The sequence below is a fragment of the Paraburkholderia fynbosensis genome, from assembly GCF_902859935.1.
Classification (GTDB): Bacteria; Pseudomonadota; Gammaproteobacteria; order Burkholderiales; family Burkholderiaceae; genus Paraburkholderia; species Paraburkholderia fynbosensis.
Genome location: NZ_CADIKI010000016.1, coordinates 1 through 115343, shown reverse-complemented (window position 1 = coordinate 115343; position 115343 = coordinate 1). Strand labels below are relative to the sequence as shown.

Annotated in this window: 92 protein-coding genes and 5 pseudogenes; 70 read left to right on the top strand and 27 right to left on the bottom strand. The window is 63.6% G+C overall.

The features are described from left to right. Positions 1 to 389 precede the first annotated feature (389 nt). The 16 genes and pseudogenes from HV770_RS24825 to HV770_RS24750 form a co-directional block, all read left to right on the top strand. Positions 390 to 857, top strand: a pseudogene (locus HV770_RS24825) (GNAT family N-acetyltransferase); the annotation flags it as partial. A 113-nt stretch (positions 858 to 970) separates the two neighbouring features. Further along, on the top strand, positions 971 to 1438 hold the full coding sequence (locus HV770_RS24820) for an NUDIX domain-containing protein (protein WP_246291142.1): 468 nt from the start codon (positions 971 to 973) through the stop codon (positions 1436 to 1438). Between the two features lie 140 nt (positions 1439 to 1578). After that, positions 1579 to 2607, top strand: a complete 1029-nt coding sequence (locus tag HV770_RS24815) for a Type 1 glutamine amidotransferase-like domain-containing protein (protein WP_175163929.1) — start codon at positions 1579 to 1581, stop codon at positions 2605 to 2607. Between the two features lie 113 nt (positions 2608 to 2720). Next, a complete protein-coding gene (locus HV770_RS24810; RefSeq protein WP_175163927.1) occupies positions 2721 to 3113 on the top strand; it encodes a hypothetical protein in 393 nt (130 codons plus the stop codon). Between the two features lie 856 nt (positions 3114 to 3969). After that, positions 3970 to 4935: a PDDEXK family nuclease gene (locus HV770_RS24805; RefSeq protein ID WP_175163925.1), complete on the top strand. Its 966-nt coding sequence runs from the start codon at positions 3970 to 3972 to the stop codon at positions 4933 to 4935. Between the two features lie 110 nt (positions 4936 to 5045). Continuing rightward, complete coding sequence (locus HV770_RS24800; RefSeq protein WP_175163923.1) at positions 5046 to 7412, top strand: DDE-type integrase/transposase/recombinase; 2367 nt, start codon at positions 5046 to 5048, stop codon at positions 7410 to 7412. Between the two features lie 12 nt (positions 7413 to 7424). Beyond that, complete coding sequence (locus HV770_RS24795) at positions 7425 to 9158, top strand: ATP-binding protein (protein WP_175163920.1); 1734 nt, start codon at positions 7425 to 7427, stop codon at positions 9156 to 9158. 1 nt (position 9159) lies between these two features. Beyond that, the gene (locus HV770_RS24790; RefSeq protein WP_175163918.1) at positions 9160 to 10509 is read left to right on the top strand and encodes a TnsD family Tn7-like transposition protein; all 1350 of its coding nucleotides are present in this window, start codon (positions 9160 to 9162) and stop codon (positions 10507 to 10509) included. Positions 10510 to 10670: 161 nt separating this feature from the next. After that, positions 10671 to 11969: a TniQ family protein gene (locus tag HV770_RS24785; RefSeq protein ID WP_175163916.1), complete on the top strand. Its 1299-nt coding sequence runs from the start codon at positions 10671 to 10673 to the stop codon at positions 11967 to 11969. Between the two features lie 549 nt (positions 11970 to 12518). Further along, positions 12519 to 12808: pseudogene (locus tag HV770_RS24780) on the top strand (TolC family protein); the annotation flags it as partial. 384 nt (positions 12809 to 13192) lie between these two features. Beyond that, positions 13193 to 15583: an ATP-binding protein gene (locus tag HV770_RS24775; RefSeq protein WP_175163914.1), complete on the top strand. Its 2391-nt coding sequence runs from the start codon at positions 13193 to 13195 to the stop codon at positions 15581 to 15583. A 26-nt stretch (positions 15584 to 15609) separates the two neighbouring features. Next, positions 15610 to 16359, top strand: a complete 750-nt coding sequence (locus HV770_RS39445; RefSeq protein WP_425497474.1) for a methyl-accepting chemotaxis protein — start codon at positions 15610 to 15612, stop codon at positions 16357 to 16359. After that, positions 16356 to 16895: a hypothetical protein gene (locus tag HV770_RS24765; RefSeq protein WP_175163912.1), complete on the top strand. Its 540-nt coding sequence runs from the start codon at positions 16356 to 16358 to the stop codon at positions 16893 to 16895. The genes HV770_RS39445 and HV770_RS24765 overlap by 4 nt, the downstream gene beginning before the upstream one ends. A 36-nt stretch (positions 16896 to 16931) precedes the next feature. Then, on the top strand, positions 16932 to 17903 hold the full coding sequence (locus HV770_RS24760; protein ID WP_175163909.1) for a chemotaxis protein CheX: 972 nt from the start codon (positions 16932 to 16934) through the stop codon (positions 17901 to 17903). Between the two features lie 20 nt (positions 17904 to 17923). Next, positions 17924 to 18289, top strand: a complete 366-nt coding sequence (locus HV770_RS24755) for a response regulator (protein WP_175163907.1) — start codon at positions 17924 to 17926, stop codon at positions 18287 to 18289. Between the two features lie 150 nt (positions 18290 to 18439). Further along, positions 18440 to 18646, top strand: a pseudogene (locus HV770_RS24750) (class II glutamine amidotransferase); the annotation flags it as partial. A 772-nt stretch (positions 18647 to 19418) separates the two neighbouring features. Here the strand turns inward: HV770_RS24750 and HV770_RS24745 are convergent. The 3 genes from HV770_RS24745 to HV770_RS24735 all read right to left on the bottom strand — a co-directional run bounded on the left by HV770_RS24745 (position 19419) and on the right by HV770_RS24735 (position 22444). After that, positions 19419 to 20177 (bottom strand): SDR family oxidoreductase, encoded by a 759-nt coding sequence (locus HV770_RS24745; protein ID WP_175163903.1) that lies wholly within the window; start codon positions 20175 to 20177, stop codon positions 19419 to 19421. A 242-nt stretch (positions 20178 to 20419) separates the two neighbouring features. Then, positions 20420 to 21124, bottom strand: coding sequence for a phosphatase PAP2 family protein (locus HV770_RS24740; RefSeq protein WP_175163901.1), 705 nt, complete (start codon positions 21122 to 21124; stop codon positions 20420 to 20422). A gap of 357 nt (positions 21125 to 21481) precedes the next feature. Next, entirely contained in the window at positions 21482 to 22444 is a 963-nt protein-coding gene (locus HV770_RS24735) for a GlxA family transcriptional regulator (RefSeq protein ID WP_175163899.1), read from the bottom strand. 241 nt (positions 22445 to 22685) lie between these two features. On the opposite strand from HV770_RS24735, the gene HV770_RS24730 reads away from it, so the two are divergent. The 6 genes from HV770_RS24730 to HV770_RS24710 all read left to right on the top strand — a co-directional run bounded on the left by HV770_RS24730 (position 22686) and on the right by HV770_RS24710 (position 28362). Then, positions 22686 to 23324 (top strand): HD domain-containing protein, encoded by a 639-nt coding sequence (locus tag HV770_RS24730; protein WP_175163897.1) that lies wholly within the window; start codon positions 22686 to 22688, stop codon positions 23322 to 23324. A 159-nt stretch (positions 23325 to 23483) separates the two neighbouring features. After that, positions 23484 to 23657: a hypothetical protein gene (locus tag HV770_RS39440; protein ID WP_281366231.1), complete on the top strand. Its 174-nt coding sequence runs from the start codon at positions 23484 to 23486 to the stop codon at positions 23655 to 23657. Positions 23658 to 23688: 31 nt separating this feature from the next. After that, the gene (locus tag HV770_RS24725) at positions 23689 to 24666 is read left to right on the top strand and encodes a LysR family transcriptional regulator (RefSeq protein ID WP_175163895.1); all 978 of its coding nucleotides are present in this window, start codon (positions 23689 to 23691) and stop codon (positions 24664 to 24666) included. A 143-nt stretch (positions 24667 to 24809) separates the two neighbouring features. Then, positions 24810 to 26003 carry a CaiB/BaiF CoA transferase family protein gene (locus tag HV770_RS24720; RefSeq protein ID WP_175163893.1) on the top strand — a complete coding sequence of 398 codons (1194 nt, stop codon included), beginning with the start codon at positions 24810 to 24812 and terminating at the stop codon, positions 26001 to 26003. Further along, entirely contained in the window at positions 26000 to 26953 is a 954-nt protein-coding gene (locus HV770_RS24715) for a hydroxymethylglutaryl-CoA lyase (protein ID WP_175163891.1), read from the top strand. Before HV770_RS24720 ends, HV770_RS24715 begins: the two co-directional genes overlap by 4 nt. Before the next feature lie 77 nt (positions 26954 to 27030). Then, positions 27031 to 28362, top strand: coding sequence for an MFS transporter (locus HV770_RS24710; protein WP_175163889.1), 1332 nt, complete (start codon positions 27031 to 27033; stop codon positions 28360 to 28362). 615 nt (positions 28363 to 28977) lie between these two features. Here the strand turns inward: HV770_RS24710 and HV770_RS24705 are convergent. Further along, positions 28978 to 29703: a GntR family transcriptional regulator gene (locus HV770_RS24705; RefSeq protein WP_175163887.1), complete on the bottom strand. Its 726-nt coding sequence runs from the start codon at positions 29701 to 29703 to the stop codon at positions 28978 to 28980. 160 nt (positions 29704 to 29863) lie between these two features. Between HV770_RS24705 and HV770_RS24700 the strand changes: the two genes are divergently transcribed. From HV770_RS24700 to HV770_RS24685, 4 genes are all read left to right on the top strand, one after another. After that, a complete protein-coding gene (locus HV770_RS24700) occupies positions 29864 to 31084 on the top strand; it encodes a pyridoxal-phosphate-dependent aminotransferase family protein (protein ID WP_175163885.1) in 1221 nt (406 codons plus the stop codon). Between the two features lie 241 nt (positions 31085 to 31325). Next, the gene (locus HV770_RS24695) at positions 31326 to 32612 is read left to right on the top strand and encodes an MFS transporter (protein ID WP_175163883.1); all 1287 of its coding nucleotides are present in this window, start codon (positions 31326 to 31328) and stop codon (positions 32610 to 32612) included. 39 nt (positions 32613 to 32651) lie between these two features. After that, complete coding sequence (locus HV770_RS24690) at positions 32652 to 33401, top strand: 2-keto-4-pentenoate hydratase (protein ID WP_175163881.1); 750 nt, start codon at positions 32652 to 32654, stop codon at positions 33399 to 33401. Positions 33402 to 33449: 48 nt separating this feature from the next. Further along, on the top strand, positions 33450 to 36470 hold the full coding sequence (locus HV770_RS24685; protein ID WP_175163879.1) for an FAD-binding and (Fe-S)-binding domain-containing protein: 3021 nt from the start codon (positions 33450 to 33452) through the stop codon (positions 36468 to 36470). Between the two features lie 14 nt (positions 36471 to 36484). Here the strand turns inward: HV770_RS24685 and HV770_RS24680 are convergent, their stop codons facing one another. Continuing rightward, entirely contained in the window at positions 36485 to 37402 is a 918-nt protein-coding gene (locus HV770_RS24680) for a helix-turn-helix domain-containing protein (protein ID WP_175163877.1), read from the bottom strand. A 164-nt stretch (positions 37403 to 37566) separates the two neighbouring features. Between HV770_RS24680 and HV770_RS24675 the strand changes: the two genes are divergently transcribed. The 7 genes and pseudogenes from HV770_RS24675 to HV770_RS24645 all read left to right on the top strand — a co-directional run bounded on the left by HV770_RS24675 (position 37567) and on the right by HV770_RS24645 (position 44067). Then, on the top strand, positions 37567 to 38469 hold the full coding sequence (locus tag HV770_RS24675) for a DMT family transporter (RefSeq protein WP_175163875.1): 903 nt from the start codon (positions 37567 to 37569) through the stop codon (positions 38467 to 38469). Positions 38470 to 39080: 611 nt separating this feature from the next. Further along, positions 39081 to 39797 (top strand): ABC transporter permease, encoded by a 717-nt coding sequence (locus HV770_RS24670; protein WP_175163873.1) that lies wholly within the window; start codon positions 39081 to 39083, stop codon positions 39795 to 39797. Further along, positions 39794 to 40705 carry a glycine betaine ABC transporter substrate-binding protein gene (locus tag HV770_RS24665; RefSeq protein WP_175163871.1) on the top strand — a complete coding sequence of 304 codons (912 nt, stop codon included), beginning with the start codon at positions 39794 to 39796 and terminating at the stop codon, positions 40703 to 40705. Before HV770_RS24670 ends, HV770_RS24665 begins: the two co-directional genes overlap by 4 nt. Positions 40706 to 40718: 13 nt before the next feature. After that, positions 40719 to 41372, top strand: coding sequence for an ABC transporter permease (locus HV770_RS24660; protein ID WP_121320045.1), 654 nt, complete (start codon positions 40719 to 40721; stop codon positions 41370 to 41372). Beyond that, positions 41369 to 42556: an osmoprotectant ABC transporter ATP-binding protein OsmV gene (locus HV770_RS24655; protein ID WP_175163857.1), complete on the top strand. Its 1188-nt coding sequence runs from the start codon at positions 41369 to 41371 to the stop codon at positions 42554 to 42556. The genes HV770_RS24660 and HV770_RS24655 overlap by 4 nt, the downstream gene beginning before the upstream one ends. Positions 42557 to 42591: 35 nt before the next feature. Continuing rightward, positions 42592 to 43685 (top strand): annotated as a pseudogene (locus tag HV770_RS24650) (YncE family protein); the annotation flags it as partial. A gap of 124 nt (positions 43686 to 43809) precedes the next feature. After that, positions 43810 to 44067 carry a hypothetical protein gene (locus HV770_RS24645; protein ID WP_121320049.1) on the top strand — a complete coding sequence of 86 codons (258 nt, stop codon included), beginning with the start codon at positions 43810 to 43812 and terminating at the stop codon, positions 44065 to 44067. A gap of 208 nt (positions 44068 to 44275) precedes the next feature. On the opposite strand, the gene HV770_RS24640 is transcribed toward HV770_RS24645, so the two are convergent. From HV770_RS24640 to HV770_RS24600, 9 genes are all read right to left on the bottom strand, one after another. After that, positions 44276 to 45499 carry a winged helix-turn-helix domain-containing protein gene (locus HV770_RS24640; protein WP_175163855.1) on the bottom strand — a complete coding sequence of 408 codons (1224 nt, stop codon included), beginning with the start codon at positions 45497 to 45499 and terminating at the stop codon, positions 44276 to 44278. A gap of 128 nt (positions 45500 to 45627) precedes the next feature. Then, on the bottom strand, positions 45628 to 45909 hold the full coding sequence (locus tag HV770_RS24635) for a hypothetical protein (RefSeq protein WP_175163853.1): 282 nt from the start codon (positions 45907 to 45909) through the stop codon (positions 45628 to 45630). A gap of 168 nt (positions 45910 to 46077) precedes the next feature. After that, positions 46078 to 47808 carry an FAD-dependent oxidoreductase gene (locus HV770_RS24630; RefSeq protein ID WP_175163851.1) on the bottom strand — a complete coding sequence of 577 codons (1731 nt, stop codon included), beginning with the start codon at positions 47806 to 47808 and terminating at the stop codon, positions 46078 to 46080. Positions 47809 to 47894: 86 nt separating this feature from the next. Beyond that, complete coding sequence (locus HV770_RS24625) at positions 47895 to 48887, bottom strand: DedA family protein/thiosulfate sulfurtransferase GlpE (RefSeq protein ID WP_175163849.1); 993 nt, start codon at positions 48885 to 48887, stop codon at positions 47895 to 47897. A 348-nt stretch (positions 48888 to 49235) separates the two neighbouring features. Beyond that, positions 49236 to 49487: a hypothetical protein gene (locus HV770_RS24620; RefSeq protein ID WP_121320058.1), complete on the bottom strand. Its 252-nt coding sequence runs from the start codon at positions 49485 to 49487 to the stop codon at positions 49236 to 49238. A 296-nt stretch (positions 49488 to 49783) separates the two neighbouring features. Beyond that, positions 49784 to 50311, bottom strand: a complete 528-nt coding sequence (locus HV770_RS24615; protein WP_175164070.1) for a DinB family protein — start codon at positions 50309 to 50311, stop codon at positions 49784 to 49786. A 375-nt stretch (positions 50312 to 50686) separates the two neighbouring features. Then, a complete protein-coding gene (locus HV770_RS24610; RefSeq protein ID WP_246291141.1) occupies positions 50687 to 52369 on the bottom strand; it encodes a methyl-accepting chemotaxis protein in 1683 nt (560 codons plus the stop codon). A gap of 378 nt (positions 52370 to 52747) precedes the next feature. Then, complete coding sequence (locus HV770_RS24605; RefSeq protein WP_175163847.1) at positions 52748 to 53149, bottom strand: RidA family protein; 402 nt, start codon at positions 53147 to 53149, stop codon at positions 52748 to 52750. A gap of 126 nt (positions 53150 to 53275) precedes the next feature. After that, a complete protein-coding gene (locus HV770_RS24600; protein WP_175163845.1) occupies positions 53276 to 54676 on the bottom strand; it encodes a GntP family permease in 1401 nt (466 codons plus the stop codon). A 314-nt stretch (positions 54677 to 54990) separates the two neighbouring features. Here HV770_RS24600 and HV770_RS24595 point away from each other — a divergent pair, with 314 nt between their 5' ends. From HV770_RS24595 to HV770_RS24565, 7 genes are all read left to right on the top strand, one after another. Beyond that, the gene (locus HV770_RS24595) at positions 54991 to 56481 is read left to right on the top strand and encodes a sigma-54 interaction domain-containing protein (protein ID WP_175163843.1); all 1491 of its coding nucleotides are present in this window, start codon (positions 54991 to 54993) and stop codon (positions 56479 to 56481) included. A gap of 86 nt (positions 56482 to 56567) precedes the next feature. Next, positions 56568 to 56828: a hypothetical protein gene (locus HV770_RS24590; protein ID WP_175163842.1), complete on the top strand. Its 261-nt coding sequence runs from the start codon at positions 56568 to 56570 to the stop codon at positions 56826 to 56828. 531 nt (positions 56829 to 57359) lie between these two features. Continuing rightward, positions 57360 to 57563, top strand: coding sequence for a hypothetical protein (locus HV770_RS24585; RefSeq protein WP_121320067.1), 204 nt, complete (start codon positions 57360 to 57362; stop codon positions 57561 to 57563). A gap of 109 nt (positions 57564 to 57672) precedes the next feature. Next, on the top strand, positions 57673 to 58872 hold the full coding sequence (locus HV770_RS24580; protein ID WP_175163840.1) for a serine hydrolase domain-containing protein: 1200 nt from the start codon (positions 57673 to 57675) through the stop codon (positions 58870 to 58872). A 156-nt stretch (positions 58873 to 59028) separates the two neighbouring features. Beyond that, a complete protein-coding gene (locus HV770_RS24575; protein WP_175163838.1) occupies positions 59029 to 59325 on the top strand; it encodes an H-NS histone family protein in 297 nt (98 codons plus the stop codon). A gap of 836 nt (positions 59326 to 60161) precedes the next feature. Then, on the top strand, positions 60162 to 61763 hold the full coding sequence (locus HV770_RS24570) for a peptide chain release factor 3 (protein WP_121320073.1): 1602 nt from the start codon (positions 60162 to 60164) through the stop codon (positions 61761 to 61763). A gap of 185 nt (positions 61764 to 61948) precedes the next feature. Next, entirely contained in the window at positions 61949 to 64423 is a 2475-nt protein-coding gene (locus HV770_RS24565; protein ID WP_175163836.1) for a bifunctional acetate--CoA ligase family protein/GNAT family N-acetyltransferase, read from the top strand. A gap of 254 nt (positions 64424 to 64677) precedes the next feature. Here HV770_RS24565 and HV770_RS24560 read toward each other — a convergent pair whose 3' ends face one another. Then, entirely contained in the window at positions 64678 to 65223 is a 546-nt protein-coding gene (locus HV770_RS24560; protein ID WP_121320077.1) for a hypothetical protein, read from the bottom strand. A gap of 159 nt (positions 65224 to 65382) precedes the next feature. Further along, complete coding sequence (locus HV770_RS24555; protein ID WP_175163834.1) at positions 65383 to 66171, bottom strand: IclR family transcriptional regulator; 789 nt, start codon at positions 66169 to 66171, stop codon at positions 65383 to 65385. A gap of 276 nt (positions 66172 to 66447) precedes the next feature. Between HV770_RS24555 and HV770_RS24550 the strand changes: the two genes are divergently transcribed. The 9 genes from HV770_RS24550 (at position 66448) to HV770_RS24510 (ending at position 75473) form a co-directional block, all read left to right on the top strand. Then, entirely contained in the window at positions 66448 to 67500 is a 1053-nt protein-coding gene (locus HV770_RS24550; protein ID WP_246291140.1) for a sugar ABC transporter substrate-binding protein, read from the top strand. A 20-nt stretch (positions 67501 to 67520) separates the two neighbouring features. Further along, positions 67521 to 69041, top strand: a complete 1521-nt coding sequence (locus HV770_RS24545) for a sugar ABC transporter ATP-binding protein (protein ID WP_246291139.1) — start codon at positions 67521 to 67523, stop codon at positions 69039 to 69041. Continuing rightward, positions 69031 to 70080, top strand: a complete 1050-nt coding sequence (locus HV770_RS24540) for an ABC transporter permease (protein WP_175163829.1) — start codon at positions 69031 to 69033, stop codon at positions 70078 to 70080. Before HV770_RS24545 ends, HV770_RS24540 begins: the two co-directional genes overlap by 11 nt. 37 nt (positions 70081 to 70117) lie before the next feature. Beyond that, complete coding sequence (locus HV770_RS24535; protein ID WP_175163827.1) at positions 70118 to 70444, top strand: UxaA family hydrolase; 327 nt, start codon at positions 70118 to 70120, stop codon at positions 70442 to 70444. A gap of 42 nt (positions 70445 to 70486) precedes the next feature. Then, positions 70487 to 71797, top strand: coding sequence for a UxaA family hydrolase (locus HV770_RS24530; protein ID WP_175163825.1), 1311 nt, complete (start codon positions 70487 to 70489; stop codon positions 71795 to 71797). 100 nt (positions 71798 to 71897) lie between these two features. Next, positions 71898 to 72938, top strand: coding sequence for an aldo/keto reductase (locus HV770_RS24525; protein WP_175163823.1), 1041 nt, complete (start codon positions 71898 to 71900; stop codon positions 72936 to 72938). Positions 72939 to 72945: 7 nt separating this feature from the next. After that, the gene (locus HV770_RS24520; RefSeq protein ID WP_175163821.1) at positions 72946 to 73776 is read left to right on the top strand and encodes an amidohydrolase family protein; all 831 of its coding nucleotides are present in this window, start codon (positions 72946 to 72948) and stop codon (positions 73774 to 73776) included. Positions 73777 to 73827: 51 nt separating this feature from the next. After that, entirely contained in the window at positions 73828 to 74571 is a 744-nt protein-coding gene (locus tag HV770_RS24515) for an SDR family oxidoreductase (RefSeq protein ID WP_175163820.1), read from the top strand. A gap of 53 nt (positions 74572 to 74624) precedes the next feature. Further along, entirely contained in the window at positions 74625 to 75473 is an 849-nt protein-coding gene (locus HV770_RS24510) for an ureidoglycolate lyase (RefSeq protein ID WP_121320095.1), read from the top strand. A gap of 96 nt (positions 75474 to 75569) precedes the next feature. Here HV770_RS24510 and HV770_RS24505 read toward each other — a convergent pair whose 3' ends face one another. Both HV770_RS24505 and HV770_RS24500 read right to left on the bottom strand, forming a co-directional pair. Next, complete coding sequence (locus tag HV770_RS24505; RefSeq protein WP_175163817.1) at positions 75570 to 76922, bottom strand: pyridoxal phosphate-dependent decarboxylase family protein; 1353 nt, start codon at positions 76920 to 76922, stop codon at positions 75570 to 75572. Between the two features lie 213 nt (positions 76923 to 77135). Then, positions 77136 to 77570 carry a PaaI family thioesterase gene (locus HV770_RS24500; protein WP_121320099.1) on the bottom strand — a complete coding sequence of 145 codons (435 nt, stop codon included), beginning with the start codon at positions 77568 to 77570 and terminating at the stop codon, positions 77136 to 77138. A gap of 269 nt (positions 77571 to 77839) precedes the next feature. Between HV770_RS24500 and HV770_RS24495 the strand changes: the two genes are divergently transcribed. Beyond that, entirely contained in the window at positions 77840 to 79480 is a 1641-nt protein-coding gene (locus HV770_RS24495) for a methyl-accepting chemotaxis protein (protein ID WP_175163815.1), read from the top strand. Between the two features lie 93 nt (positions 79481 to 79573). On the opposite strand, the gene HV770_RS24490 is transcribed toward HV770_RS24495, so the two are convergent. After that, positions 79574 to 79777, bottom strand: a complete 204-nt coding sequence (locus tag HV770_RS24490) for a cold-shock protein (protein WP_102632542.1) — start codon at positions 79775 to 79777, stop codon at positions 79574 to 79576. Between the two features lie 218 nt (positions 79778 to 79995). Between HV770_RS24490 and HV770_RS24485 the strand changes: the two genes are divergently transcribed. Next, positions 79996 to 80271, top strand: a complete 276-nt coding sequence (locus HV770_RS24485; RefSeq protein WP_175163813.1) for a hypothetical protein — start codon at positions 79996 to 79998, stop codon at positions 80269 to 80271. Positions 80272 to 80400: 129 nt separating this feature from the next. Here the strand turns inward: HV770_RS24485 and HV770_RS24480 are convergent, their stop codons facing one another. Both HV770_RS24480 and HV770_RS24475 read right to left on the bottom strand, forming a co-directional pair. Next, positions 80401 to 80724, bottom strand: a complete 324-nt coding sequence (locus tag HV770_RS24480) for an HNH endonuclease (RefSeq protein WP_175163811.1) — start codon at positions 80722 to 80724, stop codon at positions 80401 to 80403. A gap of 53 nt (positions 80725 to 80777) precedes the next feature. Further along, the gene (locus HV770_RS24475) at positions 80778 to 81878 is read right to left on the bottom strand and encodes an AGE family epimerase/isomerase (RefSeq protein ID WP_425497473.1); all 1101 of its coding nucleotides are present in this window, start codon (positions 81876 to 81878) and stop codon (positions 80778 to 80780) included. A 290-nt stretch (positions 81879 to 82168) separates the two neighbouring features. Here HV770_RS24475 and HV770_RS24470 point away from each other — a divergent pair, with 290 nt between their 5' ends. From HV770_RS24470 to HV770_RS24435, 8 genes are all read left to right on the top strand, one after another. Beyond that, positions 82169 to 82855, top strand: a complete 687-nt coding sequence (locus HV770_RS24470) for an MgtC/SapB family protein (protein ID WP_175163809.1) — start codon at positions 82169 to 82171, stop codon at positions 82853 to 82855. Positions 82856 to 82988: 133 nt separating this feature from the next. Beyond that, positions 82989 to 84332, top strand: coding sequence for a hypothetical protein (locus HV770_RS24465; RefSeq protein ID WP_175163807.1), 1344 nt, complete (start codon positions 82989 to 82991; stop codon positions 84330 to 84332). 217 nt (positions 84333 to 84549) lie between these two features. Further along, positions 84550 to 84858: a hypothetical protein gene (locus HV770_RS24460; protein ID WP_121320111.1), complete on the top strand. Its 309-nt coding sequence runs from the start codon at positions 84550 to 84552 to the stop codon at positions 84856 to 84858. A 193-nt stretch (positions 84859 to 85051) separates the two neighbouring features. Beyond that, the gene (locus HV770_RS24455; RefSeq protein ID WP_175163805.1) at positions 85052 to 85210 is read left to right on the top strand and encodes a hypothetical protein; all 159 of its coding nucleotides are present in this window, start codon (positions 85052 to 85054) and stop codon (positions 85208 to 85210) included. A gap of 413 nt (positions 85211 to 85623) precedes the next feature. Further along, positions 85624 to 85923: a hypothetical protein gene (locus tag HV770_RS24450; protein ID WP_175163802.1), complete on the top strand. Its 300-nt coding sequence runs from the start codon at positions 85624 to 85626 to the stop codon at positions 85921 to 85923. 109 nt (positions 85924 to 86032) lie between these two features. Further along, the gene (locus HV770_RS24445; RefSeq protein ID WP_175163800.1) at positions 86033 to 86983 is read left to right on the top strand and encodes a 3-hydroxyacyl-CoA dehydrogenase family protein; all 951 of its coding nucleotides are present in this window, start codon (positions 86033 to 86035) and stop codon (positions 86981 to 86983) included. Positions 86984 to 87242: 259 nt separating this feature from the next. Next, entirely contained in the window at positions 87243 to 87854 is a 612-nt protein-coding gene (locus tag HV770_RS24440) for a flavin reductase family protein (RefSeq protein WP_121320117.1), read from the top strand. A 200-nt stretch (positions 87855 to 88054) separates the two neighbouring features. Further along, positions 88055 to 88489 (top strand): cupin domain-containing protein, encoded by a 435-nt coding sequence (locus HV770_RS24435; protein WP_175163798.1) that lies wholly within the window; start codon positions 88055 to 88057, stop codon positions 88487 to 88489. A 112-nt stretch (positions 88490 to 88601) separates the two neighbouring features. Here the strand turns inward: HV770_RS24435 and HV770_RS24430 are convergent, their stop codons facing one another. After that, positions 88602 to 90089, bottom strand: a complete 1488-nt coding sequence (locus HV770_RS24430) for a polyhydroxyalkanoate depolymerase (protein ID WP_175163796.1) — start codon at positions 90087 to 90089, stop codon at positions 88602 to 88604. A 216-nt stretch (positions 90090 to 90305) separates the two neighbouring features. Here HV770_RS24430 and HV770_RS24425 point away from each other — a divergent pair, with 216 nt between their 5' ends. Then, positions 90306 to 90959, top strand: coding sequence for a glutathione S-transferase family protein (locus tag HV770_RS24425; RefSeq protein WP_175163794.1), 654 nt, complete (start codon positions 90306 to 90308; stop codon positions 90957 to 90959). A gap of 112 nt (positions 90960 to 91071) precedes the next feature. Here the strand turns inward: HV770_RS24425 and HV770_RS24420 are convergent, their stop codons facing one another. The 3 genes from HV770_RS24420 to HV770_RS24410 form a co-directional block, all read right to left on the bottom strand. After that, entirely contained in the window at positions 91072 to 93045 is a 1974-nt protein-coding gene (locus HV770_RS24420; protein WP_175163792.1) for a methyl-accepting chemotaxis protein, read from the bottom strand. 232 nt (positions 93046 to 93277) lie between these two features. After that, the gene (locus HV770_RS24415) at positions 93278 to 95929 is read right to left on the bottom strand and encodes a heavy metal translocating P-type ATPase (RefSeq protein WP_175164066.1); all 2652 of its coding nucleotides are present in this window, start codon (positions 95927 to 95929) and stop codon (positions 93278 to 93280) included. 115 nt (positions 95930 to 96044) lie between these two features. Next, on the bottom strand, positions 96045 to 96710 hold the full coding sequence (locus HV770_RS24410; protein WP_175163791.1) for an FMN-binding negative transcriptional regulator: 666 nt from the start codon (positions 96708 to 96710) through the stop codon (positions 96045 to 96047). A 325-nt stretch (positions 96711 to 97035) separates the two neighbouring features. Here HV770_RS24410 and HV770_RS24405 point away from each other — a divergent pair, with 325 nt between their 5' ends. Together HV770_RS24405 and HV770_RS24400 are read left to right on the top strand one after the other, a co-directional pair. Beyond that, positions 97036 to 98454 (top strand): DUF1254 domain-containing protein, encoded by a 1419-nt coding sequence (locus HV770_RS24405; RefSeq protein WP_175163790.1) that lies wholly within the window; start codon positions 97036 to 97038, stop codon positions 98452 to 98454. Positions 98455 to 98743: 289 nt separating this feature from the next. Next, positions 98744 to 102544 carry a DUF748 domain-containing protein gene (locus HV770_RS24400; protein WP_175163788.1) on the top strand — a complete coding sequence of 1267 codons (3801 nt, stop codon included), beginning with the start codon at positions 98744 to 98746 and terminating at the stop codon, positions 102542 to 102544. 57 nt (positions 102545 to 102601) lie between these two features. Here HV770_RS24400 and pdxR read toward each other — a convergent pair whose 3' ends face one another. Continuing rightward, entirely contained in the window at positions 102602 to 104149 is a 1548-nt protein-coding gene (pdxR, locus tag HV770_RS24395; RefSeq protein ID WP_175163786.1) for a MocR-like pyridoxine biosynthesis transcription factor PdxR, read from the bottom strand. 173 nt (positions 104150 to 104322) lie between these two features. Between pdxR and HV770_RS24390 the strand changes: the two genes are divergently transcribed. The 7 genes from HV770_RS24390 to HV770_RS24360 all read left to right on the top strand — a co-directional run bounded on the left by HV770_RS24390 (position 104323) and on the right by HV770_RS24360 (position 110511). After that, on the top strand, positions 104323 to 105420 hold the full coding sequence (locus tag HV770_RS24390; RefSeq protein WP_175163784.1) for an ABC transporter ATP-binding protein: 1098 nt from the start codon (positions 104323 to 104325) through the stop codon (positions 105418 to 105420). Positions 105421 to 105516: 96 nt separating this feature from the next. Next, positions 105517 to 106566 carry an ABC transporter substrate-binding protein gene (locus tag HV770_RS24385; protein ID WP_175163782.1) on the top strand — a complete coding sequence of 350 codons (1050 nt, stop codon included), beginning with the start codon at positions 105517 to 105519 and terminating at the stop codon, positions 106564 to 106566. A 132-nt stretch (positions 106567 to 106698) separates the two neighbouring features. Then, a complete protein-coding gene (locus HV770_RS24380; protein WP_175164064.1) occupies positions 106699 to 107967 on the top strand; it encodes an ABC transporter permease in 1269 nt (422 codons plus the stop codon). Between the two features lie 15 nt (positions 107968 to 107982). Then, the gene (locus tag HV770_RS24375) at positions 107983 to 108822 is read left to right on the top strand and encodes an ABC transporter permease (protein ID WP_175163780.1); all 840 of its coding nucleotides are present in this window, start codon (positions 107983 to 107985) and stop codon (positions 108820 to 108822) included. A 155-nt stretch (positions 108823 to 108977) separates the two neighbouring features. Continuing rightward, positions 108978 to 109358, top strand: a complete 381-nt coding sequence (locus tag HV770_RS24370; RefSeq protein WP_175163778.1) for a hypothetical protein — start codon at positions 108978 to 108980, stop codon at positions 109356 to 109358. Positions 109359 to 109477: 119 nt separating this feature from the next. Next, entirely contained in the window at positions 109478 to 110119 is a 642-nt protein-coding gene (locus HV770_RS24365) for a response regulator transcription factor (protein WP_121320146.1), read from the top strand. Beyond that, positions 110116 to 110511: an Hpt domain-containing protein gene (locus tag HV770_RS24360; RefSeq protein WP_246291138.1), complete on the top strand. Its 396-nt coding sequence runs from the start codon at positions 110116 to 110118 to the stop codon at positions 110509 to 110511. Before HV770_RS24365 ends, HV770_RS24360 begins: the two co-directional genes overlap by 4 nt. Positions 110512 to 110668: 157 nt before the next feature. Here HV770_RS24360 and HV770_RS24355 read toward each other — a convergent pair. Further along, positions 110669 to 110779 (bottom strand): annotated as a pseudogene (locus HV770_RS24355) (pilus assembly protein); the annotation flags it as partial. Positions 110780 to 111507: 728 nt separating this feature from the next. Between HV770_RS24355 and HV770_RS24350 the strand changes: the two are divergent. After that, the coding region (locus tag HV770_RS24350; protein WP_343048331.1) for an ESPR-type extended signal peptide-containing protein at positions 111508 to 115343 on the top strand (3836 nt) is incomplete at its 3' end.

Genomic DNA, 115343 nt, shown 5'->3' with positions numbered 1-115343 from the left:
CTAAATCACTTTAATCATAACGCGCAGATGCAACCGAGTCCGGTCACTTCGAGACATTCGGAATGCCCCCAGATTGTCGACGATCGGCAGGCCGTCCTTGACTGCATCGTTTTCGTTGGGCAATATATTCTCATGAACCGCACTGCTCTCAACTTCATGATGTGCACCATGACCGCCGATGGCGAGCCGTGGGAGTCGTGACGTTCTAAGATCACATGTAGACTTTCTCAACGGCCCCGCCAGTCATGACGGGGCCGTCTCTTTTCATTCGCCCCGAATTGCATTGACGTAAAATCGGAGCGAATACACATGCATTACAAAAAGCGCAATCCCGTTTCTCGGAACCTTTCGCACGTGGCGACTTGGCCGCTCAAGTCGAGGAGCGCGGCATGCTGACCATACGAAAAGCGACCTGCGATGACGTGTTCGACGCGTGGCATATTCGTAAAACATCGGTGCATGCTGCATGCACTGGTCACTATCCCGCAGCGGCTCTCTCGGCGTGGGTCAACGGTACGCCTACCGAGAAATGGGCCAGCGTCGTTGCGCGCGACTTCTACGTTGCTACGGATGAGGATGTAGTCATTGGTACAGGAATGCTCACGGTGGCAAATGGCCAAGTCGACGCTATCTTTGTGCGGCCCTCTCACATGGGGCTCGGCATTGGGCGTGAGATGTTGCAATTTCTCGAATCGCTGGCCGTCGATCACGGCGTTACCACGATGCACCTCGATGCAACGCTGAACGCGGCACCTTTCTATCGCCACTGCGGTTGGTCGGGAGATTCGGTTTCGACGTACCGCACCCCGCGCGGACTGGAATTGGCTTGCGTGCCGATGACGAAGCGTCTGGCCGTCTCGGCCGTCGGGCCGACGACTGCCGCTCGCGTCGGGCAGAGGTCGGCCATTTTGGCACATTCGACAGAATGGCTTGGATCGCCAACAATCGGAAAGGCACGAACTCATCGGGGGTGAAGGTGTCGCTGCACGTTGATAACGAAAGCTACATTTGTCGGCTGAGGAAAAAGGTTGGCAGGGATTTGATTTTAAGTCCTTCCGTTGCAGCCGTGATTCACGATCATGAAGGCAAGCTGCTACTTCAGGAGAAATCGTCCGGAGAGGCGTGGAGTTTGCCCGCTGGTGGAATTGAACTGGGAGAAAGCCCGCAAGAGGCAATCTTCCGCGAGGTAATGGAGGAAACCGGATATGCGATCCGCATTCACGGCATTCTCGGCGTGTTTGGCGGACGGCGGTTCCGATACACGTATCCAGGCGGCGACCACGTCGAATACGTGGTGACTCTATTCCAATGCAAAATCATTGGCGGCTCCGGGATACCCAGCGATTCCGAAACCAAGTCAACTCAATATTTCGGAAGGCACGAGATGCCGGAACTGGCACTCCCGTATCCGAAAGACGATTTGTTTCGCCCTTTCTAAGATCACAGCCGGACGCCGTTGCTGTTTGACATGCTTCGAAATTCGGCCAACAGCGGGCGATCGACCTCAGCGGACAGGTCGCTGGCAATGTCAAACTGTTATGTCTTGCATGCGACGACGTTATTCGGGAGAGTGTTTATATGCGACGGATTCTTGCGATTGGGGGATTTTCCAACGGCGAGTCGGAGTTCCTCGCCGCTACATATATTCGCGAACTGATCGGGAAACCAAATCCCAGAATTTGTCTTCTCTCTACCCCGGCCGCTGACCCGTCAATGTTGATCAATGACTTTGATGCCATTTACGGGAAGCTCGGCTGCCAAACCTCCAACGTTACCTTCTACGGCGTGGCAGGCACCCACTGCGTTCGGGCGGATAATGCCGCGGCGCATCTGCTTCAGCAGGACGCGATCTTCGTCAGCGGCGGCAATCCACGATGCGCATTGGCGCTGTGGAAAGAGTGGGGTCTGGATAAGGTGCTCAGACAAGCGTGGGAAAGTGGCGTCCTGTTGTCCGGGATGAGCGCTGGGGCGATTTGCTGGTTTGACCATCACGTACCGTCGCCAGCCAATCGCAATCTTCCGCTTCCCCCCGGCCTCGGAATTCTACCGGGCAACTGCGACGTCCATTTTCATGCGGGTGACGGAACTCGCCGAAAAGAAATACTGCAAACGATGCAGATCCTCGCGATGCCTTCGGCTATCGCAATCGACGACGATGCGGCGGTATTGTATGAGGGCGACGCTATCGCAGCGGTGCTATCCTGGCGCGAGGGTGCTACTGCATATCAACTGGAAGGCCATCCTGACGGGGTAACCGAACGCCCGTTGCACGCAAAGGCGATCGGCTCGCTGCGCTCCGAACCCGAGCGTCGACCCATTTCCCTATCACTTGCGGCAAAGGAAGCGTGCGTTGGACGATATCAACTTATGAGCCCGATGGAGGTGCTGATCACGCTTGAGGGTGAGCAGTTGTTTGCCCAGTATGGCAGTCAACCGAAACACGAGATTTTCCCGGAAAGCGAAGATCGGTTCTTCTGGAAAATCGTCGATGCTCAAGTGACCTTTGAAAAAGACCGAAGTGGGAGAGTCGCTTCGCTTGTCCATCATCAGAACGGTCGTGACACGCGTGGCGTGAGACTTCAAGATAAAGATAGCAATGGGCTGTGATCGGCCAACAACGGCATTCGACGCGGCGCCTTGAACCGGCGACAATTATTTAGCGTCGATTCTAACGATCCGACCTCTTGAACGCTTTATCGAAGCCACCGTGGAGTCGCGAAATGAAAACTGATTGGCGATTGATTCGTGAGGTTTTAAATGCGGCTATCGATAGCTGCGAGCGTTTGGAACAGGCAGGCTATGCCGAAGAGCACCGCAGTCGTTCTGTCCAAGTAAACGGGCAGCAAGTGAGCGTGCAGGAGTTCCTGATTAGCGCGTGGACGTTACCCGAGAGTGCCCGCTACGAAGTAATCCGGGCGCGTCATGATAAGGATCGCGACCTACCTTATGTTCCGGAAGCGGCGCGGATTCTTACTGCGGTAGCCGCCGCATGTGCAGAACTGATAGGCGCGGGGGATCTGCCACCGGCCGAACCGTATATGCGGGGAATGATTGACTGGTATCGGAACCACTTCGATCCCAACGTGCAACGCGCAATTTCGGCGGCCCCCTAGCCGCGTGGATGGTCACAAGGATCAGGAGGTCGAACGTCCGTTTTGTGGAACGTCGAAAGTCCGAAGTGGGTCGGGAGTGTGAGTTCGCTGATGCAGGAAGCTGCCGCCCGGCCGCTCGATGCCGCCACCGTCGGCAATCTGTCCCACTGCCGACCTAGAACCCAGTACTCTCCAGCGTCGGCATTGGCCGAATTTTTGTCACTGGGCGGCTCCATCTGGCGACTGCTGGCGCCCTGAGACCGGCCGTCTAACCGCTCGCGCCGCGACCGCCGGCGGTAGGGGCGACAACCGACAGATGAGTCCGACCCGGAAGCGAATACCTGCCACGCTCTCGCGTACGGCACGTGGAAAACAGGGCGGCCCGCGCGCGGCGGGCGCGAATCCGTCGGAGCACATGAGCAGGCGGGTTCAGTCTGAACCCTGGCCCGATCCCGTGCACGTCCGGCGTGGGCAACCCGCGCCACCGACCCGGGCGGCCGCGCCGTGGCCGGGCAGGGTGGCGCGCCGCGCCTGCTGAAGCGCCAGGCGTTGCGGGGGCACCGGTTACGCCGCGCCGGGGACGCGGCGCGGCGGTGCGCCCCGGCCGGCGGCAGCGGGGGCCGACCGGCCGCGATAAGCGGCGTTATCACCGCCAGCGTAAGGTCGCCGCTGTGGCGGCATTCCACAGAAGGGCAAAAGCAGGCACATGAAATCGCAGTCGCTGCCCTTTGAAGCCGCCGGTTCCACGAATGCGCCGCGTGCACAACTCGATGCCACACCTCCTTGAAGACGAACCGGCGGCCTGTACTGTTTCGAACCCGAAGATTGTGCCGCTGAAAAGTTGAAACCCTCGGCCGGGTCGCCTTTAATGACCCGTATGACCGACACCTCCTATGCGGTAATCACTGGCGCCTCGCCGCTCAGTGTCCCGCCTTTGGAGCGTAGGAGGTTTAGGAGTGCTGCCCTGACGCAACGCGATGCAACGTCGGCGCATGCTCAGATCGTCACGTTTGCGGCGGAAGGCTTCGGGATGGCTTCCACAACAATCCTAGAGCGTCAGATTGCCAGGATCCGCCGCGGCCACCTCGGCTGTGGCGAGAGGGCTGATTACAAGCCGGGAGCGAGCGTCTGGGAGGACCGGCAGGCCAAGAGGGTGCATCGCGTGCCGTTCATGGGACGCGAAGCCCAGCTTCCTCGCGATTGCCGCCTTGCAGCTTTTTTATGGGAGTGCTACCAGGACAACACAGCCGATATTCGGGAATTCATGCCGTGCGATCACGCCGAGACTGTCGAGGTCGCACGGTCTTTGAAGGTTCGCCATCCCCGAAACGGCGACGGCACTTACAAGGTTCTCAAAACGGACCTGCTGGTGACCAAACACGAAGGTCGAAGACAGTGGGTCGAGGCGGTTTCTGTGCGGTTGCAAGGGGCGGGCCCCCTTGCCGGTCAGTCCGAACTCAGGATCATCGAGCAGTTCTGGAAGCGGCACGGCGCGGCGTGGCGTCTGCATCTGAATGACGGACTGAACAGTAACTGGGCTAGGAACCTCGATTTCCTATATGCGATCGCGCTGCGTCCGGTCCGTGCCGGCGAAGGCGCCGACAGTCCCTTGGTTCAGCGAGCCGTATTATGTGCACTGCACAGCGCAAGGCATATGTCGGTGCGAACGGCCTGCGAGTTCGCAATGAAAGAAAAAGGGCTGCCACTCCGATACGGACTTAACGCCTTTCATCTGATGCTGGCCGCGAAGCACATACGTTTTGACGTCCATTGCCGCGACGTTGATGAGGAACCGGTCTCAGCGCTGACGATTGTTGACACGCGGCCCATTTCCTTGGCCTGAAGGTGGTGTAGCTGTCGTTCCGTTCGGCGTGCGTCCCGGACCACGTGAGTCAGGGGGGCGCGGCACCTGTCCGGTCCGCAGAGGTCCGTATCCAACCATAGGGCGGAATCATGCCATCCAAAGTCCGCATTCCTGGTCCGGTCTACATCAATCAGATCTATCGGGATCTCGCTAACGACGTGCTCTATCGCGTGGTCCACACCGGGTACGGCCAGCCCAATACCTATCTCGTCCGGCTGGACGGTTCGCGTCTGATCGTCCGCTCGATCCCGACTGACGAATTCAGACCACTGGCCGGCCTGAACGCGACCGCTACGGGCGGCTTTGTGCTTGAGGACGATCCGTATGCGGACCTGGGGCGCGGTGTCAGAGCCACACCGGCACACGGGCGGCAAAGCCAGACGAATTGCGGATACATCAGGGATCTTGTCAACCGGGATAGCCAAAAAGGGCGGCACCAATTCGTGCAGCTTCTGAAAGCCGGGGCAGCCCGGGCACGGATCTTCGATGAGCATGCGGAAAAGCTCAAGGTGCAACCTAAAACACTCCGCAAATACTTTCTGCTGTGGCTTCAGCGAGGCATGACTCCCCGCGCAGTAATGAGCAGCTATCCGAACTCAGGCCGGTCGAACCGTCCGGGAACCACACGTCGTCAATACGAGCATCACCCCGGACGCCGCGCGGAAATTCGTCGACCGCAAACGATGTTGCCTTCCGTATATCGTGACCGAGTGCTCCGCTGGATGGCGGACCGCTACTTTACGCACGGCCAGGCCGTATGGGATGCTGGGCTGCCCGAAGATCCGAAGACGCAAAGTGCAGGGAGGGCCAACAATGCGAAGGCTCGCGGCAGAGGAGCGGCGCGACGCTCAACCCCGGGAGGCCGGGAACGGGGCAAGCGGGGCTGGAATCGCGGCTCGCGGGATCGACCTACGGCACTGGACGTCGTGGACAGGGCCAATTATCTGTTGCGATGTGAACGGCTGGTCAAGAATGCAAAAGGTGAAGCCACAGCTGTCGAACTGCTGGACCACTCGGCGATTTCCGAGGAGATATTCCGTCACGCCTTGAGGGACTGTGATGTCGGGCGCCGCAAACGGCATAGCATGGGTGAGGCGGAGTCCCGCACGCGCGGTCGCACCCCACGGGGACACGCCCTGCAGCATTGTCGCGGCCCGGGTCACGTCTTCATGGTCGACGCGACCATCGCTGACATTTATCTGGTCTCATGTTTTGACCGGACGCTGGTGGTCGGGCGGCCGACAGTGTATTTCGTCGTCGACTTATGGAGCCGCATGATCGTTGGACTCCATGTGAGTTTCCGGCCTCCGTCTTTCGAAGGCGCCGCACTCGCACTACAGAATATGGCGAGTCCGAAGGAAGAATTCTGTGCACAGTACGGATTCACTATCACCGTCGACGAGTGGCCCTGCGCGCATCTACCGGTCCGATTTCACTGCGACCGGGGATGCGAATACAAGCAGTCACTCCCCTGGAAGCGTATCGGTAAGGTGTTTGCGGTAGGAATTGACAACAGTGCGGCGTTCGAGCCATTCTGGCGCGGAGTGATCGAGCGCCGCTTCGGGATTATTCCGTTGATAGCGCAGCGCCATGGATATGGAATTGTCGAAGGGCATCGCGATGCGCCACGCAACTTCAACAGCGCGCTGGACGCGTTGTGGACACGCTCCGAATTTATCCGGGAGCTTCTGAGGGCGATCCACCTGTACCATCGCACACCGATTTCAGGCGAGATCTACACGCCGGAGGAGATGGTGACGAGTGGCAAGCCTAATACGCCACTGGAACGCTGGAACTGGGGCGTAAATCATTCGCTGGCGATGCTTCAGTCCTGCGCGGTGGACGACATCAGACATGCGGTATTCCCAGAGGCTGAGGCAACGATCACGGCTGCCGGGTTCCGGGTAAACAACGCGCACTACACTCCGGAAATGCCGATGGATCGCATTGCGGCAACGTACGGACGGGTCTCCAGGCAGAAAGTACGCATTCTCTACAATCCCGACGAGATGGGGCAGATCGATTTCTCCCCCCGGGATGAGTTTCCGCGGTTTGCTAACCTCGCAGGCACAAATCGTCATGATCTTTGCGGTGTTACGACCACTGAATGGGAACAGTTCCGCACGCTGGAGAGCAGGAATGCGCGTCAGGCTCGTCAGGATAATGAGGGCATGAGAATGGTACAGGCGCTGAACTCGAACGCAGACAGGCACCGGGCCATGCAGCAACAGGACACGGCCTTGCAGGTAGCCGGCAGAAAGCGCCCTGACGCCACACGTGTGAGCCATGCCAAAAAGGTTGAGGCGAGTCTGGAGCAAAAGTCACCGGCAACGCCAAAACCCCCGAATGATGGAAAAGCAATAAGCCTAAGCCCTGCAGCGCGCCTGCAGCAGCTAACTGACATCAGCGGGTCACGACTGCTGGATGATCCGGGCGGACGTCGGTCCCGACGGTGACGGAGTGTAGCCATGGTCAGAATGACAGCCGCCGAGAGAAAGAAAGCAGAAGAGGAACTGGCGAAGCTGGTCCCCCTCAATGTCATTGGCGATCCTATCCTTGCGCATTGCGATGTAAGAGTCAAGGCCATCTATCGAAAATCGGCAAGCGAACTTCCAGAGTTTGCAAATAACTGGCTGGTGCTTGCACCACCGGCTTTCAATCGAACCGCGATTCTCGATGCGATGCTGCTCGGCTTCAGGGTAAATCATCCCAAATCAACACGACGCCTGTCGCGGGCGCAGCGCATGATAGCTTTGGGCAGAATCTCTCGTGTCTGGGTCCTGCTTCCGGTTCACATCCAGCTTCTGGACTGGCTTTATGTGGCACTACGGTCCCGCTACGTAGCGTTCCGCTCCTCAGTGGACATCAAACGGGAATTGCAAGCGTCCTATGCCCAGATTCAACGTGGAAAATACCGGCTTCTGGGTTCCCCACGGGAGAGTCATTCCGAGTGCTTGCCGATATTCGCGCTGTCAGGCGTTGGCAAGACCACCGCTGTCAAGATGGTTCTGAGTACCTTGCCTATGATCATCGAGCACGAACGGGTGCCGGGCACAGCAATAGGAATCGCCCAGGTGGTCTGGGTGTTCGTCAGTTGTCCGCATAACGGAAGTGTAACTGTTCTATTGCAGGGAATCTTGCACTGGTTTGATTTCTATCTGGATACAAAATATTTCGACGAGGTGGCCTCAGGAGCGAATTCAGGAGTATGGATGCAGAAAGTCATCATGGTGCTGACTCATCATTACACCGGCGTTCTGATTATTGATGAGATCCATAACGCCTTGAAAGCGGCAAATCGCACAGAGCTGATTGAATTCCTGACTACGCTGTTTAATGCGCATTGCTGCGCCTTCATCTGCCTCGGCACTCCTGAGGCGGAAAACCAGCTGAAGAACATATGGACGCAACGCAGGGTCAGTAGCGGGGGCATGTTGCCAATGACCCCTTTCCAGCCTGGAGAGCTCTGGGATCGCTTTGCAAATGCTCTCATCGCAATCGATCTCCAGCTGGAGCCATTCGAAGAACCGGAGGAAATACGGGCTACGCTTTACGACCTTAGTGCAGGCCTGCCGGCTATTGCCAAGCTGGTCTGGCGGCTGTCACAGTACCAAGGAATATTTCTTGAAGACGTGAAACTGCCTGAAGATGCGGGTCTTGTTGTGGGTCTGATCACACCTGACCTGATGAAGATGGCTGCTGCACGAGGTCTGGGCCTCGTGGAAGGTATGCTGACGGCGATCAGAAACCGCGATTACAAGAAAATAGCCGAACTGACCGACATGGCGGAAAAAAAGGTAGGTGCCTATCTTGCACATTGGGAAACAGACGCAGAAGCCGAACGTGCCCTTGATGCGGCCGAGGCCCGGGTCTTGCGATCTGCAGCAGTGGCGGATGCCCTGACAGATCTGCACGTACCAAGAATCGAAGCGGAACAGTATGCGCGGGACGTCACTGCTGGCGATGAAAGTAGCTCCGTAGCTCAACTGATCCGTCACGCCATCGCCATGTATGAGAAATCCAGGGAACAGAAAGACTCAGAAAAGACAATCTTCGCGAAGAGCACAACGCCAGTGCGTAAATCACCCAAGCGTAAATCACCGACACGGACCACCAGATCGCCCAAGGCTGCCCCCGCAAAGGCGGCGCGCGGTGGAGGGACGCCGAGCTCCAAGCGTACAAATGCGGCCTCAAAAAAGTGAAATGAGCGTTTATCTGTGCGAGGGCGCGCCCGATGAACCTTTGTTCAGTATGGTGGCCGGCTACGGAAAGCTGATGCTGGTCAGCGACTGGAAAACGTTTGTTTCCGGCCTTTTCGGTTACGGTGCGCGGTTCAATACTGGATTAGCCTATAACCTCAGTGAAGTTGCGCAGCAGACGCGCGCGTCGCTGGGAATGTCAGCCCTGGAGATCGCCGAGAGACTGACGCTGTTCCCGTATTACGCTAAGTTCTGCTCCAGATCGTTAAGAAGGCAATTGTTGGGTCGAATGATGCATTGGTCTTTAAGGCATCAGCGAGGAGATGTACAGAAGCTGATACAACGGCCTCACGTCATCAGATACTGCTGTTCATGTGCTGACGAAGACCGGAGCAGTGGCAGGGCAGCGACTTGGAAAAGATGCCATCAGCTCCCGGGAGTTCTCGTGTGCCCGCGTCACGGTGTGTGGCTCTTCGAGCATCCTGTGAATGTTCCAGCATATTCCGCGTGGCCGACATTAGCCGATGTAAAGCAGGCCGTCCCCGTTGAGTTCGATGTCTCTGAATCGGAGCAAAGCGCAATCAGGCGTATCGGCGATCTGTCTGCCAGCTTGCTCTGCGATACTGGAAGCAATGCATCGCCGCCGGGTGAGGGAGGATGGTTGGAGCTTGCCCGCAACTGCGGATACGCGCGAGGAAAAAATACGCTGGAATCTGCGCTGCTCTGTGAAGATCTGATTCATACGTTCGGTGAGAACTATCTCTCGCGATGCAATCTGTTGCCTTCGGGTCGACAGAATTGGGTCGTGGGCCGCGTTCTTGGTACGCAGAGCGCTGCTGCAGCGTTGCCTGAGGTCCTGCTCTGGGTATTTTTCGAAATCCGGGGATCGGCAAGCGGCGAGCACTGGCCGGTCTGTCCGAACCGCTATGCTGCGCACGGCCCTGCTCATCCGGTCGAAGTCCGACGCAGAAGCCATGTGAAGCTTTTCTGCTATTGCCGTTGCGGCATGTCGTTTGTCAAAAAAGTGGGCGACGATGACGCCGATTCGGCCATTTCAGTGTACGGTGAGGCCTATGCGGCTGAGGCCGTACGGCTGGCAAGTGATGGACTTTCAGGTGCGGAAATAGCGCGTAGCCTCGGGGTATCGGAAACCACCGCGCGCAATTTGACTCGCGGCTCGCAGCGTTATGCAAGGTCGTCGGTCGAAGCGACTGCTGCGCGCGCCTCGAGCGAGTGGAAAGCAGCGGTTAAATCCGCTGGTATCGTGAGCGTTGTCCAGAAAGAACGCGATGGTTTGTATCGCCGCGTGCGCCGATTTGACCCAGAAGCGCTCGAAAGTACGCGGAAAGGCTAGGCCGATTGAAGCGAAGCTGATTGGCGAACCAGCCGCTTAAAGTGCAGCGACGGGGTATGTCATCTCCACTGCCTGTCAACTGACGTCCCGTTTCGTGTCAATGGGTGGATTCCGCGCCAGAGAGGCTGGTTGGAAAAGTCCACTGATGACCGGAATTTGTGATGACAATATTCCTTGCCGAACCACTGCTTGACGAGCCGCTATTTTGTTGTGTGGCCCGATACATGTCGGATATGAATGCTCGGCCAGCAGCCGTGATGCAACACCTGTTCGGTTATCGTGCTCATCCGGGTAGCCTTGCCTTTGGTCTTTCGCAGGTAGAAGAGGTGACCCGAAACTGCTGGGGCCTGTCAGCGAGAGAGATCGCCGAACAGAGAACAAGTTACCCGTATTTCGCTGCGCTGCTTGCGCCGTCGGAAGCCAATGATCTGTTTCAGAAGATGCTGTCCCCGCTCAACCGAGGGCACGCCCCGGGCGTGCATCGTGAGCGCGGCGGGGCTCGTCGACTTCGTTACTGTAAGGCCTGCTTTGATGAGGATTTACGGAATGGCGTTCCTAGACATTGGAGGCGGGCGCATCAGCTGCCAGGCGTTTGTGTTTGCCCATGGCATGGCGGCATATTGTGGCAGGTCTTCAACGATAAGGTTCTTCGAGAAGGCTATGTCCTACCGTCAGACCTCAATGAGCGAGGTTGCTCGCAACTCGGCATTGAAATGTCGGATGCGCAACTGCATGCCTGTCATCAAATCGCGCGTCTTTCCTATGGGCTGCTGGCAAACAAGGTCTCAGTGGACGCGAGCTCCTTCTGGGAGCAGGTCGTGGATTTCGCCTCGGGAAGGACCTTGGCTGCGATCGAGTTGTCTACTTTGCGTGATTTGCGAGCGGCAATGTCCAGCTATTTTGGTCCTGGTTTCCTGCGGTGGGTTGGAGGGTCAAACGGGCAGGACACTAATATAGTACGAGGGCTGTGTGGAAGTAGAGATACACATGCGCCAAAGCCGGTTGCCATCGTCCTGTTGGCTGGATCTTGCGAGGCGATGACCGGGGGGGACGTCGGCAGCCTCGCATTTCGCCGGCCGAAGCCGCGGCCGGTCATCTATTGCATAAACGTCGGCGCTGCCCATGGCACTCGCCATCCTGTCGACGGTATGAGGCGGCGAGGCGATCATTATGTGGCTTGGTGCAACTGTGGCGCGCATTTCAAATTCACTCAATGGTCCGGGCATAATGCCACCGACGCGCAACCTTGCAGACCCGGAAGCGGTAAACATCGTTCAATTTTAGGGCAAACCGTACTCGCGCTGCGCGCACAAGGAAAGACTCGTCGGGAAATCGGAGCGTCTCTTAAACTCGACTATAAAACCGTCGCAAATCTCGATCGTACGCGCGGCAAGCCACAGTTACACCGATCAAAATCAATAAAAACCGCGGCGAGCAAAATAGCAACCGAAGAACGCTAAGCGACGGCCTTCAGGCCCGAAAGTCGCTCGAAACGTCAAGCTGACCCTTTTATCGGCGTGGCGCAAAGCGCTATGGGGCGGCCAAAGTCGCAACTTTCGCCAAATTTGGCGGCGCGGTTGTTGCAATCGACATCATAGGTCGCGGCTTTGTCCGCCAGTTGATGCAAGGGTTAGCCGACCCAATCGCCTATACGGCACAGGGGCCAAGTCGCAACTTTTTTGACAGCTGAGACGAACGGCCGCTCACGCACACCAAGGTGAGCTGTTCCAGGATGGTGAGGATTTCCAGGGGATGGCGACCGTGAGGCGAATGGTGAGGAGTTCCAGGAGACGGCTCTCCATTCGCCCGGAAGTGAGCCGTTTGCGGAGCCGAACAGCACCTTGGAAACCTCGAAATATGCTCAAAGGTGAGGAATTCCAGGAGATCACCATCAAAAGGTGAGCGATTCCAGGAGGTGATCCGTGGCCGCTCAGAATTCGCACCGATGCAAAGGTGAGGATTTCCAGGGAGTTGTCGGCATAGCCGCTCACGGTGACGTGTCGCAAGTCTACGAAAGCGCGATTCAAACGGCGCTCAAGAAAGTGTCGAACGCACTGACGGCGCGGGCCACTTACGTCGATCAGGTGCAGGCAGATCGCGACTACGTGGCATCCGCGCAGCGCTACTGCACGCTTGCCGAAGCGCGCTACAAGGCGGGCACGGACAGCTTCCTCCCCCTTTCGACGCGCAACGCACGCTGTTTGCCGCGCAACAGCAGCTTGCGACGGATAGCCTGTCGCGGCAGGCGAATCTTGTGACGCTATACAAGGTGCTGGGCGGTGGTTGGGAGCATGGCTGACACCGAACAGGTGAGAAGATTCGGGAGCCGGCGAGGTGAGAATATGCGCACCTGTCAGCGCACTTTAGCTTCAAAGGTGAGGAAATTCGGGAGCGCAGGGCGAGTGCGTGCGGCGCGATCGGATCCGCGCGAAGCCGTACACATCGAGCGTTTTTCTCAGCGACGCAATTGCATCGCAATAGAACGGCCGTCAAATAACGGCCGTTTCCACGAAAACTTTAGAACTAAATTTAGCCCCTCGGATGTGCGAAAAAAGCTATGTAGTCATCGCTGAGTAATATGCGTCGGCAATACTCGGCAGCGCTGCAAGTCAGACCATATTTCGCACAAAAACGCGCTGCTCCGATCGAGGGCTGGCGCGCAGGCCAGACCCCGGGGGTTCAAATGACGATCCGTCATCGCATCACGCTATTGGTTGTTCTGATGTTCGTCGCCTTGTCGGCGATCGGCGGCTACGCCGTCTACCAGACACGCGGCAGCGCCGCCGAAGTACGCAAGGTGACCGAGGGCGTGGTGCCCAGCGCACTCGCGTCCGCCGACCTCGTGTCGCAAGTCAAGGACGTGCAGCTCGCAACGATGACGCTCGTCTATGCGCCCGATGCCAACATGGTCGCCCAGGCCGAGGACGAACTGAAGAAGAAAAAAGCCTCGCTGCAACAGGCGCTAGCGCTGCAGGCCAGGCAGGCCGCGAGCCACGCGCAGCAAGGTCTCGTCGTGCAGGCGAAGGACAGCCTCGAGAACTACTTCTCCGCGATTGCCGACACGGCGAAAATGAAAGCCGACGGCAAGAACGAACTCGCGCAGGCGTATCTGTTCGCTAACGTCGCGCAGTATCGCGACGAACTCGAAGGCATCGTCGAGACCTTGCGCGTCGAGAAGAATCGCGAGAAAGACGACGCGATTACGGCGCTCAACGCCACGCTCGCCACGACGACCACGGCTATCGCATCCGTCACTGGCCTCGCGATCATTCTGCTGACTTCGATCGGCGCGCTGCTCTATCGCCAGATCACCCGCCCGCTCAGCCACATGCAGGCCATGATGAGCGAGATCGCGTCGAGCCAGGACTTCACGCGCCGCGTGCCGGTGGGACGGCTCGACGAGATAGGCCGCTCGATCGTCGCGTTCAACGGCATGATCGAGAAGATCCAGGAAAGCTCCGCGCAACTCAAACAGAAAACTGCCGACATCCAGGCGATGTTGCAGAACATGCAGCAGGGCATTCTGACGGTGGTCGACGGGGCGAAGATTCACGCGGAGTACTCGGCGTATCTGGAAGACATCTTCGAGACGAAGGACATCGCCGGGCGCGCGCTGATGGACCTCGTTTTCGCGGATACCGAACTCGGCGCCGACGCGCTGTCGCAAATCGACGCGGCCACGCATGCGTGCCTCGGCGAAGACTGCATCAACTTCGCGTTCAATCAGCACCTGCTGGTGGGCGAGATTTCGAAGCGCATGCCCGATGACCGCGTGAAGATACTCGACCTCAGCTGGTCGGCGATCACCGACGAAAACGACACCGTCGTGCGCCTGATGCTGTGCGTGCGCGACGTCACCGAACTGCGCAAGCTCGCGGCCGAAGCGAGCGAACAGCGCCGCCGCCTCGACATGATCGGCGAGATTCTCGCGGTCAGCGAGGAAAAGTTCCATCACTTCATCGAGAGTTCTGCGGGCTTTGTCAGCGAGAACGAGCGCATCATTCGCAAGCATTCGGAAGCGGATCATGCGGCGATCGCCGAGCTGTTCCGCAACATGCACACCATCAAGGGCAATGCGCGGACTTACAACCTGCAGCATCTGACCAACGTCGTCCACGAAACCGAGCGCAGCTATCACGAGCTGCGCCAGCCGGACGCGGATCGCTCGTGGGATCAGGAGCATCTGATGCGCGAACTGACGCGGGTGCGCGAGGCGATCGAAAGCTACGCGAAGATCAACGAGCAGAGCCTCGGGCGCAAGGGCAAAGGTCAGGCGAACGACGCGGGCAACACCGGCCGCTACGTGATGGTCGACAAGGACGACATCCAGCAGACGCTCAATATGCTGGAGCGCACCGACGCCGCCGAGCTTCACGCCTTGCAGTCGATGCGCGATGCGCTGCGCCGGACGCTGCGCGCACTGGGCAGCCAGAGCGTGCGCGACGCACTGTCCGGCGTGCTGGACTCGCTGCCGTCGCTCGCGAGCGAGCTGGGCAAGCCCGCGCCGGCCGTGCGGATCGACGACAACGGTTACCGTTTGCGCGGTCAGGCGGGCGGCACGCTGAGCAACGTGTTCATGCATCTGCTGCGCAATTCGATCGACCACGGCATCGAAACCGCCGAGGTTCGCGGTGCGCAAGGCAAAACCCCGGCCGGCACGATCGACATCGAAGTGGGCGTGGACAGCGGCGCGTTGCAGATCACCCTCAGCGACGATGGTCGTGGTCTCGCGCTCGAACGGATTCGCGGCATCGCGCTGGAGCGCGGCTGGATCGGCAGTCACGACGCGCTGAGCGACGAGGCGGTCGCGGACTTCATTTTCCGGCCGGGCTTCTCGACGGCGGAGACGGTCACCGAAGTGTCGGGCCGTGGCGTCGGCATGGACGCCGTGCGCGACTTCCTGCGGCGCGAGAACGGCAGCATCGAACTGCGCTTCACCGACGACCATACGGGCGCGCCGTTCCGTCAGTTCCAGACAATCGTCTGTCTGCCGGACAGCGTCGCGGTCGACACGCTCGGCGTTCAGGCGCGCGGCCAGGCCCGCGAACTGCACCTCGACACAGTGGCGGGCTGAGCGCCGACCGACGGACTTCGCAAGGATTGGTTGTGATTCAACAGTATCAAGAGTATCTGCTCGCTGCGCTCGCGGGCGGCGCGTTGATCGCGCTGCCGGCATGGGCCGCTCACAAGCTGCACAGCGCGAAGCTGGCGGCGCGGTTGCGCAGCGAAGCACAAGCGCGGATCGGCGCGCTCGAAGCCGTGCACGCGGCGCATCGCGAAGTGCTGCTCGAACGCGAGCAGGCCGAGCAGGCATTGCATGCGTTGACCGAACAGTTGCGTGATGAGTTGATGCAGCAGTCAGCCCGCGCCGATGAAATGCGCGCGTCACTCGACGCCGCGCGCGGCCGCACGGAGCAGTGGACCAACCAGGCGCGCCAGATCGCCGGTGAGGCCGCGCGACTGAAAGGACTCGGCGCGACGTTCGAGCGCTGGCACGAGCAGATGATCTCGCTGATGACGCAGAATCACGACATGCACGCGAAGAATCAGGAGTTGTCGTCGATCGTGCGGCACGTGGTGATCGTGTCGCTGAACGCGTCGATCGAAGCGGCGCGCGCGGGTCCGGCCGGCCGCGGCTTCGCGGTAGTGGCGAGCGAAGTGCGCTCGCTCGCCGCGCGTTCCGAGGAGTTGTCGAAGAGCTATCGCGACAGCTTGCATCGCAACGACCTGACCACTACGTCCACCTTCCAGGACATCCAGGCGGGCGGCAAGATGATCGCGGCGTCGCTTGCCAGCGTCGAGTCGCTCGCCAACCGCTTTCATGCACAACTCGATGAGGTGCCGATGTGATTTCGGCCCATGCCCGTGACAGCTTCGAACGCATCTTCCGCAAGGCGGCGCAAACGCGCCTGCCCGTCAAGGCGGACGACCTCTGCGAGATCGTACCGCTTGCCGAAGCCGGCGCCGGCGCAACGAAGAATACGCAGGTGGTCGTGCTGACCATTTCGTCGATCGTATTCAGGCTGCTGCTGATCCTGCATTTCGACGAAGACGACAGCACGCGCGGCTATTACCTGAACGACAGCGACGGACGGCCGTTTCAGGAAGCGTTTCTGGAAATCTGCAACCTGTGCTGCGGCGCGATGAACCAGGAATTGCTGCGCTACTTTCCAGACCTCGGCATGTCGACGCCGTATGTGTTGAATGCGCGTTGCCTGCCGCATCTGCATGAATTGAAGCCGGCTCTGCTGTCGTCGTATTCGGTCGTGCTCAACGGCGACGTGCGGCTCGCCGCGACCGTGTGCGTATGCGCGCATGCGCCGCTCGATTTCGTCGCGGACACGAGCGCCGTTGAAGAAACCAGCGGCGAACTGGAGTTGTTTTGACCATGACAGCTTGCCTCGCGCTATCAGGAAAGCGAAATGAATTCTAACGAGCCGGTCAGCAAGGTGCTGGTGCTGGACGATTGCCCCACGCACAAAGAGGCGCTCAAGCGCTTTTGCGACGAGAACAACCTGGTCGGCGTGAAAGTGGGCAAGAACCGCTTGCAGTCGGTGCTGCGCTCGAACATCGATCTCGGCGCGGTACTGTTCGCCGAAAACTACGGCGGCTCGCCCGAGGCCAGCGCCGAACTCGCGATCCGGATCAACGCGGTGCGTCCCGAGTTGCCGATCATCATGCGGCGTGAGCGCGACCCGAGCACCGAGGGCTTGCCCGAGAGCTTGCGGCGCGTGGTCTGCGCCGCCTACGTCGCGCACGATATGGCGCCGCTGCGCCGCGTGATCGACGAGTACATTTTCAGCCTCGACTATCCGAACGCGCTGGTGCGCGGCATCGCCGAGATGACCCAGGCGATTCTCGGCGACGTGTTCAAGGACCTGACCATTACGTGCGATACGCCGTACATCGTGCGCGACCGCATCATCTTCGGCGAAGTGTTCAGCCTGATTCCGCTGGAAAGCGCGTGGTGCCGCGGGTACATGATGATGCAGGCCGAAGAGACGCCGATCCTCGACTTGCTCGACCGTTACCGGATGATCGACAACGCGCCCGACGGCGAGGCGGATTTTCGCGATCTGAACGGCGTGCTCGGTGAAGTGACGAACCTCGTGTGGGGCTCGTTCAAGAACCGCTATGTAGGCGACGCGGATGCATCGCGGCGCAGCGACGTGCAAGTGCCGCTGCTGGTGAATCACAAGCACAAGTACATCTCGTTCGGCAGCGGCAATCCGCAATTGTGCTTCATGTACTGGCTGCGTGAGCCGCAATCGGGCCGCGCGGTCAAGTTGCACCAACGTTTCGTGTTCAGCCTGAGCTGGTCGCCGGAAGACTTCAGGGAAGTCTCCGACGATGTCGGCGCAATGGTCGAAGCAGGCGAACTGGATTTATTCTGAGTAGTGTCAAAGGAAACAACATGTCGAAAATTCTGGTGGTGGATGACTCGAGCACGGTGCGCGACGAAGTGGCCGGCTTTCTGAAGAAGAACGGTTTGGACGTCGACACGGCGGTGGACGGCAAGGACGGCCTCGCCAGGTTGAAGGCCAGCCCCGGCATCAAGCTCGTGATCAGCGACGTCAACATGCCGAACATGGACGGCCTGACGATGGTCGAGAAGATTCGCAGCGAACTCGGGAACACGACCGTGAACGTCATCATGCTGACCACTGAAAGCAGCCCGGCGATGAAGGAGCGCGGCAAGGCGGCCGGCGTCAAAGGCTGGATCGTCAAGCCCTTCAAGGGCGATGCGGTGCTGGAAACGTTCCGCAAGCTGGCGGGCTGAGCGGCGCGGCACCGGCGCGGCACGCCAAAGGTGAGGGTTTTCGGGAGCCGCGAAACCGGTGATTTGCAACCTGCAGCCGCTCGGCTAGCAGGAGCCGGGGCCGTTCGCGCCAATCGGCTCGACGGATAGCGAAGCGGCGTTTGCTTCATCATGAACCGCCTGCACGCCCATTTCGCCACGCATGCGGATGCAGACCCGGATGACATCGACGCGTTGTTCGACGTCATCGAGCACGCGACGCGCACGCTCAACGTCTTCGGCATTTTTAACTTCGTTCTTTCGAACGGCAACGCGCAGTTTGCGTATTGCTCGACGCGTCTGTCGTACCTGATACGCCATCGGCCGTTTTCGAGCGCGCGTCGTTCCCGCTGAAGTCCTCGCGACTCGAAGTACGCACCCTCCGAGGTATCCGCTGCTATCGCGGCGTGATTTCGCACCGCGCGTGTCCCGCGAAGGAATGACGCTGAGCGCGGGCGGTTTTTAAGGCGTTACCCCGCCGGGTACCGCTGACTGCTGGAAGCCATCGCACGCGCTGATTGCGTGCGTGAAATGATCGGGTGTCTTCGAACGGCCTCGCTTCAATATGCTCCTGGCGGCGCTAAGGTGAGAACATTCGGGAGCCGAAGGCTTGGGACGATACGTGAGTTAGTACGCCTCGGTTTGCCTCACTCTTCGCCAGTTGCGATAACCAGGTCCGCCAGCATTTGCCGAACGATTCGGTGATGGTGTTGGCCTCGCGACGCACTCCACTACTGCGCATTGCCGCGCTCAACGTGACGGATAGTGCGTGCGGTATCAACGGATTAGTCGTCAGCGCGATCCGCGGTGGGATATTCATACTCCGTTGCTGCTAGAGCCGTGGCGTGTTTCGCACAATGCCCGCGCGCAACGCATTGTCCCTCACAGGTCCGGAATCGGCGCGCAGTTTGCTCCGGTATTGCGTGAAAGGTGAGGGTTTGCGGGAGTAGCCTGTTTCGAACCCACCGCAGCACGCCCAGCATGCCTTTGCGCCCTGCCCCCAAGCTCGAAAGGTGAGCGTTTTCGGGAGCGGATCGAGCGACGCCTCAAGCCGAACCCGCACCGCTGCGTGTCAAAGGTGAGGTTTTTCGGGAGGCGTCGGCGCCGCGCGTTACGCCGGGTTGGCGATCTCGCGGATATCGGCCACCGGCGTTTGCCCGAATGCATCGCCGAGCGCATAGTCGATCAATTGCGCGGCACATTGGTCTGGCGTCGACAGTCGGCCGTTGCGTTTGAGCTCTTCGAACTTCGGGCGCATCGGGAACTGTTCTTCGCCGCTGCCGCGAATCTGCGCCTGCATGTCCGTATCGATGACGCCCGGCGCGAGGCTGCAAATGCGCAGCGCGCGGTTTGCATCGAGCGCGACGGCGCGCGCGTGATGATCGAGCGCGGCCTTGGTCGCGCAGTAGATGCTCCAGCCGGAATACGCATTGCGGGCCGCGCCGCTGGAAATGTGCACGATGCGCCGGTCGCTCGCATCGACGGCGGCTGCGGCGAGCGCGCTGGCCAGCATGAGGGGCGTGGCCACGTTGAGGCTCACCGCGCTGGCGATAGCCGCCGCGTCCTGCCCTTCGATCGGGCCGATGGGTTGCACCATGCCCGCGTTGTTGATCAACAGAACCGTTGGCGCGCCGCTGACGAACGCGCGCAATGCATCGGTCGCGATCCATTGCGCGACGCGCGTGGGATCGGCGAGTTCGAGTTCGATTTCTTCGAGCTGTGTTGGGAAACGTGTCTTGAGAGTTGCATGACGCGAGCGGGACAGGCCCAGCACGGTGACGTTGCGTGCGAGCAGCTGTTCGGCGAGCGCCGCGCCCAGGCCGCGAGTGTGGCCGGTGACGATTGCGCGGATTGGAGACGTGGAGGGCATGGGGTTCCTTGTGGGCGGTAGCTGGCAAGGGGCCATTTTCTCATAGGGGTTTTTTGTGGGCTTTGCGGGTGGGGGATGGGATTTGTTAACCGCCGTTCGCGCTAGTGCAACGCGAACGACGGCTTCCGGAGGTCCTGTGGTCAGTGCATTCCTGCACGCGTGACGTGCCTGGCCTCGCTTGGCGAACGCGGTAATCGGGGTGAGGCAAGTCCGTTAAGCGAAGTAAAAATGGACGTCGAACATTAACCCCGTAGAACATGTCGAAAGACACCTTCCGCAAGCTGCCGTGGCTCATCGAACATGGTCGCAAGTTCAAACAGCAAGACAAACAGGAAGGCATACGAAACGTTCGGATATCTGTCGACGAATCGCACGATGGCTGGAGCAAATCGCTGCATGATCGGTTTTCGCGTGACAACGCAGGTAACGCCAACGCCGAGGATCATGCCTGCCAGAACGTCGGTCGGATAGTGCAAGCCTAGATAAACGCGCGGAATACAGATAAGGAAGACGCACTGCAGCAGCGCGAGCACGCCCATCCATCTTGAGACGAGAAAAATGCCCATTGCGACGGCCGCCCAAATCATGGCGTGGTCGCTAGGAAACGAACTCCAGGTTCGAAGAACAGCTTCTGGAGTGGCCGCGATCGAAAACGTCAGGTGCAGGCTCGGGTCGTAGAGCGGTCGCTGGCGGAAGGGCAAGCAGGAGGCGAGAACTCTGCCGATGAAGAGTGCCAGAAAACCGCTGACGATGGCGGCCACAACCATTTCGCGTCGCCACTGCCGACGCTCCCTTGTGTCGAACCAGAGGGCACACAGCATGGCCAGTGGCAGAACGCCCTTGAACAGATAGAAGTCCGCAACGAGCCTAACTGCGTGGTTGAAAGTCTCCGAGTGCATCGTATCGCGTGTCACGATAGCCAGCATTGAAGAGTCGAAGCTGTTCATGTTTTTAGCCTTGGCGGGGCACGTTGATTGCAAATGCCTACATATGAGTGGTGGCGCCCCTGGCTACGGAGCGCGAGCTAGACGGTATGCTTGCACTTCGCAAATCGTTAATATGTTTGGGAGCGTACATCCGGTCATAAAATTGTCATCCGCGAAGTTTGCTTCAGGTGCGTAATGCTTTGCTCCGGAACTTGGGAACGACCCGTAGATCGGCACACAGGCAACCCCGCAGCGCAATAGCCGCGAATCGCGATCGATGCGTATCGCATTGCCTCGCCACACCCGAAAGCCACATGACCCGAACTCCTGGAAGCAGCAACGAGCTGCTCACTCCGTGGAACCCGAAACGCTCCACTCTCACCCCGCCCGAAACCTCTCCCGATACCCCATCGGCGTCACCCCAATGCGCTTCGTGAACACAATCCGCATCCGATCCGCAGTCCCAAACCCACAGTCGTAAGCAATCGCCTTGAGCGCCGCGCCACTACTCTCCAGCAGCTTGCGCGCCGCATCCACGCGAGCCCGCTCGACGAACTCATGCGGCGTCACCCCGGTCTCCTGCACGAACACACGCGCGAAGTTGCGCGCGCTCATACCCGCGACATCCGCCAGTTGCTTCACCGTAAAGCGCTCGCGAATCCGCTCCATCACGTGCGCCTGCACCCTGGCGACTGGCGACGTGTCGTCGGCGGGCGCAGTCAGATAAGGGCTGAATTGCGACTGCCCGCCTTGCCGCTGCGCGAACACCACTAGCCGCTTGGCGACGGCGAGCGCGGTATGCGGACCATGATCCTCGGCCACCAAAGCCAACGACAGATCGATACCGGCCGTCACGCCCGCCGATGTCACGAGCGGCCCGTCGCGCAGATAGATGCGGTCGAAATCGACCCGCGCCTGCGGAAACTGCGCGGCCAGTTGCGCCGCATGCTGCCAGTGCGTCGTGACGTTGCGCGCGTCGAGCAAGCCCGCGTGCCCGAGCACGAACGCGCCGGTGCAGATCGAGCCGTAGCGGCCGCAACCTGCGGCGACGTTCGTCAACCAGTCGAGCAGGCGCGTGTCGGGGCTTTCGTTATTCGGCAGCGCGGGGCCGCCCGCGACCAGCGCGAGATCGAACGGCTCACGCGCGTCGTCGAAGGTGGCATCGGCGACCAGCGTCATGCCGTTCGAAGCGCGCAGGGGCACGGACTCCGCGCTGATCAGTTTGACCTCGTAGCGATCGGCAGGCGCGAGGAACCCATTGGCTTCTGAAAATACATCGACGGGTCCCGCGACATCGAGCGCCTGTACGCCGGGGAAGATCGCGATCGCGACAGTTGGCATCGAAAGACTTCCTTTGACGATGGACGACAATCCGCAGCCCCGCGGCAGTCAACGCGGTGCGTTTGGCAGTGTTCAACGGTCCACGGCGATTGTCCGCGGCAGCGCGTTGACCAATACTGGGCTTCATCGGATGCGCGGTTCGAAGCGCACGAAAAAGCGCCGCGGACCAGCATACCAAACGCGCTTTGACGTCGCGAGGACAGCGTGTCCGTCCATTCGAATCCGTCACGGAGTACATCACATGACCACGATCGCAGGCATCCAGATTCCCGACAGCATGATGGCGCGCGAAGCCACGCAACTCGTGCGCGATACCGAACCCGAACTCCTCTATCACCATTCGCGGCGCGTCTTCCTGTTCGGCTCGCTGGCCGGCACGCGCAAGCAGTTGAAGTACGATCCCGAGTTGCTGTACATCGGCGCGATGTTTCACGACATGGGACTCGTCGCGCCGTATAGCAGCGAACATGACCGCTTCGAAGTGGACGGCGCCAACGCGGCGCGTGATTTTCTGCGGCGTCACGGCATCGGCGAGGACGACATCGAGCAGGTATGGAATTCGATTGCGTTGCACACGACGCCTGGCATTCCGCAGCATATGAAGCCGGTGGTCGCACTGGTCACGGCAGGCGTCGAAATGGACGTGCTGGGTCTCGCTTACGACGAGTTCACCGAGCATCAGCGTCACGAGGTGATTCACGCGCATCCGCGCGGTGCGCACTTCAAGGAAGGCATCATCGACGCGTTCGCGCACGGCACGATCCACAAGCCGGAGACGACCTTCGGCAACGTGAAGGCGGACGTGCTGGCGCTGAAAGACCCGCATTATCATCGCGAGAATTTCTGCACGATGATTCTCGGGTCGGCGTGGAAGGATTGAGCCGCAGGCGTGACGGCGGCGGTCGCACCGGGCTTGCGTGCACCGCAAACCGGATGGCGCTCCGTGCATCGCAAATGCGCCGCACGGAGCGAGCGATGAAAAGCGCTACTGTCCCTCAGTGCGTGTCGAGCCACCGAATTGCGGGCCGCGGCCGAGGACGTGTTGCAGGATGGCGAAAGCCTCTCCAATTTCGTGAAGCAGGCTATTCGCAATGACATCACTCGGCGCTCGAGTCTTCGTGAGTTTGTCGCGCGAGGGCTCGCATCGCGTGAAGAGGCGAAGCAAAGCGGCGACAGTGACCGTGCTGGCGGTACGCCATCAGCTAGAGGATGATTACCACTGACCGAACTTCCGGCGCACCGCCATGGCAATCAAAAACCTTCTCCGAAGGCTCGACCTCACGACGCTTCAACTCTTTCTCGCCGTCTATGAAGAAGGCACGCTTACGCGTGCGGCCGAGCGCGAGGCAATCGCCATCTCCGCCGCGAGCAAGCGTCTGCTCGAACTCGAACAGGCGGTCGGCGCGACGCTGTTTCAGCGCACCGCGCGCGGCATGACGCTGACGCCGGCGGGCGAAACGCTGCTGCATCACGCGCGCCGCGTCATGCGCGACATCGAAAACATCGGCATCGAACTGGCCGGCCACGCGAGCGGCGTGCGCGGCTACGTGCGGATGATGGCCAATCTGTCGGCGATCGTCGAGTTTCTGCCCGAAGATTTGCGCGCGTTCCAGTTGCAGCACGAGCGCGTCAAGCTCGATCTCGAAGAGCGGCCGAGCGGCGGCGTGGTCGAAGCCGTCGACGACAGCCTCGCCGATCTCGGGATCTGTTCCGGCGACGCCGATACGCACGACCTGCACGTCGAGCACTACCGGCGCGATTCGCTCGTGCTCGTGATGCGCGACGATCATCCGCTGGCGGCGCGCGCGAGCGTGGCGTTTGCCGAAACGCTCGACGGCGATCACGTCGGCCTGCACGCCGCGAGTTCGATCAACGCCCGCACGCATCTGGCCGCGCGCCAGGCGGGCAAGCCGCTGCGCCTGCGCATTCACGTGCCGGGCTTCGACGCGGTGTGCCGGATGGTGCAAGCGGGCATGGGCGTCGGGGTGCTGCCGCGCAAGGTCTATCAACTGATGGGCGCCCCGCTCGGCCTCGTCGGCACGCCGCTCGAAGACGACTGGTCCGAACGCAGCCTCGTGCTGGTGGTGCGCGACGTCGACGCGCTTTCGCCGGTGAGCCGTTTGTTGTTCGAGCACCTGCGCTCGATCGAAGCAATCGAAGCAGCGCAAGCAACCCAGGCCGCAGAAGCAGCCGAGGCCGGCGAAGCCAACCCACGCCACTGACGTCCCGCCAACCGCCGCCAGCCGCCCTCAAACAGCGAGCGTTCGCCGTTCGCGAACGGTCGTTGGCGAATTGCGGTTGGACGCCGCCGCCACGCCGCTCCTAAGCTGTCTTCCAATACGAAACCAGCTTCGGAGACAGCACTATGGGTGGACCCCTTCAGGGTATCCGCGTCGTCGAGATCGGAACCCTCATCGCCGCGCCGTTCGCCGCGCGCCTCATGGCCGAGTTCGGTGCCGACGTCATCAAGATCGAAGCCCCCGGGACCGGCGATCCCCTTCGCAAATGGCGCAAGCTGCATGAAGGCACCTCGCTCTGGTGGTACCTGCAGTCTCGCAACAAGAAGTCAGTCTGCGTGAACCTGAAGTCGGCGGACGGCGTCGAGATCGTCAAACGGCTCGCCGCCGATGCCGATGTCGTGGTCGAAAATCTGCGTCCTGGCGCGCTCGAAAAGCTCGGCCTCGGCTGGGACGTGCTGCACGCGATCAACCCGAAACTGACGATGGTCCGCATCTCCGGCTACGGCCAGTCCGGCCCATATCGCGACCGGCCGGGCTTCGGCGCGATTGGCGAAGCGATGGGCGGGATTCGCTATACGACCGGCGAAGTGGGCGGCGCGCCGGCGCGCGTCGGCGTGAGTCTCGGCGATTCGCTCGCGTCGCTGCACGGGGTGATTGGCGCGCTGATGTCGCTGTTGCGCGTGAAGACCGGTCAGGGCGAAGGCCAGGTGGTCGACGTGTCGCTGGTCGAGAGCGTGTTCAATCTGATGGAAAGCCTCGTGCCGGAATACGACCTGCTCGGCCACGTGCGCGAGCGCAGCGGCGGCGCTTTGCCGGGCATCGCACCGTCGAACACGTATCGCACCGAGGACGACGGCTACGTCGTGATCGCCGGCAACAGCGATCCGATCTTCAAGCGCCTCATGCAATTGATCGGCCGCCCCGATCTCGCCGACGATCCCGCGCTCGCGCACAACGACGGCCGCGCGAAACACTCGGCGATGCTCGATCAGGCGATCACCGCGTGGACCTCGCGCCACGCGACCGGCGACGTGCTGGCCGCGCTCGAACGCGCCGAAGTACCGTCGGGCCGGATCTATTCGGTGGCCGACATCGTCGCGGATCCGCACTACCAGGCGCGCGACATGTTGCTGCAAGCGCAATTGCCGGGCGGCGCTTCGGTGAAGATGCCGGGGATCGTGCCGAAGCTGTCGGACACGCCGGGCGAAGTGCGTTGGCAAGGGCCGACGCTCGGCGAACATACCGGCAGCGTTCTCAGCGAACTCGGATTCGCCAACGAAGACATCGAGCGGCTGCGCCGCGAAGGAGCCGTGCAATGAACGCCGCCAACAACGACGCCCCTGTCGACAAGCTGATCGTGCAGGAAGTCTCTCCGCGCGACGGCCTGCAGATCGAGCCCACGTGGGTCGAGACCGTCGACAAGATCGAACTGATCGATTCGCTATCGACCGCGGGGTTCACACGTATCGAGGCCGGCTCGTTCGTGTCGCCGAAAGCGATTCCGGCATTGCGCGACGGCGACGCCGTGTTCCAGCAGATCGAACGGCATCCCGGTGTGATCTATGTCGCGCTGGTGCCGAACCTGAAGGGGGCCGAGCGCGCGCTCGCCGCGCACGCCGACGAACTGAACCTCGTGATGTCCGCGAGTCAGACGCACAACCGCGCCAACATGCGCATGAGTTGCGAGTCGTCGCTGATGGCCTTCGACGACATCGTGCGGCACGTGCAGGGCTCGGGTGTGCTGCTGAACGCGACGGTGGCGACTGCCTTCGGCTGTCCCTTCGAAGGACGGATCGACGAAGACCGAGTGGTCCGCATCGTCGACACGTATCGCGAGATGGGCATCGAGGGCATCACGCTCGCTGACACGACCGGCATGGCGAACCCACGCCAGGTGAAGCGGCTGGTCGCACGCGTGCTCGAACGGCTGCCGGCCGCCGCGCTCACGCTGCATTTTCACAACACGCGCGGGCTGGGCCTCGCCAATGTGCTGGCGGCATACGAAGTCGGCGCGCGCCGCTTCGATGCCGCGCTCGGTGGCCTCGGCGGCTGCCCCTTCGCGCCGGGTGCGTCCGGCAACATCTGCACGGAAGACCTCGTGAACATGTGCGACGAGATGGGCATTCGCACTGGCGTCGATCTGCCGAAGCTGCTTACGCTGTCGCGTGGTTTGCCTGCGTTGCTCGGCCACGACGTGCCTGGGCAACTCGCGAAGGCAGGCCGCAATTGCGACGTGCATCCGGTACCCGAATACGTTCTGCAAATCTGATTTCCCCCCAAACCGACTGATCGATTAACCGACTAAACGACCGGACGGCCTCGCCGAATCCGGCATTGGAGACAAGCATGAGTGACCTGGGCGCAGTTGCAAGCGGCAGCCATCAGGACAGCGCGGACGACCTCGTGGCCGTCATCCGCAAAGTCGCGTGGCGGTTGATGCCGTTGATCATGATCTGCTATCTGTTCGCGTTCTTCGACCGCATCAACATCAGCTTCGCGAAGTTCCAGTTGCAGAGCGATCTCGGCCTGTCCGATACCGCGTACGGCCTCGGCGCGAGTTTGTTCGTGATCGGCTATGTATTGTTCGAAGTCCCCAGCAATCTGTTTCTGTACAAGGTCGGCGCGCGGCGCTGGATTGCGCGGATCATGATTTCGTGGGGACTCGCGACGGCGGCGATGGTGTTCGTCAACAACGAATGGCAGTTCTACGGGCTGCGCTTCGTGATCGGCGCGATGGAAGCGGGCTTTGCACCCGGCGTGCTGTACTACCTGACGCTATGGTTTCCGCCGAGTTATCGCGGGCGTATCACGTCGATGCTGTTTCTGGCGTCCGCGTTCTCGGGCCTCGTTGGCGCGCCGCTCGCGGGGCTGGTGATCGGACACATGAACGGGGTGCTGGGCATGGCCGGCTGGCACTGGCTGTTCCTGCTCGGCGGGCTGCCATGTGTCGTGCTCGGGATCATGGTGTTGAAACTGCTCAAGGATCGCATCGAGGACGCGGGCTGGCTGTCGCCGCCGGAGAAGATGCTGCTGTCGGGACAGATTGCGCAGCAGAGCCGTCATCCGAGCACCGGCCATTCGCTGATGGGCGCGCTCAAAACACCGGGCTTTCTGACGCTGGGGCTGGTCTACTTCCTGATTCAGGTGGCGTCGTACGGATTGAATTTCTGGACGCCGCACCTGATCCACGTCGCGGGCACCAACAACCCGACCATGATCGGCTTGCTGACGGCCGTGCCTTATGTCTGCGGCGCGATCTGCATGGTGGTGGTGGGCCGTTTGTCCGACGCGACCGGCGAGCGGCGCAAGTTCGTGTTCGGCTTGCTGGTGATGTCAGCGATCGGCTTCTTTGCCGCGGGCTTCTTCGACAAGCAGATCACCTTGCTGGTGATCGCGCTGGCGGTGATGGGCGCGGGCGTGGTGGCGTCGATTCCGGCGTTCTGGGCGTTGCCGCCCAAGCTGCTGACCGGCGCAGGCGCGGCAGGCGGGATTGCGTTGATCAATACGCTCGGACAGCTCGGCGGAATCGTGAGCCCCATCATGGTGGGCCGCGTGAAGGATCTGACGGGAAGCACGACGCCGGCGTTGTATGTGATCGGCACGATGAGCGTGATCTGCGCGCTGATCGTGTTGTACGCGATGCCGGAGTCGCTGCGGCGCAAGGAAGCGGCGCTGTGAGGCCTGCGCGCTCACACCCGGAGCAGTCGGCGGACGGCTGCTCGCGGCGGCGCCGGCGCAAGATTGGCCTGTCTCATCAACTACTTGGCAGTGCTGTGCGCAGGTTGTCCACAGCCTTGCCAACAAATTGTGTGGACAACTGGAGGGCAAGGACGCCGCGCATCGTCAGCGTCCCTGCCGCACAAGCCTTCAGGTTTAACGGATGTCAGGAAAGCGCAGGATGCCTACTCTGAAGCCGCCATGCAATATCCCATCCGCTTCAATCACTTAGCGGTGCTGCGAGACGGTTGTCCACAGGCTTGCCAACATTTTAGGTGGACAAGTCTAGACTGGACGCAGGCGCTCAGGCAATACCGGTCGTCACACAGAAATCGTGCACAGGACTTTCGACGATCAGGACGCCGAAGCCGACGTTCTCTTAACTACGAAAATGATGCCGCCTTTTGTCCGTCTTCGAGCTTGCGCCGTAAAGCGTTGTTTCGGTGGAATCGTAGCGCCCCATGCCGGTCATGCTGATGGCGCTATAGGTGCAAGTCGTCGCAGCGAACGTGATGCCGAGGTAGTAAGCATTGTCGGTGGCATGAGGCGCGACCGTGCCTGAGAAGATCACGTTGCTTAAGTATTCGACGACGACCCCGCTGCCGCTTCCTGCGACTGCACCTGCAAAACCGCATCGCGCTTGTCGAGCAAATGCTGCCGCAGAATCGCGCTCAGCTTCTTGCCGTCACGTGCTTCTAACGCCTTCAGCATTTCATCGTGATCGTGAATCGCACTGTCCCACTTCGGAATCTGAAAGTTCGAGCGGAACCTGAGCGCCTGCAAGCGCCGGTTCACCGCAATATAGGTTTGCCGCAGCGCTGAATTTCTCGCCGCCTCGTTGATCTTGTCGTGAATCGCCTGATTGCGGCTGTAGTAGCCGGGCAGATCGTTCTGCGTGCGGCACGCGAGCATCGCGTAATGGAGCGCCTTGATCTCGGCAAGCTCGGCCGCGGTCATCCGTTCGGCGGCCAGTTCGCCGGAAAACGCTTCTAGACCGCTCATCAGTTCGAAAGTCTCGCGCAACTCTGCCTCCGACATCTTCGACACCGACGCGCCCCGATTCGGCGAAATCTCGATCAGCCCTTCGGCGGCCAGCACTTTCAGCGCTTCGCGCAACGGCGTGCGCGAGATGCCGAGGGTCTCGCACAACTCCCGCTCATTCAGTTTCTTGCCCGGCTCCAGCATCCCTTCGACGATGAAGCGGCGAATGTGCTCCACCACCGTGTCGTGCAGGCGCTGACGCTCGACCTTCGGCATCAGCGTGGAAGCGGTCACGCCCGCAATGAACTCCGAATTTTGCATACAAAAACCCTCATCTCGCATGAATGGGATTTTATCGGAAGCCGCAACATTAGTTAAGAGCGCGGGTAAACACCGGCATTCACACGCAAATTTAGACTTGGGAGCGTCTTACTTCGTCTGATATAGTTTTTTGCATGCAAAATTCAATCGGAGGAGCCCCATGCTCAAGCTAGACTTTCATCCCGCTGGACGTCACTTTTTGCAGATTCCGGGTCCGAGCCCGGTGCCCGACCGCATTCTCCGCGCGATGAGCTATCCGACCATCGACCATCGCGGCCCCGAGTTCGGCGAACTCGGTTTGAAGGTGCTCGACGGCATCAAGAAGATCTTCAAGACGCAGCAGCCCGTGGTGATCTATCCGGCCTCCGGCACGGGCGCATGGGAAGCGGCGCTGTGCAACACGCTGAGTCCCGGCGATCACGTGCTGATGTACGAGACCGGCCACTTCGCGACGTTGTGGAAAAAGATGGCGGACAAGCTTGGGCTGAAGCCCGAGTTCCTCGGCTTGCCGGGCATCGAAGGCTGGCGGCGCGGGGTTCAGCCGCAGATGATCGAGGAGCGTCTGCGCGCCGACACGCAACGCACGATCAAGGCGGTGTGCGTCGTGCATAACGAAACTTCCACCGGCGTCACGTCCGACATCGCCGCCGTGCGTCGCGCGATCGATGCGGCGGGCCATCCGGCGCTGCTGCTCGTCGACACGATCTCGGGCCTCGCATGCGCCGACTACCGCCACGACGAGTGGGGCGTCGATGTCACCGTGTCGGGCTCGCAAAAGGGCTTGATGCTGCCGCCCGGCATCAGCTTCAACGCGATCTCGCCGAAAGCGCTGGCCGCCAGCAAGCACGCGACACTGCCGCGCAGTTTCTGGGACTGGAGCGAAATCCTCGAAATGAACGAGACCGGCTACTGGCCGTACACGCCGAACACGAATTTGCTCTACGGCCTGCACGAAGCGCTGGAGATGATTCTCGGCGAAGGGCTCGACAACGTGTTCGCGCGTCACGAGCGTCTCGCCGAAGCGACCCGCCGCGCGGTGCGCGCATGGGGCCTGGAGATCCAGTGCGCGGACCCGGCCGTGTACAGCCCGGTGCTGACCGGCGTGATGATGCCCGACGGCGTCGACGCCGACGCCGTGCGCAAGCTCATCTACGAACGCTTCGACATGTCGCTTGGGACGGGTCTCGGCAAGATGAAAGGCCGCATGTTCCGCATCGGCCACCTCGGCGATTGCAACGACCTGATGCTGCTCGCCACGCTGGCCGGCTGTGAGATGGGTCTACGGCTCGCGGGTGTGGGCCTCAAGGAAAGCGGTCTGCCTGCCGCTATGGAGTGGCTGAGCCAGCCGGCCGCGTCCGCGGGTTTGAAAGCGGCGGCCTGAATTGCGCCGGGCGGCCCTGCCTGGCACCGGCAATAGACGCCGGCCCATCAGCCCTAAAAGAGAACAAGCGAGAAAGGCAGCAAGGGAGGGCAGGGAGCCCTCTCTTCGAGAACTCGGCCAGCCGTGCATAGAACGCGGCCTGAACAACATGCAATGCGTCCGCGGCAGCGCGAGCGGCTGACGGTCAACGACGTGGCGCGCCGCTCGGGCGCGCCGTCGATACATGCCATGGAGAGAGACGATGAAGCGGTTTCGTGTGACCAGTGCGACCAGTATCGTTCTAGTGATGCTATGCATCATGTACTTCATCACTTACCTTGACCGCGTGAACGTCAGCACGGCGGCCGCGGGTTTCGGCAAGGAATTCCAGCTTTCGCATACGCAGGTCGGCCTCGTGTTTTCGGCCTTCGCCTATCCGTATCTGCTGTTTCAGGTGATCGGCGGCTGGGTGAGCGACCGCTTCGGCGCGAAACGCACGCTGCTGTTTTGTGGCGCGATCTGGGGCGTCGCCACCGTGCTGACCGGTTTCGCCGGCGGCCTGGCTTCGTTGCTGGCCGCGCGCGTGCTGCTCGGTTTCGGCGAGGGCGCCACGTTTCCCGCCGCGACCTCGGCGATGTCGCGCTGGGTCGCGAAGGAAAAGCGCGGCTTTGCGCAGGGCATCACACACGCGGCGTCGCGCGTCGGCAATGCGGTGGCGCCCGCGCTGATCGTGCTGGTGATGGCGACCTGGGGCTGGCGCGAATCCTTCTACATCTGCGGCGCGCTCAGCCTGCTGTGGGTCGTCGTGTGGGCGCTCACCTTCACCGAACATCCGAAGGATCATCCGCGCATCACGTCCGAAGAACTCGCGGTGCTACCCGCGCCGAAGCCCAAAGCGGCCGGCGTGCCGTGGACCAAGCTGTTTCGTCGCATGACGCCGGTCACGATCGTGTACTTCTGCTACGGCTGGACGCTGTGGCTGTTCCTGAGCTGGATTCCGCTCTACTTCCTGCACAACCACCATCTGCAATTGAAGAAGTCGGCGATCTTCGCCTCCGTGGTGTTCTTCGCCGGTGTGCTCGGCGATACGCTCGGCGGCCTCGTGACCGACTGGATCTTCAAGCGCACGGGCAGTCTGAAGCGCGCGCGTAGCTGGATGGTGTCGGTCTGCATGCTGTTCTGCCTGCTCTCGCTGATTCCGTTGATGTTCACGCACAACCTGGTGCTGTCGATCGCGTGTCTTGCCTCGGGCTTCTTCTTCGCCGAAATGACGATCGGTCCGATGTGGGCGATTCCGATGGATATCGCGCCGGAATTCGCGGGCACCGCGAGCGGCATGATGAACACGGGCTCGGCACTGGCGGCGATCATCTCGCCGGTGGTCGGCGGCTTTCTGATCGACTACTTCGGCAACTGGAATTTGCCGTTCGTCGGCAGCATGCTGTTGATGGCCCTTGGCGTCGTGCTTGCGTTCCGCATGCAGCCGGAAAGCAGATTCGCTCTCGACCAGGCGGACAACTCGCACGTCCCGACCCACATCGGCGCGTAAGCGCAAAGCGCCGTCTCCACTCAGTTCGCGATGAAAGACATGACCACCTCACTCAGCCGGTGTCTTGCCGAGGCACGCCGCGACGGGCTCACGCTCGACACGTTGCCGCCGGAGCAGATACCCTCCGACGCCGATGCGGCGTACGCGATCCAGCACGACATGCTGGGCATCCAAGGCGCACGGATCGGCGGCTGGAAAATCGGCGCGAAGTCCGCGAGCGGTCCGATCCAGGGCGCGCCGCTGCCGGCCGCCGATCTGCATGTCGACGGCGCGCGTTTGGCGCGTGCAGGCTTCGCGCCGCTCGGGCTCGAACTGGAAGTCGCCTTTCGCTTCGGCCGCCGCTTCGAGCCGTCCCCGACGCCTTACAGCGAAGACGAAGTGATGGCGGGCATCGGTTCCATCGGCGCGACCATTGAAATCGTTGCGAGCCGCTATGCCGCGTGGCCCGACGTCGACAAGCTCGCGCAACTCGCGGATTTGCAGAATCACGGCGCGTTGATCGTCGGCGAGTTTACGTCGTATCGCGAGGACTTTCCGTTCGTCGCGCCATCGCTGCGTTTCAGTTTCGACGGACAAGACGTGGTCGACACGACGCCTGCGAATCCGGCCGGCGATCCCCGGCGCTTGCTGACGTGGCTAGTCAATCACGCGCGTTCGCGCGGCATCGCGGTGACGCCGGAGATGGTCGTGACCGCCGGTTCGTACTCCGGCATGTTTTTCCCGCGTCACGCGGGCACGGCGAGCGGGCGCATCGAAGGGCTCGCGCCGGTCAGCGTGACGTTGTACTAGGCGGCTTCGCCTGTTTACCAGTCTCCTGCATTTCCACGAGCCGACGATATGACGAACCCCACCTCCGCTTTACTCGTCAAGCCGATTCATCTGGTTCCCTCCACCGCGCGCCTGACGAGTCCGCTCGCGCAGTTGCTGCGCAAGTCGCTGCGGGGCGACGTGCTGTTCGATGCGGCGAGTCGCGGCCGTTACGCGACCGATGCGTCGATCTATCAGATCACGCCGGTCGGCGTGGTGGTGCCGCGCGATCAGGACGATCTGCGCGTCGCGCTGGAGATCGCCCGCAGCGAGAAAGTGCCTCTGCTCGCGCGCGGCGCGGGCACGAGCCAATGCGGCCAGACGGTCGGCGAAGCGCTGGTGATCGACACGAGCAAGTGGCTGAACAACATCGTCGCGTTCGATGCGCAAGCGCGCACCGTCACCGTCGAGCCCGGCGTCGTGCTCGATCATCTGAACGCGTGGCTCAAGCCGCACGGGCTGTGGTTTCCGGTGGACGTGTCGACGGCCGCGCAATGCACGATCGGCGGAATGGCCGGCAACAACTCGTGCGGCTCGCGCTCCATCGAATACGGCAACATGGTGCACAACGTCGAGGCGATCGACGCGATTCTCGCCGACGGCAGCGAAGCGCGTTTCGCGTCGCTGCGCGAGACGCCGCAAGGCGCGCGATTGCAGCAGATTCTCGACGGCGTGACGCGCATCGCCCAGCGCGAGCGCGACGAAATCGTCGCGCGCGTGCCGAAGGTGTTGCGGCGCGTGGCGGGATATAACATCGACCTGTTCGATTGCCAGAATCCGCGCGCCTATACCGATGACGGCTTCGCGAATCTCGCGCATCTGCTGGTCGGCTCGGAAGGCACGCTCGCCTTCAGTCGGCAATTGACGCTGAAGCTCGCACCGTTGCCCGCGCATAAAACGCTGGGCGTGGTCAATTTCCCGACGTTCCGGCAATCGATGGAGTTGACGCAGCACATCGTCAAGCTGAAGCCGGTCGCGGTGGAACTGGTCGATCGCACGATGATCGATCTGGCAATGAGCAATCCTGCGTTTCGTCCGGTGATCAGCAAGGCGCTCGTCGATGAGCCGCAAGCGATCCTGCTCGTGGAGTTCGCGGGCGAGGACCGCGACGCGCAACTCGCATCGCTCAGGCAGCTCTCGGAACTGATGGCCGATCTGGGCCTGCCTGGTTCGGTCGTCGAGATGCCGGACGCGAACGAACAGAAAGCGTTGTGGGAAGTCCGCAAGGCCGGGCTCAACATCATGATGAGCATGAAGGGCGACGGCAAGCCGGTTTCCTTCATCGAAGACTGCGCAGTGCCGCTCGAACATCTGGCCGACTATACGAGCCGCCTGACCGAGGTGTTTCATCGGCACGGCACGGAAGGCACCTGGTATGCGCACGCGAGCGTCGGCACGCTGCACGTGCGGCCGATTCTCGACATGCGGCGCGACGGCGCGGTGAAGATGCGCGCGATCGCCGACGAAGCGGCCGCACTCGTGCGCGAATACAAGGGCGCGTATTCGGGCGAACATGGCGACGGTTTGTGCCGTGGCGAATGGGTCGCGTGGCAGTACGGGCCGCGGCTGAATCAGGCGTTCAGCGAGATCAAGGCGCTGTTCGATCCCGACAACCGCTTCAATCCGGACAAGATCGTGCGTCCGCCGAAGATGGACGACCCGCGCCATTTCCGCTTCGCGCCGGGCTACAAGGAGCAGCGCATCCACACGGCGCTCGACTGGTCGGCATGGAACGTCGAACGCGATCCGCTGACCGGCGCGCAGTCCCTGCCCGGCAGCGGCAACGATCTGTCCGGCGGTCTCGCGAAGGCCGTCGAGATGTGCAACAACAACGGCCACTGCCGCAAGTTCGACGCGGGCACGATGTGTCCGAGCTACCGCGTGACGAAGGACGAGCAGCACGTCACGCGCGGACGCGCGAACACGTTGCGCCTCGCGATCTCGGGTCAACTCGGCGAAGCGGGTCTCGCGAGCGACGACGTCAAGGACACGCTCGATCTGTGCGTGTCGTGCAAGGGTTGCAAGCGCGATTGCCCGACCGGCGTCGACATGGCGAAGTTCAAGATCGAGGCCCGGGCAGCGCGCGTCAAGCGGCATGGGCTGCGTCTGCGTGACAGGCTGGTTGCCTTCATGCCGCGCTATGCGGCCACCGCGAGCCGCATGCCGGGTCTGATGGCGCTGGCCGATAACGTGCCGGTGTTGTCGGCGTGGTTCAAGCGTTCCGTGGGCTTTGCGCCTGAACGCAGTTTGCCCCGCTTCAGGAAGTCGTTTCTGTCGAATGCCGTGCCGGGCAAAGCGGTTCGAAGCGGCGCCCTGAAAGAGGTGCTGCTGTTCGTCGACACGTTCAACAACAACATGGAGCCGGACAACGCGCGCGCCGCGCAGCAAGTGCTGGAGGCCGCCGGTTATACGGTGCATTTCAATACGCGCCAGGGCGAGCGGCCGGTGTGCTGCGGCCGCACGTTCCTCGCAGCGGGTCTCGTCGATGAAGCGAAACGGGAAGCGCGGCGCATGCTCGATCTGTTCAGGCCGTTCGTGGAGCGGGGCGTGCCGATCGTCGGGTTGGAACCTTCATGCCTGCTTTCGTTGCGCGACGAGTTTCTGCACTACGGTTTCGGCGTGGAAGCGCAGCGGCTGTCGCAGCAGGCGTTTCTATTCGAAGAGTTTCTCGTGCGCGAAGAAAAGGCGGGCCGCTTGCAGCTTGCGTTGAAGCCGTTGGCCGCGCAACAGGCGCTGGTGCACGGTCATTGCCATCAGAAGGCGTTCGATGCGTTCACGCCCGTGCAGACCGTGCTCAAGTGGATTCCGCAGCTGAAGGTATCGACGGTGGAGTCGTCGTGCTGCGGCATGGCCGGCAGCTTCGGCTACGAAGCCGAGCATTATGCGACGTCGCAGGCAATGGCGGAATTGTCGCTGCTGCCGGCGGTGCGCACGATCGACGGCAATACGGTGATGGTCGCGGACGGCACGAGCTGCCGGCATCAGATTCACGATGGCGCGGGCGTCGATGCAATCCACGTCGCGCGAGTGCTGGCGATGGCGTTGCAGTAACGCCGGCCCTTGGCTCACACGCCGACGGCCTGCCGGAACGCAGTAGGCGCCACGCCGACGCTTTCGCGAAAGCGGTGGCTGAAATGGCTGGCGTTCGCATAGCCGCATTGTTCGGCGACCTGGGCGAGCGGCAGCGTCGTCGTGCGCAGCAGCGCGCGGGCGCGTTCGAGCCGCTGCTGCGCGATCCATGCAGCAGGTGGCAGTCCGAACGATGCGCGGAACATGCGCGCGAGATGAAACTCCGACAACGCCGCGACGCCGGCAAGTTCGCCGAGCGTGAGCGTCTGCGCGAGATGGCCTTCGATGTAGTCGCGCAGCCGCCGCCGCGTCGCCACCGACAACCCGCCTTTGAACGACGCGTCGCTGCGACGCACGCCTTGTGAACGCAGCAGCAGACTCAGCACTTCGTGCGCGGTCTCGTTGGTGCGCAGCAGCCCGTCGGGGTTCTGCCAGTCTTCGTTGACGAGCGATTGGCACAGGCTGGCGATACCAGCGTCTTCGAAATAAGTGCGATCGGCGAGCGTCAGTTCGCGCGGCTCGCGGTCGAGTTCCTGAACGGCGCGCTGAGTGAAGTGCTCGGGCTGGAAGTACAGGTGCATGAAGTGCATGTGCCCGCGCACCCACCAGCGCGATTCGTGTTCGCCGGGCAGCGCGCACAAGCGCGACGGCGCGCCATAGCGGCCGGGCATTTTCTGCCGCTCGGTGCGATAGCCGCCATCCAGATAGCACGACAGCGTGTGATGGCCGGGCCGTTCGTACACGGTTTCGCTTTCCTCCGTGTCGCGCGTCCAGACGGCGATGGCGAGCCGGTCGCCGAGCCACGCGAAGCGGTCCAGATGCGCGTGCGCACTGCTCAGCGTGTGACAGACCGACTGAAGGCCGAACGGCGTGTCGGTGGCGGGTATCACGGGGACGGGCGGAGTGGCGTTCACGGCAACCGAGCGGACGGCATTCAATGGTGGGATCAGCGAGTATACGGCGAGCCCCGTGCAGCCGCTCATCGACACGCAAAAATGCGCAATCCTGGACAAGTGCGGGCGGCCGCGCGGCAGCATAGTCGAGCTTCCTTTCAGACTTCGCTGTTGCAGGCTCGACTATGAATCTTCTGCTTTACGCCGTCACGGTTCTGATCTGGGGCACCACGTGGCTCGCGATCAAGTGGCAACTCGGTTCGGTGCCGCCGCCGGTATCGATTGCGTGGCGTTTCTGGATCGCGGCGCTGTTGCTGTTCGCGCTGCTGCGCATCATGCGCCGGCCGATCTGGCCGCCGCGCGCCGCATGGCGCTTTCTGTTCGCGCAGGGCTTTACGCTCTTCTGCCTGAATTTTCTGTGCTTTTACTACGCCGAGCAGGTCGTGCCGAGCGGCCTGGTGGCGGTGGTGTTTTCCATCGCGCCGCTGCTGAACTCGATCAACGGACGCCTCTTCATGGGCCGGCCGCTGCAGCCTACGGCGATTGCCGGCGCATTGCTGGGACTCGTCGGCATTCTGTGCCTGTTCGTCCAGCAGATGGCCGGACACCTCGGCGATCGCGCCGAGTTGATCGGACTTGGGATCGCATTTCTCGGCACCTTGTGTTTCTCGACCGGCAGCCTGTTGTCGAGCCGGATGCAGTCGATGGGCTTGCACCCATTCGCCACCAATAGCTGGGCGATGCTGATCGGCGCCAGCATCCTGACGCTGGGGAGTTGGTTAGCGGGCTTTTCGTTCGCCGTCGAGCCGTCCGTGCGTTACCTCGGCGCGCTGGCGTATCTCGCGGTGTTCGGCTCGGTGATCGGATTTACGGCGTACCTGATGCTGGTCGGGCGCATGGGCCCCGAGCGGGCCGCGTACTGCACGGTGCTGTTTCCGATCGTGGCGCTGGCGGCATCGACGGTGTTCGAGGGCTATCAGTGGTCCGCGCTGGCGGTGGTCGGGCTGTTGCTGGTGGTTGCCGGCAATTTGGTGGCCTTTGATCTCACGCGGCGGATTTTTGTGCGGCGCACGGAGGCGGGATCATGATGTAGCGTGTCGCCGTCAGCGTCGTCTGGCGCGATGCCGAACCGCCTTCGGGCGGCCGCGCCGGCCGCCGTGCGATGAGTTTCAGGTGAGTATTTTCGGGAGGCAAAAAAGGCGGCTCAAACGCTTGCTGGTGAGCCTTTTCGGGAGGCCATTGTCTGTCCGGCAAAGCGCCGCGCTGCCCACGAATTAATCACATGGGTAGACGAAGCCCTCTAACCACCGTATAATCGCCGCTCCCTAACCGTGAAATCGCAGCTAAATAGCTTACGTTAGAAGGGGTTGCATGCAAACTAGCGGTACGTTGCATCCATCCCGTCACCGGTGAAAAAACCGGTCTTCCAAAGGGGCTCGCGCCCTTGGGACAAGCGGCTCAGCGCCGCCGTCCACCTCATCGATGGAACTGGCGCCAGTGTTGCTGCTGGCTAGCCACCGAGGTCATTAAGCAGTTCACCGCCCAACACCCTCGCGCCGGGCAACCAACCCACGCCCGGCACCACTCGGTTCAATTCGCGGCACCTGCCGCGTCCCGAACTTCCCATTCGCAGCGCCGTCAAGGCGCCTGTGCGGCGCGGCAATTTTCGCGCGTCGCCCGAACAAGGAGGCGCATCGTCATGATTCATCGTCCTGCCAGACTGATTGGCAGTCTTGTAGCCATCGGCATCGTCGTCGCGTTGCTGTGCCGTGCGATCGACCCCGCCGCACTGCATCAGTACGCGCCCGATCTCGTCTACTACACGAAACGGCACCTGCTGCTGGTCGGCTACTCGATGGCCCTTGCATTGCTCGTGGGCATACCTGCCGGCGTCTTGCTGAGCCGTCCGTCGTTCGCGCGTCACGCTGAACGCTTCATGCAGATCTTCAACATCGGCAACACGATTCCGTCGTTGGCGGTGCTGGCCATCGCCCTCGGCATCTTCGGGATCGGCGATATTCCGGCGCTGGTCGCGCTGTTCCTCGCTTCCTTGCTGCCGATCACGCGCAATGCGTACGAAGGCATGAAGAACGTTTCGCCCGCGCTGCGCGAGGCGGCGCGCGGCATCGGCATGACGGGTTGGCAGTCGCTCGTGCGCGTCGAATTGCCGAACGCGATGCCGATCATCATCGGCGGTGTGCGCACGGCGCTGGCGATCAACGTGGGCAGCGCGCCGCTCGCGTATCTGATCGGCGCGGACAGTCTCGGCACGCTGATTTTCCCCGGCATTTATCTGAACAATCAGCAGCAGCTTTTGCTCGGCGCCGCGGCCACCGCGATTCTCGCGCTGGTGCTGGACGGCATCGTCTCGGCCGGCAGCCGGTATCTGCTCGCACGACGTGGGGTGGCGGCATGATCAATCTGTTCAAACGCAGCGGCTGGCGATCCAGCCGTTGGATCGCAGCCGGCGCAATGCTCGTTGCGAGCCTTCAGGCGAGCGCGGCGACGCTCGTGATCGGTGGAAAAAATTTCACCGAGCAGTACGTTCTGACCGAGATCACCTCGCAATACCTGCAATCGAAGGGCTACACGATCGATGCGCGCACCGGCCTCGGCAGCACGTTGTTGCGCAGCGCGCAGGAAAACGGTCAGGTCGACGTGGTATGGGAATACACCGGCACGGCGGCCATCGTCTACAACAAGATCACCGAGAAGCTCGATCCGAAGACGATGTACGAGCGCGTCAAGGAGCTCGACGCGAAACGCGGCCTGATCTGGCTCGATGCTTCGCCGCTGAACAACACGTATGCGCTCGGCCTGCCGCAGGAGCTCGCGCAGCAAACCGGCATCCGCACGATTTCGCAACTAGCCGCGAAGATCGCGGCGGAGCCGAAAAAGAAGCACGTGTTCGCGATGGACGCGGAGTTCGCCAATCGCCCGGATGGGCTGAAGCCGCTCGAAGCGGCCTACGGCATGGAGTTCAGCCGCGCGGAAACGCGCCAGATGGACCCGGGCCTCGTCTACACCGCGCTGCATAACAACCAGGTGCCGATCGGCCTAATCTACACGACGGACGGCCGCGTGAAGGGCTTCAACATCATGCCGCTCGAAGACGATCGCCACTACTTCCCCGCCTACAACGCGACACCCGTGGTGCGCAAAGCGATCCTCGACCAGAACCCGCAACTCGCGACGCAGTTGAACGCGCTGTCCAACGCGCTGAACAACGACGTCATGCTCGAGATGAACAAGCAGGTCGACATCGACGGTAAGCCGGTGCGTGAAGTCGCGGCGGAATTCCTGCGCACGCACAAGCTGCCCTGAGCGGAGACCTTTTATGACTGTATTCGACTATCTATCGGCCAATTGGCCTGAACTGCTGCAACTGACCGCGCAACACGTGTGGCTGGTGGGGATCGCGGTGGGCTGCGCGATCGTCGTCGGGGTTCCGTTGGGGATCCTGATCAATCGCCACGAGTGGCTTGCCGCACCGTTGCTGAGCATTGCCACCGTGGTGCTGACCTTGCCGTCGATCGCGCTGTTCGGTTTGATGATTCCGGTATTTTCGCGCTTCGGCCAGGGCATCGGCGCCGTGCCGGCGATCACCGCCGTGTTCCTCTATTCGCTGCTGCCGATCATGCGCAACACCTACCTCGCGCTGCGCAACGTCGACGCAGGCATCAAGGAAGCCGGCATCGGTATCGGCATGACCGTGTGGCAACGGTTGCGCCTCGTCGATCTGCCCCTCGCGGTGCCCGTGATTCTCGGCGGCGTGAGGACGGCCGTGGTGATGAACATCGGCGTGATGACGATTGCCGCGGTGATCGGCGCGGGCGGCCTCGGCACGCTGATCATCCGTGCGATCGGCCAGAGCAACATGATGAAACTGTTGGTGGGAGCGGTGCTCGTGAGCTTGCTCGCGATCGTCGCCGACCTGCTGCTGCAAGCGCTGCAACGCCTGCTGACACCGAAGGGAGTGCAAAAGACATGATCGAACTCGACAAACTGACAAAGACGTTTACGCAGAAGGACGGCCAGCAGGTCAAGGCTGTCGACTCGGTGAGCCTGACGGTCGGCGAAGGGGAAATCTGCGTGTTTCTCGGCCCGTCGGGGTGCGGCAAGACCACGACGCTGAAGATGATCAACCGTCTGATCGCGCCGACTTCGGGCCGCGTGCTGATCAACGGTGAAGACACTTCCGGTCTGAACGAAGTCGAATTGCGCCGCCACATCGGCTATGTGATCCAGCAGATCGGCCTGTTCCCGAACATGACGATCGAGGAGAACATCACCGTCGTGCCGCGTCTGCTCGGCTGGGACAAGAAGCGCTGCCGCGAGCGGGCCGTGGAGCTGATGTCGATGGTCGCGCTCGATCCGAAGCTATATCTGAAGCGCTATCCGCGCGAATTGTCGGGTGGACAGCAGCAGCGCATCGGCGTGATCCGCGCGCTGGCCGCCGATCCCCCGGTGCTGCTGATGGACGAGCCGTTCGGCGCGGTCGACCCGATCAATCGCGAGTCGATTCAGAACGAGTTCTTCCAGATGCAGCGTCAATTGAAAAAGACGGTGATCATGGTGAGCCACGACATCGACGAGGCGATCAAGCTCGGCGATCGTGTCGCGGTGTTCCGCCGGGGGCAGTTGGTGCAGTACGATCATCCGGATACGCTGCTCGCGCATCCACGTGATGAGTTCGTCGGCGCGTTCGTTGGGCAGGACAGCACGTTGAAGCGCCTGTTGCTGGTTAAGGCCGGCGACGCCGCCACGCAGCCGGAAACGGCTCGCGCCGATACGCCGGTGGCGCGAGCGTTCCAGATGATGGATGACAGCGACAATCGCTATCTGACCATCGTCGACGACAACCGGCAGGCGCTCGGCTACGTGACGCGCCGTGCGGCGCGCGCGGGGCAAGGCGTGTGCGGCGATCATCTCACCCCGTTCAAGGCGACGGTCAGCGCCGATGAGCATTTGCGCATCGTGCTGTCGAAGATGTATCAGTTCAACTCGTCATGGATGCCGGTGCTGGATGGTGAGGGCCGCTATGTCGGTGAAGTCACGCAAGACTCCATCGCGGATTATCTGAGCTCCGGACGGTCGCGTCGCCAGACGGGACAACCGGCGATCGTGTCGCCTGCCGTCGTCGCTGCGGAAGCGGCGGCTGCCGCGCATTCGTAATGCGCTCGCGCCGTAAAGCAGTAATGCTGTAACACTATCCGCCGGCCAGCCAGACCAGGTACTGCATCACGCACCGCACGCTTGCGAATCGGGCGACCGGCGCGCCGTTCGGCGGCAGCATCGGCAACAGCGCGAATGCGACGAAGAACAGTTTCCTACCGGTGCAAACGGTGACGACGGGCACCGACGCGAGCGTCCGCGGCCTCGCCGCCACCGACACAGAACTGTACGTGGCCGATACCTACGGCAACCGGATCGTAGTGTACGACGCGGCGTCGATGCAGCCTTTGCGCTCGTGGAGCGTGCCTTCGCCGGGACGCATCGCAGTGGACACCGACTCGACGCTCTGGGTGCCGAGCGGAATTTCATCCGGAAACCTAACTATCGCTTCGATGCGGCGCATGACGAAATGGTGATTCCCTCCGGCCGCTCGCGCAAAATTCACAGCCGAGTTCGTGGCGCGCCGGACAACCGACTTACGGCGAATGGCCGTGGCGCGACAGCAGTGGCAACGGCGCAGTCGACGCCAGCGAAATCAGCAGTAATCCTTCGACCGGCAGCACGGTCGGCAATGGCTTATGGTGGGTCGATTCGCCGGGCAACGTCTGGCTCGCCACGCCGTTGAGCGGCATCCGCGAGATGCCGTTGCAAGGCTTCGACGCCGCGGGCAATCCGGTCTACACCTATGCGAGTTCGAGCATGTTCGCGATGCCGCAGCCGTTCACGCGGCTTGCGCGGCTCGTGTATGTCGCGCAAACCGACACACGATGTACCTGTCCCGGTGCTCGCGCGCCACGACAACTGGAGCTCCGGCACGCCGACGCAACCATACGCGATCTCGCTGCCGTGGAATATCCAGAGCAATCCGCAGACGACCACGGTCGCCGTCGCCGTGGCGGGCAATGACATCTTCGTCGCGCAGCTATACACGGCGAAGGTGGATGTGTACGACGCGCGCACGGGCCAGGCAGTCTGCTACATGACGCCGGTTGCGAGCGTCGGCAACACGAGCGGCTGGGTGGACGTCTATCTCGACATCAGCGCGGCGCGGCGCGAGAACGGCGAGTACGTGGTCCTGCTGAAAGACGACGTCCGCGCGAAAATCCTGATGTATCGATGGACGCCTTGACGTGGATCGCGCTCGGCCCGATCACGAATAGACGGCGGCGCGCGATCGGTATATAACAACACGAAAGGATGGCTTGTTCACCGGCGCATCTTCATCGACGTATCAACAGGAGCGATGTTCCATCATGACTCAAGACGCTTCGCCTGAGCCGCCCACTGGCAATCGGCCCGACCTCGACAGCCTCGATGCAGCGCTCAGTCACGTGGATCAGCAGGTATCGTCCGGTGGCATTGCCTCGGGCGCGGCGAGAGGCATTCTGTACAGCCTGATCGAAACGCTCGGCACGTTGGTGGGCGATCCCGATCTGCCAGAGCACGCGCGTTCGGGTTACGAAGGGCTGCTGGAAGCGGCTCGCGAATTGCGCGCGAAGCTGGATCGCTGAAGCAGAGCGCGCCGCCGTTGCATGCGGGCGGCGGCATGTCCACGCTGCACGCTACCCGACAGCAATCCAGTCTCCCGCGATAAAAACTTGCGCTGTTAAAAGCTGCGCTATTTCCACCATTGCGCCTTTCTCAGGTTCTCTGCGAGTGTTTTCCCTGTCGCTCGCATGGACGGCGCTGCATCGAGCGTGCGTTCGCGCCGTGGTGGGGTCACGCTTTCGCATCGCTGTCGGCGCTCAATGCTTCGAGCCAATCCGGCGGCGCCGAGGTGATAGCGAGTCGTGGCGTGCCGTGCCACTCGGCGCAACGTTGCAACGCGCGGCGCAGATCGCCCGCAAGCCGGGCGCTCAGACGCACGCCCGGTTCGACGTGCAGCGACTTCAGTTCGAAGATGCCTTGAGCCCGATGCGCCTTCGCATCCACGCGACCGACCAGGCGGCCCCGGCTTAGTAGCGGCAACACGAAGTAGCCGTATTTGCGCTTCGCGGCGGGCGTATAGCATTCGATCACATAGTCGAAATCGAACAGCGCGGCGGCGCGCTTGCGATCCCACACTACTGGATCGAACGGTGACAGCACTGTCGTGACCGTCGATGCGAGCTTGCCGCTCGCCGCGTCGTCGAGCAGCGGCGCGAAGTCACGATGGACGAATGTGTCCTGTTTCCAGCTTTCCACTTTTACGGGAATCAGTTCGCCCGCGTCGGCGAGCGCATGCAACTCGTCGCGATAGGGACGGCGCGGCAGCCGGTAGTAATCGGCGACCCAATCGGCACGCGCGACGCCGAGCGAGCGGCAGGTACGGCGCAGCACTTCGGTGGTAACGCTGTGGGCCGGCGGCAGATCGCGGGCGTCGTCCCAACCCGGCAACACGCGCTCGGTCAGGTCGTAGACGCGATGAAAATTGCGGCGCTCCGCGACCATCAACTGGCCGATCGCGAACAGCACCTCCAGATGACGCTTCTGCGGCTTCCAGTCCCACCAGCCGTTACTCGTGCCGTTCTCGCGAACGAAATCCGCCGAGCGTACCGGGCCCGTCGCGCGGATCTGTGCGAGCAGCGTTTCGATGTCCTCGCGATGCTGCTCGTGCCATTCGGCGGCATATTTCCAGCCCATGCCGCTCGGATCGAGCATGCGATGGCGCAGCAGACCGTAATCTTCGATCGGCACGAAACAGGCCTCGTGCGACCAGTACTCGAACAGTTTGCCTTCGGCGAGATGTTCGTCGAGCCATTGCGGCGGATACGCGCCGAGCCGGCTGAACAGCACGAGATAGGGGCTGCGCGCGACCACGTGAATCGTGTCGATCTGCAATTGCGCCATGCGTCGAATCGTGTCCAGCACATCGGCCTTGACGGCCTTGCGACGCGGCGGCGTCAGCAAACCTTGCGCGGCCAGATGGAGGGTGCGGGCTGCGGGGAGCGGCAGAGTCTTCACGCGGGAGTCGGTCAGTGTGACTGCGAAGAGAGCGGGCAGGCGGCCCGGCCTGGATCAGCAGCCGCTACTGTAGCGTGAATACGGAGGATGAATCGAAGTGGGCGCGAACCGCGCTGCGCCTGCCGACCTTACCAGCCGCGCCCGTGATGCCGCTCCCAGCCGCGATGGCGGCCGTGGTCGTGATGCCAGCCGCGGCCGCGATAGTAATCGCCCCGGTAGCCGTACCCGTAGACCGGCTGCGGCGCGTAGACGACCGGCGGCGGTGGCGGTGCATACATGACTGGCGGCGCGGCATACACCGGGCCCGGCGTATTGACGAACACGCCGACGTCCACCCGCGCCAGCGCGGCAGTCGATGCGCAGGCGGCGCTCAGGCCGATGGCGGCGAATACGATCGCGCGTTTGATCATGCGAATCTCCATTGCGAAAGAGCCGGCCATTCACTGTCGAATGGCTGACATCCATCTTACGAAATGGGGAGATGCGCAGGTGCAACGAGTTGAAGACGTGTGTAACAGCAGGTTACCCACCGCAGCCTTGCACGCCTGACGGCGTGAAGGCTCGGCAGATTGCGCCGCTCAGGCGCCCAGCGCGAGCGCTTCAGCGGCGGACACGGCCAGCAGTTGATGGATTTGTGCGACCACCGCCGCGCCTTCCCCGACCGCCGCGGCGACCCGCTTGGTCGAGCCGGCGCGCGCGTCGCCGATCGCGTACACACCTTCGACCGTGGTTCCGAGATCGCAGGTCGTCGCCGCGCCATCCGCGCTGGTGCCGGTCAGCACGAAGCCCTTGGCGTCGAGTTGCACGCCGCAGGTGCGCAGCCAGTCGGTGTTCGGATCGGCGCCGGTGAAGAGGAACAGATGCCGGGTGTCGAAGTGATCGACACCGTCGGGCAGCGGCTTTTTCAGGCCGACGGAGACCAGCCCGCTTTCGTCGGCTTCGAGGCGGCCGATCTCCGAATTCGGATGCACGAACACGTTCGGCAGCGAGCGGATGCGATCAATCAGATAGCGCGACATAGTGGCTTCAAAACCGCTTCGGCGGATCAGCACGTGGACCTTGGCCGCGTGCGTCGCCAGATAGACGATCGCCTGGCCGGCCGAATTGCCGCCGCCCACCAGCACGATTTCCTGGCGCTTGCAGAGCTTGGCTTCGACCGGCGAGGCCCAGTAGTAGACGCCGCGTCCGTCGAAGCGGTCGAGACCTTCGAGTGCCGGCCGCCGATACACCGCACCGCTTGCGATCACGATCGCGCGCGCGGTGATATGGCCGCCGCACTTCAGTTCCAGCCGATACGGCGATTTCGCGCAATCGAGCGCCTTCACATGGACCGGAATCGCGACATGCGCGCCGAACTTCTGCGCCTGCACGAACGCGCGGCCCGCGAGCGCCTGGCCGGAGATGCCGGTCGGAAAGCCCAGGTAGTTTTCGATCCGCGAACTGGCGCCGGCCTGACCGCCGGGCGCGCGGCTGTCCAGCACGATCACCGACAGGCCTTCCGACGCCGCATACACCGCGGTCGCCAAGCCTGCCGGCCCGGCGCCGACGATCGCGACGTCGTAGACATGCGAGTCGTCGAGGTCGGGCAGCAGGCCGAGGCAGGTGGCGAGTTCCGGCATGCTCGGATGACGCAGCACCGAGCCATCCGGACAGATCACAAGGGGCATGTCTTCCCGCTGCGCAGCGAACTGCTCGATCAGGCGCAACGCGTCTTCGTCGCGTTCGTCGATCACCGAGTGCGGATGGCCGTTGCGCGACAGAAAGCCTTGCAACATGACGAGCCGCGCGTCGCTGCTATTGCCGATCAGGATCGGGCCGCCCGCGCCCTTTTCGATTAGCGACACGCGCCGCAGGATCAGCGCGCGCATGATGCGCTCGCCGAGTTCGGCCTCGGCGACGAGCAGTGCACGCAGCCCCTGAGGCGGAATCAGCAGCGCTTCGACGCAGACGAGCGCGAGGCCGTTCACCAGCGCGGGCCGTCCCGACAACTGACCGACCTCGGCAAGAAAATGCCCCGGACCATGTTCGCCGATTACCACTTCGCGCCCGATGCCGTCGCGCTGATAGACCTTCACGCGTCCTTCGAGCAGCACGAACATGCCGGGGCCGGTGTGGCCGGTCTCGAACATCAGTTCGCCGGCCTTCCAATGGCCAATCTCGCCGAACCGGCGCAGGCGGTCGATTTCCGCGCAGGTGAGTTGGGGGAACATCTGGTGCATGCGTGTCGAGAGCGACGAAAACGGCGCGTCGGCGACTACCGCTTGTTGTCCTTCAACGTCTTGAATCGGAACTTCTTGAATCGAAAGCATTGAACCGCTCCTTCGGTGTTCGTTGATAGAGCGAACGGGAGGCGCAGCGGTGCACCGCTGCGCCGAGGCGGCGCTGTCCAGCCGGGCTAGACGGCCTTCGGCTCGATGTCGTCGATCGCCGCTTCGGGTGGCGGCATGTCGCGCAGCGCTTCGACCGGCTTGCCCGAATCGCGCCAGGCTTCCATGCCGCCGCGCAGCGGCAGCACATCGGAGAAGCCGGCCTCGTTGAGTTGCTTGGCCATCCATGCCGCGGAAATCTCGTTCGGGCAGGAACAGTAGATCACCAGTTTCTCATCGTGCGGATAGGTCGCGACGATCTCGTCGAGTTGCCGCTCATCCGCGAATTTCGAGCCGGGAATAACGAACGGGTCGAGCTTGCGCTTTTCGTTCGAACGGATGTCGAACAGCACCGGCATCTTGCCGGCCGCGAACAGGTTGGCGAGTTCGTCGACTTCGATGCGCGCGGCCGCGAGCTTCGAAATCAGCTGGCGCCGCCGGATCCACCGGTAAGCCGCGTACGCCAACAGCAGCGCGACGGCGACCAGCGCCGCCGTGCGGCCGAGCCGCCCGGCGATCACGAACAGCATGTCGATCTGCCGCGCGAACAATGCGCCGACGATCAGCCCCGTGCCGGACCACAACGCGGCGCCAATGCTGTCGTACGTGAGAAAGGTTCGGTAGCGCGTGCCCATTGCGCCGGCCATCGGAATCGACACGATCGACAGGCCCGGCACGAACTTGGCCACGGCCAGCACGCGCACGCCCCAGCGGCCGAAAAAGCGCTCGGTCTTCTTCACGCAGGTGTCACGCGACAGCGACAGCCGGCAGATGGTCTTCAGCGTATTGCCGCCGTAGACGCGGCCGGCGAGATACCACGCGCTGTCGCCGATCAGCGTAGCGAATATCGACAGAATCAGAACCGGCAGCAATTGCGTGCCCACCGAGCCCGGATGCATTGCAGCCATTGCGCCGAACAGCACGAGCGACGGCATCGCCGGCACCGGCAGCCCAAGAGAGGCGGCCAGCACGTTGGCGAAGACGAGCGCCGGCCCATATTGCTCGACGAGATCATGTAGCATCGACTTACATCCGCGACCCTTGCGGGCGCGGCGCAGGAAAGGAAAGCAAAGGGGAATGCAGGGATTATGGACGCATTTTCAAGGCGTGCAAACGGCTTGAAAATATGCCCGATATCCGGGTGTGGATTGCGTGCGGGCCGCGCGCCGATGGTCTGGCGCGCGCATTAGCGGCGCGAGCGGAACAATGGGAAAAGAACGAGGCTCGCGCGGCATGCCAAGGCGCGAGTCAGTGTCACCGAACGTGGGGAGTCTCGGCCCCCGACACACCCGCATTACTCCGGTTGGTGAACCGGCTACCACGGACAACACGCGGCATGCGCGCGCGAGCGCCATGCCGCGCACATCAGTTCATTGGCGATGGTTGTGCTGTTCGCCCGGCAATTCGGCGCCATGCGCGCGGATCGCGGCAATCAGCTCGGCCGGCGTGATTTCGTAGCGTACTTCGCGGTGTATGCCCGGCTTGCGCTCGTCGACCTCGACCAGAAGAATGCCTTTGCCGTCTTCTGTCGATTCGAGGCGCAGCGAGCGCAGTTCGCGAGCCGTTGCGTCGTCGTATTCGGTGAGCAGGGCCATTGACCCGGAGGACCCGGTGATGCGCATCGAGGTTGTCCTTAATCCGTTGTTGATCGAGCCATTGTACGGGCAGGGTGGCGTGCCGTCTGTCGCGCGATGGTCACGCTTGCGTGGCGGCTCGTGCGCCTACGTGCTAGCCGGATGCCGCAGCGCGTTGCCTGGCGCGGTTCGCCGGACAGCGCATGCCGTGACAGCCAAGCGTGGTGTTCAGTTTAACGCGACTCACCGCTACGACGGATGCATTTTTCGTGCCCCGTGGCGGTGCGATCCTTCTCACTGACTGTCATGCTGCTGACGCACGCCCCGGCTAAAGGCGGGGCGTGCTAGCGCGGCCCGCGCAGCCGCTCCAGCTCGTGCAGCTCGGCGGCGCGCAGCGGGGCGTCGGCGGCGAGAAAAAACTCGTCGAGTTGCGGCGGTGCGGCCAGAGTGCCGCTCAGCATCGCATGAACTTGCCCGCGATGATGAATCTGATGGACAAACAGGTGCGGCAGCACAGCCCCGATGATTTCACGCTGGATGCCCACCGATGGGCCGCGGTCGATCCGCACGTCGCGTTGCAGATCGCCATCGGCGAGCGACTCGCAGAAGACGAGCAGCCGCTGATCGCTCCGCGCTTGTGCATCGAACAGGTCGGCTGCGCGCGGATAAGGCAATTCGTTGTCGAAAATGGTGAGCCCTTCGCCGCCGTCGGTCAGGGCGTCGAAGTAATACCGGTCCACCAGCAGGATGTGATTCAGCGTGAGTTGCAGCGACGGGAAGAAGCTCACTCTGCGCTCGGCGAACGCTGCGTCGGTCAAGCTGAGGCAGGCGCGGTAAAGGCGCAGATTCGACCACGCGTTGTTGCGCGCCATCGCGGCAAAATGCGCGGCGAGCGGATTGGCGTGTGCCGGCTCGGAAGGAGTCACGTCGGCCTCCCATGACGGAAAGAGTCGAAAGGCGAACTCCAGTGTGAGCGGAGCATCGGCGCGCGGCAAGTCCCGAGCGGCTCCCGTATTCCCTCACCGTTCAGTCGCCGCGTCGCCGCGTCGGGCGGGCAACAGCGTATCGCAGACGCTTCAATAAGCCCGGGCGACCCGCCCGGCGCAAAAAAATAGCCCGTCCCGAATGGGGCGGGCCATTGAACGCCGTTGTTACTCGGGTCAGTCTGCCCTTGCAACGATGGGTGCTGACGGTGTCATCCTCATGCGCCAATAGTAGGCTGTCGAGGTGGGAGTAACGCCGATCTATCAGACCAATGTCGCTTCTTCGCGCTCGATGTCGAGCGCGTTTGCCTGAACGCCAGGCACGGCGCGGCGCGTGATGCGGGGCGCCGCGCGGCGCGGTCCGCTCGCCGCGCGCGGCGTGGGCGCAGCCTCGGCGACCGTGAACAGACGCACCGCTTCATCGAGCACGTCGGCCTGTTCCGCGAGACGTTGCGCGGTAGCCGCTGCCTGCTCGACGAGCGCCGCGTTCTGCTGGGTGGCGCCGTCCAGATGCGAGACCGCCTGATTGACCTGGCGAATCCCCTCGGCCTGTTCGCTGCTCGCATTGGCCACTTCGACGATGATCGACGACACGCGGCCCACCGCCTCGTCGATCGCCCGCATCTGCGAAGTGGTGCGTGCGACCAGCTCTGTGCCCGCGGCCACTTCGCTCGCGCTCGCTTCGACCACTGACTTGATTTCCTTCGACGACGCCGCGCAGCGTTGCGCGAGCATCCGCACTTCACCCGCGACGACCGCGAACGAGCGGCCCGCTTCGCCCGCGCGCGCGGCTTCGACGGCGGCGTTCAGCGCGAGGATGTTGGTCTGGAACGCGATGCCGTCGATCACGCCGGTGATGTCGGCGATGCGCCGCGACGCCTCGGTGATGCCGGCCATGGTCTGCTCGACCTGACCTGCGATCCGGCCGCCTTCGGCCGCCGCCGCCTGGGCGTCACGCGCCAGATCGAGCGCGCGTCCACTGGCGTCGGCGTTGGCTTGCACGGTGGTGGTCAACTCGTCCATGGTGGCGGCGGTTTCTTCGAGCGACGCTGCCTGCAACTCGGTGCGGCGCGCGAGATCGACGTTGCCGCTGGAGATTTCGCGCGCGTTGTCGAGCATGCCGGTGATCTGCGCGCGCACGTCGTAGACGATCGCCGCGAGATTGGCTTTCAACTGGTTCAACGCCTGCAGGACGTCGCCGAGATCGTCGTGACGCGCGATTTGCAGATCGACGGTCAGGTCGCCAGCGGCGAGGCGGGCCGCAAAACCCGACATGTCGTCGATCGGCGCGGCGAGCTGGCGTGTGAGCACGCGCCACGACAGGACGCTGATCGCCGTGGCGACGCCGAACGCGATCCAGAAGGGCGCGGGCGGTGTGCCTTGCCATGCGGTGAGACCGGTCAGCAGCAACGCGAGCGGTGTGAACGCGTAGCCGGCAGCCGCGCGGGTCGCAACCGGCAGACGCATCAGCGCCTGCAAACGTCCGGCGAGGCCGGTGCGCACCACGACGCCCCGGCGCAACGCCACGCCGCGTGTTTCGCCCGAGCGCATGCGCGCATACAACGTTTCGGCGGCGCGTACCGCTTCACGCTCTGGCTTCACGCGTACGCTCAGATAGCCGACCACCGCGCCGTTTTCGACCACCGGCGTGACGTTGGCGCGAACCCAGTAGTGATCGCCGTTCTTCCGGCGGTTCTTGACGAGAGCGGTCCACGGACGGCCTTCGCGGATCGTCGTCCACATGTCGGCGAAGGCTTCGCGCGGCATGTCCGGATGGCGGATCAGGTTGTGCGGCTCGCCGATCAGCTCGTCGCGCGTAAAGCCGGACACGGCGATGAAGGCCGGATTGCAGTACTGGATGCGGCCGCCCAGATCGGTCGCCGAGACAAGCATGTGGGACGACGGGAATTCGTACTCGTGCCCGGTGACAGGCTGATTGTTGCGCATGGATTTCCTTGCTGATGCTGACGCGCGTCGACGCGGTGCTTACATGAGTGCAAGGAGTAACGGCAATTAACCCTGCGAGCTTGAGGGTCTCCCACTAAACCACTCAGGTTTATCGAGCATGTAGCCGTTAATGCAGGGTTATTTGATAGCGGCGAAGTCGCTCTCGAAAATGCCGGCGGGAGAGGCGTGGCGGGATGGGCGCGCGTTTCGCCGAGCCGGCCTTCAGCGCTGGCGCGGATGGCCCGCGCGACGACGGCCGGCGCGAGCGCGGCTTCGCGGGTAGGACGCGAAACGGCTGTCGCCGGCCGGGCGCGGCTCACTGGCGGCGGCGTCGCCCGCGACTGCCTGCATGACATTCGCGGCCGCCGCCAATTGGGCTCAGCCCGGCCGTTTCACGACGAAGTCGATCTCGACCAGCGCATCGCGCGCGAGCGCGGTGACGCCGATGCAGGTCCGGGCGGGCAGCGCGTCGGCGGGAAAGTAGGCGCGGTAGATCGCGTTCATCGACGCGTAGTCGCGTTTGAATTCGGTCAGAAAAATGCGCGCGGCGACCACGTGCTGCAAGCCGAGGTCGAGGCCTTGCAGCACCAGCACGAGGTTGTCCATCACGCGGCGCGTTTGCGCGACGACGCCGTCCGGCAAGGGCGCATCGTCGTCGGTGGGCGAGGTCGGCATCTGGCCGGTGACGAACACCCAGCCGTCGGCTTCGGTGGCGTGGGAGAAAGGCCCGACGGGCGTCGGGGCCTGCGGGATCATCCAGAAGGTGGGGCTCGAGGTCATGGGAAGGGGCGGTGTAGCGTGTCGTTGATTGTCGAAACGCTACGCTAACCGACCAAAAGTCCCCGTGGCGCGTCGCGTGGGTGGCTGAGCGCAGGGGCTCGGGCAGCCGCCGCGCCGCGCATCACATCAAACCCGCCCAGTCGCGTAATAAACCGCGATCACGAAGAACACGGCCAGCGTCTTGATCACCGTGACCGCGAAGATGTCGCGATACGACTGGCGGTGCGTCAATCCCGTGACCGCCAGCAGCGTGATTACCGCGCCGTTGTGCGGCAGCGTATCCATGCCGCCGCTCGCCATCGCGACCACGCGGTGCAGCACTTCCAGCGGAATATGCGCGGCTTCGGCGCCCTTGATGAACACGTCGGACATGGCCGCGAGCGCGATGCTCATGCCGCCCGACGCCGAGCCCGTGATACCCGCGAGCGTGCTCACCGAAACCGCGGCGTTGACGAGCGGATTGGGGATGCTCTTCAAGGCGTCGCTCACGACGATAAAGCCGGGCAACGCTGCGATCACGCCGCCGAAGCCGTATTCCGACGCGGTGTTCAACGACGCCAGCAACGCGCCCGCCACCGCGGCCTTGGTGCCGACCGCGAAGCGCGAGCTGACGCGGCCGAACGCCGTCGCCACGACCATCACGATGCCCAGCAGCAGCGCGCCCTGCACCGCCCAGATGCCGACCAGGCTCTTGACCGTGGTTTCGACCGGCGCATGCAGGCCCGGCAGGATATCCGGCGTGATCGTGAAGGTCGGGCCGTACCAAGCCGGAATCCAGCGGGTCAGCAGGAAGTTCGCCACGCCCACCAGCACCAGCGGCGCGACCGCCAGCAACGGATGCGGCAGTTGCTTCGATTCGACCCGCTCCGGTTCGTTGACGAGTTCCGTGCCGTAACCTTCGCCGGTCGCCATCGCGGCGCGGCGGCGCCATTCCAGATACGTGAGGCCGACCACGATGATGAACAGCGAGCCGATCACGCCGAGCGTGGGCGCGGCCCACGACGTGGTCTTGAAGAAGGTGGTCGGGATGATGTTCTGGATCTGCGGCGTGCCCGGCAGCGAATCCATCGTGAACGAGAACGCGCCGAGTGCGATGGCGCCGGGCATCAGACGCTTCGGAATATTGCTCTGGCGATACAGTTCTGCGGCGAACGGATAGACGGCGAACACCACCACGAACAGCGAGACGCCGCCGTACGTGAGCAGCGCGCACACCGCGACGATCACCGCATTGGCGCGCGAGCGGCCGATATAACGGATGGCAGCCGCGACGATCGACTCCGAGAAGCCGGACAGTTCGATGACCTTGCCGAACACGGCGCCGAGCAGGAACACCGGAAAGTACAGCTTCACGAAGCCGACCATCTTGTCCATGAAGATGCCGGTGAAAACCGGCGCGACGGCGGCGGGCTCGGTCGCCAGAACGGCGGCGAGTGCAGCGATTGGCGCGAACAGAATGACGCTGTAGCCGCGGTACGCGGCAAACATCAGAAACGCCAGCGCGGCGAGGACGATGACAAAGGACATTGAGTCTCCAAAGCTTGGTTGTTCTACCTATAAGCCATCCTGACGGTGCGTCGGCACGGCGCCCGCAAAATGCAGGTTCCGTGCCACACCTACGGCCCCGGCCAATGCGTCGGTTTTGGCAGGCCGATGCGGGAAGCATGGTCGCGCCGATTGTACCCAAACGTCTACAAAACGGGACGTAAATCAACTGAAGATCAGCTGAACTGAGGTTAAACCCTTATACGTCGGGCTTACTGAGGATCTCTCCAATGAGATAAGATTGTCTCTAAATCGAGACAGCGACGATTAAAACGATAGGCGGAGACAGCGACAACATGATGAATGACTGGGCGGGCCTGCCTGCGACCTACGGCGACGTCCTGCGCCGGGCGATGGAGTCGCTCTTTCGCACGTTCGAAAATTTCAGCGAAGGCACGTTCATCGTCGACGCCGACGCGCGCGTCGTCTGGATCAACAAGCGTTACGCGGCGCGCTTCGGTTTCTCGGACCCGCAGCAGGCGATCGGCCGCGATTGCGAAGCGGTGATCCCCAACAGCCTGATGCGCGAGGTCGTCCATACGGGCAAGCCGATCCTGCTCGACATCATGGAGACGGACCGTGAACCGCTGGTGGTGACGCGCTTGCCGCTCAAGGACGACGCCGGCGCGACGGTCGGTGCAGTCGGCTTCGCGCTCTTCGACGAGCTGAAGGCGCTCACGCCGCTCTTTTCCCACTACTCGCGCGTCCAGGAAGAACTGATCGCGACGCGCCAATCGCTCGCGCAGGCGCGTCGTGCGCGCTATACGTTCGGCAGTTTCGTCGGCACGAGCGCGGCGTGTCTCGAAGTGAAGCGCCAGGCGCGCCGTGCCGCGCAGCTCGAATCGCCGGTGCTGCTGCTCGGAGAAACCGGCACCGGCAAGGAACTGCTCGCGCATGCCATTCACGGCGGCTCGGCGCGCGCGAATCAGCCGCTCGTGACGGTCAACGTCGCGGCGATCCCCGACACTCTGCTCGAAGTCGAGTTTTTCGGCGCCGCGCCCGGCGCGTACACCGGTGTGGACCGCAAGGGGCGTGTCGGCAAATTCGAGCTCGCAAACGGCGGCACGCTGTTCCTCGACGAAATCGGCGATATGCCGTTGCCGCTGCAGGGCAAGCTGCTGCGGGTGCTGCAGGACAAGGAATTCGAGCCGCTCGGCTCGAACCGGATCGTGCGCGCCGACGTGCGGATCATCGCGGCCACCTCGGCCGATTTGCCCGCGCTGGTCGCGGCGGGACGCTTTCGCGCGGACCTGTTCTATCGGCTGAACGTGCTGACGATCCATGCGCCGCCCTTGCGCGAGCGGGCGTCCGACATCGAAGCGCTGGCTTACGCGATGCTCGAGGACCTTTCGACGCAGACACGCGTCGGCAGCCACTTCGAATTGCAGGACGATGCGTTGCGCTTGCTGTGTTCGTATGGCTGGCCAGGCAACGTGCGCGAGTTGCGCAATACGCTGGAGCGGGCCGTGATGCTATCCGACAGCGAGCGGATCGACGCACGGACACTGACGCCGTTCATGGGCTCGGCCCAGCTCGGGGGGCAGCGTTCCAACGAGCCCGATGCGGTCTCCCGCGCGCACGCGCCGACGCAGCCACAAGCGCCGGGTGGCGAAGCCGGCGCGCCAGCTCCGGCCTCCTGGAGCGACGCGATGGCCGCATTCGAAAAGCACTTCCTGAGCGACGCTTTGCGCGCCAACGGCGGCCGCGTGATCGACACCGCGAACCAGATCGGAATGGGCCGCGCGACGCTCTATAAAAAGATCGCGGCATACGGCATCGAAGTTTGAAAAGTCCCGTGCCGGCGGGTGACGCAGGGCAATTGCCGCGTGGCACAATCGCGGGATCGAAAAACAAGACGTGACCGGGGTTTCAAATGAAACACAATTTCTCCTCCTTCGCGCGCCGGGCCTGCGCCACGCTAGCGGCTGGCGGTATGGCCGTGCTAAGCGGGTGCAGCAGCAGTGCGCCGTTGTTCTTGCCGGACGGCCGCGCCACCACGCTGGTGCAATGCCCGGCCGGCTCCGATTTGTGCTCGCAGCAAGCCACTGCGAGTTGCGGCGGCGCGTTCGACGTGGTCCGCCAGTCCACCGAGAGCGGCACGCTCAATCTGATCTACGCCTGCCGCGCCAAGTAACGCACATTCGCCCGACGCCGGCGCGCGGCTGGCGAGTTTGACCCGACGGACTTTCCCCGACTTCGGCCCGTAGTTGCGCAACGAGCGCGCGCACCGTGTGCTTCAAACCCGCCCCCGAGGCATGCACCTCTTTTGCGCCACGCTCATCGCGAAATGCACATGGCCGTCATAAACACCGGTGTTTAATATGAATCCGATTAGCGGTTATTATGCGTATCAGGTTTTAGCGGCGTTATATATGCCCGTCCGGCAATTCTTTCCTTCAGTGTCGTGCGCAATATGAATTAATGTCCGATCGAGGGTTATTGGAAAGGGTCAGTGCGGAACCTAACGGAACATTAGTTTTGCCAGCGGTATTCTTTTCCTATGGTTCGCGATTTAACCAAGACGCATATTTTTCCGAATCTTTTCTGACGTGGCAGACAGTCGGGAAGGATTTTCCGTATCACGACAATGCTCGTCTGGCTAACGGCGGCACGTTATCTGCTTCATTCATGCTTTAACACTAATTCAATAGAAAACGGGGAAGCAATGAACCATCACCAGCTCGAAAAAGATATCGAACATCTGGAACACGTTATTTCGCATATTTCCGCTGAAGATCGTATCCCGCTGTCCTATTGGCGCAACCGGATCGACTCTGTTTCGGACGCGGTCCGCGTGCCGGCGCAAGCCAGCCGAATCAAACGGCTCAATGATGCGCTCTCGGCATTGGAAGGTCGGCAAAAAGCCTAATACCGGCGACAGTGAATAGCCGTCGTCTCCCATGGAAGCCCGTAACGTTTTCTGCGGGGACAAGGGAACGCCAAGGCTCGACACTTCGCGCCATTCGTCCAGGACCAGCATGCAACCAGCAGGACTTTCCGCGACCCGTCTGACCGCCCTGACCAACGCGCTGCGAGGCTATGTGGAACGCGGCGACGTGGCCGGCGTGGTGTCGATGGTGTGGCGGCGCGGCGAGATCGGTTATTTCGAGCCGCTCGGCTGGCGGGACGAAGCCGCGCAGCTGCCGATGGAACGCGACACGCTGTTTCGCATCGCCTCGATGACCAAGCCGGTGACGAGCGCGGCCATTCTGATGCTGATCGAAGAAGACCGGCTCGCACTCGACACGCCGATTTCGCTGTGGCTACCCGAACTGGCCGCGCCGCGCGTGCTGCGCGATCCCGCCGGGCCGCTCGACGAAACCGACCCCGTCAGAGCGCCGCTCACCGTGCTCGATCTGCTGACGCATCGCGCGGGCTTCGCGTACCACTTCACCGCGACCGGGCCGTTGGCCGAAGCGTACGCGGCCGCTTTCAACGGTTTGGAGGCTCATGCGGACAGCGGTGCCTGGCTCGCCCGCATCGCCGCATTGCCGCTGATGTTCCAGCCGGGCTCGCGCTGGCACTACGGCATCGCGACCGACGTGCTCGGCGTGCTGATCGAACGCGTGAGCGGCATGCCGCTCGGCGAGTTTTTTCGCACCCGCATTTTCGAACCGCTCGGCATGCGCGATACCGCTTTCTGGGTGCGCGACGCGCAACTAGCGCGGCTGGCCGCCGCCTATGGGGTCGAGGCGGGTACGCGGCGGCGCGTGGTCGAGGATCATCCGTCGACGAGCCGCTGGGCGAACCCCGAGCGCTTCCAGAGCGGCGGGGGCGGCCTGGTGTCGACGGCGCAGGACTATCTGCAATTCGCGCAGCTGCTGCTCGCACGCGGGCGCGTCGGTTCGACGCGCCTGCTGTCGCATCGCTCGGTCGATCTGATGCGCTCCAACTTTCTGACCCGCGACCAGCGTCGTCTGCCGGCTTTCGGGCATGTGTTGTGGGCGGGGCAGGGCTTCGGCCTCGGCGTGTCCGTCGTCGACGACCCGGCGCAGCAACTGCCGCTCGGCTATCGCTCGATGGGTTCGTTCGGCTGGCCGGGCGCGTTCGGCACGAGCTGGTTCGCCGATCCGGTCGAAAATCTGATCGGGCTCATGCTGATCCAGCGCCGCGCCATCGAACCCTTCCCGATGGCGCTCGACTTCGAACGCCGCGTGTACGATGCCATTGACGACTGAGTGCGGAGGCGCCCGCCACTGAGTCGCTCACATAGAACGGCGCGCGGCTGCGGGCCACTCTATCCGGCACTTTATTCGTCTGATAGTGTGCCCCCCGAGGACTTTCTTCGGGGAGTCCGCACAGCAATTCATTCAAACAGATGGGGGAGCACCGCCATGGCCTCTTACAAACAGTTGACTGCCCAGCTCGAAAAACTCCACAAGGAAGTCGCAGCGGCCCGCGAAAAGGAAGTTGCGCAGGCAATCGCCGACATCAAGCAGAAGGTTGCCGAATACGACCTGACCGCCGAAGAGCTCGGCTTTACCAGCCAGCCCAAGCCGGCGCGCAAATCGGCCGGGGCATCGGTGGCCAAGTATCGCAACCCGAAAACCGGTGAGACCTGGAGCGGTCGCGGTCGCTCGCCGGCCTGGCTCGCGGGCAAGAATCGCGAGCGCTTTCTGATCGATCTATGACGCGCGCCACTGCGCGACGTCTTGCTCGCCGCGCGTTACGCGCTCGCGCATGACGTGGCGAGTTGTCTGAAGTGATGCAGCGCGGGGCGAAATTCGCACCGCTGCGCGAGTCCCGAAAACGCTCACCTTTGACATCAACCTGAGCACGGGAAGTGCGCTTTCAGCGGGACATCCCTCACGGCCCGTTGCTTCGGTGAGCCAGGTTTTGTCGCGTGACGCACCTTGCGGCGCCAGCTGCCGCGACCGCCTCCCCGTGCTTCCCCGGATTCTTCCAAAGTCCGCGCCAGCCTTTGCTGGCGGGCGTTCCCAGGCTATGCGAAGGATTTCTCCCGAACGTTATGTCGAAGGTTTCGTGCTGGCCCATTGCGTTTTGCGTTCTTGTGAAGTTCGCCTCGCAGGTGCGTGAACCACGTTTGTCGAGCATCACCTTTCGACGCGCCTCGACGCTCGCTATAGCAAGTCCCGAAAACTCTCACCTTTGCGAGCCGCCGGACCCGGTTGCGCCAGATAGATGAGGCGCGCGATCCATCGGCGTGTGCCGATCAGTCGCCGCTGCACCCCGCCGCATGGCCGCGCGCCAACCGGCGCGGGCGACCCCGTTTCCCCTCGCGCCTGCCCGGGCGTGTATCATTCGTTCCCTGCGCTGTTCTGCGCTGGCGATTCCCGTATTGTCGAACGTCTGTTCGTGACCTGTTTCCGACGCGGCGAAGTTTGCCAGTCGATGCGGGTTCCGGCCCAACTCCCGCAGCCCGACGCCGCCGCGCAAGGCGCGGCATACCGGCCGCCACAGGCGGCCGGGAACCGCCCGAACCCCCTTTCCGTGACCGCCAGACCCGATGTCAGTCTCCGAACTCAAACGCCGCCGCACGTTCGCGGTTATTTCCCACCCGGACGCGGGTAAAACCACGCTCACCGAAAAACTGCTGCTGTTCTCGGGCGCGATTCAGATCGCCGGCACCGTGAAGGGCCGCAAGAGCAATCGCTACGCGACGTCCGACTGGATGGAGATCGAAAAGCAGCGCGGCATTTCGGTCGCCAGCTCGGTGATGCAGTTCGAGTATGGCGACGCCGTCATTAATCTGCTCGACACGCCGGGCCACGAAGACTTCTCCGAAGATACCTACCGCGTGCTGACCGCGGTCGATGCTGCGGTGATGGTGATCGACGGCGCGAACGGTGTCGAGGCACAGACGCTGAAGCTGCTCGAAGTCTGCCGCAGCCGCAAGACGCCGATCGTCACCTTCATCAACAAGCTCGACCGCGAGGTGCGCGAGCCGCTGGAACTGCTCGATGAAATCGAGCAGCATCTTGGCGTGGCGGCAGTGCCGTTCACCTGGCCGATCGGCATGGGCAAGGAATTCCAGGGCGTCTACGACATCCAGCGCGATCAGGTGCGCGTATTCCGTGCCGGCCAGGATACGGCGGGCGGCGCGGTGGAAACGCTGCAGGGTTTGAGCGACGAGGAAGGCGAGCGCCGTTTCGGCCATAGCTGGACGAAGGCCAAGGAAGAGATCGATCTGATCACCGGCGCGACGCCCGACTTCGATCGCGAGCAGTTCCTGGCCGGCCAGCAGTCGCCGGTGCTGTTCGGCTCGGCGATCAACAACTTCGGCGTGAAGGAAATTCTCGACGCGCTGGTCGATCTCGCGCCGCCGCCGTCGATGCGCATGACCGTGCAGCGTCCGGTACTGCCCGACGAGCCGAAGTTCACCGGCGTCGTCTTCAAGGTGCAGGCGAACATGGACCTCGCGCACCGCGACCGCGTGGCGTTCATCCGCGTGTGCTCGGGGCGTTTCGAGCGTGGCATGGCCGTGAAGGTCACGCGTTCGAACAAGACGTTCCGCGCCAACAACGTGGTGACGTTCCTGTCGCAGCGCCGTGAAACGGTGAGCGAAGCGTATCCGGGCGACATCATCGGTATTCCGAATCACGGCACGCTGAGTCTCGGCGATACGCTGACCGAAGGCGAGCAGTTGCAGTTCGTCGGCCTGCCGTTCTTCGCGCCGGAAATTTTCCAGACCGTCGAAGTGGTCGATCCGATGCGTGCGAAGCAACTCGGCGAAGCGCTCAAGCAGCTCGGCGAAGAGGGCGCGATTCAGGTGTTCCGTCCGGAAGTGGGCGGCCTGATGATTCTCGGCGCGGTCGGGCAACTGCAGTTCGAGGTGGTGTCGCATCGACTGTCGACCGAGTACAAGGTCGACGTGCGGATGGCGCCGGCGCGTTACCGCCTGTCGCGCTGGGTGACCTGCGACGACGCCGCCGAACTGCGCCGCTTCACCGATTCGTACGCGGCGCGCATCGCGCTCGATGCGTCGGACGCGCCGACGTATCTGGCCTCGCACGTGTCCGAAATCGAAGTCGCGCAAAAGGCGTGGCCGAAGATCGTGTTCAACGAACTGCGCGAGCACTCGGGTGCGCCGTTCAGGAAGTCGATGTGATTGCCAGCTGCGTATGAATGAAGGAGCCGCGTCGACGACGCGGCTTTTTTTTGCCTGTCTGTTTCGACGCGCATGCCAGGGTCTTGACGCCAACATCCGCGCAAGCGCGCGACTTCGCCTATGCTGACTGAGACACGCGCCGAGCCGCCGGGCCGGCGCGTCCTCCTCACTTTCGCGGAGCGCCCGTGACCGTACGCAATCTCGACGCCTTGTTTCGTCCGAAATCCGTCGCGGTGATCGGCGCCTCCGAGCGGCCCGGCAGCACTGGCGCGATGGTGTGGGCGCGTGTGCTGGAAGGCGGTTTCGGCGGCCCGCTGTGGCCGGTCAATCCGAAGTACGAAACGCTTGGCGAACATGTCGTGTTCGGCGACGCCGGCGATTTACCGCAAGCGCCGAGCGTCGCGCTGATCTGCACGCCGCCCGCCACATGGCCGGCAATCATCCACAAGCTCGGCGGGCTCGGTACGCGGGCCGCGATCATCGTCGGCGAAGCGCGCAGCGATGACGACCGGCTCGCGCTGCGGCACGCGTTGTCGGCGGCGCGGCCGCATCTGCTGCGCATTGTCGGGCCGGGCAGTCTCGGGGTGGTGTCGCCCGCGCTACGCGCGCATCTCGGCGCGCCGTCGTGCACGGTCAAGGCGGGCGGCGTCGCCTGGGTGTCGCAATCGAATGCGCTGACCAATGCGGTGCTCGGTTGGGCGCAAGCGCGCGGGCTCGGTTTTTCCCACGCGGTGGCGCTCGGCGATGAAGCCGATGTGGACGCCGGAGACGTGCTCGACTATCTCGCCAGCGACCCCGGCACGCGCGCCATCCTGCTCGAACTCGATTCGGTGCGTGCGGCGCGCAAGTTCATGTCGGCGGCGCGGGCGGCGGCGCGCAACAAGCCGGTGCTCGCATTGCGCTCGGGCCGCGCCGATCCCATCGACGCGCTCTACACCGCCGCGTTCCGGCGCGCGGGCATGGTGCGCGTCGATGCGCTCGACGATCTGCTCGACGAGGTGGAGACGCTCGGCGTCGGCCGTGTGGCCGCCGGTGGCGCGGCGACGCTGATCACCAGCGACCGCGGTCTCGCGACGCTTGCCTGCGACGCCTTCGCCGCCGCTGGCGGCATGCTCGCGCCGTGGCCAGACGAAGCCTCGGACGCGTTGCAGCAGGTGCTCCCGCATGCGGTCGGCGGCAATCCGCTGCAACTCGGCGACGACGCGCGTCCCGAGCACTTCGGCGCGGCGCTCAAACTGCTGGCGGAGCATCGCAGCACCGGCACCGCGTTCGTGGTCCATGCATCGACGCACGGTGCGCCGGTCGCTGAAGTTGCGCACGCGCTGATCGGGAGTCAGCGCTTCGCCTATCGCGGCTTGCTTGCGTGCTTCTTCGGCGGCCTGGACGCCGCCACGCGCGACGCGCTGCACGCGCAGGGCATTCCGGTTCACACGACGCCGCAGCGGCTCGCGCGCGCGTTCGCCCGGCTGGTCGATTACCGGCTCGGGCGCGAACTCCTGATGCAAACGCCGGAAGGATTGCCCGCGCGGATTCCCGATGCGATCGACGCGGCTCAGGCGCAGGCTTGCGCCGCGCTGGCCGCGGGCGAGCATGAGTGGAAGGGCGAAGCGGCGGCGCGGTTTCTCGGGCGTTTCGGGTTGGAGGTCGAAGCGCAGGCGGAGAGCGGGGTGGAAAGCGCGGGTCATGCCGCCGCTGCGCAGACGCCCACGCAACGAGCGCTCAAAGCATCTACCACAACATCCACGGCGGACTGCGCTGAAGACAGCGCCGGGTCGTCCGCAAAGCCGGTGGTCGACATCGCTATCGAGCTTCACGACGACGACAACTTCGGCCCGGTGTTCCGCTTCACCGCGCCCTCGGCCGACGGCGTGTCCGAGGCGCTACGCGTCTACGGCCTGCCGCCGCTGAACCCCGTGCTTGCGCGCGACATCGTCACGCGTTCGCACTACGCACGGCTGGCCGCACCGGAGCCGGCGCTTACCGCGCTGACGGCGCTCTCGCAGGCGGTTTGCGACGTCAAGGAGATCGTCGCATTGGCGCTGACGCTGAGGGTCTATCACGATCATGTGACGGTGGTCGATCCCGTGCTGAGCCTCGCCGCCAAACGAAGCCGCCTCGCGATTGTGCCTTACCCGCGGCGCTTCGAAGAGACGCTCGACTGGCAAGGCTTGCGGGTGACGGTGCGGCCGATCCGTCCGGAAGACGAGGCCGCGCATCATGACTTCGTCGAAGCGATGACACCCGAGGATTTGCGTTTGCGCTTTTTCGGCGCAGTGGGCAGCTTCGACCACTCGCAACTCGCGCGGATGACGCAGATCGACTACGACCGCGAAATGGCGCTGATCGCGACGGTGACGTCCGGCGAGGGTTTCGTGCGGACCCTGGGGGTGGTGCGCGCCGTCTCCGACCCCGATAACGAGACCGCCGAATTCGCGGTCGCCGTGCGCTCGGATCAGAAAGGCCGACGCCTCGGTCAATTGCTGATGGAGCGGATCATCCGCTATGCGCGCGTGCGCGGCGTCCATTGGCTGGTCGGCGAGGCGCTGCGTGAAAACGGCGCGATGATCGCGCTTGCCAAACGCTGCGGGTTCACGATTATGCGGACCGAAGACCCGGGTGTGGTGGGGTTCCGGATGGCGTTGGAGGAGACGGCGGGGTAGGGGCGTTCAGAGGATGGAGGGGACGCGAAGCTGTGCCGATTCGCGGCAATGCCGACGTTCGAACGACCGCATTCCTGGCAGCACAGACGACTTTTTGCCCGAACTCATGCTTCCAGTCTTCGGAGGCTATCGAACCTCCGACGCGCGCCGAACGACGACGAATGACAAGCGGCCGTGTTCGAAGACCTGAACCGCTCTCACACCGTGAGAAGCCGGAACGGCCTCTCACACTGCAATGAAACCAGACCGCAATCTCAAGCCGGCAGCTTCGCCGCGGCTTCGTCGACTTGCGTGCGCGTCACCGACAACTCTTCCAGCCACGCGTCCGCATAGACCGCGCCGGTTTCACGCTCGAGACGCGCGATCGTCGCCGCGCAACGGTTCGCATCCTTCAGCGTTGCGATGAATGATTTCACCGATTGGCCCGCCTTGAACGCATCGAACAACGGCACGCGAATATCGTCCGGCAGCGCGCGCGTGGTCCACTGGTACGGCTTGCCGTTGAACGTGAACGACGGCGGCAGCACGCGCTCCTTCTTTGCGGCCGGAATCAGGCCGTAAGTGCGGGCGGCTTCGCCGATCTGTTCCGGCGAAAACAGCTCGTCCGGGCTGATGTCGAATTGCTGGATGAACGTCTCGATGCTTTGCATCGCTGCGGCGCGGTCGTCGCGGCGCTTTTGCGCATGAGCGACGATGTCGCGCAGTTCGTCGGCTTCCTCGGGCGTGATCGTGAAGCTCGACTGCTTCTGCTGGAGTTCGGAAAAACGCTGGAATTCGGAATCGGTCAGAAGTTTCGCCATTGCTTATCGATGAGCGCGCATGGGCGAACCCACGCGGCGTAATTTGAGAGGGTCGCCATTCTAAACGATGTGCGCGAGCGGTCTATTTTCAACGGACCAGGGCACGATTGCGCAAGTCGGCAACGCAAGCCGGCACGGTCCGAAGCAACTCACAGCAGCTCAAACGTCGTGCTCGTGGAACATCGACAGCGCCTGCACCGTCTCGCGCAGCAATACGGTCGCGGCTTCGAGCGTCGGCGCGACGTATTCGTCGATACGCCGCAGGTACGGACAGGTCAGCACCGCGATCGCCTGGCCGGACGGCCCCTGAATCGGAAACGTCACGTCGGTGACGCCGAATGTCTGCTGGCTGTCCTTCTGCGAAAAACCCGCCGTGCGAATCCGCTCGCACGCAAGCTCCAGCGCGTCGCGGTCGATCGTCACCTCGCCCTTCACCTTGGTGTGCTCGGCGAGCATCTGCTGACGCTGCTCGATGCTTTGAAACGCGAGCATCACACGGCCCGAGCCGGTATCGATCAAGCCGACTCGCGAACCGAGCCGCACCGACATGCCCCACGTTCCCGGCCCATCCACCTGGGCGATCACCAGCAGATTGCCGCGGTCGTACACCACGAGGTGACACGATTGTTCGGCAGCGTCGGCAAAGCGCTGCATCAGCGGCAGCGCTTCGGAGATCAGCCGGTTCATCGGCGGATGACGGTGGGCGAGCGCATACAGCTTCAGGCTCAGCGAATAGCGGTCGCCCGCCGCCGAGCGCACCACGTACTGCCGTGCGACGAGGCGTTCGAGCATGCGGTACATCTCGCTCGCGTTGCGCCCCAGCAACTTGGTGATTTCGGCGCGCGTGAGCCCCTCTTTCTGCTCCGCGAGCAGTTCGAGGATGTCGAGACCTTTGTCGAGCGCGGGGGCCCGGTATCGCTCGGCGTCGTCTTTGTCTTCTGCGTCCATCGTCGGCGAGGTTCCGTGTGCAGTTCTCATTATCTGGCGCATGAATGTAAGCGCGGGGCGAATCTTGAGCAAGGCGTCGCGCGTCCAGGGAAAGTACGGAGCACGATCCGGCGTAGATTCCTTGACTTCGAAAAGTCCGTATATGAATAATACGTTCATTGGTGAATGAGCGCACGCCAATATCCAATGAGACATCCGATAAAAAGCGCAGGACGAAGGGCCGGCATCCATGACCGGTTCACGCAGTTCAACAAACGCATCGTAGGAGACAACCCCATGTCCACGTCCGTTCAGAGGCCGCACACGGCCCATCGCCTGTTTCGCCGTTCACTCTTCACGCTCGCCGCGGCCGCATGCGCTGCCGGTGTCGCCGTGAGCGGCGCCGCGCAAGCCGCCGACGCCGGCAAGATCGGCCTCGGTCTGCCGCTGCTCACGTCGCCGTTCTGGCAGTCGTACAACAACTACCTGCCCAAGTACGCGAAGGAGATGAGCCTCGACATCCTCGCGCCGGTCAATTCGAACGGCGATCCCGCGCAGCAGATCACCGACATGAACAACCTGCTGAACCTCGGTTCGAAGGGCATCGTGGTCGGCCCGCTGGATTCGGCGGCGATCAGCCGCGCACTCGACGCCGCCGCGGCCCGCAACGTGCCGGTAGTCGCCGTGGACGTCGCGCCGACGCAAGGCAAGGTCGCGATGGTCGTGCGAGCCGACAATCACGCGTACGGCGAGAAGGCGTGCAAATACATCGGCGAACACGTGAAGTCGGGCAAGGTCGTGCAGATCATGGGCGACCTCGCGTCGGTCAACGGGCGCGACCGGTCGGAAGCGTTCCGCGCGTGTCTGAAGGGTTATCCGGCTTTGTCGCTGCTGGAAATTCCGGCGGCCTGGAAGGGCGACGTCGCGGCGACCGCGCTCGACAGTCTGCTCACCGCCAATCCGGACGTGAAGGCGATCTACATGCAGGCGGGCGGTGTTTATCTGTCGCCGACGCTGCAAACCTTGCGGCGCAAGCAGATGCTGTTTCCCGCAGGCGATGCGAAGCACGTCGTGATCGTGAGTAACGACGGCATTCCGCAGGAATTCGAAGCGATTCGGCGTGGCGATATCGACGCGACCATCTCGCAGCCCGCCGATTCGTACGCGAAGTACGGCCTGTTCTACATCAAGGCCGCGTTGGCGGGACAAACCTTCAAGCCGGGCCCGACCGATCACGGCAGCAACATCATCCAGCTCGCGCCGGGTGTGCTCGAAGACCAGTTGCCCGCGCCGCTCGTGACGAAGTCGAATGTCGACGACAAGGCGTTGTGGGGCAATACGGTCAAATGAGCCGTCAAATGAGCGGCCAAATGAGCGCACCGACGCCATCCGTGCCGGTCGTCGAAGCGTTTGAAGTCACCAAACGCTTCGGCTCGACGGCCGCGCTGAAAGACGTGAGCATCCGCGTGATGGCCGGCGAGTCGCATGCGCTCGTCGGGCGCAACGGGGCCGGCAAGTCGACGCTGGTGTCGATACTCACCGGCCTGCGCAAGCCCGACACCGGCGAGGTGCGGTTCGGCGGCGCGAGCGCGCCGTCGATCGCGGATCGCGACGCGTGGCGCGAGCGCGTCGCGTGCGTCTATCAGCATTCGACGATCATTCGCGACCTGAGCGTCGCCGAGAATCTGTTCATCAACCGGCAGCCGGTGCGCGGCGGCATGATCGATTGGCAGGCGATGCGCCGCGACGCGCGCGAACTGCTCGATCACTGGAAGATCGACGTGCGCGAAGACGCGCGTGCCGGCGATCTGAGCGTGGAAGCGCGGCAGCTAGTCGAGATTGCGCGGGCGCTGTCGTACGGGGCGCGCTTCATCATCCTCGACGAGCCCACCGCGCAGCTCGACGGCGACGAGATCAAGCGTCTGTTCAAGCGCATCAGCGAGTTGCAGCGCGAAGGCGTGACCTTTCTCTTCATCTCGCACCATCTTCAGGAGGTCTACGAGATTTGCCAGGCGGTGACGGTGCTGCGCGACGCGCGGCATATCGTCAGTGCGCCGGTGTCCGCGTTGCCGCGCGAGCAGCTGATCGAAGCGATGACCGGCGAACGCGGCGGCCTGAACGTCGCCGACGCGGCCGCGCGCGCCGCCTTGCCCGCCGATACGGCGATCGCGCTGTGCGTCGACGAACTGGCCGGCTCCGATTACGAAGGCGTGTCGTTTACTGTGAAGCGCGGCGAAGTGGTCGGCCTGACCGGCGCGACAAGCAGCGGCCGCACGAGCGTCGCCGAAGCGATCGCCGGCTTGCGCACGGTCAAAGGCGGCACGGTCAGCGTGGACGGCAAGGCATTGCCGCCCGGCGACGTGCCTGCCGCGTTGGCGCACGGCATTGGCTGCGTGCCGAAGGACCGGCATCACGAAGGCCTCGTGCTCACGCAATCGATCGCGGAAAACGCATCGATGACGATCGCGCGCGTGCTCGGCAAGTTCGGCATCGCGCCGCCCGCGAAGAAGCACGCGTTCGGCCAGAAGATGATCGACGCGCTCGGCATCGTCGCGCAAGGTCCGGACCATGTCGTGTCCGGACTGTCGGGCGGCAACCAGCAGAAGGTGGTGATGGCGCGCGCACTCGCCACCAACCCCAACGTGCTTGTATTGATCGACCCCACTGCGGGCGTCGACGTGAAATCGAAAGAAGCGTTGCTCTCCGTCGTGGATCGCGTGCGCGAAGAGGGCAAGGCCGTGCTGGTCGTGTCCGGCGAGCTCGACGATCTGCGTACCTGTGACCGTGTGCTGGTCATGTTCCGTGGCCGCGTCGCGGCCGAATTTCCCGCGGGTTGGCAGGACCACGACCTGATCGCATCCGTTGAAGGAGTCAGTCTCCATGAAGAATAGTGTGCCCAGCCCCGCCTTCGCTACGGCGCAAGCGCCGGCGCAATCCGCCGCGGCGGGCTCGCGCGGCAAACGCGCGCGCTCCGAATTCGCGCGCCTGCGCGAACTGGCGTTGCTGCCCGCGCTCGCGTTGCTGATCGTGATCGGCGCGTTCGTCAGCCCGAGCTTTCTCACGAAGGCGAACCTGATCAGCGTGCTCGGCGCGTCGGCGGCGCTCGCGCTCGTCGTGCTCGCGGAATCGCTGATCGTGCTGACCGGCAAGTTCGATTTGTCGCTCGAATCGACCGTGGGCATCGCCCCCGCCGTGGGCGCGATGCTGGTGATGCCGGCGGCGTCCGCAGGCTTCGGCACGCAATGGCCGACGGCGGTCGGGCTGGTCGCGATCGTCGCGGTGGGCGCGGTGATCGGATTGGTGAACGGCTTTCTCGTGGTGCGCTTGCGGCTGAACGCGTTCATCGTCACGCTGGCCATGCTGATCGTATTGCGCGGCATGCTGGTCGGTGCGACCAAGGGCGGCACGTTGTTCGATATGCCGCCGTCGTTCTTCACGCTCGCCACCACCATCGTGTTCGGCTTGCCGTTGTCGGTATGGCTCGCGGCGGCGGCGTTCGCGATCGCCGCATTCGTGTTGCGCTATCACCGCCTCGGCCGCGCGTTGTACGCGATCGGCGGTAATCCGGAAGCGGCGCGCGCGGCGGGGATTCGCGTCGAGCGCATCACGTGGGGCGTGTTCGTGCTGGGCAGCATTCTGGCCTCGCTGGGTGGTCTGATCGTCACCGGCTATGTCGGCGCGATCAACGCGAACCAGGGCAACGGCATGATCTTCACGGTGTTCGCGGCGGCGGTGATCGGCGGCATTTCGCTCGACGGCGGCAAGGGCACGATGCTCGGTGCGCTCTCCGGCGTGCTGCTGCTCGGCGTCGTGCAGAACCTGTTGACGCTCGCCCAGGTGCCGTCGTTCTGGATTCAGGCGATCTACGGCGCGATCATTCTCGGCTCGCTGATGGTGGCGCGCCTTGCCAGCGGCGAAGGCCAGAACTGATGCGCACGCTTCGTACGCACGCACCCGGAGACCTCACTTGACCAGCCGTCCATTGCCAACCGATCCGCGCCTGATTTTGCTCAGCCCCGCCGACAACTGCCTGATCGCGGCGGCGCGGCTCGGCGCGGGCACGCAGGTCGACATCGAAGGGGAGCGCGTCACGCTGACCCGCACCATCGATCTGGGCCACAAGGTCGCACGCCATAAGCTCGCTAAAGACGACAAGGTGCTGCGCTACGGCGCCGTGATCGGTCACGTGACCGAAACGGTGGCGCGCGGCGCGCATCTGCATACGCACAACCTCGAAAGCGACTACTTGCCGACCTACACGCACGACGCGGGTCACGAGTTCGTCCATCACTGACATGCGCACCATCACGCGGCCTGTTGCGCCGTTGGAACCATCATGACTGACATTTCCTTGGCAAGCGCCGCGCAGCAACCGATGCTGCAAGGCTATCTGCGCAGTGACGGCCGCAAGGGCATCCGCAATGTGGTCGCGGTGGCCTATCTGGTCGAATGCGCGCATCACGTGGCGCGCGAGATCGTCACGCAGTTTCGCGAGCCGCTCGACGCGTTCGACGACCCGTGCGCCGAACGTGAGCCGCCCGTGCATCTGATCGGCTTTCCCGGCTGCTATCCGAACGGGTACGCGGAAAAGATGCTCGAGCGCCTCACTACGCATCCGAACGTGGGCGCGGTGCTGTTCGTGTCGCTCGGTTGCGAGAGCATGAACAAGCATTATCTCGTGGACGTGGTGCGCGCGAGCGGCCGTCCCGTCGAAGTCCTGACGATCCAGGAAAAGGGCGGCACGCGCAGCACGATTCAATACGGCGTCGACTGGATTCGCGGTGCGCGCGCGCAACTCGCCGCGCAACGCAAAGTGCCGATGGCGCTGAGCGAACTGGTGATCGGCACGATTTGCGGCGGCTCGGATGGCACGAGCGGCATCACCGCGAACCCGGCGGTGGGGCGCGCGTTCGATCATCTGATCGAAGCGGGCGCGGCTTGCATCTTCGAGGAGACTGGCGAACTGGTGGGCTGCGAGTTCCACATGAAGACGCGCGCGGCGCGGCCGGAACTCGGTGATGAAATCGTCGAGTGCGTCGCGAAGGCGGCGCGCTACTACTCGATTCTCGGGCACGGCAGCTTTGCGGTCGGCAACGCGGACGGCGGCCTCACCACGCAGGAAGAGAAATCGCTCGGCGCGTATGCGAAGAGCGGCGCGTCGCCGATAGTCGGCATCATCAAACCCGGCGACATTCCGCCGACCGGCGGCCTGTATCTGCTCGACGTCGTGCCGGACGGCGAGCCGCGTTTCGGCTTTCCGAACATCAGCGACAACGCGGAGATCGGCGAGCTGATCGCGTGCGGCGCGCATGTGATTCTGTTCACGACCGGGCGCGGCTCGGTGGTTGGCTCGGCGATCTCGCCGGTCATCAAGGTGTGCGCGAATCCGGCGACCTATCGCAATCTTTCCGGCGATATGGATGTCGATGCGGGCCGCATTCTCGAAGGCCGTGGCACGCTCGATGAAGTCGGCCGCGAAGTGTTCGAGCAAACAGTCGCGGTGGCGCGTGGTGCGGCGTCGAAATCGGAAATGCTCGGGCATCAGGAATTCATTCTGGTCTACAAGACGTTCGATCCGGTGGGGCCTGCCTGCTTGCCGTCGAGTGGGGCGCCCGTGCAACGGGTGGTCACGATCGAGCCGCATTGACCCGCAGTGGGCAAACCCTGCCCGCGCATGGTAAAAATAGAAACGAGACCGGAGTGAGTGCTGAAGCACTCGCTCCGCTCGACACAAGGAGACGCGCTCAATGACGGCAACGATCGCATCGAAGATCGGCCAGCGGCGCCGCATTGGCCGCGGCACATTGCAGGTGAGTGGATTGGGTCTCGGCACGGCGCCGCTCGGCGGCTTGTACCGCGATCTGTCCGATGAGGAGGCCCACGCGACCATCACCGCCGCATGGGAGGCGGGCGTGCGCTACTTCGACACCGCGCCCCATTACGGCAACACCAAAGCCGAGCATCGCCTGGGCGACGCGTTGCGCCGCTATCCGCGCAGCGACTACGTGCTGTCGACCAAAGTGGGCCGCCGCTTCGTGCCGCGCACCTCGCCCTTCGATGACCGCGAGGGCTGGCAAAACCCGCTGCCCTTCGAAGCGATCTACGACTACACGCACGATGGCGTCATGCGTTCGTTCGAAGACAGCCAGCAGCGCATGGGCATCGTCGAGATCGACATTCTGCTGGTGCATGACATTGGCCGCATCACGCACGGCGACCAGCATCCCCATTACTGGCGGCAACTGACCGAAGGCGGCGGCTTCCGCGCGCTGGACCGGTTGCGCTCGACAGGCGCAATCAAGGCGGTCGGGCTCGGCGTCAACGAAGGCGCGGTCATCCTCGACGCGATGGCCGAGTTCGATATCGACTGCGCGTTGCTCGCGGGTCGTTATACGCTCCTCGAACAGACCACGCTCGACGACCTGCTGCCCGCCTGCGAGGCACGTGGCGTCAGTATCCTGTTAGGCGGCGCGTTTAACTCGGGCATTCTGGCGCGGGGTGTCGAGGGCGATCTGAAATTCAACTACGGCGACGCGCCGCCCGAAGTGATCGAGCGCGTCGCGCGGCTGGAGGCGGTGTGCCGCGCGCATGGCGTGCCGCTCGCCGCTGCCGCGTTGCAGTTTCCATATGCGCATCCGGCGGTCGCCACCGTGCTGACCGGCGCGCGCAGTGCCGACGAATTGCGTGAGAACGTCGCGTCGTTCGGGCAGCCGATCCCCGCGGGCCTGTGGTCCGCGCTGCGCGACGAAGGCTTGCTCGACGCGCGCGCACCCGCGCCAGAGGATTGATTCGACGATGTTGATCGACGCCCACCAGCACTACTGGGACCCCGCGCGGGGCGACTACGAGTGGCTCACGCCGGAGCTGAAGATTCTGTACCGAACCTTCGGTCCGGCGGATCTCGCACCCTTGCGCGAGCGGGCGGGCATCGAGCGGACAGTGGTGGTGCAGGCCGCGCCGACCATCGACGAAACGCGCTACCTGCTGGACCTCGCGCGCAACGAGCCGTCGATCGCGGGCGTGGTCGGCTGGGTGCCGCTGCTGCTGCCGAATGCGCCTGCGTTGATCGAAGCGCTTGCGCGCGAGCCCAAGTTCAAGGGTGTGCGGCCGATGCTGCAGGATCTGCCCGACCACGGCTGGATCGCGAACCCGGATCTCGCGCCGGCGATCGAAGCACTGATCGCGCACGACCTCGCGTTCGATGCGCTGATCTACGCGCGTCACGTCGAATACGTCGAAATTTTCGCGAAGCGTTTTCCGACGCTGCGCATCGTCGTCGATCACGGCGCGAAGCCGCCGATCCGGTATCGCCAGGCGGGCTTCCAGGTGTGGAAGGACGCGATCACGCGGCTTGCAAGCCTCCCGCAAGTTCATTGCAAACTCTCTGGTCTCGCGACCGAAGCGTCGCCCGGCTGGACCGAGGACACGCTGCGGCCTTACGTCGAACATCTGCTCGCGTCGTTCGGCCCGGCGCGGCTGATGTGGGGCAGCGACTGGCCGGTGCTCGAACTGAACGGCGACTATCTGCTCTGGCATTCGGTGGCGACCACCTTGCTCGCATCGTTGAGCGACGCAGAGCGCGCAGCGGTGTTCGGCGAGAACGCCGCCGCGTTTTACCGGCTTTGATTTCTGGAAGAGTCAGCAGGACACAAGCAGCCCATTCACATGGAGTCGTAGATGACACAAAGACTGGCCGGCAAAACGGCCCTGATCACCGCGGCAGGACAAGGCATCGGTCTCGCCACCGCGGAACTCTTCGCACGCGAAGGCGCGCGCGTGATCGCCACGGACATCCGCATCGACGGATTGGCGGGCAAGCCGGTCGAGGCGCGTCAGCTCGACGTGCTCGACGGCGCGGCGATCAAGGCGCTGGCGGCCGAGGTCGGCACGATCGACGTGCTGTTCAACTGCGCAGGCTTCGTGCACGCCGGCTCGATTCTCGAATGCAGCGAAGAGGATTGGGATTTCGCGTTCGACCTGAACGCGAAGGCGATGTACCGTATGATCCGCGCGTTTTTGCCGGGCATGCTCGAGAAAGGCGGCGGCTCGATCATCAACATGTCGTCGGCGGCGTCGAGCGTGAAGGGCGTGCCGAACCGCTTTGCCTATGGCGCGTCGAAGGCCGCGGTGATCGGACTGACCAAGGCCGTTGCCGCCGATTTCGTCACGCGTGGTGTACGCTGTAACGCGATCTGCCCGGGCACGGTGTCTTCGCCGTCGCTCGAACAGCGGATCGCGGCGCAGGCTCAGGCGCAAGGTACGACGGCGGACGCCGTGCACGCGGCCTTCGTCGCGCGTCAGCCGATGGGCCGCGTCGGCAAGCCCGACGAGATCGCGGCTTTGGCGCTGTATCTCGCGTCCGACGAGTCGTCGTTCACGACGGGCCAGGCGCATGTGATCGACGGCGGCTGGTCGAACTGACGCGCACTGATTGACGAACCGAATATCACTGAACGTAAAAGGGAAGTACCACGATGAAACTGCTTCGTTATGGGCCGAAAGGCCAGGAAAAGCCGGGCCTGCTCGATGCGCAAGGTAAGATTCGCGATCTGTCCAAAGTGATCGGCGATCTCGACGGCGCCGCGCTGACCGATGAAGGTCTCGCCAAACTGCGCGCGCTCGACCCGGCTTCGCTGCCGGTGGTCGAAGGCAATCCGCGCCTCGGGCCGTGCGTCGCGCGAATCGGCAAGTTCATCTGCATCGGGCTGAATTACGCGGACCACGCCGCCGAATCGAATCTGCCGGTGCCGGCCGAACCGGTCATCTTCAACAAGTGGACGAGCGCGATTTGCGGCCCGAACGACGACGTCGAAATTCCGCGCGGCTCGAAGAAGACCGACTGGGAAGTCGAACTGGGCGTCGTGATCGGCAAGCCGGCGAAATATGTCGATGAAGCCAACGCGCTCGACTACGTCGCGGGCTACTGCGTGATCAACGACGTGTCGGAACGCGAATGGCAGATCGAACGCGGCGGCACGTGGGACAAGGGCAAGGGCTTCGACACGTTCGGCCCGATCGGCCCGTGGGTCGTCACGCGCGATGAAGTCGCCGATCCGCAAAACCTGAACCTGTGGCTCGAAGTGGACGGCCACCGTTACCAGAACGGCAGCACCAAGACGATGGTGTTCGGCGTCGCGAAACTGGTGTCCTATGTGTCGCAGTGCATGAGCCTGCAACCGGGCGACGTGATCTCGACCGGCACGCCCCCGGGCGTCGGCATGGGCGTGAAGCCGAATCCGGTGTTCCTGAAGCCGGGTCAGACGATCCGCCTGGGTATCGAAGGTCTCGGCGAGCAGACGCAGAAGACTTACGCGGCGGACTGATTCGCGCGCTTCGTTTAGCTGCGTTGCCGATGTGAAGGGCCGTTCCCGCGTGATGCGGGAACGGCCTTTTTGCATGCGTCGTTCGTGCAGCCGCGATCAGGCGCGCTGCTCAGCAAGCAGCCGTGCCAGCAGCTCGACCAATCGGTCGATGTGCTCGTCTTGCGTGCGCCACGACGACACGCTGATGCGAAACGCGGGCCGCCCTTGCCAGACCGTGCCGCCGAACCACGTTTCGCCGGACGCCTGGGCCGCTTCACGAATCGCGACCGTCTGCGCGTCGGTCTTCGCCCGCACCAGCACCTGATTCAGCACGACGCGATTCAGCACGTCGAAACCGGCGGCACGCAGGCCGTCGGCGATGCGCGAGGCCTGCGCGCAATGCCGATCGACCATTTGCTGCACGCCGCTGCGCCCGAGCGAACGCAGCGCCGCCCAGATCGGAATGCCACGCGGACGGCGCGAGAATTCCAGCGTCAAGTTCTTCTGCGCGTCGTGGGCGCCGCTCAGGTAGACCGCGTCGCTGTTCATCGCCGAGGACATCGCCTGCGCATCGCGGCAGATTGCCATCGCGCCGTCATAAGGCGTGTTGAGCCATTTGTGGCCGTCGGTGGTCCAGCTATCGGCGCCGTCGATGCCGTCGGTCAGCGCCCGCTGCGACGACGCGCGCGCCCACAAGCCGAACGCGCCATCCACGTGGACCCATGCGCCTGCCGCTTTGGCGCGCGGTATCAGGTCGGCGAACGGGTCGAATTCGCCGGTGTTCACTTCGCCCGCCTGCACGCAGAAGATCGTCATATCGTCGAGGGACGGCAGACGGGCCGGATCGATGCGGCCATGTTCGTCGACCGGCGCGGCGATCACGCGCTTCATGCCGAAGCCGAGCACGCGCAACGCCTTCTTCACCGTGATATGCGCCATCTCGGAGATGACGACGCGCACCGGCGGCGCGCCGTCGAGCCCGTCGTTATCGAAATCCCAGCCCTTGCGCGCGAGCAGCGCACGACGCGCGGCGGCAATGCAAACGAGCGTGCATGCGGTCGCGCTGGTGCCGAAACCGATCGCCGCTTCGCGCGGCAGATCGAGCGCGTCGAGCACCCAGCGCGCGGCGATCTTCTCGATCGTGGCGGCGGCCGGCGAGTTGTCGAAGGTCGAGGCGCATTGGTCCCACGCACCCATCAGGCGCTCGGCCGCAGCGGCCGCCGGCAGCACCGCGCCGATCACGAAACCGTAATAGCGCGGATCGTTCGACGCCACCGTGGCCGGCGATCCGCTTTCGTCGAGCAGGCGCAGCACCTCGGCGGGCGCGTGGCCGTGCAGGGGCAGGGCTTCGTCGAAGGCGGCGAGCTGCGCGAGCGCGGCCGCGTCCGGAAACACGCGGCGCTTGCCGATGCCCGCCAGATAAGCGTGTGCGCGCCGGTCCGCGTCGGCGGCGAGAGCGAATTCGTCCATAGTGTTCCTCGAAAGGGAGAGAGATGGTGTCGCGCAGATCTGCGGATCACGCGTTCGTTGGAGATGGGTCGAGGGCGCGGCCGGGCTTTCGCAACTCGGCGTCATTGCGCTCGTAACAGGTGAAGTAGCTGGTCGCTGCGGGCGCACGAGTCCCGCACCAGCGAGGATGCGCGATCACGGGAGACCGTGCCGCGCCGAAGCATTCCCGGCAGACTATCCCGCCGGTTCGTGTTCGCCGTTTTCACCGATGCGGTTGACCGTGCCTTGCGCGACGGCGACGAGCTTCTCGCGGTTGCCGTCCATCACGTACACGTTGCATTGGCAGGTAGCCTGATGCCGGCCCGCATAGACGACCTTCGCGCGCGCGACCAACGTGCCGTTCACTACAGGGCGCAGATAGTTGATCTTGTATTCGCCGGTCACGACTTTCGGCCCGAGCGACAGCGCGCCGGCGAACGTGAGCGCATTGTCGGCGAGATAGCTGATGACCCCGCCGTGCACGAAGCCATGCTGCTGCCGCAACTCGTCGCGGATCGGCAAACTCAGGGTGAGTTCGCTGGTGCCGGTATGCATCAGCTCGGCGCCTAGCAACATGCTGAACGGCTGGGCATGCAGTGCGCCGCGCGCCCGGTCGAGGAGGTCGGTCATCGTGATTCCTTCGGGCGAGGCCCGTGGTGGCGTTTTGCACTGGTCTGTGCCGTGCAGTCCCTACCCACTCTAGGAAGCGTGAATGCACCGCGTCAAGGTGATTCGGAAAAATGTGCGGCGTATTGTTGTGCGAAACAGCCGCAATCATGACGTTGGCCGATGAAAAGGGCTTGTAAGCCGATTTTTAATGAAATTGGCCTCAAGCCGAGGATGGACCTGCCGTTAACCCTGACGTAGGTTCCGTTATTTTTTTGCCCTCAGGATTCACGATGTTCAGCAAGATCAAGGTCGCCTCCGGCCTGTTATGTGTTCTGGCCGCGTTCTGCGTATTCCAGCTCGTCACGGTGGGGCTGGGCTTCTGGTCGCTCACCCGCACTCATGACGACGTCGGCGATCTGTCGAACATCGCGTTGAAACAGGTGGACGCGGTCAATGAGACGACCCAGCGCCTGATGGACGCCCGCATCAACCTGTCACGCGCCGGCACGCGCATGGTGCGCGGCGGCGCGGAGCCGACCGACATCGTGCAGCATGCGCGCGAGCAGCTCACGGCAGCCGATCAGTCCTTCGGCGCGTTCATGAGCGCGCAGAAGGCCAGCGACGAAAACAGCGCCCGCGCCACGGCGCTCGCCGATCGCTACAAGAAGCTGCACGACGCGCTCGCCGAACTCGTGCAGTTTCTCGATTCGAACAACATCCAGGCCTTCCTCGATCAGCCGACCCAGTCGTTCCAGGACGCCTATCTCGCGGAGTCGCACAACTTCGTGCAATTCGGCGAGGCGGCGAGCCGTGCATCGCTCGATTCGATCGACGACCGCATGGCGGCATTTCGCGTCGTCAGCATCGTGATCCTGCTGTTGGTGGTGGCCGGCACCGTTGCGGTCTATGCGGGGCTGCGCCGGGGCGTGGTGGCGCCGCTGGAGGAAGCGGGCCAGCACTTCGAGCGCATCGCGCAAGGGCGCCTCGACCAGCCGATCGCCGCGCGCGGCACCAACGAGATTGGCCGGCTGTTCTCCGGTCTCGCAAGAATGCAGGCAAGCGTGGCGCGCACGGTGCAGACCGTGCGCGAGTCCGCCGACTCGATCCATCTCGGCGCCGATGAAATCGCCACCGGCAACGCCGATCTGTCGGCACGTACCGAAAACCAGGCGGCATCGCTCGAAGAAACCGCGTCGAGCATGGAGGAACTGACGGCCACGGTGCGCCAGAACGCGGATCACGCGCGTGAGGCTAATGCGCTTGCCGAAACCGCGCTCGAAGCGACGTCGCGCGGCAGCGAAGTGGTCAACGAGGTGGTCGACAAGATGCGCGGCATCGCGCAAAGCTCGGACAAGATCGCCGAGATCATTTCGGTGATCGACGGCATCGCGTTCCAGACCAACATCCTCGCGCTGAACGCGGCCGTCGAGGCCGCGCGTGCGGGCGAGCAGGGCCGTGGCTTCGCGGTGGTGGCGGGCGAGGTGCGCGGTCTCGCACAGCGCAGCGCGCAGTCGGCGAAAGAGATCAAGACCTTGATCAGCGAATCGGTCGCGGAGATTCAGGGCGGTTCGGCGCTGGTCGAGCATGCCGGCCAGGCGATGAGCAACGTGTCGGCGTCGATTTCGCGCGTCACGCAGATGATGGCGGAAATCAGCGCGTCGTCGCTCGAACAGAGCACGGGCATCGAGCAGGTGAACCAGGCGGTGGTGCAGATGGACGAGATGACGCAGCAGAACGCGGCGCTCGTCGAACAGGCCGCGGCGGCGGCGGCTTCCTTGCATCAACAGACGCAGCAATTGAAACAGGCTGTATCCGTGTTCGAAATTTCTGAAACTGTGTTGCGCACGCAACAGCTCGATGACATGCGCGGGCCGGTTCCGGGATTCGGCGTGTCCGGGAATGCGCGCGATTTAAACCACGCAGGCGCTTAAAAGAAGGCATGCAGCAAAGAAAATGGCCCGCGAATGCGGGCCATTTTGCATCAGACGCAAGCGCCTAAGGGTGCCTCAAGTACCTGAAGGTACTTAGGCCGGCTGGATGTTTGCAGCCTGCTTGCCCTTCGGGCCTTGCTTAACTTCGAACGACACCTTCTGGTTTTCCTGCAGGGACTTGAAGCCGCTGCCTTGAACTTCCGAAAAGTGTGCGAACAGGTCTTCGCCGCCGTCGTCCGGCGTGATGAAGCCAAAGCCCTTTGCATCGTTAAACCACTTCACAGTACCTGTTGCCATTTTTGATCCAGTAAATGTTGTGTGTTGCATTCGCGACCCGCTTTCTCAACACGAGGTCGAGCGCGAAGTGAGAGTTGTATCACGTCTTTATGACGGACGCCAACCAAGCCATATCCGGGTATTCCCCCGCATCGGCCTTTTTGAGGCTCTAGAACGCATTTGAAAGGGTGTTCCGCCCGGTAGGGTAAACTGTGTGTATTACTCTTCCAGGAAAAACATTGACACATTATTTGCAGGAAGAACTTACATCGTTCTGGAGCCGTTTGACCCCCTATCTCGCGATATTGGAGTCTAAATCCCCTCAAGAGGGCGCCGTGGACCCGGTTGGCCGAATCACCGTCGATACCGAAGACCGGCAGGCTTTTGCCCTTCATATCACCGATCAGAAGCCGCACGGCGATACGTCGGATATTCCCACCGGCCATAGCGCAACTTATATGCGTTTTAAATCTTCCGGCGCCGATTGGGGACCTTGGCAACGCGAAGAGTATTGATCGATGGGTGGTCGGCCTTGGCGTCGGCCCCCGTTTATCAACTCGCCGCCCGGCGCTCAGCCGGCTTCGCCATGAGCGGCGCTTCAGCCGCGTTTCACCCGTGTTCACCAGCTCGCTGCCGCTCGACCCTCAGCCTTTCCTCGTGCTGCGGCGGCTTCGCTCGTAGAAATCATTCGGCTTGGTACGAACCCAGCGGACGAAGGTGCGCACCGCCTCGTCGGTGAGCAGTGCGTCGAGCGTCGAGTAGCGCTGTGCCAGTTCGAGCTCCGAAAACAGCGCGTGAAGCTGTCGGTGGCAGATGCGGTGCAACGCGGCCACTTCCTTGCCGCCCTTCGTTTTGGGCACCCAATGATGCAGGTCGCGCTGGCTCGGCGGGATCGGCCGGCCACAGAGCGGGCAGATTTCCTCCGCCGGCGGCGCGTGATACCAAGGTTCCGCGAGTTTCCTGGCCATGGCCGCGAGACAGTTAGTGGACAGCTGCGCGCAGCGAGGCAGTTAGCCGTCGCTCAGGCCGGCAACCCGGCGTACGCAGTGGCGAGGTGATAGGGCGTGGTGGACGGCATGTCGGCGCGCGCCACGTCGCCGGCCGGCGTCTTGCACTCGAACCAGCCCCGCGGATGCAGAAAGCGTTGCTCGAACAGTTCGATTTGCCGTGGCAGCGCGGCGAGCGCAGCCGGATCGTCGTGGCACGCGAGCGCGCGCAGATATTCCGTTTGCGCCCAGATTCGCTGGGTGGCGTCGTTGATCACGCCGGTTTCGTCGAGCGAGGCGCACACGCCGCCCGTGGCCGGGTCCACGCCGTGCTGCTGCGCGAAGGCAAACGCGCGCGTAAGCGCTTCGTCGAGGCCGGTTCCGGCGAACTGCGCGCCCGCCTGCCGAACCAGCCAGAACCACTCGAACTGATGGCCCGGCTCGAGACGGTTGCCGCTCGCGCCGATCGGTAATTCGGCGATGCAGCCAGTCGGCTTATGCACGAAGTGATGCGCCACCGCGCCGGCCAGACGGCGCAAGGCGGCGCCGAAGACGTTGTCGCGCGTCGCTTCGCAGGCGGCCAGCCAGGCTTCGGTCAGGTGCATCAGCGGATTCTGGATCGGCGTGCCGGTGACGCTGTCGAAGTCCGCGCTCAGCGCGGCGTTGAACAGATCACCGTCGGCGGCGAATTGCGACTGAATCAGCGCCGAGGTGTTGTGCACGAGCGCCAGTGCGTCGCGATTGCCCGAACGCCGCCCGTATTCCGCACACGCGAAAACGACGAATGCGTGTGTGTACAGGTCTTTCGTGGTGTCGAGCGGCGCGCCGTGCGGGTCGACGCTGTAGAACCATCCACCGTGAACCGTGTCCTGAAAGGTATGCCTCAGCGAGTCGAACAGCACCTGGGCATGCTCCGCGTCGCCGGCTTGCGAGAATACGAACAGCTGTCGCGCGCAGGCCATCGCCCGATAGCGCTCGGCGGGCAGCGGCGCGTGATCCTCGGCGCTGAGGGATTCATAGGGCAACTTGAGCGCGGTGTTGAATCCCGGTCCGCGCCACATGGGCAGCACCACGCTCGTGAAGTGATCGCGCAGTGCGGTGGCGAGGGCGATCGTCGTAGCGGCGGCAGGATTCATGCTCGGTATGGTCAAGTTGGTCAGGCGCGGGATGCCGGAGCGTCCACGGAACCGGTCCGTGGTCTGAGCGGCGGCGCGGTGCGGGGGCGGCTCGGATCGGCGGCGAGTGCGGATGCTACCCGGTTTGCGCGCCGACGGCGCAGCATTACCTTGGCAATCGCGCGCCATACTGCCGACGCCACGTCGACGCAACCCGCACGCGGCTTAGCATAAAGCAAACGGGTCGTGCTGAACACGCCGCCACGGGCGGGAAAGCCGCTTCGAATAATGTCTGATAAGGAGGAAAAACAATGTTGGGGAATCTCGAACTCGTCTCCCGCCTGGTGCTGGCCGCGGCGCTCGGCAGCGTGATCGGCTTCGAGCGGGAGCGGCTCTCGTGGGCGGCCGGCCTGCGCACGCATATGCTGGTGTGCGTCGGCTCGGCGCTGATCATGATCGTGTCGGCTTATGGTTTCGCCGAAGTGCTGACCGGCGATCATGTCGTGCTCGACCCGTCGCGGATGGCCGCGCAGGTGGTCTCGGGCATCGGCTTTCTCGGCGCGGGCTCGATCCTGCTGCGCGGCGAGATCGTGCGCGGACTGACCACGGCGGCGAGCCTCTGGTCGGTCGCGGCGATCGGCCTCGCGGTCGGCGGCGGACTGTACACGGCGTCGATCGCGGCGACCATCATCATTCTGATCATCCTGGCCGGCATCAAGCCGCTCGAGCGCCGCTTCATCACGGTCAAGCAGCGGCGCCAGGTGACGATGATCGTCGAGCGCGGCACGATGACGTTTCACTCGCTGCACGACGAACTCGGCGCGGCGAGCCCGCGCGTCAAGCAATTCGTGATGCAGCAAAGCGACGACACGCCCGAGTGCGACGAGGTGATGATCACGCTGCATCGCGTGTCGAATACGGAATATGAAGCGATCTGCGCGCGCTTGCGTCAACTGCATGGCGTCAGGCAGTTCAAGCAAGACGAGGCGTCATCCTGAAAAGGCGAAAATCGTCGGAGAATGGCTTCGGCGGGGGCGGGCGGCCATGCGACAATGCGGGCTCGAAAAATTCCAGTGGCATTGACGAGCGGTGCTCGGCGCCCGCTTGACGGCGACAACCGCTTTTTTCTCTATGGCAGATTCCGTAGCAACCAGGCAGTCCCGGCCTCAGCGCGCCGCTTCGAAAAAGCGGCGCCAAGCCACCGTCTCGACCGAAACCGAAAACAAGCTGGCGCGCGCCGCGCGCTCGGCACAACGCCTTGCGCAACTGAGCGGCGCGTCCCGCGACGACAGCACCCTCGACCTGTTCCCCGACGATCCCACCCGCGCGACGCTGGAAGCGATGAATATCGACATCCGGCAGGGCACGCTGCATGGCTTCGAATTACCCGATGTCGTGCTGGCGGCGGTTGGCGCGATCGACGCCGGCGACGGCGTGTTGCTGGACGCGAAGGCTGCGCGCCGCACGCCGCGCGTCGCGAGGACCGATGAACCGGTGCCGGTCAACGCGCAATTGAGCGGACTCGAAATCGAGCTGTCGACGCCGGCGGCGTTGCCCGTCGGCGAAAAAACGGTTCCGGCAGACGCGAAACCGGCGGCGCAAGCGTATGTGCATGAGACACCGACAGTGTCGGCGCGCGATCTGGCAATGCCGTTCACGTCCGCGATGGCGGCTGCGACCGTCGCCCGTAGCATGACCGCGCTGCGCCAGGCGGAAGAACCGCGGACGGCGGCGGCTGACCCGGCGGCCGCGTCGAAATCGGGCGGCGGCAAACCGCCGCAGCGCTTCGCGGCGACTTTGGCGAAAGCGGCGACGGCTTCGCAGGACGCAGCCGTGGCTGACGTCGAAGCGGCGAGCAGGGTTGCCGATAGTGCCACTGTGGACATGAGCGGGGCGTCCACTGAATCGACCGATGCGGCGGCGAAGCGGTTGACCGATACGGCGGAGGCCTCACCAGACGCCGGCGCCGCGGCGTTCGCCGCGCCGTGGCGGGAAGCGCAGCGGGCGGAATCGGCGGCAGCCGCGCTGCGTGCCGCGCCGGAACTGGATCGCGCACGCGCAACCGCCTTCGCCGATACCGTCGATGCGCTCTACGGCGTGATTGCCGACCAGCGCCGCGCCGCGACCGATCATTCGCGCCGCATGAAATGGATGTTGTCGATCGTGGTGGGCGCATTGCTGGTGACGGTGGCGATCGGCATCACTCAGACCCTGCTTCTGATGCGGCTGACGCGCGAGACGACGGCTCAGCAACACCGCATCGAAATGATGATGCAGACCCAGCAGGCGGCCATGGCCAGCCTGCTCGATTCGCACATCGCAGTGGCCAACGCAGCGGCGGCCAATGCTGCGGCGACGGCGGTTACGACGCCGCCCGCCGCGCCTCAGCAAGCCGGCGCCGCGACGACGGCTCATGGCAAGCACGCCGCGCGAACCCTGCATGGGTACAGGGCCAAGGCGGTTAGGCCGGGCTGATCGTCAGTCACCGCTGCGCCGGCGCTAGCCGGCAGCGGCGGCCAGGTTCTCCGGTCAACTTCGGTGGCCACCGCCTTGCCCATCTCGTCCCGGGAGATAGGAGCGGTAAGGCACTTGCTCCCCGCCGCCCCGTCGCAACGCCCCTGCGCGTTTTACACTCTCCCCGCTGTCGCGAAGCCGGACCGGTACGCCAGCGCATCTTCTGACGGGAGCCATCATGCCGACTAGCGCGCACAAATATTCAATCGAGGACCTGTTGGCCGCACTGCTGCGCGATCAGGGCATCCACGAGGGCCACTGGGCGTTGAACGTTGAATTTACCGCTACTGGAGCGTCCGTCAAACCGCAGGACAATCCCGCGCGGACGCTGCCGGGCCTGATCGTGTCATTGAACAGCGCGACCTTGCTGCGCGCAGACGCTTCGGCGGCCGGCGCAGTCGACGCTGCCGTCGCAAATCCGCGTAAAGACGCGCCGCGCGCGAAACCCGTGCGAAGCCGCAAGCCGGCCTCGACCACCCTGCAGTAGCAGTTAATGGGCTTCGACCGGACGTGCAAAAAAAGGGACGTTGTCATGATGCAACGCACCATGACGTCACAGCCAGCGACATCCCGCCACACTAAAAAATTGCTGCATCGCACTAGCTTTTGCCTAGGGAAAACCCTATACTTCTTCTTAAGGGAAAACCCCTAGCAAATGCAGTAACTAACCGGGAGTCGCCATGAGCTTCATCTTTGCACTGTTCCAAAAGGTCAGCGACCTCTTTGCGTCGCCCCACCTGCCGATGGATTCGGATTACTCGTACGAAGCGCGTAGCCGCGAATCGGCGCGTATGCGTCGCGCGCAAGCAACGTTGTTCGGCGTCAAGCTGACCGACTAAAGTCCAGCTGTCTGTCCAGAGCGCGGAAGAGCGCGCAGGGACGCGCACTTCGGGTGCGCATCGCAATATTGAAGCCACTGTTCGCGAAACGCGTACCGTGGCTTTTGTTTTTTGGGCGATGCGGACCGCCTATCAGTTGCCCAATATTTCTCCGACGAAATGAATGTAACGGCGCCTGACATGCAGCCGACGCTTCCTGCGCCTCGCCTGCGACGCATGCCCCCGTGAACGGGGCGAGAGCGCGGTACGACCGTGCCGTCATCCCGCCCCATCTGTGAAATGCCCGCTTACAAGTGCTCACGTGTTCGGGCGGTTTGCGTCGCTAAAGTTGCTCTCAAGCGTACGGCGTCGGGTTCGATCCTTCGAATGAGCACCGGCGCTGGCTTGACACAACACTTTGATGGGAGGTCACTATGAAAACCTTTAACAAGACATCGCGTTCGATCATTGCAACCCTGCTGGCAGGTGGCGCGTTGCTCGCAGCCGGTAGCGCTTTCGCCCAGGACCGCGTCATCGTCGAGAATGGCTACCGCCCGGCGGTGTATGGTCAGCCGCACCTGGTGCCGGTGGGTGTGTCGATCAACATCGGCTGGCATGGCGACCGTTACTACGATGGCCACCGCTACTGGGATCACGACGAGTGGATGCACAATCACCCGCACGACCGCGATCCGCGCCACCACGACGACCATCGTCCGCCGCATCACGGTTAATGCATGCATGACGGCGCCGCGCATCGCGGCGTGAGGTCCACAAAGCCGGTCCTTCATCGCGGAAGACCGGCTTTGTCACGTTCAGCCTTGCAAACGGGTGCGCTGCGCTATGCTTGAAGGCTTTTATCGACGGCAGGAGAGCGGCGTGGACAAGGCAACAATTGGCGTAGTGGGCACGGGGTTGATGGGCGTCGGCATTGCGACGCAAAGCGCGCTGCACGGGCACCGGACGATCGTCCACGACGTCGACCCGGCGCGTCTGGCCAGCGTCGCGCCGAAAGCGGAAGCGGTGCTGGACGAATTGATCGACGCCGGGCGTATCGACGCAGCGGCCAAACGCGCGGCGCTCGCGCGCATCGAAACCCATGCGCAACTCGACGTGATGGCGTCGGCGCAATTCGTGATCGAGGCGATTCCCGAGGTGCTCGAACTGAAGCATCGCCTCTATGCGGCGCTCACCGGACTGCTGGCCGACGACGCGATTCTCGCGAGCAATACCAGCGGCTTTCCGCCTGATCAACTGGTCGCGCCGTTGCGCGCGAAAGAGCGCTTTCTGATCGCGCATTTCTGGAACCCGCCGCACATGATCCCGCTCGTCGAAGTCGTGCCGGGCACGGCAACCGCGCCGGAAGTCACGCAACATACCGCTGTGCTGATGAGCGCGATCGGCATGGAGCCGGTGGTGCTGGCGAAGGCGATTCCGGGTTTCGTCGGCAACCGCCTGCAATTTGCAGTGCTGCGCGAGGCGTTGAACATCGTGCGCTCCGGCGCCGCGACGCCGGATGTGGTCGACCGGGTCATGAAGGCATCGCTGGGACGCCGCTGGGGGATCGTCGGACCGCTCGAAGGCGCCGACATGGGTGGGCTCGACACCTTCCTCGACATCTCTTCGCATCTGATGCCGGAGCTTGCCAAAGACGAGGACGTGCTGGACCTGCTGCGTCAGCAGGTGGATGCGGGGCGTGTCGGCGTGCGCAGCGGCGCCGGTTTCCATGAGTGGGACGACGAGCGTCTGGCGCGCGTCAAGGAAGGACGCAAACGCGTGATCAGCCGCGGCTGATGCAGGCCTGGCGCGGGCGCATAACGCGAGTGAACGCGAGTGAACGCAAACGGGCGCAGCCGAACGCGCTCGCCGCGCCGCGGGTTGCAACGACATTACTGCCGCGTTGCCACCATGCACCTGGCTCCTGGCGACAGCCTGGCCGCAGCATCGAAGATAGCAGCAACGCCTCCCGCTCGACACCACAGCACGCCCGCAACGACTCTCGCTACTCTGCGGTATAACTAGTCACTTCGCATCACCGCCAACTCACCACCACATGTCCCACTACTTCTACGATCCCGCTGCCGGCCACGGCCTGCCGCACGACCCGTTCAAGGCCATCGTCGCTCCGCGTCTGATCGGCTGGATTTCTTCGCGCGATACCGACGGCACGTTGAACCTTGCGCCCTACAGTTTCTTCGGCGCGTTCGCCACCTTCCCGCCGATCATCGGCTTCAGCAGCGAGGGCCGTAAAGACAGCGTCAACAACATCGAGGCCACCGGCGAATTCGTCTGGAATCTCGCGACGCGGCCGCTCGCCGAACAGATGAACCGTTCGTCGGCTCCGGTCGCGCCGCACGTCGACGAGTTCGAACTCGCCGGCCTGACGCCCGCACCCGGTCGCAACGTCGCCGTGCCGCACGTTGCCGAATCGCCGGCCGCGCTCGAATGCAAGCTGCTGCAAGTGGTGCGTCTGCATACGCTCGACGGCAAGCCGATGGACAACTATCTGTCGCTCGGCCAGGTGGTCGGCGTGCATATCAACGAGGCGTATCTGAAAGACGGCCTGTTCGACACTCAGGCCGCGCAGCCGATCATGCGTGCGGGCTATCGCGCCGACTATGCGCAAATCGGCGAGATGTTCCAGATGTTCCGCCCGACTGCCTGAGCCACGATCCCCGGCGTTTGAAGTACGCCGAGCCGTGCCGCGCAATGCGGCGCGGCATCTGAAGTATCGCGCGCCATCGCGTGCCGCCGCAGAACCAGGTCAGATCGAGGCGAGTAGCAGAAAACTTGGCCTGCTTGATGCTTGCAATCGACGCTCAACGCGTCGTTTCAACTGCCGGCTCACTCTCATGGAGCGCGATCATGTCCACCGAATTCGCCACGCAATTCAGCCATGTCCGTCCGCAAGACACGTCCTACGTGGATCAAGGCTTACGCGACTTTTTTCTCTACCGCGATCTGGGCATCGCGCAGGCGACCGGCGGCAAGGTGCTCGCGCAACTCGTCAAGGCGAATCACGCACCAGAGCAAGGCACCGGCTGGCACCGTCATGAGGCCGACTTCCACATTGTGATCATGCTGAAGGGCTGGGCGCGCTTCATGTACGGCGACAAGGAAACGCTGGTCGCCGCTGGCGATTGCGTGCACCAGGCACCGGGCATCGTCCACTATCTGTTCGACTACTCCGAAGACATGGAATACATTGAAATCGTGTCGCCTGCCGATTTCAAATCGATTGAAGTCGAAGGGCCGTGTGAAGTGCCGGCCGTGAAGCCGTGGAACAGCGTTGCTGTTTGATGCAAGCGCGAGCAGCCTTGGCGGCGCGATAGCCGTCAGCGCTGCGAACACCGTGTACATACGCCGCATCGCGGCGTACCACGCAGCAGACAAGCCCCAGCGAACCAGGTCACTAACTGGCCGATGGCCGTCTGCGCAGCGCTCGCGCCGCAGCCGGTTTTGCTGCGGCACCAGCGACCGCGGTTGAACCGCCGCTGTCGTCGGCACTCGCGCCGGAGCCATTCGCGCCGCCCGCCGCCAACTGCGCGTCCACTTCGACATCGACCACCGCCGCGGCAAGCGGCGCCGCTGCCGTGATCTCTGCTGCGGCCGCGGCGGGCATCGGGACGGGCGTGATCGTTCGCGCCCGCGAACTCACCAGCACCGCGCGCGGCTCGTTGTCGTAGATTACGGCCCGCACGCGCGGATAAATGTGCCGCTCCCAGCGGCGTCCGTTGAACACGCCGTAATGCCCGACACCGGTTTGCACATGATGCGTCTTCAGATATGGCCGCAGCTTGTCGCACATGTCCTGCGCGGCGAGCGTCTGCCCGACGGCGCAGATATCGTCTTTTTCGCCCTCGACCGTGAGCAACGCAGTCCGGCGGATCTTCGACGGGTCCACCAGCCGGCCTTCCACTTCGAGCGCATGCAACGGCAGTGCGTGCCGCTGAAAAACCGTGTCGACGGTTTCCAGATAGAAGTCGGCCGTCAGGTCCATCGTCGCGAAATATTCTTCGTAGAACGTGTGAATCGCATCGGCTTTCGCCGGATCGCCCTTCGCGCGCTCGTAATACATCGTCTCGAACGAATCGGCATGGCGGGAGAGGTTCATCGACATGAACGCGCTCAACTGCATGAAGCCCGGATACACGCGGCGATGCGCGCCCGCGAAACCGAACGGCACCGCGCTGATCAGGTTCTGCTCGAACCACTCGATCGGTTTGCTCTTCGCCAGTTCGTTGACCCGCGTCGGATTGATGCGCGTATCGAGCGGCCCGGCCATCAGCGTCATGCTGGCTGGCTGGTCGGGATGATCCTCGGCGGCCATCAGCGCGACTGCCGCGAGCGCGGCGACGGTCGGCTGGCACACCGCCAGCAGATGCGAGCCGGGCCCGATCTTCTCCGTGAAATCGATCACGTGCTGGACGAATTCGTTGAAGCCGAAGCGGCCCTGGCTCAGCGGCACGTCGCGAGGGTTGCGCCAATCGGTGATGTAGACGTCGTGGTCGGCCAGCATGGTGCGCACGGTGCCACGCAGCAGCGTCGCAAAGTGGCCGGACATCGGCGCGAGGATCAGCACGCGCGGCTGCGGCGCCGACAGCGTGGTGTCCTTACGGAAATGCAACAGCGAGCAGAACGGCGTGTGCGCGGTGATTTCTTCGACGACGGCCACCTGCCTGCCTTCCGTCACTACGCTATCGATGCCGAACGGCGGCCGCACGGGCGTGAGTCCTGCGAGCATCAACAGTTCGCAGCCCGCGCGCAATGAGCGGCCATCCGACGTGTCGCCGAACGCGGGCCACGCGTCGAGCGAATGATTCATCAGTGCCGCGCCGTGCCGTAGCGGCAGCATCATGTCGGCGCCGGCCTGGAACGCGGAGTATGCGAACAGGTTCATAACCTTCGCACGAGTGCAGGAAAGGAAGGAGCCCGAATAGAGGCAATTCATGTGCCATGCGTGACCGTGGGGCCCGCGGCGGCTCCCGCGTTGGCATGGCATTTGCGCGACTCGGCGCAACGGGCCGGAAGTGCCGCGCTTTGGTGCGTGCGCGCACGGCGGCGTGCATGCCTGAGCTCAGGCGTCGGCCGGGCGCGTCATCTGGAGGAGAAACGTATGGCGAACACCACGCTCACTATCAGCAGCAAGAATTATTCGTCGTGGTCCTTGCGCGGCTGGCTGTTGACGAAGTTCAGCGGCTTGCCGTTCGAAGAGATCGTGATGCCGATCGACGATCCCGCCGCGCGCGCCGAACTGCTGCTGTTGTCGCCCTCCATTCTGGTGCCGTGCCTCGTGCACGACGGCATCGAGATCTGGGACACGCTCGCGATCGCCGAATATCTGAACGAGGTGAAACCGCAAGCCGCGCTGTTGCCGAAGGACATTCGCGCGCGAGCGCATTGCCGTTCGATTTGCGGCGAGATGCATTCGGGTTTCGCTTCGCTGCGCTCGGCATTGCCGATGAACCTCAAGGCGCATTTCCCGGGCTTCAAGGTGTGGGCGCGCGCGCAGTCGGATATCGACCGGATCGTGACGATCTGGGGCGAGTGTCTGAAGCAGTATGGCGGTCCGTTTCTGTTCGGCGAGCGTACAGCGGCGGATGCGATGTACGCACCGGTGGTCATGCGTTTCGTGACTTACGACGTGAAGCTCGATCCGGAAATCGTCGAATATGGACAGCGGGTCATCGCGCTGCCCGACATGCAGCAGTGGATCGCCGACGCGCAGCAGGAAGTCGAAGAGATCGACGAACTGGACGCCGAGTTTTAAGCCGGCGTCGTGGTCGCGCGCGCATGCGACTCGCGCATCGACCGCGCTGACGGAAGCACAGCCGGCGCGGCAATGAACACTACGCCGCGCTTCAGCCGGCACGAACGCCAGGTCAGTCGCGTCCGCGTTCGAGCTTGAACACGCTGACCACTTGCGCAAGACGCGCGGCCTGCTCGCGCAACTCGGCGGCCGCGAGTTCCGCGTCGCCGACAATCGTTGCGTTCTGCTGGGTCGCCTCACCGATCTGCGTGACGGCGAGGTTGACCTGCTCGATGCCGCCCGATTGCTCGCGCGACGCGACGTTGATCTCGCTCATGATCGCCCGCACCTGGCCGACCTGTTGAACGATGCCTTGCATGGTCGAGCTGGCTTCTTCGGCGATCCGGAATCCGCTTTCGACCGTCGCCGTCGAACTCGCGATCAGGCTTTCGATTTCCTTCACCGAGGCCGCGCTGCGTTGCGCGAGCGCGCGCACTTCCGAGGCCACCACCGCGAAGCCCTTGCCGTGCTCGCCCGCGCGCGCGGCTTCGACGGCGGCGTTCAGCGCGAGGATGTTGGTTTGGAACGCGATGCCTTCGATCACCGTCGTGATCTCCGCGATCTTCTGCGACGAGCGGCTGATCTCGCCCATCGTCGACACCACCCGCTCGACCGCGCGGCCGCCTTCGAGCGCGGCATCGGCGGCGTGCGTGACGAGTGTGTTGGCTTGCGTCGCATGAGCGGCGTTCTGCTGCACGGTCGACGTGATCTGCTCCATGCTGGCCGCCGTTTCCTCGAGGCTGCTCGCCTGCGTGGCGATGCGCGCGGCGATATGGCCGCTGCCGGTGGCGATCTTCTCGGTGCCCTCCGACATATCCGCCGATGCATTGCGCACCTGCGAAACGATACGCGCGAGGCCTTCGCCGATCCCGTCGATCGACTGCATCAGGCGGCCGATTTCGTCGGCGCGCGCGGTGCCGTGCCGCGCCACGCGCACGCTCAGGTCGCCCGAGGCGAAACGTTCGGAGGCCTTCGCGGCTTCGTCGAGCGGACGGCTGACGAGACGCCGCACCGCGATCAGGAACACGATCGCGAACACGCCGACCAGCACGAGACCGAGCAGCACGAAGCGATTGCGCGTCGCGACGACGTCGGCCAGCACTTCGTCGCGCGGCGCGACGCCGCCCACGAGCCATTGCCACTCCGGCACCGTGACGAACGACACGAATTTGTCGCGCGCGCCCTGCTCGCCGAGCGTCGCGTCGGCGGAACTGTAGTCGAGCTGGCCTTGCTTCATGTCGAGCATGCGTTGATACGGCGCGTTCGCGTCGTCCGCCTTCTGCCCGGCGGCGGCCGGATGCACGATCAGCTTGCCGCGATCCGCGCCCTTCGACGCGTCGAGCACGAAGTAATAACCGCTCGCGCCGATCTTCAGATTGCGGATGCCGTCCTCGACAGACTGAATCTCCTTGTCCACGTTCACGCCGACGAACAACGCGCCGATCACGCGGCCGCTCGCGTCGGTGATCGGCCGGTATTGCGTGATCCAACGTTTGCCGAACAGCGCGGCCAATCCCGTATAGGAGCGGTTCGCGAGCAACGGCGCATACGCCGGTCCCTTGCGGTCGAGCAGCGTGCCGATCGCGCGCGAGCCGTCCTGTTTCTTCAACGAGGTCGTCACGCGCACGAAGTCGTCGCCGCTGCGCGCGAACACGGTGGCGACCGCGCCGCTGCGTTCGAGAAACTGGTCGGGGATGGTGAAGTCCAGGTTCAGCACTTTGTCGCCGGCCTTGAAGGTCGGCGTCGCGATGCCGCCGATGTCGACCTTCTGCGTGTCGTCGAGCGCGAAGTCGGGGGGCAGGAAGCTCGCGAACAGCGCCATCGAACGGTCGACCTCAGCCGACAGCGCCTGGTCGAACAGCGTGATCATTGCCGCGATCGAGCGGTCTTTTTCGGCGATGCGTTCGAGCACCTGATCGCGGACCTGGCCGCCAGCGGCGCGCGTGAGCGCCCACGCGAAGGTGGCGAAAAGCAACGCTACCAGCACGCATGAGAGCACGGCGAGCCGGACGCCGACGCTGGCGCGGCGCAAAAAGAGAAAGTCCATGGGCGGTCGCTGAGTAAGGGGGACAAGCGAAAGCGCCGAGCATGGAGAGGCATGCCGGCGTCGTTGTCTGGTTTACGGCTGCGGCTGCGCTGACCTTTAGGACCGTTGAAAGTGGTTCGTAATGCATGCGGCGCCGAGGGGGCGCCTTTGAAGGGCGACGGCGTGCGCGGCCGCCTGATGCTCGATGCGCTCCTGAAGCGTTGCCAGCGCTTCTAACGCGCTGCAAATGCTCCTAATGCCCCGGCCCGCCGCGCCAGGTGCGCAACAGCAACGCGTTGGTGACGACGCTGACGCTCGAAAACGCCATCGCCGCGCCGGCGAGCATCGGATCGAGCAAACCGAACGCGGCCAGCGGAATGCCGATCAGGTTGTAGACGAAGGCCCAAAAGAGGTTTTGCTGGATTTTGCGCCAGGTCCTGCGCGAGATATCGACGGCATCGGCCACCAGCGCCGGATCACCGCGCATCAGCGTGATGCCGGCGGCGTGCATCGCGACGTCGGTGCCGGTCGCCATCGCGATGCCGATGTCGGCGGCGGCGAGCGCGGGGGCGTCGTTGATGCCGTCGCCGGCCATCGCGACGATGCCCGCACGGCGGATTTTCAGATCGCGGATCACGCGGGCTTTGTCGTCGGGCAGGACTTCGGCGTGGAATTCGTCGATGCCGAGCGCCTCGGCGACGCTCGCGGCGCTGCCGCGATTGTCGCCGGTGACGAGCACGCTGTGGATGCCCATTTGCGCCAGCCGTTCGATGGCGGCGCGTGCGGTCGGTTTGACGGTGTCGCCGAACGCGATCAGCGCGAGCGCGGCGGGCGCTTGCGCATCACGTGCCATGAGCCACGAGACGGTGTTGCCGGCGGTTTCGAGCTCGTGAGCGCGCGAAGCGAGCGCGGGCGGCAACTCGATGCCGAGTTCGTCGAGCCAGCGCGTGCTGCCGAGCGCGAGCGTGCGCCCGCCGACCTGCGCTTCGACGCCACGGCCCGCGACCGCGCGTGCGGCGGCGGCTTGGGGGACGGGAGGGTGAAGCGCGGGGGGCGTTGCCGGGCTGGCTGTCGATGCGGCATACGTTGGTGTCTGCGGCCTCCCAGCGGTTTCAGTAGCATCGGCCACTTCAGTCGTTGCCGCATTTGCCGCAACCGCGGTCGCCGCTTCATACGCCTTCACCACCGCACGCGCCAGCGGATGATCGCTGTGCCGCTGCACCGCGGCCGCTAGCGCCAGCGCTTCATCGCGGCCCATCGCGCCGATCGGCTCGAACGCCGTCATCGACGGCTGCCCGAGCGTCAGTGTGCCGGTTTTATCGAACGCGACGATGCTCACCCGATGCGCGATCTCCAGCGCCTCGGCGTCCTTGATCAGCACACCGTGCCGCGCGGCGACGCCCGTGCCGGCCATGATCGCCGCCGGTGTCGCCAGCCCCAGCGCGCAGGGGCAGGCGATCACCAGCACGGCAACCGCATTCAGAAGCGCGGTTTCCCCGCCGGCGCCGGCGATCAGCCAGCCGATCAGCGTAAGCAGCGCGATCGCGAGGATCGCCGGTACGAAGATTTCGCTGACGCGGTCGACCAGCCGCTGGATCGGCGCCTTTTCCGCCTGCGCGCTTTCGACGAGGCGGATGATCCGCGCCAGCGTCGTTTCGGCGCCGATCGCGGAGGTCGTCACGGCAATCGCGCCTTCGCCGTTGATCGAGCCGGCCGTGACGGTATCGGCCGGCTGTTTCGGCACCGGCAGACTTTCGCCGGTAATCAGCGATTCGTCGATATGCGTGCGGCCTTCGAGCACCGCACCGTCGACCGGCACGCGCTCGCCCGGCCGCACGATCACCACCGTGCCGACCCGCACCTGCGCGAGCGGCACCTCGCGCTCGCCGCCGCCGACGCGGATGCGCGCGCGCTCGGGGCGCAGCGCGTTGAGGGCGCGAATCGCATCGGTGGTCTGGCGCTTCGCGCGCGCTTCGAGCCATTTGCCGAAGCGCACCAGCGTGATCACGACCGCCGACGCTTCGAAATACAGATGCATCATGTCGCCCGGATGCGACGCGAGTTCGTAGACGCTGATGCCGTACGCCGCCGACGTGCCGAGCGCCACCAGCAGGTCCATGTTGCCCGCGCCTGCCCGCACGGCGCGGTAAGCCGCGCGATAGAAGCGCGCGCCGAACACGAACTGCACGATCGAGGCGAGCCCGAATTGCAGCCACGGCGGCGGCATCGCATGCACGCCGAACCATTCGCCGAACATCGGCACGATGAGTGGCAGCGTCAGCACGGCGCAGGCGAGCACGGCGGCGAGTTCGCGGCGAGCCTCGCTGCGCTTGCGGTCCGCGGCGGTGGGGGCCGTGGCGGCTTGGCCGGTGGAGTCGGCGAGCGCCGCGGTCTCCGGCGCCGGGATCAGGGTCGCTTCGTAGCCGGCCTTACTGACGGCGGCGATCAGCGTATCCGGGTCGGCGGCCGTGCTGCCGAGTTTGACGGTGGCGGTTTCGGTCGCCAGATTCACCGACGCGTGCGTGACACCCGGCACCTTGGCGAGCGCTTTCTCGACCCGCATCGCGCACGATGCGCAGCTCATGCCGCCGATCGCCAGTTCAGTGGTGGACTGCATTTCAACCTGGGGGGCGTCGGTGCGAGCGGACGGTGTGGCTTCATAGCCCGCTTTGCGCACGGCGTTGGCAAGCGCTTCTGCGTCGACAGTCGCATCGCCTTCGACCCGTGCCTGCTCAGTGGCCAGATTCACCGACGCACGCGTTACGCCCGGCACTTTGGCGAGCGCCTTCTCGACGCGCGTCGCGCACGAGGCGCATGTCATCCCGCCGATATCGAGTTCGGCGAATCGGACGGCAGCGGGGAAGGGAGTGGCAGCGGTGGGCTGCGGATCGGCGAGGTCGGTCATGGTCTGCAAGCTCGTGGCGGCATTGGGCCGCATCGTGAATCCAGTATCAACCTTCCCATGATGGGAAAGTCAAGGACCGACGATGCGGCGGCGAGCCGGCGTCGCAAGCGTTCGCTCAGAAAGCCGGCGGCGCGTCCAGCATCGCCTGGCCGACGGCCCGCTGCTGATCGCTGGCGCGCGCGAGCAGCGCGTCGGCCGCGCCGCGCCGGTCGGCGGCTTCCTTGTTCTGGCCGAGTTTCCATTTGCCGACGAGGCGGGTCACCTCGATTTCGATCCCGACGATCGCGCCGAGCATCTGCGTAATGAAGTCGGCGGGCGCGTCGCCCATCTTCCACGGCACCGCTTCGCCGGCTTCCATCTTGCGGGTGAGCCGCGCGACGAGACCGCGCACGAACGGCTCGTCGTCACGCACGACGATCCGGCCGTGCGCATGCACCACGATGTAGTTATACGTCGGCACCTGGCGATGCGCTTCATGCTTGCTCGGATACCAGGTCGGCGAGATATAAGCGGCGGGGCCCTGGAAGATCACGAGGGCGTCGGGATGGGTGGCGGCTTCTTTCCAGACCGGGTTCGCGCGGGCGACGTGGGCGCGCAGCAGACAGCGGCTTTGCGGTGCCGAAGCGTCGTCCCCCGCAGGGACGAGTTGCGCTTCGAACGGCAAATGATTCGCGTCGAGCCCGTTCGGCCCGTTCGTAATCAGTGCGCCGAACGGCTGCTCGGCGATCAGGCGGTGAAGAACCTCTGGGCGGTTCTCTTCGAAATGGGCGGGCATATACATTGAAGCGCTCCGGATACGAAAGGGCGAAAAGACGCAAAGGACGCAAAGGCAAAAACGTCGGTGTGTTAGCAAGCGCGACGGGTGCCGCGCGCCGGAGCGAATCTGCGTAAAAGCGTCAACCGCATCTTAGATGGACCACTCCCGCATGCGATAAGGCGCGATCTCCACCTTTGTGCTTGCCTGGCTAACAAGGATACGATACAACCCGATGTTGTCGGCATCGCGAATCGCGATCTGGCTGCGCTGGGCTTTGGGAGGCCACGCATGCAGGCATCGCTGCGCACCGGCATTTCCCATAGGACCGCACGTTCCGCCACCTGAACGAATGATAAAAAATCGCCGAGAACTGTTTTCGATTCACTGGACCTGCGCATCGCTCGCAGGCCTCGCTTTTCTGGCCGGTTGCGCGTCGACCCCGTCCGCGACGCCCAAATCTACCGGCTGGATCACGGATGAAGTCGCCGATTCGTACGTATTCGGCTATCCGCTCGTGCTGATGGGGGTGGCGCGCGACGCCGCGATCGGCACCGATCCGGGCCAGGCGCCTCTCAATACGCTGCGGCACGCCCAAGCGCTGCCGCCGATCGGCGCGGCCAATCCGCCGCAGCCGGGCGTCGACACGCTCGACTCGACCGGCTGGCTCGACGTCGGCAGCGAGCCGGTGCTCGTGTCCTTGCCCGACTCGCACGGCCGCTACGTCGATGCCCGCGTGCTCGACATGTGGACCAATGTGGTGTGGTCGACCGGCCCGCAGTTCGCGACCGGCGCGAAGGGCATCAAGGCGCAGACCATCGCGTTCGTCGGCCCGGGCTGGCAGGGCGAACTGCCCAGGGGCGTGAAGCGCGTCGACGTGCCGAGCGCCAACGCATGGGTGAGCGTGCGAATCCAGTCGAACGGCGCGCGCGACCTGACGGCGGTCCGCAAACTGCAACGCGCGATTCGCGTCGCGCCGCTGAGCGCCTATGGTGCCGATTCGCGCTCGGCCCCGGTCGCGCCGCCGCGCGGCAACGCCGCCGATAGCGCGTCCGCGGCCGCCGGCACGCCCGCCGCGCAAGTGGCCGCGCTCGACGCAAACGGCTTCTTCAGCCGTCTCGCGGACGCCTTGCCTGACAATCCGCCGACACCGGCCGATCCCCACGCGCTGAAAATTCTCGCGGACCTCGGTGTGACGCCCGGCAACCCGGTGAAGCTGCCTCGCGCGCGCGACGCGATCGCGGCAGGTCTCGCCGACGGCCACGAGCGCGTCGGCACGCCGCCTTCCAACATGCTGACCGGCAATGGCTGGAGCTGGTTCGGCGAAGGTGTCGGCAACTACGGCCCCGACTACGCGTTGCGCGCCTACGCTGCGAGTGCGCAACCGGGCATCGGCACCTGCGACGACGAAGTGCGCGCGGTCGTCACCCAGGACAGCGACGGCCATCCGCTGAACGGCGCGAACCGCTACGTCATTCACTTCGCGCCGAACCAGTTGCCGCCGGTCCACGGCTTCTGGTCGATCACCGCCTACACGCGCGACGGCGCATTGGGCGACAGCGCGCCGGCGCGTCTTGCGGTGGGCGATCGCAACGGCGCACGCCGCAATCGCGACGGTTCGCTCGATGTGACCGTGTCGTCCGCGCGCGCGCGAAACGGCAATTGGCTGCCGGCGCCGCGCACGGATATGCAACTGGTGCTGCGCCTTTACGCACCGAAACCGCAAGCGACCGACGGCAGTTGGCAACCGCCGGCCGTCGTGCGTCAGTGAAATGTTTCGGTCAACTGTGTTTACGAAATCGAGCTAACTGTGTCGACGAAACGCGCCGGTGAAATCTGCCGGCGCAATGCGTCAGCGAGATGACAGCCACGCACCCGCTGACGCATCGAACGCCATCTGTTCATCGCCTCGCGGCGGCGGACAAACGGCGCCATCAGCCGGCCGGATCTCGAAGCCGCGGCTGACATTCCTATCCCACACCACGTTCACACCTTATACTGCCGCTTGCGGGATTTTCGTTTTCGCGGCGGGCTTGCCGCCGCACTACCCAAAACCGAGCATGGCAAGCCTCAATAAAGCATCACTAGCATCTTCCATACAGACCGTTCGCGAAGCCGCGCAGTCACGCCGTACACGGCGCGTCCTAATAGGTCTGCTGATCTTTCTCGTCTTGTTCGGTCTGCTCGGCTTTTTCGCGGCACCGCCGCTGATTCGTCACGTCGCCGAGCAACAGCTCAGCAAGCAGCTCGATCGTCCGGCCACGATCGGCCGCATCGCGCTCAATCCATACACGCTGCGGCTCGAAGCCGATCGCGTGCATATCGGCGAGCGCGGCGGCGCGGGCGATTTCGTCGATATTGAGCGGCTCATCGTCAAGCCGTCGTGGAGTTCGCTGTTTCGCGGCGCGCCGATCGTCGACGAAGTGCAGCTCGACTCGCCGCGCTTTCATATCGTTCGCTACGATGCGCAGCGCTTCAATTTCACCGATCTGATCGAGAAGTTCGCGAGCCAGCCGGCCAAGCCCGATAGCAAGCCGACGCTGTTTTCGGTGTCGAACATCCGCCTCGAAAACGGTCAGATCACGTTCGACGACAAGCTGCTCGGCGCGACGCACGTGATCGATCAATGGAAGCTCGGCATTCCGTTCATCGCTACGCTGCCTTCGAAAACCGATATCTTCGTCGAGCCGCTGCTGCGCGCGCGCATCGACGGCAGTCCGCTCGCCATCGACGGCAAGACCAAGCCGTTCGCGGCCTCGCGTGAGTCGGAAGTGTCGCTGCGTTTCGACGGGCTCGACGTGCCGCGCCTGATGTCCTATGTGCCGACCAAGCTGCCGGTGATCCTGCAGTCCGGCAAGCTGTCCACCGATCTGAAGCTCAATTTCGTGATGTCGAACGACGCGCCTTCGCTGCGCGTGACAGGCACCGTCGACATGAACGACGTGGACGTGCAGGATCAGGGCAAGGCGCCGTTCTTCGCGGCGCGCGCGGTGCACGTCGCCGCCGCGACGCTGGAGCCGCTGAAAAGCCTCTATCACTTCGACGAGATCCGCATCGATGCGCCGAGCGCGAGTCTCGCGCGTGACAAGGACGGCGTGCTGAGCGTCGAGCGGATGTTCGCGCCCGCGCCGGCCGCGCCGCACGCGGCGGCTTCCGCGAGCGCGCCCGGATCCGAAGCGGGGGCGCCGCAGCCCGCGGCGAGCGCACCGGCAGCGGCGTCCGGCGCGAAGGCGAACACCGCGGAAAAAGGCGCGCCGCTGGACCTGACGATCAAACGCTTCGTGCTCAACGACGGCACCGTCAACGTGCACGACGAAGCGGCCTCCCGTCCTGTCGATCTCGGTCTGCAAAAACTCGCGGTGACGCTGAACGATTTTTCGACGCTCGCCAACGCGCCCGCGCATTACACGCTGAACACCGACTTCAAGGACGGCGCCGGTTCGCTCGCCGCCGAGGGCAAGCTCGGGCTCGCCGCGAAAACGGCCAGCGCGAAGCTCGATCTGAAGTCGCTGAAACTGCCGCAGTTGCAGCCCTACCTCGACACCGCGACCGCCGCGCAAGTGACGGACGGCGCGCTGTCCGTGACGACGAATATCGACACGAACTGGTCGAAGTCGCCAGCGGCCGTGATAGTCACCGATACGCAGTTGGACCTGCAATCGCTGAAGCTGGCCGCGCGTGGCGACAAACAGCCGGTGGTGTCGCTCGCGCAAGGCAGTGTGGTGGTCAAGCAGGTGGACTTGGCCGCGCGCACGGCGGACGTGACCAGCGTCGCCACGACCGGCCTCGCGATCGACGCCCAGCGGCTCAAAGACGGCAGCATCAACCTCGCCTCGCTTGCCGGGCCGCACGAGGCCGCGCAGCAGCGCACCGCGGTGCGCGCGGCCAAACAGGCGCACGCCGAGGGGCCGGCGTGGCACTACAAGATCGGCGAGTTGACGCTGAAAGATGCGACCGCCAATTTCACCGACCACACCACGCCGCAGCCTGTGAAGCTGAGCATCACGCCGCTGCAGTTGAAAGTGCAGCAGATCAGCGACGACCTGAGCCGTCCGCTGCCGGTCGATCTGCAAGCCACACTGAACAGGAAAGGCACGCTCGGCGTGAAGGGCGACGTCACGGCGACGCCGCTCAAGGTGGCCGTGAAGGTGAACGCGAACCGGCTCGACGCGGCGGCTTTCGAGCCGTACTTCGGCGGCAAGCTGAACGCGGTGATTGCGAGCGCGTTGCTCAATGCGAATGGCGATCTCGCGCTGACGCAGGCGAAGTCGTTGAAGGCGAACTATCACGGCGACATGGCGCTCGTCGACGTGCGCATGCTCGACAAGGCGACCTCGGACCCGTTCGCGGGATGGGGCTCGCTCGCGCTGTCCAACCTGAAGGCTGCCTACGACGAACACGGCACGGTGGTGGACGCGGGCCGCGTGACGTTCACGAAGTTCTATGGACGCGTGCTGTTGAACGCACAAGGCAAGCTGAATCTGAGCGACGTGGTCGCGCATGAAGACGGCGCCGCGCAATCGCTGACGCGCGACAAGAGCGGCGCCGAGCCCGTGCAACTGACGCCGCCCGCGGCATCGGCAGTGGCCGCGGCGTCCGCGCCGGTTCAGGCTTCGTCTGCAACGCCTGCCGCGCCCGCCACGGTCACGGCCGCCACGCCGCCGCAAAACCCGGTCAAGCTGCACTTCGGTCAACTGGTGCTGCAGCAGGGCCGCGTCACGTACACGGACAACTTCATCAAGCCGAATTTCACCGCGAATCTGGTCGGCATCCAGGGCACGGTCGGCGCGTTCGGCACGCAGTCGAGCACGCCCGCGCCGGTGGACATCGCCGCGAAACTGGCGGCCAACGGACCGCTGTCGATTCGCGGCACCGTCAATCCGCTGATCGCCAAACCGGCGCTCGATCTGACCGCGAGCGCGCACGATATCGAGCTGACCAACCTCACGCCGTATTCGTCGAAATATGCCGGCTATCCGATCACCAAGGGCAAGCTGAACGTCGATCTGCACTACAAGCTCGACAACGATCAACTGAACGCGGACAACCACCTGTTCATCGACCAGCTCACGTTCGGCGACCACATCGACAACGACACGGCGACCAAGCTGCCGGTGCGTCTCGCGATTTCGTTGCTGAAGAACTCGCGCGGCGAAATCGACGTGAATCTGCCGGTGTCGGGCTCGCTGTCGAATCCCGAGTTCAGCGTCGGCGGTCTGATCTGGCATGCGGTGCTCAATCTGTTGCAGAAAGCGGTGACCGCGCCGTTCTCGCTGATCGCTAACGCGTTCGGCGGTAGCGGCGAGGAATTGGGCTATGTCGAGTTCGAGCCGGGCTCGGCGAAACTCACGGACGCGGACACCAAAAAGCTCGACACGATCGTGAAGGCACTGGCCGACAAGACCTCGGTGCGCATGGATCTGATCGGCCGGGTCGATCCGGCTGTCGATGAACCGGCGCTGCGCACCCGATACGTGGAGCGCCTCGTCAAGCAGCAGAAGATCAAGGACGTGGTGGGCAACGGCGAGAGCGTCGATCTGTCGACCGTCACGATCGATCCCAAGGAGTACGACAAATACCTGACGAAGGCCTACAAGGCCGCGGACTTCAAGAAGCCGCGCAACTTCGTCGGGCTGACCAAAAGCGTGCCGGACGACGACATGAAGAGCGCGCTGGCCGCCAACGCGCCGATCGACGAAGCCAGCCTGCGCCAGCTCGCGCAGCAGCGCGCGCAGAGCGTGCAGCAGTATCTGGACGGCAAGATCGACAGCAGCCGCGTGTTCATCGTCGCGCCGAAGCTGAACGCGGACGGCATCAAGGACAAGGGCGCGACCACGCGCGTCGACTTCGGTCTGAAGTGAGCGGTGTGAGCGGCTTGCGACGCCACGCGTGACGTGGCGTGACGCGCTGCTCGTCGATCAGGCGGCGCGCGTCGGCGCTTTCAACGCGGTCTGCTCGATCACGCGCGCGAGCGTGTCGAACGCGGGGCCGATCTTGTCGTTCGCCACGCACGCATAGCCGAGCAACAGTCCGCGCCGGGGCGGCGGATCGACGCTGTAGTAGCTCGCAAGCGGCCGCACGATCACGCCGGCATCGAACGCGGCGGCCGTCACCGCGCGATCGTTCGCGTGATCCGGCAGGCCCAGGACCAGGTGCAGACCCGCCTCGTCGCCCATCACGGGCAGTTCGCTGCCGAAGCGCGCGGTGATCGCGTCGATCAGAATCTGCCTGCGCTCGCCGTACAGCGCCCGCATGCGCCGCACATGCGACGTGAGATGCCCGTCCATGATGAAGTCGGTCATCACGGCCTGCTGCATCAACTGCCCTTCGCGATACAGCTCCGCGACGCCGGTGCGAAACGTATCCACCAGATGCTCCGGCGCGATCATGTAGCCCATGCGCAAGCCCGGAAACAGCATCTTGCCGAGGCTGCCCACGTAGATCACCTGGCCGGCGTCGTCGAGGCCCTGCAGCGACGCGAGCGGGCGGCTGCCGTAGCGGAACTCGCTGTCGTAGTCGTCCTCGATGATCCACACGTTGTGCTGGCGCGCATATTCGAGCAGCGTGCGGCGGCGCGCGAGGCTCATCACCATGCCGAGCGGATACTGATGCGACGGCGTGACGAGCGCGAGACGCGGCGGCTGTTGCAAATCCTGTTCGCGCGGATTCAGACCTTCGTCGTCGACCGGCACCGGCACCAGCGTCACCCCCGACGATTGCAGCACGCTGCGCGCGCCCCAATAGCACGGCTCCTCGACCCAGGCGCGATCGCCGACGTCGGTCAACAGACGCACCGCAAGGTCGATCGACTGATGAATGCCCGTCGTGATGATGATCTGGTCCGCGGTGCAATTCACCGAGCGCGCGACCCGCAGATAGTCCGACAGCGCCCGCCGCAACGGCCGGTAGCCGCCGCCGGGCGCATAGGTGAGCAGATCGGGATTGGCTTCCTTCCACAAGCGCGCCTGCAGGCGGCTCCACGTGCGCGCGGGAAATTCCGCGACATCGGGCACGCCCGGCATGAACGCGCCCCACTGCTTGGCGGAGACGCCGGCCTGGTGGATCAGGCGTCGTCCGCGATTCGACAGATCGCTCAAGTCGCGTTTGGGTGGCTTCGGGATTTCCCCGGGCAACGCGCCTCGTGCGCCGACCTCCGCCACCGCCGGTTTGCGGCGCGTATTCACCGCAGCCGAGTCCGGGCGCGTGTCGGCGACATAGGTGCCGCTGCCGGTGGTCGAGATCACATAGCCTTCGGCGGTCAACTGGTCGTAGACGTGCAGCACCGTGTTGCGCGCGATGCCGAGGTCTTCGGCGAGCGTGCGCGAGCTGGGCAGCTTGGTGCCGGGCGGCAACTGGCCGGTCAGGATGGCCTGCTGCATCAGCCGCAACGTCTGCCGGTAGACCGGTTCGGCGGCGCCGCGGTCGAGCCGCGCGGCGAGCCAGTCCGACAAAATCACCGTGTCCAAGTGGTTCTATCCGGAATAATGAAATGGTTCCATATTGTAGAACCGTAACGGTCTATAGTGAGCCACGCAATCGATGCAATCCCGCTGCCGTGCAGCAGGTGCGCGCCGGATGAAACTGCATGGGATCGGAGTAAGCGCTAAGGCGTCAACTCCCATCGACAGGAGACGAGGGCATGAAAACCGATGACGTGATCGTCAGCTTTCGAGGTGTACGCAAGACCTACGACGGCGAAACGCTGGTCGTCAAACAGCTCGATCTGGATATCTATCAGGGCGAGTTCCTGACGCTGCTCGGGCCGTCCGGCTCAGGCAAGACCACCTGTCTGATGATGCTGGCGGGCTTCGAATTTCCCACCGGCGGCGAGATCTGGCTCGACGGCACGTTGCTTAATACGGTGCCGCCGCATAAGCGCAACATCGGCATGGTGTTTCAGAACTACGCGCTGTTCCCGCATCTGACGGTCGAGCAGAACGTCGCCTATCCGTTGACCGTGCGCAGGCATTCCGCGGAAGAGCGCGCGCATCGCACCCACAACGCGCTGAAGATGGTGCGCATGGAGAGCTTCGCGAAACGCTATCCGGCGCAGCTGTCCGGCGGCCAGCAGCAGCGCATCGCGCTGGCGCGGGCGCTGGTGTTCGAACCGAAGCTCGTGCTGATGGACGAGCCGCTCGGCGCACTCGACAAGCAGTTGCGCGAACACATGCAGTACGAGCTCAAATCGCTGCATGAGAAGCTCGGCGTCACCTTCGTGTACGTCACGCACGATCAGGGCGAGGCGCTCACCATGTCCGACCGCGTCGCCGTATTCGACAAAGGCATCGTGCAGCAGCTCGATACGGTCGATCGTCTCTATGAATCGCCGTGCAACGAGTTCGTCGCGAACTTCATCGGCGACAGCAACAAACTGCGCGGCACGATCGCGAATGTCGAGGGCGAGTATTGCGAGCTTCATCTGAGCGACGGCACGCGTTTGACCGGGCGCCATATCGGCGAGGCGCGCACGGGTGCGCCCGCGATCGCCTGCATCCGGCCCGAGCGCATGAAACTCGCGAACGGTTCGACGCGGCCGGGCGCCAACGCGCTCAGCGGCGAAGCGCGCGGGCTGATCTATTTCGGCGACCACGTGCGCATGCGCTGCGGCGTGCGTGAGCAGGACGAGTGCTTCGTCAAGGTGCCGCTCGGCACCGCCGCGCTCGACACCTTCACGCCTGGTGCGCCCGTCGCACTCGAGTTTGCGGCCGAGCATCTGCGGGTGTTCGCGGCGGCGTGAGCGTGTCGGACGCCTGGCGGTTCGACGCAGGCAAGGCAGCACATAACAAGTCGCACTGTACTCAGCTTGATGCACACCACCAAAGGAGAACACACCATGAACACAATCGGGAAATCGCGCTGCGCCATCGCTGTCGGTGCGCTCGCGCTCGCGCTGGGAGCCGCGCAGGTCAATGCAGCCGAGCTGACGGTCGTCAACTTCGGCGGCGCGAACGGCGATGCGCAGAAAGCCGCCTTCAACCAGCCGTTCGAATCGCAAACCGGCAATAAGGTGACCGCCGTCGAATACAACGGCGAGCAGGCCAAAGTGAAGGCGATGGTCGAAGCCAAGCATGTGAACTGGGACGTGGTGGAAGTCGAATCGGGCGACATCGGCCGGGGTTGCGACGAAGGACTGTACGAGAAGCTCGACTGGTCGAAGATCGGCAAGAAGTCGGATCTGATTCCCGAAGCGCCGCAAACGTGCGGCGTCGGCTTTTTCGTGTGGTCGACGGCGCTCGCGTATAACGCCGACAAGTTGAAAACCGCGCCGAACGGCTGGGCCGATTTCTGGGACGTGAAGAAATTCCCCGGCAAGCGCGCGATGCGCAAGGGCGCGCGCTACAACCTCGAATTCGCGCTGATGGCCGACGGCGTGCCGCCGAAGGACGTCTACAAGGTGCTCGCCACCAAGGAAGGCCAGGACCGCGCCTTCAAGAAGCTCGACGAACTGAAGCCGAACATCCAGTGGTGGGAAGCGGGCGCGCAGCCGCCGCAATTTCTCGTCGCGGGCGACGTGGTGATGTCCACCGCGTACAACGGCCGCATCGACGCCGCGCAGAAGGAAGGCAAGAACCTCAAGGTGGTGTGGAACGGCAGCATCTACGACCTCGACTACTGGGCGATTCCGAAGGGTTCGCCGAACAAGGCGTTGGCGGAGAAGTACATCGCCTATACGCTGTCGTCGAAACCGCAGCAGGACTACGCGCAGCACATCGCGTACGGTCCCGTGAACGTGGCGGCGATCAAGGCGCTCGACCCGAAGACGCTCGCGAATCTGCCGAATTCGCCGGCCAACGGCAAGAACGCGGTGCTGCAGAATCTGGCGTTCTGGACCGATCACGGGGATGAACTGGAGCAGCGCTTTTCTTCGTGGGCTTCGAAGTAAGCGGGTTGGGGCAGCAGGGCGCGGCTTTGCCACGGGCGGGGTCGCGCCGTATCGATACTTGAAAGCGTGCGCGTGGGTTCGAAGCCGGGCGCGCACGCTCGGATGCGACGTGGGAGAACAGGTGTGACTACGATGACGATCGCCGCCGATTCGACGCCTGAATCAACCGGGCGCCTCAAGCGCGAACTGAAAGCCGCGGAATCCAGAAAGCGCGCCATGGCGCTGCTGCTGATCGCGCCGCTCGCGATCTTCCTGCTGCTCATTTTCGTCGTGCCGATCGGCGCGCTGCTCACGCGCGCCGCGCAGAACCCGGAAGTCGCCAACGCGTTGCCGCATACGCTCGCCGCGCTGAGCAACTGGGACCGCAAAACGCCGCCGCCGGATGCCGCGTTCGGCGCGCTTGCCACCGACCTCACCGCGGTCGCCGACAGCGACGGCATGGGTGCGCTCGCGCGGCGTCTGAACGTGGAGATTCCAGGCTTTCGCTCGCTGGTCGCGAAATCCGCGCGTGCTATGCCGTTCGTCGACGACAACAGCCAGCCCCTGCATCTGACACCTGCGCAGGTACGCGCGAAATTCGTCGAACTGGACGAACGCTGGAACGACATCGCGTACTGGCAGGCCATTGCGAAAAACGCCGGCACGGTCTCGCCGTTCTACCTGCTGGCTTCGCTGGACCACAAGCAGGACGCCTTCGGCCGCATCATCCCGACCGATCCCGATCAGCAGATCTATCTCAAGGTGTTCAGCCGCACGTTCGTGATCGGCGCGGCGGTGACGCTGTTCACGCTGCTGCTCGGCTATCCGCTCGCGTACTGGATTTCGACGTTGTCCGAGCGTCGCGCGAATCTGGTGATGATTCTCGTGCTGATCCCGTTCTGGACGTCGATCCTCGTGCGCGTCGCCGCATGGATCGTGATTCTGCAAAGCGAAGGGCTCGTGAACAAGGCGCTGATCGCAAGCGGCCTGCTGCATGATCCGCTCGCGCTGCTGTTCAACCGCACCGGCGTCTACATCTCGATGACGCACATTCTGCTGCCGTTCATGATCCTGCCGCTGTACAGCGTGATGAAGTCGATTCCGCCCACTTACCAGCGCGCGGCGATCTCGCTGGGCAGCCATCCGTTCGCCGCGTTCTGGCGCGTATACGTGCCGCAAACCTATCCGGGCGTCGGCGCGGGCGCTCTGCTGGTGTTCATTCTCGCGATCGGCTACTACATCACGCCCGCGTTGCTCGGCGGACCTAACGACCAGATGGTCAGCTACTACGTCGCGTACTTCACCAACGTGACGATCAACTGGGGCATGGCGTGCGCACTCGGCGGCTTGCTGCTGGCGGCGACGCTCGTGTTGTACGTGATCTACGGACGCTTCACGCGTTCGTCATTGAGTCTCGGCTGAACGGAGCGCATTGCGATGAAACTTGCCAAGCCGCTGTTCGCACCGCATACGTCACTGGCCGAGCGTGTGTGGTATTTCGCGCTGCGCGCGCTCGTCGTGCTGACGTTGCTGTATCTGATCCTGCCCGTGCTGGCGATCGTGCCGCTGTCGTTTTCGTCGAGCACGTTTCTGGTCTATCCGATTCCGGGGTGGTCGCTGCGCTGGTATCAGAACCTGATCGCGTCCGACGAGTGGCGCATGGCCGCGAAAAACAGCTTCATCGTCGCACCCTCGGCGACGGTGGTCGCGACCGTGCTCGGCACGCTCGCGGCGGTCGGGCTGACCAAGGCGAACTTTCGCGGTAAAGGCCTGCTGATGGCGATCCTGATCTCGCCGATGATCGTACCGGTGGTGGTGGTCGGCGTCGGCATGTATCTGTTCTTCGCGCCGCTCGGGCTCGCCAATACCTACATCGGTCTGATCCTCGCGCATGCGTCGCTCGGCGTGCCGTTCGTCGTCACGACGGTGGCCGCCACGCTGCAGGGGTTCAACTACAACCTGGTGCGCGCCAGCTTGTCGCTGGGTGCGAATCCGCTGAAGACGTTTTTCCGCATCACGCTGCCGGTGATCGCCCCGGGCGTGATTTCCGGCGCGCTGTTCGCGTTCGCGACGTCGTTCGACGAAGTGGTTGTGACGCTATTCCTCGCGGGCGCGGATCAAACCACGCTGCCGCGGCAAATGTTCACCGGCATCCGCGAGAACATCAGCCCCACCATTGCCGCGCTCGCGACGATTCTGATCGTCTTCTCGACGTCCCTGCTACTGGCGCTCGAATGGCTGCGCGGACGCAACGCCGCGCGGGCAGTCAGGGCTTGAGCGGGGCCGGTGCCGGCGGGAGACCAGCCGGTTCCCATGCGGCATCGCGATCGGATGATTGTCGGGCGATTCTAAGATTGCTCCCATTCCCGATGGGTCTGCGGGTCTGCATACTCTGAGCCTTCTAAAAACAATGCGCTCGGCGCAGACAGACCATGACATTCCCGCTAACGGCGCTGGCAGGTGCGTCGGCCTCGGCCGGCTGCACGGACCATGCGTCGCGTGAACGGCTCGGCATCGCCACCACGACGCTGCCCTGCGGCAAGCTCCATTTCAATGCCATCGCGCTCGATCCAAAGCAGACGGGCGCCACCCGCAAACCAACTACCCGCTATACCCGCCGCCTCGGCGACGCCTGCGACCCGCGCCTGTCGTTGCTGCGCGCGCGACCCGTCGAGCAGTATCTGCGAACGCGCGGCGTCAGATTGCCGACCGTCGTTCACGGCCAACGCAGTTCGAGTCCGCGAGCCGAATGCCGCAAGCGAAGCGCGACGATCTGGTGCGACGCTTCGCGCCCAATCGCCGGGTCGAGATAGAACTGGCGGGTACGGCTTCGTAGACCGACCCGTACGACGCAAATAACAAAACAGGCACGGCGCGGGGTTCGATGACGAACACCGCGCGGCGTCGAAAAAATTTCGAGGGGAGTTCAACCATGTCAACGATTCTGGTTATCGACGATCATCCGGCATTCCGGATGGTCATCAAGATGCAGCTCATGCAGTTGCTGGGTATCGAGGAAGTCATCGAGGCCGACAACGGACAGACCGCCGTCGAATTGGCCCGCCAGCACACACCGAAACTCGCCATCCTGGATCTGGATATTCCGCGCATCAGCGGGCTCGACGTGATTCCGCGCCTGAAACTCGCCCATCCGCCGATCCGGATGCTGGTGCTGTCGGGCCACGACCCCGCCACCTTTGCGCCGCGCGCGATGCGCTGCGGCGTCCACGGTTTCGTCAGCAAGTCGCAGGAGATGAAGGAGATCATGCGGGGTGTGGAGGCCGTCCTTGCGGGCTACTCCGTGTTTCCGGTCACGACCACCAGCGGCCTGCCGCCTGCCCACGGCGCGTCCGTCGATGAGGAAGAGCGCGTGAGGCTGCTGTCGGATAAGGAACTGGTCATCCTGCAGATGCTCTCGAAAGGAATGTCGAACAAGGCGATCGGCGACGCGCTGTTTATCAGCAACAAGACGGTCAGCAGCCACAAAACCCGCATCATGCAGAAGGTCGGTGCGAAATCGCTGGTGGAACTGATCGATCTGGCGCGGCGTTGCCGGATTGCTTCGACGCAATGACGTGGCACGCCGACGCGATGAACTCACCGATGCCCACGTACGAAGCGCGTGCGCTCCACGCGAAAGCACTCGAACTGGCGTGCGACGATGATCGGGTCGCCAGATGTCTGCTCGAAATGATTGGCGAAACTAATCGAACGACGCTCGAGTCGTTGCAGGAGAGTGTCGCGGCGGCGTCATGGGACGCCGTGGCGGGCGCCGCGCATCGAATCGCCGGTTCGGCGCGTCTGCTCGATTGCAATGAACTAATTGCATTGCTCGCCGCAATCGAAGCGGCGGCGCGTGAGAGGCAGCAGCCGGTGGTTGGGACGCTCGTGCCGTTGCTGGTCGACGCGTTGGCGAAGCTGAAATTGTCGATCGACGCAGCGGTCGCGACGTGCGTCTCGCACTGAGTCGAGCGATGCGCGCCTGTCACCGGTCTTGCCAGACAATCGGTCAGTCGCCGGTGCCGATGCGGACCATCAGATTGATTTTGGCGCTGGTCATCTGGAGCGAGTCGAACGACACATAAAGGCCGATGCAACCGACCAGCACAAACAGCAGTGCGGGGACCGAATGCACGCCCATGGCCGACACGGCAATCAGGGCCACGATGATGATGTATTCCGTCATGCCTTGGCCGAGTTGTTTGTTACGACGGCAAGTGCGTGAGAGTTTAATGAGTTGTATTAGAAAATGGGTGTCGGCTGAACACGTTTTCGCCGACTTTTTGGCGCTATACGGGAAATTAATGAATAATAAATTACGCTAAAACGCAGGGAGAGTGTCGGCGCGAAGTACATGGATTTATTTATCTCGAAAATCGAAGAATTTTCTGAATATCAATGCCGCAATTTCCCATAACATGCGGTCTAAAAATCAGATGAACATTTGAGCATTTCATCGATGTCTTAGCGTGGACAGGCTAACGTCCAGCACGGTGCGTGTGGCGCAACGCCATCGCGACGCATCTTCCGGTGAAGGCGGAAGCCGCCCGAATTCCCCGCCAGATAAGGTAATTGCCGCGACGCTTCGATCTCTACGGCAGCCGCGGTGCTCGTCTTTGGCACCTTGCGTGGTTTCAATTCTTCGTCTGCGCCCTTCTGTTGTAAAAGCGCCACGATGGGATGCGCAAAACAAGATTTTCACGGTTTCGCTTAAACCGCCTGAGTTCAAGCTGGGCGTGCTTAATGGCGGAGATTGCGATTTTTCCGTTATTTATATGGATAGTTCCTACGGAGTTTGCGCGTTTCCTGATTTTTAGGGATGGCGCTGCCAGTTAAATTTGCGACGCGTGAAAAACTTTAGTCGAGCCTTAAAAGCGCCGGCCAGTTTTTTTGCGGGAGGCGTGTGCGCACGATTTCTCAAATCGAACTGCAAGCGGGGCTTGCCCTTTATTCAAGGAATGTATGAATAAGTCGTATATCAGCGTTTGGAATGACGTTTCCGGAACGTGGGTCGCTGCGCCCGAAACTGCCAAGACACATTGCGGAACGGGAACCGCATCCTCGCGACCTATCTCGTCCCGAGCCGAGACGGCAAACCGACTGGCCGTGCCGTTCAAGACTGCGTTCATGCCGATCGCGATGGCCATCAGCGCGGCCATGTTGCCGGGTACCGCGGCAGCCCAGGCGTCGACAGGAAATGGGGGGCTGGAATTGTGCCCGGGCAGCGCAGGTGGCCCGGGGTCTTCCTGGGGGCCGTTGTCGAGCGCTGTCGGTGTCATGGATTGTTCCTCGACTGGTGAGAATAATGCCGGCATGTCCTTCTCGTTGAACAACGCGGCAGCCGACAACGGCGCGTGGGGCTTCAACACCAATAACATCACCGCCCGCGTCACCGGCTATGACGATGGCCGCCTCGAGCTCAAGGGCACGGGCGGCATCAGCATGCTCAATGACGTCAGCATGACGGGCAACAAGATCACCGATCTGGCAGCGGGTGGCGTCTCGTCGGATAGCACGGACGCAGTGAACGGCCAGCAGTTTTATCAAGCCACACGCTATTTCAAGGCGAATTCCGCATCGAGCGATTCGTCGACAGATGCGCAGGCCACCGGACTCAATTCGGTGGCGTCCGGGTCGTCGGCAAAGGCGCTCCAGACCGATTCCAGCGCATACGGCGCGAACGCTATTGCTTTGGCGCCCAGCTCGGTTGCCTTGGGCGCAGGCTCGCAGGCTAGCCGCGCCGACTCCGTATCGGTCGGCTATCTGTCGGCGGACGGCGTTACCAACTACACGAGGCAGATCACCAACGTCACTGCAGGCTCCGCGGCTACCGATGCTGTCAACGTCGCCCAGCTGGACGCGGCTATCCGCGGCGTCAACGGCATTCCCGTCGACAATCCGGTGACCTACGACACTTCCGCAGCCAGCCTGATTACGCTCAAGGGCGCGAGCGGCACGAAGATCACGAACCTGACGGACGGCGACATCTCCAATGCCAAAAGCATGGATGCCGTGAACGGTTCGCAGCTGTTCCAGACCAACCAGAATGTAGCCGAGGTCGCAAACAACGTCGCTGGCGTGACGAACATTGTCAACAACATCGTGGCGAATGGCCTCGCAAGTTCGCCGCTCATGGTGGCGTACGACTCCTCCGCTCGCGATACGGTGACGCTCGGCGGCGTGGACAACACGGCGCAGGTCAAGCTCACCCACCTGGCGGAGGGCGACATCTCGTCCGCGTCTAGCACCGACGCGGTCAACGGCGGGCAGTTGTACCAGACCAACCAGAACCTCGCGACTCTGGCGGCCAACGTGGACGCGTGGGGGCCCAGTCTTTTCGACAATGGCATCAAGTATTTCCACACTAATTCGACGCTGGCCGATTCCTCGGCAGACGGAACGGATTCGGTGGCGATCGGCGGCGCGGCCGTCGCGTCGGCTGCCAACTCGGTTGCGTTAGGCTCCAACTCGACGGCGGATCGCGCTAATGCGGTGTCGGTGGGTGCGGATGGTGCGGAGCGCCAGATCATCAACGTGGCGGCAGGTTCGGTGGATAGCGATGCGGTCAACGTGGCGCAGATGAAGGCGGCGATCGCCTCTCTGGGCAGCGGGCCGGGCTCGCCCAACGCGGTCGTCTACGACTCGGCGGCGCACGACACGCTCACGCTCGGCGGTGCGACGACGGCCCCACCGGTTCTCGTGACGAACCTGGCCGCTGGCCAGGTTTCGTCGGGCAGCGCTGACGCAGTCAACGGCGGTCAGTTGTACAAGAGTGCCAGCGGACTTGCTGCCGCTCTGGGTGCCGGCACGTCGGTCAATTCGGACGGTTCGATCACTGCGCCGGACTACCTGATCAGCGGCACCACATACAACAATATCGGCGACGCGCTGTCCGCACTCAACACAGCTGCGGGTGATCTGGTTAGCGCCGCGAAGTATGTCAAGGTCGTATCGACGTCGCCCGCTGCACTGGCAAGCGGTGCCGAATCGGTGGCGATTGGCGGCGGCGCTGCGGCGACCAAGGCCCAGACGCTTGCGATCGGTACCGGTGCGACGGCAGGGTTCGACAACTCGACGGCTATCGGCGTGAATGCTGTCACGGACGCATCCTATACGGTGTCTGTCGGCAGCAGGGGCGCGGAAATGCGCATTACGCACGTCGCCAACGGCATCGATCCAACCGACGCCGTTACGATGGCGCAGTTGGACGCCTTGCAATCTCAGATTGCGGGTACGACAACGAGTGGCGTGAAGTCGATGATGCAGAGTTCGGCTGCAGTGTTGAGCTACATCGCGGTGAGTTCGTACACGACCCAAGGTTCAGCCACATCCGCTTCGGATGTGATGAACGCCATGGCGATCGGTCCGGTCGCAGCGGCGACTGGAGTCGACGCATTGGCGGTCGGCGCCGGTGCCGCCGCGGGCAGTGACTCGAGCACGGCAATCGGCTCAGGCGCGGGAGCGCTGTCGGTGAACTCGACCGCGATCGGTGCGAGTGCGACCGTTGGCGCGCTGTCGGACAACTCTGTGTCCATCGGCTACAACACGCGTGCCAGTGCGATCAACTCATTGGCACTCGGCGGTTATGCTAGCGCCACGAGTCCCGGCTCAGTCGCTCTCGGTTATAACTCGTTCGTCAGACAGGCGGCCACGGGCGGTTTAGCGCTGGGTGTCAATGCGACGGTTAGTGCTGCGAACAGCGTGGCGATCGGTTCGGACGCGATCGCGGACCGTGCCAACGTGGTCTCGGTGGGTAACGCCAGCAAGCAGAGCCAGATCGTCAACATGGCGGCGGGTACCAGCAGCACTGATGCGGTGAACGTGAGCCAGCTGTCGGGGGTGGCTGCTGCGATCGGCGGCGGCGCGATGGTGAACCCAGATGGCACGATCAGGAACCCGAGTTTCACGATCGGCGGCCAGACCTATGTCGACGTCGGCTCGGCCCTCGCGGCTACGGCAGGCAACTCGGTGCAATACGATACGCCGGCTCACGACAAACTGACGCTGGGCGGTACGGACGCTTCAGCGCCGGCAGTGACGCTGTCGAACGTGGCCAACGGCGTGGGCGACAGCGACGCCGTCAACGTGGGCCAGCTCAAGCAATTGGGCATGAACATCGACGACAGCGGCAATCTGACAAATAGTTTCGTCGCGTACGACGATAAGACGCTTGGCGCGATCACGCTCAAGGGTACGGATGGCACAACAATCGCGAATGTGAAAGCGGGCGAGCTCTCGGACAAGAGCCTGGAAGCGGTAAATGGCAGCCAGCTGTACGAAACGAACGCGAACGTAGCCAATGTGGCCGGCAATCTCGCAAACGTCGCGGGTAACGTGACGAACATGGGCAACGTCATCAACAACATTGTTGTTGAGGGCGGAGGCATCAAGTATTTCCACGCGAATTCCACGCTTGCGGACTCCTCGGCAACCGGGATCGACGCGGTCGCGATCGGTGGCGCAGCCAGCGCAACGGCAGCCAACTCGGTAGCGCTGGGCGCGAACTCGGAGGCGGACCGTGCGAACACGGTGTCGGTGGGGGCGGCCGGTTCGGAGCGCCAGATCATCAACGTGGCGAATGCTACGAATAACACCGACGCAGTAAATCTGTCGCAGTTGCGCGCACTGGGCGCGAACGTCGACAGCAGCGGTGCGGTGACGAGCACCTTCGTTGCGTACGACGATGCGACGCTTGGCGCGATCACGCTCAAGGGTACGGATGGCACAACAATCGCGAATGTGAAAGCGGGCGAGCTCTCGGACAAGAGCCTGGAAGCGGTAAATGGCAGCCAGCTGTA

Coding starts and splice junctions, on each gene's coding strand:
- HV770_RS24525 (WP_175163823.1), top strand. CDS start 71,898: ATGACGGCAACGATCGCATCGAAGATCGGCCAGCGGCGCCGCATTGGC.
- HV770_RS24625 (WP_175163849.1), bottom strand. CDS start 48,887: ATGCTACATGATCTCGTCGAGCAATATGGGCCGGCGCTCGTCTTCGCC.
- HV770_RS24530 (WP_175163825.1), top strand. CDS start 70,487: ATGACTGACATTTCCTTGGCAAGCGCCGCGCAGCAACCGATGCTGCAA.
- HV770_RS24450 (WP_175163802.1), top strand. CDS start 85,624: ATGAAAACCTTTAACAAGACATCGCGTTCGATCATTGCAACCCTGCTG.
- HV770_RS24425 (WP_175163794.1), top strand. CDS start 90,306: ATGGCGAACACCACGCTCACTATCAGCAGCAAGAATTATTCGTCGTGG.
- HV770_RS24605 (WP_175163847.1), bottom strand. CDS start 53,149: ATGACCTCGAGCCCCACCTTCTGGATGATCCCGCAGGCCCCGACGCCC.
- HV770_RS24510 (WP_121320095.1), top strand. CDS start 74,625: ATGAAACTGCTTCGTTATGGGCCGAAAGGCCAGGAAAAGCCGGGCCTG.
- HV770_RS24460 (WP_121320111.1), top strand. CDS start 84,550: ATGCCGACTAGCGCGCACAAATATTCAATCGAGGACCTGTTGGCCGCA.
- HV770_RS24675 (WP_175163875.1), top strand. CDS start 37,567: ATGAATCTTCTGCTTTACGCCGTCACGGTTCTGATCTGGGGCACCACG.
- HV770_RS24380 (WP_175164064.1), top strand. CDS start 106,699: ATGACGATCGCCGCCGATTCGACGCCTGAATCAACCGGGCGCCTCAAG.
- HV770_RS24810 (WP_175163927.1), top strand. CDS start 2,721: ATGAAAACTGATTGGCGATTGATTCGTGAGGTTTTAAATGCGGCTATC.
- HV770_RS24730 (WP_175163897.1), top strand. CDS start 22,686: ATGACCACGATCGCAGGCATCCAGATTCCCGACAGCATGATGGCGCGC.
- HV770_RS24745 (WP_175163903.1), bottom strand. CDS start 20,177: ATGCCCTCCACGTCTCCAATCCGCGCAATCGTCACCGGCCACACTCGC.
- HV770_RS24385 (WP_175163782.1), top strand. CDS start 105,517: ATGAACACAATCGGGAAATCGCGCTGCGCCATCGCTGTCGGTGCGCTC.
- HV770_RS24480 (WP_175163811.1), bottom strand. CDS start 80,724: ATGGCCAGGAAACTCGCGGAACCTTGGTATCACGCGCCGCCGGCGGAG.
- HV770_RS24365 (WP_121320146.1), top strand. CDS start 109,478: ATGTCAACGATTCTGGTTATCGACGATCATCCGGCATTCCGGATGGTC.
- HV770_RS24705 (WP_175163887.1), bottom strand. CDS start 29,703: ATGCAAAATTCGGAGTTCATTGCGGGCGTGACCGCTTCCACGCTGATG.
- HV770_RS24500 (WP_121320099.1), bottom strand. CDS start 77,570: ATGACCGACCTCCTCGACCGGGCGCGCGGCGCACTGCATGCCCAGCCG.
- HV770_RS24360 (WP_246291138.1), top strand. CDS start 110,116: ATGACGTGGCACGCCGACGCGATGAACTCACCGATGCCCACGTACGAA.
- HV770_RS24540 (WP_175163829.1), top strand. CDS start 69,031: ATGAAGAATAGTGTGCCCAGCCCCGCCTTCGCTACGGCGCAAGCGCCG.
- HV770_RS24710 (WP_175163889.1), top strand. CDS start 27,031: ATGAGTGACCTGGGCGCAGTTGCAAGCGGCAGCCATCAGGACAGCGCG.
- HV770_RS24515 (WP_175163820.1), top strand. CDS start 73,828: ATGACACAAAGACTGGCCGGCAAAACGGCCCTGATCACCGCGGCAGGA.
- HV770_RS24405 (WP_175163790.1), top strand. CDS start 97,036: ATGATAAAAAATCGCCGAGAACTGTTTTCGATTCACTGGACCTGCGCA.
- HV770_RS24520 (WP_175163821.1), top strand. CDS start 72,946: ATGTTGATCGACGCCCACCAGCACTACTGGGACCCCGCGCGGGGCGAC.
- HV770_RS24465 (WP_175163807.1), top strand. CDS start 82,989: ATGGCAGATTCCGTAGCAACCAGGCAGTCCCGGCCTCAGCGCGCCGCT.
- HV770_RS24490 (WP_102632542.1), bottom strand. CDS start 79,777: ATGGCAACAGGTACTGTGAAGTGGTTTAACGATGCAAAGGGCTTTGGC.
- HV770_RS24420 (WP_175163792.1), bottom strand. CDS start 93,045: ATGGACTTTCTCTTTTTGCGCCGCGCCAGCGTCGGCGTCCGGCTCGCC.
- HV770_RS24505 (WP_175163817.1), bottom strand. CDS start 76,922: ATGGACGAATTCGCTCTCGCCGCCGACGCGGACCGGCGCGCACACGCT.
- HV770_RS24775 (WP_175163914.1), top strand. CDS start 13,193: ATGACGATCCGTCATCGCATCACGCTATTGGTTGTTCTGATGTTCGTC.
- HV770_RS24690 (WP_175163881.1), top strand. CDS start 32,652: ATGACCACCTCACTCAGCCGGTGTCTTGCCGAGGCACGCCGCGACGGG.
- HV770_RS24660 (WP_121320045.1), top strand. CDS start 40,719: ATGACTGTATTCGACTATCTATCGGCCAATTGGCCTGAACTGCTGCAA.
- HV770_RS24620 (WP_121320058.1), bottom strand. CDS start 49,487: ATGCGCATCACCGGGTCCTCCGGGTCAATGGCCCTGCTCACCGAATAC.
- HV770_RS24700 (WP_175163885.1), top strand. CDS start 29,864: ATGCTCAAGCTAGACTTTCATCCCGCTGGACGTCACTTTTTGCAGATT.
- HV770_RS24685 (WP_175163879.1), top strand. CDS start 33,450: ATGACGAACCCCACCTCCGCTTTACTCGTCAAGCCGATTCATCTGGTT.
- HV770_RS24760 (WP_175163909.1), top strand. CDS start 16,932: ATGAATTCTAACGAGCCGGTCAGCAAGGTGCTGGTGCTGGACGATTGC.
- HV770_RS24415 (WP_175164066.1), bottom strand. CDS start 95,929: ATGACCGACCTCGCCGATCCGCAGCCCACCGCTGCCACTCCCTTCCCC.
- HV770_RS24785 (WP_175163916.1), top strand. CDS start 10,671: ATGACAATATTCCTTGCCGAACCACTGCTTGACGAGCCGCTATTTTGT.
- HV770_RS24590 (WP_175163842.1), top strand. CDS start 56,568: ATGAAACACAATTTCTCCTCCTTCGCGCGCCGGGCCTGCGCCACGCTA.
- HV770_RS24665 (WP_175163871.1), top strand. CDS start 39,794: ATGATCAATCTGTTCAAACGCAGCGGCTGGCGATCCAGCCGTTGGATC.
- HV770_RS24735 (WP_175163899.1), bottom strand. CDS start 22,444: ATGCCAACTGTCGCGATCGCGATCTTCCCCGGCGTACAGGCGCTCGAT.
- HV770_RS24655 (WP_175163857.1), top strand. CDS start 41,369: ATGATCGAACTCGACAAACTGACAAAGACGTTTACGCAGAAGGACGGC.
- HV770_RS24410 (WP_175163791.1), bottom strand. CDS start 96,710: ATGTATATGCCCGCCCATTTCGAAGAGAACCGCCCAGAGGTTCTTCAC.
- HV770_RS24815 (WP_175163929.1), top strand. CDS start 1,579: ATGCGACGGATTCTTGCGATTGGGGGATTTTCCAACGGCGAGTCGGAG.
- HV770_RS24475 (WP_425497473.1), bottom strand. CDS start 81,878: ATGAATCCTGCCGCCGCTACGACGATCGCCCTCGCCACCGCACTGCGC.
- HV770_RS24390 (WP_175163784.1), top strand. CDS start 104,323: ATGAAAACCGATGACGTGATCGTCAGCTTTCGAGGTGTACGCAAGACC.
- HV770_RS24715 (WP_175163891.1), top strand. CDS start 26,000: ATGAACGCCGCCAACAACGACGCCCCTGTCGACAAGCTGATCGTGCAG.
- HV770_RS24740 (WP_175163901.1), bottom strand. CDS start 21,124: ATGAACAGCTTCGACTCTTCAATGCTGGCTATCGTGACACGCGATACG.
- HV770_RS24445 (WP_175163800.1), top strand. CDS start 86,033: ATGCTTGAAGGCTTTTATCGACGGCAGGAGAGCGGCGTGGACAAGGCA.
- HV770_RS24440 (WP_121320117.1), top strand. CDS start 87,243: ATGTCCCACTACTTCTACGATCCCGCTGCCGGCCACGGCCTGCCGCAC.
- HV770_RS24435 (WP_175163798.1), top strand. CDS start 88,055: ATGTCCACCGAATTCGCCACGCAATTCAGCCATGTCCGTCCGCAAGAC.
- HV770_RS24610 (WP_246291141.1), bottom strand. CDS start 52,369: ATGCGCAACAATCAGCCTGTCACCGGGCACGAGTACGAATTCCCGTCG.
- HV770_RS24580 (WP_175163840.1), top strand. CDS start 57,673: ATGCAACCAGCAGGACTTTCCGCGACCCGTCTGACCGCCCTGACCAAC.
- HV770_RS24755 (WP_175163907.1), top strand. CDS start 17,924: ATGTCGAAAATTCTGGTGGTGGATGACTCGAGCACGGTGCGCGACGAA.
- HV770_RS24720 (WP_175163893.1), top strand. CDS start 24,810: ATGGGTGGACCCCTTCAGGGTATCCGCGTCGTCGAGATCGGAACCCTC.
- HV770_RS24430 (WP_175163796.1), bottom strand. CDS start 90,089: ATGAACCTGTTCGCATACTCCGCGTTCCAGGCCGGCGCCGACATGATG.
- HV770_RS24370 (WP_175163778.1), top strand. CDS start 108,978: ATGACATTCCCGCTAACGGCGCTGGCAGGTGCGTCGGCCTCGGCCGGC.
- HV770_RS24800 (WP_175163923.1), top strand. CDS start 5,046: ATGCCATCCAAAGTCCGCATTCCTGGTCCGGTCTACATCAATCAGATC.
- HV770_RS24560 (WP_121320077.1), bottom strand. CDS start 65,223: ATGGCGAAACTTCTGACCGATTCCGAATTCCAGCGTTTTTCCGAACTC.
- HV770_RS24470 (WP_175163809.1), top strand. CDS start 82,169: ATGTTGGGGAATCTCGAACTCGTCTCCCGCCTGGTGCTGGCCGCGGCG.
- HV770_RS24555 (WP_175163834.1), bottom strand. CDS start 66,171: ATGGACGCAGAAGACAAAGACGACGCCGAGCGATACCGGGCCCCCGCG.
- HV770_RS24630 (WP_175163851.1), bottom strand. CDS start 47,808: ATGCTTTCGATTCAAGAAGTTCCGATTCAAGACGTTGAAGGACAACAA.
- HV770_RS24585 (WP_121320067.1), top strand. CDS start 57,360: ATGAACCATCACCAGCTCGAAAAAGATATCGAACATCTGGAACACGTT.
- HV770_RS24790 (WP_175163918.1), top strand. CDS start 9,160: ATGAGCGTTTATCTGTGCGAGGGCGCGCCCGATGAACCTTTGTTCAGT.
- HV770_RS24635 (WP_175163853.1), bottom strand. CDS start 45,909: ATGATCAAACGCGCGATCGTATTCGCCGCCATCGGCCTGAGCGCCGCC.
- HV770_RS24645 (WP_121320049.1), top strand. CDS start 43,810: ATGACTCAAGACGCTTCGCCTGAGCCGCCCACTGGCAATCGGCCCGAC.
- HV770_RS24595 (WP_175163843.1), top strand. CDS start 54,991: ATGATGAATGACTGGGCGGGCCTGCCTGCGACCTACGGCGACGTCCTG.
- HV770_RS24575 (WP_175163838.1), top strand. CDS start 59,029: ATGGCCTCTTACAAACAGTTGACTGCCCAGCTCGAAAAACTCCACAAG.
- HV770_RS24400 (WP_175163788.1), top strand. CDS start 98,744: ATGGCAAGCCTCAATAAAGCATCACTAGCATCTTCCATACAGACCGTT.
- HV770_RS24805 (WP_175163925.1), top strand. CDS start 3,970: ATGACCGACACCTCCTATGCGGTAATCACTGGCGCCTCGCCGCTCAGT.
- HV770_RS24545 (WP_246291139.1), top strand. CDS start 67,521: ATGAGCGCACCGACGCCATCCGTGCCGGTCGTCGAAGCGTTTGAAGTC.
- HV770_RS24600 (WP_175163845.1), bottom strand. CDS start 54,676: ATGTCCTTTGTCATCGTCCTCGCCGCGCTGGCGTTTCTGATGTTTGCC.
- HV770_RS24550 (WP_246291140.1), top strand. CDS start 66,448: ATGTCCACGTCCGTTCAGAGGCCGCACACGGCCCATCGCCTGTTTCGC.
- HV770_RS24795 (WP_175163920.1), top strand. CDS start 7,425: ATGGTCAGAATGACAGCCGCCGAGAGAAAGAAAGCAGAAGAGGAACTG.
- HV770_RS24670 (WP_175163873.1), top strand. CDS start 39,081: ATGATTCATCGTCCTGCCAGACTGATTGGCAGTCTTGTAGCCATCGGC.
- HV770_RS24615 (WP_175164070.1), bottom strand. CDS start 50,311: ATGGCGCGCAACAACGCGTGGTCGAATCTGCGCCTTTACCGCGCCTGC.
- HV770_RS24455 (WP_175163805.1), top strand. CDS start 85,052: ATGAGCTTCATCTTTGCACTGTTCCAAAAGGTCAGCGACCTCTTTGCG.
- HV770_RS24570 (WP_121320073.1), top strand. CDS start 60,162: ATGTCAGTCTCCGAACTCAAACGCCGCCGCACGTTCGCGGTTATTTCC.
- HV770_RS24495 (WP_175163815.1), top strand. CDS start 77,840: ATGTTCAGCAAGATCAAGGTCGCCTCCGGCCTGTTATGTGTTCTGGCC.
- HV770_RS24725 (WP_175163895.1), top strand. CDS start 23,689: ATGGCAATCAAAAACCTTCTCCGAAGGCTCGACCTCACGACGCTTCAA.
- HV770_RS24375 (WP_175163780.1), top strand. CDS start 107,983: ATGAAACTTGCCAAGCCGCTGTTCGCACCGCATACGTCACTGGCCGAG.
- HV770_RS24695 (WP_175163883.1), top strand. CDS start 31,326: ATGAAGCGGTTTCGTGTGACCAGTGCGACCAGTATCGTTCTAGTGATG.